Origin of the sequence: Chryseolinea serpens (genome assembly GCF_900129725.1) — a bacterium.
GTDB lineage: Bacteria > Bacteroidota > Bacteroidia > Cytophagales > Cyclobacteriaceae > Chryseolinea > Chryseolinea serpens.
Genome location: NZ_FQWQ01000003.1, coordinates 1,037,434 through 1,152,776, shown reverse-complemented (window position 1 = coordinate 1,152,776; position 115,343 = coordinate 1,037,434). Strand labels below are relative to the sequence as shown.

Genomic DNA, 115,343 nt, shown 5'->3' with positions numbered 1-115,343 from the left:
TCCGGAAAATGGAGATGATCCCTTCCTTTGAAGCGATGGCTATATCCTTCCCGGATTTGCTCACCGAAACATCGATGGCAACTCCAAAACTCATTATGTGCGGTGTAATTTCCACGGCCGAAGGGGCCACGCCCACGGGCGTGCTTTGAGAGCAGGCCGTTTGAAATGAGAGTAGGAAAAAAATCAAGAAGAAACGTTTCAAAATCATAGAGGGTTGCTATCAGTGGAATTTGGATCGTTCGAAATATCCGAAAAAAAAATCGATAATGAGCTTGTCGTCTCACAAACCATCCGCCGTAATCCGCACGGCGCGTAGCCACCGGAAAAAAAAGGGACCTTCTGCCGCGTAAGCTACAGTCAGTCCCACAACCCAAAACAAAATAACGCCTAACGTTTTAACCCTAACCCTAATATTTTTTCTATCCTCTCAACCTAAATCATCAACACAAACGAAGCCCCGGCATAGTTTCCTTTCTGAAACGTAACCCCATCCGTATACCCATTGACACCCGCACCTTCCTGCACAATGTAATGGACGCTCAGCTTGCAATTCTTTTTATTGAGATACCAGTTCACTCCGGCATCATACAAACGGTCGCTGCCGTTGACCGATCCACTGCTATTGCCGCTGTAGTCGGTCAACATAAAGCACGGCTCCAGGAAATACTTTTCGGATACCACGATGTTATATCCCGCGCGAACGTGCCCCGTCTGGCCGCGAAAGGTTTGGCCTTCAGCCTTGCGTTCGAGCCATGACCATTCGCCGTCGAGGTTCAGGTTTTTGAAATTGAAGAGCACGTCAAAGCCGTTCACGTGGTTGTTTTGAAAAATATCCGTACGCCCCTGTTGCGAGCCGAAGAAGGCGAACGTCACGCCGTTGCGTTTGCCGTAATAGTTGTTTGCATCGTAGTTGATCGAGTAGGTCTTCTTTTCAGCATCGCCAATGGTGAAGGTCAGGCGCTCCACCGTCAGTGGAGACCAATATTTACCCGAGCTTTCGGGAAAGCTCTTCGGGTCGGCAGCGGTGGTCACGTTGTTGAACACCCCTACGTTATAGCCGAACGAAAAGGTCCCTGAGTTTTTTTGGCCGCCGATGTTCAAACCCGTAGCCCGCCCGTAGCTTTTGCCATCCATGTGTTGACGGATATAGGTTTGTGAAACGGATTTATCGAACGAGTTCACCAGCAAGTCGCCGGTAATACATTCGCGGCTGATCTGCGGTTGGAAGTAACCCACCGTGATCGCCCCCATCTCATTTTTGGTAAAGCGCCACGTCACATAGGCGTCCAGGATGCCGAGCGTTCCGGTGTTGGTAGCGCCTCGCACGCCGCTGAGTTTGTCTTTGCCCAGGTTGTCGTATTGGATCATCACGGCATAGCTCAAGCCCTTGTAGGGCTTCCCGCTAAACCCCAGACGCGCACGGCGCGCCATAAAGCTCACGCGATTTTGCGCTGCCTCCAACGGACCGTTTGCTGCGAACTGGGCTTTCTCGCCCGACGTATAGGTTCCCCAAAATTGCAAGCTGGCCGAAGGCTGCACGTACTTGAAAAGACTGTCCGGCTTCACCCAATATTTTTCCTGCGCCAGGGCCGGAAGGGATGTCAGCAGGAAAAAGCTTGCCAGCACAAAAAGCCGCGGGCGTGAAATGTAGTGTGTGATCATACGGTTTGAAAAGCTGTATTTTGTTTCTGGAAGTCATTCCCCGACGAACGAAGTTCGTCTTTCAAACGCTCGTTCTCTTTTTCCAACTCCACTTGCCGGCGACGCATTTGCTCGGAAGTAGCCTGAAGCTCTTCCTGGTTTTGGCGCAGTTCTTCTTCCTGCGCTTTCATCTCCTCCGACATCTGCTGACTTTGTTCCAATAATTTTTTGGTGCGCTCGTTGGTTTGCACGCTGGCGATGGTGCCCGCAATGCTTTGGGCGATCTTTTCCAGGAAGGCGATCTCGTGATCTCCGAATTCGCGGAAGGAGGCCATCTCCAGAACACCGTACACCACTTCGTTATAGATCAACGGCATGATCAACAACGTGCGTGGCACGGCATTGCCCAGGCCCGACGTGATGTTGACATACTCCTCGGGCACTTCCCGCAAGTGAATGGTGCCGCGCTCCAGCACACACTGACCCACCATGCCCTCGCCCACGGCGATGGTCTTCTGCAAATATTTTCTTCGCTCATAGGCGTAGGCCGCCACGAGCTGTAAGTACTGATCGTTTTCGCCCGATCCTTCCTCCATCATGAAGAGCGCCGCCTGGTTCATGTTCATGTACTTCACCAACTCTCTCAGCGTCTCGGTAGCAAGCTCCTGGGTGTTGGTGTTGTTGCGGCGCAGCACATCGCCCAGCGAGGCCAGACCTTCGTTGGCCCAATCGCGGATGGCTTTTTCGTCGGCTGCCTTTTTCAGGTTGTTGCGCATCGACAACAATTCATTGCCGAGAATATCCTGCTGGCTCAGGGGCGTGAAGCTCTGCTGCAAGTTGCCCTCGCCGATCTCTTTGGCAAACGAAGTATAGGTCGACAAGCCGACCACGAGCGCATTCAGGGAGTGCGTCATCGAGCCGATCTCATCGCTTCGGTGCACGTTCACTTGTTCCACCCGGCGTCCTTGTGCCAGTTGCTCGAGCGTGTCTTTGATGTTGAGGATCGCGGTGGTCAGCGCCTTGCTGAAGTAGATGGACACGGTCAAGCCAACGGCCAGGATGAGGGCGGCCAGGGCGAGGATAAAGAAAACCATCTGTCCTACTTGCTGATTGGACTCTGCTTTTTTTGCGGCGACCGCCTGATCGATGGCGTCGGTATAAAACCCGGTGGACACGATCCAGCCGAGGGGCTTATATAAACGGGAGTAGGAAATCTTGTTCACCACCTCCTGCGAACCGGGCTTTTTCATGATATATTCTACAAAGGCATCGCCATCGGCATTGGCACGCTCGGCGCGAACCTGGTAGATGTTGCGGCCCTTTTCCTTTTCCACGTTGTGTTTGGGATCGTCCAGCGTCTTGCCTTTCAGTTCTTTCTTTTCGGCATGCATCAGCATGGTGGGGAACGGAAGTTTGTTGTCGGTCACCCAGAAATAGCCCTCGCCGTTGTCGAAGCGGATGGCCGCCAACTCTTGCAAGGTCTGTTCCATCATGGCCGGCGTCATCGACAGCTTGGCCTGGGTTGAGTCGGCATGCTGGTTGTGGCGGGCGATGGAATCGGCGAGCGCTTTGTGTTGCGTCTCGATCACGCCATAAGCGATGTCGGTAATGTGCTTCAGATAGACTTTAAGCTGGGCAAACTCCTCATCGTGATAGCTCGCGATGTCGCGGCTGGCTTTGCTTTTGATCTTGTAGATAGCCACCGTGCTGATGACGACGGTAGGCACCAGCAGAGCAAGGCTGATCAGGAGGGTGATCTTTTGTCTTAATTTCATATCCGGGGGTAGTTGAGGTGCAAATTTCCACATTGCCAGAACCGGACCGCTCCCCGATTATCAGGTGGGTGCTCCGGGTTAGTGAAAGGTTGATATTAGCATGTAGGTGGAAGACAGTGGGTTAGACCCAAAATTGTCCACGCATTCAATCTACATCAGCACTTCAACGGTTTGTTCTCCGGCTTATTTTCACTTTATCAACGACTGCAACAGCTCGTACAAGGCCTTCTCTTCCTGTGGAGGATTGGCGTAAAAAGAAGTACTCGGGGTTTTCACGGAGGCGTTGTAGTAGTCGAAGAAAATGGTGTCGTCCGCATACATCAGCGTGGTCCGCAAGAGCGGCACATCGCCGGCCATCTTTTTCATGATCTGCCCTTCGTCGGGAAGCGCCGCGGCGAGGGTGAGGATCTGGTGGAGGGTGGCTTCGTCGCGCACCTCCCGTATGGCCTTGGGGGGCGTGTTATCGCTGGCATCCGACAGTTTCCCGTAGTCCTCAACGATCATCACCTCGCAAGGGCGAAGCTTGAACGTGGTGGCATACTCCTTCGGCACGGCCTTCGTATCGGTGAACGTGGATTTGCTTTCCGGCTTACAGGCAGCCACCCAGACAACACAAAGCGACAGTTTCAGGACGAAGGTGGTCGCGGCACGCAAACAGTACATCTCACTTTTCACAGGGATACATTTTTCTTTCCCCGTAAATATACCGAGAACCCGAAACTTCCAGCACCTCCACGTCCTCGTATTCCACCGTTCCTGAATTGGGATGGCCAGTCAAACGAAACCCGATTTTCTCAAACGATCTTTCCCGGTACAAATGGTACAAACCCTTCCTCCTCTAGTATATTTATCGTAATTTTAGACTCCAAAACGAAATTGGTCAAAAATTAGATGAGCGTCGTCATCCTCTCCAAAGATGAACTTATACGCGTGGAAGTCCTCAAAGCTTCCCGAACCCTATTCCAGCGCTTTGGCCTTTTCAAAACCACCATGGAAGACATAGCCAAGGCCGTGGGAAAGGGAAAGAGCACGTTATACTATTACTACGAAAGCAAAGACGAGATCTTCGACGCCGTGATCCGCGAAGACATGCAGGAGGTCTTCAGCCTGGTGAAAGCCGCCGTGGAGAAGGCCTGTACCGCAGAAGAAAAACTGCGCATGTTCACCATCAGCAAGATCAGGGCGATCAATCAAAAGGCCAACCTCTATGGCATCGTCTTCGGCGAGATCTCCGAGAACCCCCAATTGATCAAGGGCCTGAAGAAAAATTTCGAGGCGCAGGAGCTGGAACTGCTGCGCGACATCCTCGTGTTCGGCATCAACAACCACGAATTCAAACGCATCACGGACCAGGATTTGGACGATCTGAGTCATATTATGCTGAGCGCTACGCGAGGCATTGAGATGGGGTTGCTGGAGGATTGTCGCATAAAGAAAATGGGTGACCGGTTGGAGGTGATTTTGGATTTGATATGTCACGGGATCAAATCGGGGGGGAGAATTCAGGAGCCAGGAGCCAGGAGCCAGAAGCCAGGAGTTGGAATTCAGTAGTCAGGAGCTTATTCTCGGCATTCCAGCCGTCAGGAGCCAAAAGCGTTCTTCTTGGCATTCCAGTGGCCAGCATCAAGTAGACAAAATCTTAATTCTCGGACTTCGGACCAGACGCTTTCTCGGTATTCGGGGAGCCAGTGGCTTCTTCTCGGCATTTCCAGCAGCCGGGACCTCAGGAGTCAGAATTTTCTTTTTTTCGGACCCAGGAGTTTTTGCAATCCATTTTTCTCGGGAGTTAGAATCCAGAATTTAGATCTGAATTGAGAATGTTAAAATCCGGATTTAAGATCCGGTGGTTAGGGTTTGGAATTTAGTTCGAGGGATTTGATGTAGGCCGTTAGGATTTTGCTTATTTCTTGGGAGAGGGGTTCTAGCGAGGGGTTCGAGCCGTAGGATAGGTCCTTGGAAAGAATGAGGTAGTATTTGCATTCTTCGAGTGACGCTTGGGCGATGTTGAGCATCCTGATTTTTTCGAGTCTGGAGCGTTTCACAAATCCCTCGGCAATGTTGGCTGCAATGGAAACACCGGCCCTCCGGAATTGTGATGTTAACCGTATCGCTCATCCTTTGGAAAGCTTTTCGTCAGACGATAAACCCCCAACACAAACGCATGCGCCTTTTGCCAAACCACCAAGTCCCGAAAATTCCTCGATGCATCCATACCCAACGATTTTAAAATTCCAGACAACAAATCAATCAACAACACTCGCCTCCACCAAAAAACAATTTAGCCACCACATTCCAGCAAACCAACATACTCTCCTCAATTAAGCTCCCTAATTGCCTATTCACACACCCGCACTCACTCCCGGATTCTGGATTTATGACTTTTCTAAATTCTAACTCCTGGCTACGGACTGGCTACTGTCTGCTCCTGACAACTGAACTCCAACTCTGGCTCCTGGCTCCTGGATTCTGGCTCCTAAGAAATCATCCCAACATACCCCTCCACAAACCGCGCGAATCGCTTACTTTTCGCCACCAGCGTTTGAAAAAGAATGATCCCCGTCGTAGCCACCGCGATGCCAGCCAGCACATCTAAAACGTAGTGGTGACTCGTATAGACCGCGGCAAACCAAATACCCACTGTGATCATGCCGAAGACGATCTTCATAAAACCCATATTGTTTCTCCAGGAGTGATATAGCACCAGCAATGGATAAGCCGAATGCAGTGACGGCATGGCAGCGAAGACGTTGGAGCCCTTGGTGTAAAGGGATTGGAAGATGGTGATGTTAAAGAAGTGGTCGAAGCGGATGAGGCCGGCGGTGTTGCCGCGGGTGCCGGCGATAAAATCAAGGCCGTATTCCTGTACGTACCATGGCGGTGCGGCCGGGTAGAGATAATAGATGACGAAGCCGATGAGGTTGGTCAGCAAAAATGTGAGCGAGAAGTAGAGGAAGCTGCGGCGGTCCCGGAAAAATAAGTAGGCGGCAAATCCTAGTGGCACCGGGATCCAGCATAAATAAAACAGACCTGCCAGCACGTCGGCTAGCACGATGCTGTGGCGTTGAAAATATTCGTTGGGAGTCAGCACTCCTTCGGCGGTGTGGATGCCAAACAGGCGCGCCTCGGCATTATAGAGGCTTCCAATGTGCACTTCGTTGAACCAATAGTTGGGGAAGGCCTTCATGTAGTCGAAAATGACCCAGAAGACGATGAAGATCGAAAAGCCTAAGATAAATTTCCGGGTGATGGGTGTCGATACATACAGGGCCGTAAAGATACCCGCCAGCACCAACTGATCGGACTTGAAGCCGATGAGCAGGGCGGAGAGCAACACATAGGCGGCCGACACCAGCAAAGCGGTGGCCAGGTAACGTCCAAAGGGTTTCGTTGCCTCAGCCGCCGGGTAATCCAGGTTATTTTTCAAAATCCGATCTGAATATTTTATCCCAAAGGGCGGAGCTCACACCGTAGCCCTTGGTGGCATCGCTGTAGTGATGCTGCATGTGGTGGTGTTTGAGCTTTTTCCAAAATGGGCTTTTAAAGGTAGCATGATGGAGGGCATAATGCGAAATATCATAGAAAAGATATCCGGCAATGAACAGGGCGAAGGAGGCCGAAACCCAATCCGGCGGCAAAACAGCCCGGAAAACAAAATAGAAACCGGTGGCCAGGGGAATGCTTACCGACGGGGGCAGGACCAACCGCAAAGCGTCGTTGGGGTAGTCGTGGTGAACGCCGTGAAAAATAAAGTGCAGACGCTGGCCCCATTTCGACTTGGGTACGAAATGAAAAATAAACCGGTGCATCACATATTCCGTGAGCGTCCAAAACAAGAGGCCGCCCAGGCCGCAGGCCACGAACGTGAGGATGCTATTGTGCCAGACAAACAAGGCGCTGTAGATGAAATATAAAATGACGGGAATAAAAACGATCAGCGGCACACTGTAGTGGACCACAGAAAACCGCTCCAGGAAGTCGCTCTTGAACATGCGCGACGATTCTGTTGAATTGGAAACAAATGGTTTCTTCATACCCTAAGGTTTAAAGGACTGAATAACTTCTTTACCGGAGACCGGATCGACACCCTTCACCTGCGCACACACCACGTTGGGAAGCCAGAAGCTTCCCCCTTCGATCTGCAGGAATACCCGGCTCACTTCAATTTGCTTTCCATTGACGGTGGCCAGGATGTGATAACGATTGTCGCGTGCGGAACGCGACAGGTAGAAGGGAAGTTTTTTATAGGACACAAAGCGGAGCTCAAAGGTATTGTTCTCCAGCTTCCTGCTTTTGATACCATAGGCATAATGCCGTTGGATATACGAGAGGTCTTCTTTCTGCCCATTCTCCCCATAGCGCAGCCAATAGACACGAACAGGCTCCTCCTCATTGGGCACACCCCGGTCGAGGTTCACGTCGTACATGATCGTATTGGTGTTGGGTGTTCGTTGAATATAGAAAAGCGAACCCTGATCTTTCGGTGGTGTGGGAAACTGGTTGCCAATGGTGCATTCACATGGCTCCGCCTTTGGAGCCTCTCTGACGGGCGCCATCGCCATCGTGACCAGCCATATGCTCAATAAAAAATTCATGCGTTTAAACGATCCTTATAATCCTTTCTGCTCCAATGCTTTCTTCGCCTCGCGTAGTCTGTGGAATGCCGTGATGTTGGTCAGCACGGCCATGATGGTCAGGGGGATGGTGAACACGGAAATGGTCTCGAATACCTGGAAAGGAATGCCGGGTACAAAAAGCTTGTAGTCACCGCCAATGTAATAGGCTGTGATGCCACACGCCAGGGCCGAGACCCCGATCGTCACCACGCGCTCGGGTCGTTGCATCAATCCTCCCTTCACCTCCACGCCAAGGCCTTCGGCCCGTGCCCGGATGTAGCTCACCATCATGGACCCGATCAGGGCGATGAAGGCAAACAACGAGCTGAGGAAATAGTGATGACCGATGAGGTAATAACAAATGCCGAGGAACATGATCAGTTCGCTGTAGCGGTCCAACACCGAATCATAGAGCGCACCAAAGGTCGAGCTCATGTTGCCCAGGCGCGCCACCTGCCCGTCGAGCATGTCGAACAGACCGGCAAAGAGCGTGAGCGCTCCAGCCCAACCCACATACCTCAGGTCGCCGCGGTTGCCTTCTTCGGCGCCGGCCACAAAGATGACGGCCACGCCCACGTTCAGGATCAGCCCCACCGTGGTCACGGCATTGGGCGTGAACCCGATGCGAACCAGAAATTTCACAAAGGGGTTGATCACCTTATAGATCAATTGCTGCAACACGATGCGCAGCGGTTGCTTCTGTATAACTTGGGGAGTTGTCGTTGTATTCATACTTTCTACACGCTTAAAAATCAAATTTAAATCTTGCACGGATGCCCCAGTTCGAAATCGTCGGGTGATCCAGGTAGCTCAGGCGTTTCACCAAATCAACACGGATGAGCTTGAAAATGTTAGCAATCCCCACGCTACATTCCATATAGGGCTGCGCGGCGAGCGAATAGGTCGTGGTCACGCCGTCGCTGTTCGTGGGGAACGCAAAGGTCTGCGGGTTATAGGTCGGGTCGTTCTCTCTCCGGATACTTCCATACAGCAACTTGAACGTGGCCACCTCCCGCCATTTTAGCTTTTTGAACAACGGAATTTTATTAAAAATAAATCCATTGAAATAATGATCAAAATTCACACTCACATATTTGTCGCTCACAAACTCCAGGAAGTTCATGAGGTTATAGGACTGCAACTGGTAGGAATACGTCTGGTTGGCCCGGTGGATGTTCAACAGCGGGAACGGCACCTGGCCAAAAACATAGCCCCCCTCGGCCACCACATCGGTGTAGCCGAACTGTGACAAATAAAAGCGTTTGAACACGTTCAGGGCCACCGATTGATAATTGTACTCGCCACCCAAGAGTCCCTTCACGCCACCGATAAAACGCGCGGTGACGATGGGATATCGGTTTGGAATGGGGATCCGGTAAGCTTTACCCTGGTAAAATTGCTCTCCCGGCGCCCAGCGCAGTTCCAATGAAAATTCCGACGTGGTCACCTGCTGGATCTCCGTCACGGTGTCGTCTGCGCGGATCTCATACTTCAGTCCCCCCGCCGGAATTTGCTTCCAGTTTTTGAACCCCAGTCGATAGGAGAAGTGACTGTCGAATTCGTGGAGGTAGTCGATGTTCCAGATGTCGTTGTACAACCATTTGTCGTTCACACCGCGTTTGAATGAAAGGAGGAAGTTGTCCTCCTGAACAAATTGCAGTTCCTGACCGGGAATTTTTGTGTCGCGCTGGAAGCTCGCCCGAAGGGTGTGCACCGGAAACTGCCAGATGGATTTGCCGGTAAACGAATAGGTGGCGCTGAGGAAATATTTCCATTTCTCATCCTTAAAGCCATAGGCACCATACGTCTCGAAATACAGGCGCTCGTTGAACTTCGGCGTCGTGCGTCCACCCACCCGGAGCCGGAAGCCTTCCACGGGGTTGAAGCTATAGAACGTATTCACAGGTCCCAGCTCCCACCAGCCAAAACCTTTGTAGCCGGCCAGCAACAACGTGGCAATGTCCATCGTGCGTTTGAAAGAGGGCAGCTTTTGGAGGCTATCGATATTTTGATACACTTTCGATTCGGCTACGGAAAGCGAGTCGTGGCGATTGGAGAGCCAGAATCCGTCGGTGTGTTTTTCCGAATCCGTGAGCGTCAGTTTGGTATCGCTTTCATAGAACTTGGGCTCGCGCGGTTTGTCCACCACAAAATTTTTGTAGGAGACCACGCGTTCACCATACAGGCCACCACCACCCTTCGACAATCCGAAGTCACACTGCATGCGGCTTTTCACCACCTGGAAACGTCCCGACGGCGTCTGCACAAAATCCTGGTCGATGTGCAGTTCGCGCACCCAGTTCAGGTTGATGTTTTTGTTCACGGTCATCTCCACTTTCTGCACTGCATAGTGTGTGTCGAGCGTGACATACAACTTGCCTTGAAACAAAAATCCACCGGCATCGCGGGGCACAAACACCAGCTCCACCAGGTTGGGGGTCACATTTTTCAGGGTGTCGGTGATGTAGAATTTATAGAAGGTCGGTGCGCTGTCGGCAATGGGACTCAGGAATTGGTTGGTCAACAGGACAGTGTTGTTGTCGTAGATGTCGATGTCGCTGTAGAGATAATTCAGGTACGTGCTCAGACCCGCGTTGTCGATATAATCGTCGAAGCTCACTTTCTGGTGGGCCTTGGTGACGTCGATCTTCTTTTCGGGTGTGCGCCGGTAGTAGCGATCCGACAGCGTCTCTTGCAGGTAGATGGGCAACAAGGCTTTGCCGGGAATGGTCGTGGTGTCTACATTCTCGAACAGCCACTTGTATTTGCGGAAGATCTTGCGGTCCTTGAATTTGTCGGACATGTTGCTGAGCGACATCTGCAGCTTCTCGTATTCTTCATACTCGGCGTAGTCGTAGCTCTCCATCCGGTTCTCTTTTTTGTGGGAGATCATCTCCCGCACCAGGTCCACGGCCGGATTGTTCTTGTTGCGATAGCGCTCCCGTTGGTTGCCGGAGGTGACGGTGACCTCGTCAAGGACTTTTGCATCGGGAGCCATCTTCACGTTCAGTTCCTGTGTTTCGCCGGGGCGGATCTTTCGGATCACGGTCTTATAACCCAAAAAAGAAAAATGGAGATTCACATTTTCCAGGTTCGGGGTATGGATCACATAGGCGCCGTTCGCATCGGTGACGCTGCCCACGGTGGTACCTTCATAAAAGACGTTTACGAAAGGCAGGGGTTCTTTCGTTTCTGCATCGGTCACGACGCCGCTCACGGTGGTCTGTCCAAACACCGCGATTGCACTCATCCATAGACCGATCACTATACTTATTCTATACATCACACTTCATGCGCACGTTACGCGCCTATTTAAACACATATTTCTTTTGCAGTACGTAGTTATACGTAACACTTAAAAAAATCGCTACCAGTACTTTTGCGATACGGTAATTAATATTGATATAATCCGTCACGGCCACGAACAATAAAAATCCAAGCGCCACATAGCCCGCCCAAACGATTGCATAGCGCAGGGCCTGCTGTCTTAGGTTGTTCGTTCCCGAAGAAAGAAACACCCATTGTCTGCCAATGACGAAATTGGTGATGGCCCCCACGATATTCCCCACAATGCCGGCATGGCCATACCAAACTCCTAACACTTCGACGCAAACAATAGTGCACGCAAAATCCACTAACGATGCGATGAGGGAAGCCGTTTGTGACTTCAGGAATATGAGTCCGTCTTTTATGATCAGAGTATGGATAGTTTCACAGCCACCTGCAGCAGGATGTTGGTGTAAATTCCCGCCAGCACATCATCTGCCATCACCCCCCATCCGCGGGGAAGTTTCTCCATCGAACGGATATAGGCTGGTTTGGCAATATCAAAAAACCGGAACAGCACGAAGGCTGCCAGACCGATGCCGAAGCTTACGGGAAGGAACAACAGGCTGATGCCCATCCCCGCCACTTCGTCAATTACGACGCGATGACTATCGATGCCCCAGTATTGCTCCACCACCGTGGCCGACCACACACCGATGGCGGTGATGCCCAGGGTCAGGAGCAGGATCACGACCGGCTCGACGTTGCCGGCAAAAAGATACCAGGCGATCACGCCCAGGGCCGCGGCTACGGTGCCACTCCCCTTGCGGATATATCCAATCCCTCCTACCGTGGCAATGATCTGGTGTATCGTCATGTAAGCTTACAATGACTCCACCAGATCCTGGTAGTAATCCAGGCCCAAGTGCGTAATGAGATCTTCGCCCATGATGTGGCGCAGCGTATTCTGCAGCTTGATCAATTGTTTGAAGATGTCATGCTCCGGACGCAGGCCCGGCGCGGTTTGCGGCGACTTGAAGTAGAACGACAACCATTCCTGGATGCCACTCATGTTCGCACGCTTGGCCAGGTCAAAGAACAAGGCCAGGTCCAGCACGATGGGAGCCGCCAGGATCGAATCGCGACACAGGAAGTTGATCTTGATCTGCATCGGGTAACCCAACCATCCGAAGATGTCGATGTTGTCCCAGCTTTCCTTGTTGTCGCCGTGGGGCGGATAATAGTTGATGCGGATCTTGTGATACAGGTCGCCGTACAGTTCCGGGCTCAGCTCGGGTTGCAAAATATCTTCCAGCACGCCCAGCTTGGATACTTCCTTGGTCTTGAAGTTATCCGGATCGTCCAGCACAAGGCCGTCGCGGTTGCCGAGAATGTTGGTGGAGAACCATCCGCGGATGCCGAGTGAACGGGCGTGCAGACCGGGGGCGAGAATGGTTTTCATCAGGGTCTGTCCCGTCTTGAAATCCTTGCCGCCGATGGGCACACCGTTTTCTTTGGCCAGTTCGATCAACGCCGGGATGTCGCACGTCAGGTTAGGCGCACCGTTGGCAAACGGCACTCCTTTTTTGATGGCGGCGTAGGCATAGATCATGCTGGGCGAAATGAGCGGATCGTTGTTGCGCAAGCCGTCTTCGAAAGCGTAGATGTTCTGGTGAACGTCTGCTTCCTCGATGTATTTCTCCGTGGAGCCGCACCACACCATGACGAGGCGCGAGCAGCCGTTTTCATTTTTAAAGTTGTCGATGTCTTCCATCACGGCCAGCGCGAGGTCGAACTTGGTCGCGGCTTCCTTGATGTTGGTGCCGTCCAGGTTCCGGATATAAGTTTTGTCGAAGACCGCCTTCATGGGCTTGATCTTTTCCAACTCGGGCTTGATGGGTTGAAGCAATCCAAGCTCCAGCACTTTGGCGTTCACGGCGGCTTCATACACGTTGTCGGTGTACACATCCCATCCGCCAAACACGATGTCGTTCAGATCGGCCAGGGGCACAAAGTCCTTTATTTTGGGATAGCGGTTCTCGGTGCGTTTTCCCAGCCGGATGTTACCGGTTTGGGTGAGCGAACCGACGGGTTGTGCCAATCCCTTCTTCACGGCCTCCACACCGGCGATCATGGTGGTCGCCACAGCACCCAGGCCGGGTATCAATATGCCTAGTTTTCCATTTGCTTGTTCGATCTGTTCTTTCATAGCCTTTTATTTAATGTTCTTTCGTTTGGGTTTCGCCTATAGCCATTGGTTGGCCTTGTACCATTGAATGGTTTCCTCCAACCCCTGCGCCAGCGTGTAGCGGGGCGAAAACCCAAGGTCCTTCCGGATGCTGTCGATGCTGCACGACCAGTTGGCGGCGGTGAGCTCGGCGAGCTTGTCCTGGTTCAGCGCCGGCATGCTGCCCTGCATCCGTCCCAGCGTCTCCTGGACAAACGCCATGGCTTTTACCACCCCCATGGGGATATGAACCTTTAACGTCTTCTTGTGCAATATTTCTTTGGTGATGTTGGCCAGCTCATAGCGGTCATAGCTTCCCCCATCGGATACGTTATACGATCCTTTGACAACTGAACTGTACAATGCCCCTACGCTCACCGCCGCCAAATCCTTCACATAGATAAAGCTCAGCTGTTGTGGCTTTCTGCCAATGTAAGGCTCGATCCCCTGCGCGATGGTTTTCAGGATGATGAAAATATCGCGGTCGCGGGGACCGTATACTGCCGTGGGGCGCAATACGATGGTGGGCAAACTATCCAGTGCCGAGAGATAGCTTTCGGCCAGCAGCTTGCTTTTTCCATAGAACGTCACGGGATTCGGGGCGTCCTTTTCCAGGATGGGATGTCCATTCTTTGCAGGCCCCATCGCCGCGAGGCTGCTGAGGAAAACAAATTTCTTCAAGGGCACCTGCAGCTCCGACACCGCCTGCGCCAGGTTGCGTGTATAGACGGCGTTGACCTCGTTGTAGGATGCCTCATTCAGGGCTTTCGTCGCCCCGGCGGCATGAATAACGTACTGATAACGCTTTGCCTCCAGCTCGGCCCGTATGGCCCTGACATCCGAAAAATCGGTGGTCACAAACTGGACCGGCAAATTGCGCAGGTGATCCACCCGGCTCGATGCGCGCACCGCGGCATACACCTCCAGGCCTTTTGCCAAGGCTTCCTCGATGAGGTGATACCCCACAAATCCACTCGCCCCGGTGATCAGCACGCTTTCTTTCATATCGCTTTCTCGAAGATCCTGTAGCGCTTGTGGGGCACGCCCTTCACATGCAGCAAGGCATTATTCATGAGATCGTTGTCTTCCAATATCCACGAAGCTTCCGCACGCTTGAATTTCTTGCGGCGATAGGCTTCGATGATGGTGCCATAAAAACACGCTTCTATCCCCAGCTTGCGGTAGCCCTCCATCACCCCCAGGGCGATGACGCGGATGCCGTTGATCTTCTTCAAGCCAAACAGGAGCTTGAACAATCCGAAGGGCAGCAACCGACCGCGCTTGATGTTGATGAGCAATTGGTTGATATCGGGAATGGCCAGCGCAAAGCCGATCGCTTTCCCGTCCTTTTCGGCCACCAGGCAGAAGTCGGTGTCCAGGATCATTTTCATGTCCTTGGCCAGGTAGTCAAATTCTTTTTCCGTCATCGGCACAAAGCCGAGGTTGCGGTCCCAGGCCGAGTTGTAGACCTCGCGAATGCGGGCGACTTCGTGTTCGAAATTCTTTTTGATGACGGGCCGAATCGTGATGCCCTTTGACTGCAGGCGATCCAGCAACGCCTTCTTTACGCGCACCGATTTGTCGTCGTAGCCGTCTTCGCCAAAGCGATAGGCAATGAGGTCCACCTTCTTGCGGAAGCCGATCTGGTTCAACAGGGATTCGTAGTATTCCTTGTTGTAGGTCATCATGGCAAACGGCGGTGTATCGAAGCCGGCGATGAGCAGGCCGCAGGTTTCGTTTGTTGAAAAGTTAGCGGGTCCGATGATGGTCCTGGCGCCCTTGTCGCGCAGCCATTGTTCGGCTTGTTGAAACAACAAGGCGTTGATCTCGCCATCGTTCACGGCATCAAAAAATCCGAAGAATCCGTCCTCGGTTTTATTGAACGTGTTGTGATTCTTGTTGAGAATGGCCGCGATGCGTCCCACCACTTTGTCTTTGTCGTACGCCAAAAAAAGCTGTACCGGCGAGTGCTCGTGGAACGGATGCTTGCCGGGGGTCAGCAGGTCGCGCTGCGCGATGAACAACTCGGGCACATAGCAAGGATCATCCTTATAGAGATCATGCGGGAAATCGATAAATGCTTCAAGTTGGGCTTTGGTGGTGACGGGCTCTACACGCTTCATTAAATGCGTTCTTTAATTTTCAGTACTCCTACCTGCTTAAATGTATAAGCAAGTTTCTCTACCGCCTCTTCGATCTGGCTGAAGGTGTGCGTGGCCATCAGCGAGAAGCGAAGCAGCGACGCATGCGAAGGCACGGCGGGCGAAACCACCGGGTTCACAAACACCCCTTGCTGTTGCAGCATGCTGGTGACAATAAAGGTTTTCTCGTTGTCGCGCACATAGATGGGAATGATGGGACTTTCCGTGTCGCCGATGTCGAAGCCTTCCTCTTTGAGAAGGTGCATGGCATAACGCGTGTTGTTCCACAATTGCTCCATGTGCTCGGGCTCGGTCTCCAGGATGTCGAGCGCGGCCAGCACGCTGGCGGCGGAAGACGGCGTCATGCTGGCGCTGAAAATGAGCGAGCGGGCCTGGTGTTTCAGATAGTCGATCGTGTCGCGGTCGGAGGCTACGAAGCCGCCGAGGGAAGCGAGCGATTTGCTGAACGTGCCCGTGATGATATCTACTTTGTCGTCGAGTTTGAAGTGTGAAGCGGTGCCGGCGCCTTTGTCGCCGATCACGCCGAGGCTATGAGCATCGTCCACCACCACGGTGGCGCCGTATTGTTCAGCCAGCGTCACAATCTCGGGAAGCTTGGCCAGGTCGCCTTCCATGCTGAAAATGCCGTCGACCACGATGAGTTTGATCGCTTCTTCGGGCAGCATGCTGAGCCGGCGGGCCAGGTCGTTCATGTCGTTGTGGCCATATTTGATCACGCGCGAAAACGACAGGCGTGTGCCGTCGTAGATGGAGGCATGATCGTATTCGTCCAGGATCAAATAGTCGTTGCGCCCGGTCAGGCTCGACATCACGCCGAGGTTCACTTGAAAGCCGGTGCTGAAAATGAGGGCAGCGGGCTTACCGGTGAACGCAGCAATGCGGTCTTCCAACTCGATGTGTATGTCGAGTGTGCCGTTGAGAAAGCGGGAGCCGGCGCATCCGGTGCCATACTTTTCGATTGCCTTTTGGGCAGCCTCTTTGATGCGTGGGTGGTTGGTCAATCCCAGGTAGGAATTTGAACCGAACATGAGCACGCGTTTGCCCTCAATGATCACCTCGGTGTCCTGCGCGGACGAGATGGGTCGAAAGTAAGGATAGATGCCCCTTTCACGGGCTTCCTTCGCCGCAGTGAAAGTGGCGATCCTGGCTTGTAAGAGTTTGTTCATGCGAATAGAAATCAATTGTTATCTGAACCTATTGAAGCCGATTTCCGTTTCGACTACTTGATAAGTCGAACGAAATCGCGGTTTATTCTAAAGAATGTTTCGAACGATTTCGTTTTACGGTCCAAAAGTAGAACAAGTTTTTAATTTTGATCTAACGAAAAGGTAAAAAAAATATAATATCCACGCTAAAAAAGGGGTTTTCAAACACTTGTTTAAATCCTGCCCTTTGTTGTCCAAAACCCTTCGGACAGCCGTTATAGCGTGCCCTTTTCCATGCCTTTTCTTCCAAAAAAAGATGTTTCAATCGGGTGAAATTCCCCGTGAACTTGGGTAAGCATTTCTTTCCCGAAGCGTCCACCCCAGGTCAAAAAATTTATACCGAATAGAATTATTTTGATCCGGCCCCGGTCCCCCAGACTTTCCGCCGATTGCCGGCACTGTCTTTCAGCCAGACTTCCTGCACCCCGGGGGAAATTGGGATCGCACGGGTGGATTGCGACAAGTAGCCCGAGCCATAGTAGAGCTCTCTTTTTTCCACTTTACCGTCAGCCCATCTGAGCTCGGCCTGCACATCCGTCCGGCCTGCTGTTATCCATTGGAGGTGCGGGGGATAAACCGACGGTGACAGTTCAAAGGCCTGCAAACTATCGCGATTTGCTGTAGCGATGTATAGCGGTTCGTTGTTTGCCCTCCTCAAAAGGCCGAGGCTTTTAGCATCCGTGTCAACAGCAAAGTTGCTACTCCAGACGGGGAGCGCCTGGAAGCCTCCCTTTCCATTGCCGAGCAGGCACACTCCGGTGCCTGCGTCATAATAGCCCGTCAGCGGATCAGCCGCGTAGGAGTTACCAATGCCCAGGATGTCGAGGTGATGGTCACCATTCAAGTCGGCTATCTGCACGCCGTTCAAGGGAGCGAACTGGGCCTCCACGGGCAAGTCCGTCAATTTAAATTTGCCGCCACCGAGGTTCTCTACGTAGGATGACGACAGGGTTGTTGCGTGATAGATCAACGCCCCCTGCAGTTGCTCGGGCGTAAGGATCTCTTGTATGGAAGACCCTCCATAGATGGCATAGCGAACCAGTTTGCGTTTTAAACTCACGATCTGGTCGGTCAGCGTCTCGCGGGGATGCGTTAAGTATTCCTTTCCCTGCACATAGCGTGTCACCAACGGGTCGAACGAGCCGTTGCCATCAAAATCTTTTGCGTAGATGCTGACGGGCGCTTGCGGAGAAGCCTGGAACAGCGAGTTGAGACCGAGGTTGCCGCAGACGTAGTCCACATCGCCGTCGTTGTCCATGTCGGCGCCGGTGATGCTGGTCCACCAACCGGGTGCCTCTTCGAATGCTTTTGAAAATGCTTTGCCCTGGTTGTTTTTGTAGAAAGAAACGGGCATCCACTCTCCCACGATGGCCAGGTCGGTCCATCCGTCATTGTCGAAGTCGGTCCATAGCGCACCGGTGATCATTCCTGAACGCTCGAGCAGGGGCGCTATCGACTTTGTGACGTCAGTAAAATTTCCTTTTCCATCGTTTTGCAACAGGAAGCTTTGTGGGGCTTCAGGATAACGTCCAGGCACGATCCTTCCGCCAACAAAAAGGTCGAGGTCACCATCCTTGTCAAAATCGGAGGCCACTACGGTGCTCCCACTGGCGTTCTCTTTTGGCAATGCTGTGGTGTCCGCTACGAGTTTCTTACCATTGTTGCGATAAAAACGGTCCTGGTAGGCACCCGGCAATGCGCCGAACTCCGAGCTGCCGCTAACACAATAAAGGTCCAGGTCGTTGTCGCCATCGGCGTCGAACAACTGCATGCTCATGTCTTCCTGCGGCTTTGCGCCCAGTGAATCTTTTTTGAATGTTCCGTTTTTTTGCTGAACAAAAATCGTGGTGCCACGGTGGGCCGCGCCACACAACAGCACGTCATCCAAATCATCCTGGTTGACATCCCCAATGGTGAGACCCGGGCCAGCTTGCGAATACTTTTGAGGTAAGGTAGCCGTGGCTTTATAGTCGATATATTCGTCTTCTTGGTGTTTGTAATAAAGGCCGGTAGAGGCGGTCACGTCATCAAAAAAGACCGATGCTGCCAGTTTATCCGGGGACAATCCCGTGAAATTATCGAGGGAATCGGGCCGTGCGGAAAGTGGCGGATAGACCGCCCATCCGTCCTCTTCTTCAACCTCAACGGCATCGGTATACGCCACTTCCAGCACCTGATTGGCTTTGACATTTTTTAATGTCTGCACATGTCCGTCCGGCCAGCGGATGGCAAGCTGGTCGATCTGCGTAAGGCTATCCAATCCGAAGTGAACAACGGGCTCCACCGAAGATTGAAAGCCACGTTGTGTTTCAAGCTCGCGATATTGTTTTTTGCCCTCTTGAAGTATGTCAATCTGCGCACCCAGCCCACTCCGATTTCCCGCCGGACCTTTCAAGACGATGCGCAAATAATTACTTCTTCCGGGATCAAGCTCGCGGGCATTGTTTTTATACACCGACGCTTCGTCGTTGATGTTGTTGATCACCATGTCAAGATCGCCATCGTTGTCGAAGTCGGCATAGGCGGCACCATTGCCATAGGCTTCCTGCGTCAGTCCCCACTCCTTCGATTTGTTGGTGAAGCGCAAGTCGCCGTTGTTTTTGAAAATAAGATCGGGCTTCTTCACGCCTTCAATTTTGTTCACGGCATCCAGCGTTTTTTTCATCCGCGTGGCGTCGGTGCCAAACATACTGGACTCCTTGCTGTAAGTAACAAAGTCGAGGTTAGTGATGTCTTTGCGATATCCGTTGGTGATGAGCACGTCCTGCCAGCCGTCGTTGTCCACGTCGGCGATGAGACCGCTCCAGCTCCAGTCGGTGGCATAGATTCCGGAGAGATAGCCGATGTCGCTGTAGGTGCCGTTGCCGTTGTTGAGTTGCAGAACGTTGCGCACATACTGCGGCTGGTATTTCATCTGGATATTTTTTTGGAACCGGTCATAGCCGATGCCGCCAAACATGGTCTTTTGCCGCAGGTTGTCTTCGGGGAACATGTCTACCACCACGATGTCGTTCAAGCCATCGTTGTTGATGTCGCCGATGTCGGCGCCCATGCCGTTGTATTCGGTGTGTTTCATGCGCTCCTTCTCGTTGGCAAACGTGCCGTCGCCCTGGTTGATGTAGACGTGGTCGTTGGAGAGAAAATCGTTGGCCGCATACACATCGGGTTTGCCGTCGCGATTGATGTCGTTCACCACGATGCCGAGGCCCCATCCCTCCGTGAGGATGCCCGCTGCGGCGGAGACATCTTCAAAATGCGGCAGCCCCGCGGCGGGACCATTGTTGCGGAAGAGTTTGTCCACACTCTTGCCCGTGCCGTCGGTGTGTTGCCCGGTGGGGGAATTTCGCGTGTAGTTTTCCAGCGCGTTGGTGAGCAGGTACATGTCGAGATCGCCATCGAGATCATAGTCCAGGAATGCGGCCTGGGTGGAGTAGCTGCGATCGGCCAGGCCCACAGCGGCGGCCACTTCCTCGAATACGGGAACGCCTTTATCGTCGACACCTTTGTTGTGGAAAAGTAAGTTGGGCGTCGATTTGTCGTCGTGGGGGTTCACGGTGCACACATAGATATCCATCCAACCATCCTGGTCGATGTCGACCACCGAAATGCCGGTGCACCAGTATTTCGTGGTCACTTTCGCTTGTTCCGTGATGTCGTCGAAACGAAAGTTGCCTTTGTTGAGGTAGAGTTTGCTGCTCACCATGTTCCCGGCAAAGAAGATGTCCGTCAGCCCATCGTTGTTAAAGTCGCCCACGCCAACGCCTCCCCCATTGTACATGTACTCGAACGACAGAATGTTGAGGGTATCGCTCTCCGTCAACAGGTTATTGAACGCGATGCCGGTAGTGCCGGAAGGCAAAAGCTCGAAATGGGTGGGTTGTGTGTGGCATCCCACTACAAGAAAAAGAACGAGGGCGAATAGCGGGAGGGTATTTTTGGACATAGGTTCTGGTGAATTCATCTGAAAAGTAAAAAAAACAGGGCGATGAAACATCGCCCTGTCACCAGTTTAATTCAGACGGTCAATCAATATCCGGGGTTCTGCTCGCTTTGCGGAATCTCTTTGTTGGTATTGATCTCGTCCTGCGGTATGGGCAGCAGCTCAAATTTGTTGGCTTCGAAATAGGAAATGGGCTCGGTCTTCAACTTGTTGTTCTTCCTCCAGCGGAGGATGTCGAAGTTGCGCACTTCCTCGCCCGCCAGTTCCACCTGCCGTTCGTGAATAATGGCCCGCGTGATCTCGTCCTTGGAGTCGCAGGGGAAATCGGCGGTAGGATAATTCGGCATGCTCACACTGGGGCGGTTGCGGATCTGGTTCATATAGGCCATCGCGGCGGAGGATGTGCCCACTTCGTTCTCGCATTCGGCCAGCATCAACAACACGTCGGCATAGCGGTACATGCGGTAATTGATGCCGATCTTGTCGTAGTATCCGCCCGGATCGAGCTTATACATGACCGAGTATTTCCGCCAGCTGATCTTTTGGCTCACACTGTGAAAAATGCTGGAGTTCCCTTGGACTTTGTCGGCGGTCAGCGTCACCGGGGCGGCGGGGTCGCCATACTTATCGCCGATAAAAAAGAAGTTGTCTTTCAGGCGGGGATCGTTTGCTTCATATTCGTTGAGCAGTTTGTCGGACGGGATCAGGTTGCGCCATCCCACGGCGGAGTATTCTTGCGAGCGGATCCACGATTCGTTTACGCTGGTTCCGTTACCATCGGCATCCCAGTTAAAATTGCCACTGGAAGTATAGGAAAGTTCGAAGATCGATTCCTTGTTGTATTCCGTTTCTTCTTTGAAGTTGTCAAAGTAGTTATCCACCAGCGCATAGCCCATGCCTTTCACCGCTTCGAGTTGCGTTTTCGCGTTCGTGTAGTCGCCCGTGAAAATGTAAACTTTAGCCAACAAGGTGAGCGCAGCTCCGCGGGAAGCACGTCCCAGGTCGTTGCCGGAATACGAAACCGGTAAGTCGGCCTGCAGGCTGTTCAATTCGGTGATCACGAATTTAAAAACATCACTTTGCGGGCTGCGGGCTTTCACGTCCTCGAAACCTTTTGCGTAGGTGTCATACAGGGGAACGTCTCCCCAGAAAGCGGCCAGTTGAAAATAGGCCCATGCCCTTAAGAACCGGGCCTCGCCTACAATTCTGGCTTTCACGCCCGCGTCGCCCGTAGCATTCGGTGCATTTTCAATGATGGCATTGACCCGATGGATCAACCGGTAGAAGCCGTTCCACACGGAGGTCATCACTGAATTTGTTGCGCCCAGGGAACCGATCAGGATCTGGTTCCGCGCGGTTTCCAACTGACCACCACCACTGGCAACGTCATCGGAGCGCAAGTCATGAAGGAAGAAATACTCGCGGCCTCCGAGGTCGGTGCCTTGCAGGATGGCATAGGAACCGGTCAATGCGGAATTCAGTTCGTCGACGGTTTTGTAATAGTTCTCCGTCTTCACGTTGGTCGTGCTTTGCCTGTCCAGAACGTTTTCGCCGCAAGAGCTGGCGATCAGGCTCGATACGATAGTAAAAAATATGATTTTCGTTTTCATGGTTTCCATTTTTTGTTGCTACGCCTTAAAACCCAACTTGAAGACCGGCCATGAAGGTTCTTGGCGACGGGAACTGGCCATAGTCAATACCATTGATCAGCGTGTTGCCCGTACTGTTCTGATAGCGATTACCAATTTCCGGATCGTACCCCGTATACTTCGTCACGGTGAACAGGTTTTGCGACGAGACATAGATCCGGAGCTTCTTAAGTGTGCCCTTGGTCAGATCTTGTATGCTGGTTGAAGGTATCGAATAACCGATGCTGATATTCTTTAACCGAAAGTAGGAACCGTCTTCGATGAACCGGTCCGATGTCCGTGAGTTTTGATTGGGATCGCCGTTGACGGCACGCGGAACATTGGTGTTGGTGTTGTCGGGGGTCCAGGCGTTCATCACTTCTTTCTCGGCGCCAAACAACCGCAACATGCCCTGACCGAGCACCTTCGTGCCGTTGTAGATCTTGTTTCCTTGCACGCCTTGGAAGAAAAGTGTCAGGTCGAAGTTCTTGTAGTTGGCTGTGAAGTTTATACCATAGTTAAACTTGGGGAGGTAGCTGCCGAGACTCACTTGATCCGAAGCATCGATCACACCGTCGCCGTTAATATCCTTGAAACGAATGTCGCCGGGTGCTGCGTTGGCCTGATACTTCGTGGACGGATTGCCGTCCGCAGCGTTAGCGGCATCGATCTCCGCCTGGTTTTGGAAAATGCCATCGGTCTTATAGCCATAAAATTCCTGGATCGAGCTGCCGGCGATGGTACGTGTAATTTGGAAACCACCAAAGTCGTCGTTCTTGCCGCTGTATAATACCGCGTTGGGTGCGTTCAGTTGTTTCACGGTATTGCGAATGATGCCGATGTTGGCGCTGATGTTGAACGTGATCGGGCCGTTTGATTTTGCATAGCCTGCAATAAATTCATATCCCCAGTTCTTCATCGAAGCCACGTTCTGTTTGGTGGCCGACGTATACCCCAGCGAGTTGGCGGGAACGACATCCAATAATAAATCGCTGACATTCCTTACAAAGTATTCGGCGGTAAACGTCACGCGGTTCTCAAACAGCCCCAGGTCGACACCGAAGTTTGACATTTTTGTTTTTTCCCACGTCAGGTTCAGGTTTTGGATCTTGTCGAAATAGGCAGCCCCGGCGGCGGCGGCGTTGTTGAAATCGTAGGACGTGTTGGTGTTGATGAACGATTGATAGTCATACGCCCCTACGTTGGCAATGGAACCCAATGAACCATAACTGGCACGCAGCTTCAATTCGGAGATCGTGGGCACCTGCTTCATGAAGTTCTCTTCGTTCATGCGCCAACCCACGGACAAACCTGGGAAATTACCCCACTTGTGATTCGGAGCAAATCCGGAGAAGCCATCCCTGCGAATGGAAGCGCTCAACAGATATTTTCCTTTGTATTCATAGTTCACACGCGCCAGGTAAGATAACAACGTCGTTTCCGATTTGTCGCCACTCAGTGTGGGATTGGACGATCCTGTCATCTGGTCGATATCGTTGCGAGCCTGTTGTGCACTGGCGTTGAGGTTCGACCCGGTATAGTTCTGCTTTTCTGCTACGGCAATCACGTTGAGCGCATGCGATCCAAACGTCTTGTCGTAGGTGAGTTGATTGGACAGATAGGGTGAGAAGCTTGTATTCCGATTGTCGACCAGGTTATGCTGGTTCCGCGACACAAAGCCATCGTTGTACATCGGATAATCCTCCAAGTGACGGCGCACGGCATAATTCACACCGGCGGTGAATTTGTATTTCAAGCCGTCGACGATCTTGGCTTCCAGGTAGCCGCTTCCGATAATGTTCATCACATTGTCTTTATTGGAGTCCATGCTCACGATGCGCACAGGATTTTCGGGATCCGATCCGTCATTTCCACTGGGCGCCCGGAAGCCTCCAAGCAAGGTGGGATCATAGATAGGAATGTAAGGAACCGAGTGAATGATGTGCTGAAGAACGGTTCGTCCACCGCTTTCTGCCTGGTTCCGTGTGCTGGAATACGAGATATTAAAGTTCTCGCCAAACGTGAACCGACTGCTGATCTTATTTTCATAATTCAACCGGTAGCTGTACCGATCGAAGTTCGTGCCGAGCATAATACCCTCCTGGTTGAATTTGCTCACGGAGGTATACAACTTGGATTTTTCCGAACCTACCGACAACGCCACTTGCGTTTGAGAAATCGGGGCTGTCCGGAACATCGCCCCTTGCCAATCGCTGTTGGTTTGCGCGTAGGTTTGGGTTGCTCCGGGGTAGATCGGATCATTCATCGTCGAAAACCGAGGGGGCAACGCGTTACCGGCATTCGTCAACAAGGCCGTGCCATATTTCAAGTAATCGTCGGTGCCCAGTAAATCCAATTGCTTCCAGGCTTTCTGTACACCATAGTAGGTATCAACATCCACATGCACCTTGCTGTCGCGCGAACCGCTCTTGGTGGTGATGATGATCACACCGTTTGCCGCTCTCGATCCATAGATCGCCGACGCCGCCGCATCTTTCAACACTTCCACGGACTCTATGTCTTTCGTGTCGATATTGTTCAGGTTTCCAGCCGCAGGAAAACCATCGATCACGTACAGCGGTTGAGAGGCACCGGTGATGGAGCCAATCCCGCGGATACGCACGGTAGGCGTTGTTCCAGGGCTACCATTGCTGGTCACCTGCACGCCGGGAACACGACCTTGAATGGCCGACTCCACGCTCACGACCGGCAACGCTGATACTTCTCTGGAGCCCACGGTGGCCACCGCGCCGGTCACGGAAGAGCGCTTCTGTGTGCCATATCCCACAACAACCACTTCGCTGAGTTGCTGGATGTCGGGTGTCAGTTTCACATCGATTGTCGTGCGGCTGCCCACGGGCACTTCTTCGGACGTATAGCCGATGAAGCTCACGATCAGCACGGCATTTTCGTCGGGTACGCTGATGGAGAATTTACCTTCTGCATCGGTGGTGGTGCCTTTCGTGGTTCCCTTCACCAGCACGTTTGCTCCCGGGATGGGACCGTTGTTCTCGTCGGTGATGGTGCCTTGCACGACGATCTCGACAAACCGGTTCTCGGCAGCTGCCTCGAACAACCCTTCTGCATCTGCAGGAGAAGGATTGAGGTCTGCAGAGCTATCTTTTTCAGTGGCCGCCGCACCGCGTTGATCGCGGGAAGCTTTCGGGGCAACCTTTGGCAAAATGGAATACGTGCGGTCGTTGATCTTTTTGAATCGCAGGCCGAGGGGCTCCAGCAAATTGGTCAGTGTGTTTTCGATCTTTCCTTTGATGGCGATCTTGGTGGAAACTTCTTTTCCTTCCAGGACGGTAGATTCATATAAGAACGATACGTTAAAATGATCCTGCACCTCTTCGAGTGCTTCGCGCAACGAACGCACTTCGGCACGACGCGGCGTGGTGCGGTTCATTTGGAGGGCATTGGCAAAAAGTTGATCCTGCGCCAACAGGAGTGCTGGAAAACTTAGCATCACCAGACATAAACAACTCCTCCATACGGTGTAATAATTACGGTACTGTTTGAGCATACGGGTTTGCGGTTAGTTATTTGGAAGAAATATATACACTCGTGCCATCGCGGGTGACGTTCAAGCTGAACGTTTCAGCAATCGCATATAAAATATCATTGATACTAGCGGAGGAGATCTCGCCCGACAATTCGCGATCTTGCAGCGTGGCGTCGTCGAACACAACGTCCAGCCCATACGTATCTTTTAAGAGGACCGCGACGTCGCGCAGCGTGGTGCGGTCGAAATACAAAGTGTATTGCAGCCACGAGGTGTATTGCTTTTGTTTTACGGTGCGTTTGGAGAGATGGCGGTCAGTACCCAGGGTGGCCAGTTCTCCTGGTGCGAGGAAAACTGAACTGGCCTTTGCCTGGGTGTTTTGCATGTCCAACTTCACTTTCCCCTCGGTCAACATGACTTCGGATTTCTTTTCGCGACTCTTTACATTGAATTTTGTGCCGAGCACTTCCACGTTGAGTCGGTCGGAAGCGTGCACCACAAATTTTTTGTGGTTCGCCGTGTGTTGCACGGCAAAGAAACCTTCGCCGTCGATCCACACTTCGCGTGTATGTTCATTATCCCACTCCTTATGATAACGGAGCACAGAGTTGCCGTTGAGCGTAACCGTCGAATTGTCGGGGAGCGTGACGGCGAGGCGTTCGCCATAGCCCGTGTGCACTTCCGTGTAGCGGTTAGCATTCCAATATAGTACGGCTGAAACGGCGAGCAGTGGGGCAAAGGCTGCAGCAGCGCGCAACACCCAGGGGCGCCAGGCCACGACTTTGCGCGGTTGCGTGCGACGGCCGATCTCTTCTTGTGTGGCCGCAAACATCTTCTTTTTTAATAACTCGCGTTCCGCGTCCGACAGGCTGTCGAGATAGGATGTGTCGCGCATTGCTTCCTGCCAAATCTGTTCCAACAGATATTTGTCTTCAGCCGACGCTTGGCCTGCCCGAAGACGCCGGATCAAATCCGCCAATACATATTTATTCATCGCACTTTTTTCAGGCTTGGTATACATGTAAGAAGGTTGTAACCCGCCGCGACCCTAAATCGATTGTAATATTTTTTAAAACGATTGCATTTTTACTACCTTTCTACGCCCATCCTAATTCGATGCATGTTGAAGATCAGCTCAAAAGGTATGACAGAAGGGGAATTTGAAGAGATCTACGATCTATTCTGGGCCAAGCTTTATAGCCTGGCGTATAATTATTTTCGCGACAAGACCACCGCGCAGGAATTGGTGCAGGATGTGTTTGTGAATTTCTGGATGAAGCGCGAAAACCTGGGGCACGTGGAAGATCTGAGCGCCTACTTGTTCCGGTCTATGAAGAACCGCATCTACGATCACTTCGATAAAATCGCGAGCCAGGAAAAGCTGGTCCGCCAGGCCCGGCAGACTTTTTCGGAGGAGACCCACGCCACGGAGGAAGCCGTGGCCTACGACGAAACGCTGGAGCTGTTAAACAGTGAGATCGACAAGCTTCCCGATACTACCAAGACCATCTTCCGCCTCAGCCGCTTCGATCGCTATACCAACGAAGAGATCGCTTCCCGCCTCCACGTGTCGGGAAAAGCGGTTGAATACCATATCAGCCAGGCATTGAAGAAACTTCGCCTGCGGCTCGATCATCTTATATTCTTTATTATAGCGATGGTGCTGCTCGGCGCCTGCGCGTGATCACCCACCGTTCAATTGCCATTTGCGCCGCTCCTCCCTTAACCTACGCTCTTGGCTGCCATGACCTCGATCTCCAACTTCCATTTCGTCTCCAACAGCTGACAGCAAACCACCGTTGACGCCGGCTTGTTGTCGCCCAGGTATTTCATGCGCAACCGGACGTTGGCTTCGTCGAATGACGGATCTCTTAAATAGGTCCGCAAGGAAACGATGTTCGCATAGCTCATTCCGGCCGACCGCAGAATGGTGCCGATGTGCTTCCAGATGAGTTCACCTTGCTCCTCAAACGATTCGGGCATGGTTTGGCCGTCGGGTTGATAGCCGTTGAGACCGCTGATGATCAATAATTTTGAATCGCCGCTGATCTCCACGGCGTGGCTGTAGTTGCGATACGGGGGAAAAACGCCTTCGGGATTGAGGTGGGTAATGGCCATGGTGTTGAGGTTGAATGATGAAGTCGATTCCAATTTAAATGGACCGTCTCAATTGGTGCATGTTGCAACGTGACAATTTTTCGCTTAGCAGAAAAACTACCCGCGTCACCGGATGTATTAAAAACTCTGAGACCTGATCAGCATAGCGCAGGATAGTTGTGGACTTTATTCCACAGCGGTCTTCGAAAAAAGATCGCGCCAGCGCTTAACCCTGGCGTTGGTCACCAAGGGTCGGGCCCAAATGCCAATGCTAAGAATATATCCCAACGTCATACACAACACCAACATGGCGAACCTAAGTCCAACGCTTTCGGCAAGGCCGCCGATGATGAGCGGCATCACGGCACCGCCAACAATGCCCGTGCACAAGATCCCCGACAGCGTGCCGTGATGTTTCGGGAGAGAATTCATGCCCAACGAAAAAACGATGGACCACATGATGGAAAGAAAAAATCCGGTCAGCGGCAACGCGACCAACGCTATGCCAACATCACCAAACAGTCCGGATAAAAGACTGAACATCGCTCCCAAGGCAAAGACGATCAGAATGTGACGGCTGTCGAAAAGTTTGAGCAACAATAAACCCACAAAACAGCCAAAGGTGATGAGTCCCCAGAAATACGAAATGCTGGTGGCGCCGACGGTGGCGGGATCCACGCCATGATAGAGTTGTAAAAATTTTGACATCCAGTTTGCGATGCCTTGTTCGGTGCCCACATAACAAAAAATGCCCACAAAGAAACGCAACACCGTTTTTTTGCGCAGCAGTTCACGAAGCGTTTCGCCCATATCAACGCGGTCTTCAGCCGTCAATTCCACTTTCGGAAAGGTGATGGCCGCGATCACTACAATCATTAGTAAACAGGTGACGGCAAACACCCAATACAAAGAGACCCATTTCAACTCCGGTGTCACCAGGCCGTTGAACAGGGCGGCGATGCCGTTCGCATGCTCGGTGTGAATGTTGCCGACCAGATAGCTATAGAGCAAAGGGCTAAGAAACGAAGCCGCTCCAAAAAAGAAATTGGCCAACACCGAGTTGAACGCGAAGTGCTCCTCCCCTCCCGCTTGCCGCAGCAAGGGGTTGATCACCACCTGCAGCATGGCCATGCCGATGCCGATGGAGAACAACGAAAGCAACGCGATGGCAAAGCGTGGAAAAATAGCAAACACCAGCGCCGCCACCATCGCCAGGACAAAGGCCACGATGATCACCGTTTTCCCGGAATACTTCTCGATCAACACGCCCGACGGAATGGACATCACACCATAGGCAACAAAAAACGAGAACGGTAGGAACCCCGCCAGCCCGATGCTCAAATGAAAGCTGTCGATAATATCGGGCACCAGGGGTCCGAGAATGTTGGTCAGAAACGAAATGACCGAGAAGATGAGGAAGACGAGCAGGACAATGACTGTGTTGCGTTTCATAGATTCTATTTCAGGATGGCGCTGGGTCCGTTAGTCGTGGCGGACGGCGTGTTGTATTTTTTTTATAGCCGCGGCAAACTGTTCCATGTCTTCCTTTGAGCCGAGCATGGCATGTTGCAGGATCCACACCGCTTCCTCATAGCAGGCGCGTTCGGCCACGGGGCAATGCACGCGCGTGTAGTCCACCGTGTCCGGAAGGGCATAGCACATGAAGTTCTTTTGTTGAAATACGGGCTGTTCATAAATCGGTTTGGGATAGCCCATGAACGCGGGGACACCTTCGGCGGCGAGCATTTCGGCAAATTCCTTTTTTGACAGTCCTCCGAATTTCGATTTGTCGTAGCGAAAAATAAAGATGTGATAGGTGTGCACCGTTTCGCCATGTCCGCGGGTGAGCGGCGTGATGCCGTCGATGGGGGCCAGCAAGCTGCTCAAATACTTTCCATTCGTGTCGCGCACCCGGGTTTGTTCCTCCAGACGGGCAAGCTGTTGTGAAAGGAGCGCCGCCTGGAATTGTGTGATGCGATAGTTGCAGCCCAGGTAATGATGCTCATACCATTGACCGCCCTTCACCCGGCCGACGTTGCGCAGCGAATTCATCATATTATAGAGTGCCTCGTCATCGGTCACCACCAACCCGCCTTCGCCGGCGTTGAGGTTTTTTGATGACTGAAAACTAAAACAACCTGCGTGGCCGATAGACCCCAGCTTCTTTCCTTTATATACGCCGCCATGGGCATGTGCGGCATCTTCGATGACGGTGAGGTTATGTTTTTTCGCGATGGCCATGATGCGGTCCATGTCGCAGGCCTGCCCCGCAAAGTGTACGGGGATGATGGCTTTTGTGCGCGGGGTGATGGCGGCTTCGATCTGGTTGGGATCGAGGTTGTAGGTATCCGGCGCGATGTCTACAAAAACGGGAACACAGTTCGCCTCCACCACGATGGAGGCCGTGGCAATGAAGGTGTAGGGCGGCACGATCACTTCATCGCCCGGCTTCACACCCGATGCCATGAGCGCCAGTCGCAACGCTACGGAACCATTGGCACACGCGATGGCGTATTTGCTGCCACAAAAAGAGGCAAATTCGTTTTCAAACTTTTCCACCAGGCCGCTGCAATCCGGGTTGCCCCACTGGCCGCTTTGGGCTACCTGGGTAATGGCGGCAACATCGCTTTCATCAAAAACCGGCCAGGTAAAGTTCCGGGTCACGGTCCGGGGTCCTCCGCGAAGGGCAAGGGTCTCTTTCATTTTTATTCTGATTTAGGAAGATGGGCAATGCAAAGTTTGATGGCTACCCGTAGCATCGTTTGTTGTTTTTAAAAGAAATCAGTTCCAGTGAAAGATACATATTTCTTTCAAACCCTCTCGACCTGAACCACCAGGAAAATCTGTAACCTTTCCGTCCTTTTCGAGTAAATCTCCAAAACGCTTTTTTTTCTGAAAGGCATTGCCTTTATTTACTTAACAAAACATAAGCAAATGGGCAAAGAATATCTCGGCGAATTCGAAGAATTGATCCTGACCATGGTGGGTGTGCTGCAGGAAGAGGCGTATGGGGCGGCGATTGCCGAGGAGATCGAAAAGCGTCTGAAGCGCGATGTGAACCTTAGCGCGGTGCACGTAACCTTGTACCGCTTGGAAGACAAGGGCCTTATAAAATCCAAAGTAGGCGGGGCGACCAGCGAACGCGGCGGCCGGCGCAAACGGATCTATACCATCACCAGCGCGGGCCTGGCGCTGCTGCGCACGATGAAAGAGACCCGGATGGATCTCTGGAAGCTCATCCCCCAATTAAAAATGTCGGTATGACCTCCAAACCTCCACCGCCTGGCTGGGCGCTTCGTTTTCTGCGATCGATTTGCCCCGATCACTTAGCAGAAGAGATCGAAGGCGACCTGATCCAGAAGTTCGAATCGGACATCCGGCGGCTGGGATTGTCGCGGGCCCGGCGACGATTTGAATGGAATGCGATGCGGTATCTCAGACCGGGCATCGTGCTACGAAATAAATTAACCTATTCACTTATCAACACCATTATGTTGCGCAACTATCTCATCATCGCGTTTCGGAATGTGACCAAGAACAAGGTCTTTTCGCTCATCAACATTTTTGGGTTGGGCACGGGGCTGGCGGTTTGTTTGCTGATCTTTCAGTTTGTGTCGCACGAATTGAGTTTTGATACATTTTTTGATAACGCCGACCGCATCTATCGTGTCACCAACGACCGTTTTCAAAATGGCAAGCTCATCCAGCATGGCACGATCACGTATCCCACCATCGGTCCGACCATGGCCAAAGACTACCCTGAAATTGAGATGTATACGCGTCTCATGCCCGGTGGCGATATGAACGTGAAGATCGACGACAAAATATTCCGCGGCGAAAATTGCCATTTTGTGGATGAGCATTTCCTGTCGGTCTTCAGCTTTCCTTTGTTGGCGGGAGATCGCACGTCGGCTTTGAAGGAGCCGTATGCACTGGTGTTGACCGAAAGCGTAGCCAAAAAATATTATGGTGTTACCAACGGCGACTACACCAGCATCCTTGGCAAAACATTGTATTGGGGGCTTGACAAGCAGCCGTATAAGATCAGCGGCGTATGTGCCGACAACCCTGACAATTCGCATATCACTTTCGATGTGCTGGTGTCGTATGCGACGCTCATCCGTCCTGAAGAACACGGTGCCGACGACAGTTGGACGTGGTCGGATTTCCGACATTACGTCGTATTAAAACCGGGCATAGATTACAAAGCATTCGAAAGCAAGTTTCCCGCTTTCAGCGACCGTTATTTTAAAGGCGACAAGGTGTCGGGCAGCGTGGAGAAATTTTATTTGCAGCCGCTGAAAAAGGCGCACCTGTACTCCGACTATGAATATGACATCGCGCGCACGGCCAGTGGCAAGGCAGTGTGGGCCATGTTGATCGTCGCGATTTTCATTTTAGTGATCGCGTGGATCAACTACATCAACCTCACCACCTCCCGGGCACTGGACCGCGCGAAAGAAGTGGGCTTGCGCAAAGTGATGGGTGCGCTGAAAACACAATTGGTGCGGCAGTTTATATTCGAATCCGTTCTCATCAGTCTGATCGCGTTTGTGTTAGCCCTAGTGATCACCTGGGTCTCGCAATCCTCGTTCAACGAAATTATCGGCAGCCCACTGTCGTTGCTAAAGGTGTTGGGTGAGATGCAGGCTCCGTCGATCATCATCGCCGCACTGGTGCTGGTGTCGGGTGTGCTGTTGGCGGGATTTTATCCGGCCTTCGTGCTTTCTTCTTACCAGCCGGCAACGGTCCTGAAGGGCAAATTTCAGCATTCGTCGGGTGGGAAATTTATGCGAAAGGCCCTGGTCGTTTTCCAGTTCACGGCTTCGGCTACACTCATCACGGGAACGCTCATTGTTTCCAAGCAGTTAAAATTCATGAACGAAGCCGACCTGGGCATTGCCATCCGGAACATCATGCTCGTGGATCCACCCGAACTCACCGCCTGGGACTCGACCTTCATGACCCGCGTGGAGAACTATAAGGATGAACTCACCAAAATCAATGGCGTAGTCAGCGCGGCAACGTCCAGCCGAATCCCCGGCAACCGGCTTGGTCGCACATTCGGGCTCCGGCTCGCAGAGCAACCTTCCGACACACACTACACCATGAGTTTTTTTGGCGCCGACCATAACTTCATGGACACCTATGATGTGCCGCTGGTGGCGGGACGAAAATTTCTACCCACTGACCACAAATTTAATTTCGGCGACATCAACAGTGTGATCATAAATCAGAATGCTGTAGAGTTGTTGGGAATTGCCAACGCGCAGGAAGCCATCGGGAAAGAAATATTGGATGGCGATTTGAAGGTGCACATCGTCGGCGTGGTGGGCAATTTTCACCAGGAGTCGCTGAAGAAACCGATGGAGCCCATCGTGTTCGTTCCTACCTACAGCACCTATGCTGAAACGTCCATCAAGATCAAAACGTCCGATCCAAAACCGGTGATCGCACAGGTGGAGGCCGTCTTCAAAAAGTTTTTCCCCAACAATGCCTTTCAATATTCATTCCTGGAAGATCGTTATAACCGCCAATACAATGACGAAGACCGCTTTGCAAAAGTAGTGACCATTTTCACAATGCTGGGTATTATCATTTCTTGCCTGGGATTAATCGGTCTCTCCTCCTACACCGCCGTTCAGCGCACAAAAGAGATCGGCATCCGCAAAGCCCTGGGGGCATCGCGTTTGGGTATCATTTCGCTTTTGTCGGCCGACTTTATCAAACTGGTGGCAGTGGCCATTGTGCTGTCGTTCCCGCTGGCCTATATGGCGATGGAGCAATGGCTGTCGAACTATCCATACAAGATCGCCTTGCAATGGACGCTTTTTCTGCTGCCTGCGGTGACGATACTGGTTATCGCGTTTGCGACCATCAGCTTCCAGATCTTTAAAACGGCGAAGACAAACCCGGCAGACACGTTAAAATATGAATAAGCATATCCGAAGATCGAACGTGATTCGTCGCAGCGAACACGTTTGATCTTATGACGGGTCAGGCACCAGCGCCGCAGCGCCCAGCAAAGCAATGTTTGGGTTTTTCGACTGATAGAGCTTGAGCCGCTTCACGGACTCGGGGTAAATAAAATCCTGGAGGGAAGCATGAAGGGATGCCTTGTATAAATCAAACGCCTTCGACAGCGATCCACCCAACACGATGGCCTCGGGATCATAGGCATACATCACACTCTTAATGGCCTGCCCCATGTGGACGCCGAACGCTTCCCAATATTTCAAAGCCTCGCGATCGCCTTGTTGTGCCAGGCGGCTGGCTTCCTCGCCGCTGAGGTTATAGTTTACGCGAAAGAAATTGCCGCTGGCATAATATTCCATGTTATGATCGAGGTAGGGCAACAAGCCGATCTCACCCGCGCCACAGTTGGTGCCCGAAAAAAGCTGGTGGTTGATGATGAGGCCGCAGCCCAATCCCGTGCCCGAAGAAACACCGACGCCGTTCTTCACGCCCTTCAATTGTCCGAAGCGGTGCTCGCCCAGGGCAAAACAATTCACGTCGTTGTTCACATAGACCGGAACATGAAAAGCGTCGTGCAAAATATCTTTTATGGGCACACGCTCCCACGACGGAATGTTGGCCGCATTGAGCACGACACCTTTGTCGACGTCCACCACCGAAGGCACGCCGATGCCGATGCCCGTCACGTCGTGGTCGAAGAGGGGGCGAATAAAGTGCATCAACTCGTCGAGCGTTTCGCGCAGGCTGCCCCGTGTGTTGAACGGGGCATTTCGTGGATGAATGATCTCGCCACCGCGTTCGAGGCCAGCCCGGATGTTTGTTCCTCCTACATCAACTCCAATAACCATGTTTTTCTGTGATGATTTGACGGAAGCGAAGTAAGTAAAAACTTTGCGCAAGCCGAAAATGTGGTATGCAAACTTTTATGTTCCACCCTTTTCCAGGGGATGATTTTTTGTTGACCGAAAAAATCAAGAAATAGGGGCTTGCAAACGCGGTGTCAGGCCGTGAAGGATGGCCAGCGCCACCAGGTAAGCCGAGCCGGCCACCACAAAAAGTGGGGCGTAGGAATGGGTTGACTGCAACAAGAATCCCGCGGTGGTTGCGCCGAACATTCCTCCAATGGCACCGACGGTGCTGCCGATGCCCACTGCAGAACCCACCGCCTGCCGGGGAAACATGTCGGAAGGCAAGGTCAACAAATTGGCAGACCACGCCTGATGTGCTGCCAGGGCCAGGCCGATCAACCCCACCGCTACCCACAGGTCCGTAGTCTGCGACGCCAGGTACACCGGCGTCACGGTAATGGCCGCCAGCAACATGGTGAACTTTCTGCTTTTGATGACGGACCATCCGCGGCGGATGAGGTGTGAAGAGAACCAGCCACCGACCAGGCTTCCCAGATCGGACATGATATAGATGATCATGATAGGGACGCCGATGTTATCGAGGGCTAGACCATGCTGACTGTTGAAAAATTTTGGCAAAAAGAAAAAGTAGAACGAGAAGATGGGATCACTCAAAAATTTTGCCAGCGCAAAGGCCCATGTCTGCTTGTACTTCAACAACTGCATCCAGGGAACCTCCGTGGTGGGCTCGGGCGGGTCGCTTTGAATATAGCCCAGTTCCGATTTGGAAAGTTTGGGATGTTCACGCACGGGGCGATAGGTGGCCAGCCAAAACGCCAGCCACACAAAGCCCGAGGCGCCGGTGAGGATGAAGGCCCACTGCCACCCGTAGTGAATGGCAATGATGGGCACCGCGAACGGCGCAACGATCGCGCCGATGCTGCTGCCGGAAAGAAAAATGCCGGTAGCCAGCGACCGCTCTTTTATGGGAAACCACTCCGACACCACTTTGACAGCGGCCGGAAAATTGCCGGCCTCACCCAAACCCAGCGCAAACCGCGACCAGCCAAAACCCACCGCGGTGCGGGCGACAGCGTGCGCCATGGCGGCCACACTCCATATCAACACCGAAAACGCATAGCCTCCCCAGCATCCAAACCGGTCCATGATCTTGCCCATGAACAGGAAGCCGATGGCATAGGCCACTTGAAAGGCGGTGACGATCAGTCCGTATTGTGACTCGGTCCACCTCAGTTCGGTTTGCAGTTGTGGCGCGAGGATGCTCAGCACCTGGCGGTCGATGTAGTTGATGGCGGTGGCAAAGAAGAGGAGTGCGCAGATGCGCCAACGGTAATAGCCAATAGCCGTGACCTTTCCGGATGGTATTTCTATTTCCAAGCGTATGGGAAATTACCCGTTGCGCCATACGAAAATCGCAGGCATTCCAAAACAAGCTATGAAATTCCAGGTGCTTGGACGAAGATTCACACCCATTTTTATGCAGGCGGCGACGCCACCCGATTTTTACCGCCTTCTGTAGCAATCCAGGATTTCCAACAAATCATTTTTACGATCTAACCGGAGCTGATATTTATCCCTGCATGCTTTTACTTTATCGTACAGCGGCGCTGTGAGCGTTTTTAACACGTCCCTGTCGAGCACCTTGTTCTTCATTTTGGAGCGGTTTGTACCGCCTCCGGCAATATCTTTTTCGGTGATCTGAAGGTAAGGCTTAATCACACCTGTGCTATCCCTAAAGTAGATCGTTTCCGCCTGTGAAATGATGATCTGAGTATTAAAGCGCCTGGATCCGGTGACAGTGGTTCCCGTTGGAGTGGCAAAAACGAGTGGCGTAGCCTTTGCCCAAACTTTCTCGTCCATTGCCAGCGGGTCTAGTCTCGACAGCACGGTGAAACTTCCGAAATCCCGGAGCAACTCAAAAAATAAGGGACGTACAATATCAGTATTCATCTCCACGGCGGGATAGGTATAAAAGATCCGCTGCTTGCCCGTCACGGCATCCGTGAATTCGAATCCTGCAATGTTTTGTGAGTTGAATGCCCGTGTACTTGTTCCATCCTGAAAACTCAGAATATTATCATTGTCGTCATAGCGCAGCAAACCTTTCAGTTCGGTGCCATCATTGGTCAAAACCGATCCTTCACTCCACTCCAGGTTGCCAACGGCGTACGGAGATTTTTCTTTTTTCTGACTGAGCGCGGGAAAGTACGACACTGTGGCGAACAGGACTAAAAACAGGGGAAAATTATATCTGCGCATAAGTTTTGAGATAACGATATGCTCGTTGCGACCGGGAGAACACCCCGGCACAGAGCTCCATTTTTAAAGATAGAACTTTATCCGCACGCATCGCAAGACCCATATAAAAATGTCGGTTGGCATATAGTCACCGTTAAATCCACACCAGACAAACGACGTTTGTACGGCAATCCGGATGAATGCCGAGCAGGACCCTGCTTCCGTCTCAACGTGGAGTCGCCGAGCGGAACAATTACGTTTATTCGATAACTGAAATCTCAACAGGACGCCTATGAAAACCTCCCTAACCATCGCCTTACCCTTCGCTTTGATTGCCTGTCTCCTCTTCGCATTCCGCACCCGTCCCAATCCGGGCACCGTTGCCGAACAGGACGAACAAGCCATTCGCCGCATCATTGAGGCGGAAACCGCCGCCTACTTCAACAAAGACAGCACCAAACTCTTCAGTTTCTATGTCGACGACCGCATGACCCAAAGTGCCTGGAACATGCCCAACGGATCGTATGGCGCCCATAAAGGATTGGCCCGTATCCACAAGAACTTCACCGAAGCCTTTCGCAAAAATCCAAAGCCTCAACCCCAGCCCAACATACAGCGATCGCAGTGGTTCTTTCAAAAATTCTCCAACGAATGGATGTGGGTCAACTTCGTTCAGGAAACGGATGGTGCGGATGGGAAGCGGTACACGAACTATGAGACACGGATCATGAAGAAGGTGAGTGGTGAGTGGAAAATCACGGTGATGTATTCGTTGGGGGATCATGGGGTGGGGAGTCATTAACAGCGCGCCTTCGAACTAACATCGAACACTCATGCATCATTGCGGTCGGTTTCAGGAGAGGGCGCAGTGGCCTGCGTTGTTTGTCGGGTTTCGTTTTAATTTGTCTGGAGTATATCCGCGTTTTCCTGTGTCGAAATTCGGGATGTCTTGGATTGCGGGCGTAAATCTTTATGCAGCTTGTGCCTGAGACATGACGTGGGTCGGACTGCGATTTTCTTTCAGTGACATTTCTTAAGCTCACTTATTTAAGCTTAACAAAATGACCGATAGCCTAACCGTTTCAGATGACGCTGCGATCAGCAAGATCCACATGATCCGTGGACAAAAAGTGATGCTCGATATGGACCTGTCTGCACTCTATGGTGTAGAAACCCGGTATTTGAAACGGCAGGTGAGGCGAAATATCGAACGGTTTCCAGAAGATTTTATGTTTGAGTTAGCGCCAGAGGAACTGGAAAACTTGAGGTGCCAAACTGGCACCTCAAGTTGGGGCGGTGTGCTATGCGCCCATGGCTTTTACGGAGCAGGGCGTGGCGATGCTTTCGAGCGTTTTAGGCAGCAAAAAGGCTATCTCTGTAAATATCCAGGTGATCCGTGTGTTCTCGCGGATGCGGCAGCTGCTGATCACTTCAAAAGATATTTTATTGAAACTCGAGCAAATCGAACGAAAGACGGATCAACACGATGACGACTTCAAGGTCATTTTCGCGTACCTGAAAGAACTCCTGGAACCGCCTCCCGCCGTGCCGGTTCGAAAGATCGGGTTTAAACATGCGAAGGATGAGTAGATCCGGATCCGTTACGTGGCGGTCATAGCAATCGAATGGCATGGGAGAACAGGTTAGGGAATAAAAAATTCTTTAGTATATTCTCGCACCCGAACCGCTCTTATGAAAGCCTGCACCACCCCTTGTTTTCTTTTTCTTCTTTGCTCATCCTTCCTTGCCCCGGGGCAGATCAAGGTGAGTGACAACAACCGCCTTCTTGCCACCAAAGATGGCAAGCCTTTCTTTTGGCTTGGCGACACCGATTGGGAATTGGTCCACCGGCTGACCCGCGAAGAAGCCGAAGAATTTATATCGCTTCGCGCCGCGCAAGGTTTCAACGTTCTGCAGATCGTGGGGCTCACTGAATTCAACGGCATCCGTCACCCCAATCGTTATGGTGATTTTCCGATCAACAACGAAGACCCGACCCAGCTGGCGGAGACGCCCGGCAACGATCCGAAAGATGCGTACGCCTATGATTATTGGGACCACGTGGATTTCGTTATCCGGAAGGCGGCTGAGAAAGGTATGTACATCGGACTGCTGCCGACGTGGGGCGATAAGGTGACACAGATGTGGGGAGAAGGGCCGGTGATCTTCAATGAAAAGAATGCAGAAGTATACGCCGCCACCCTGGCCAAGCGCTACGCCCAGGATTGGAATGTGATCTGGATTCTCGGCGGCGATCGCCCGGCGATCCAAACCGCCAATCCCGATGCCACGCGAAAGAGTTTTGATGACCGGTCCATCTGGACGGCCATGGCGAACGGCATCGAAGGCGTGCTGGGTAAGGAGGCATTCATCACCTATCATCCTTCGGGCGGCGAGTACTCGACTTCACAACAAATCCACACCGAACCCTGGCTGGACATCAACACGTTTCAATCGGGCCACGGCGCCCGCGAAACGCCCGCCTGGGATTGGGTGAAGCGCGACCTCGCCCTGAAGCCCACGAAACCCACGCTCGACATGGAGCCCTGTTATGAAGACCATCCCGTGAATCCCTGGGATGGAAAATGGACACGCGCCCGGGGTTATTTCACGGCCTACGATGTGCGTGCGCGCATCTACCGCGGCATCTTTGCCGGCGGGTGCGGAGTTACCTATGGCCATCACCATGTCTGGCAATTTCTCGACACCACCCGCAATCCGCCCATCAACGTGGGCGACACCCTCATCGCCTGGCAAAAGGCGGCCCGGGCCGAGGCTGCCGGCGAGATGCAGTACCTGAAAGACCTGATGTTGTCGCGACCTTATTTCTCGCGCATACCCGACCAAAACCTGATCGCCTCCGCACGCGGCACCACCTACCTGGATGTGATCATTGCCACGCGCGATTCCAACGGATCATATGCTTTTATTTATTTGCCCCAAAACAGTCCCGTGAAAATTGACGTCAGCAAAGTGAGCGGCGACACTAAAAACGTGTGGTGGTTCGATCCGCGTACCGGAAAATCTACTGCGGGAAAGAGCGTGAAAGGAAACGGCATCAAATCGTTCACGCCGCCACCGGGTGGCAAAGATTGGGTGTTGGTGATCGACGACGCCTCAAAAAAATTCTCAACACCCGGAGCGCATTAAAGAACGACGACAACAAGAATGGCGTCGCGTTCTTTCCGGCGAATAAAAGTCAATAGTCAAACTATTTTTTAACGTCCTTGGGCGTGAGTCCGAACTTCTGTTTGAAGGCGGTGGAGAAGTGATTGGCATTTTTGTAGCCGATGCGCGCCGCCACTTCATTGACGCGAAAGCCACCTTCTTGCAAGAGCGACTTGCCGAGGGCGAGGCGCTGGTCCAGGAGGTAGTCGAAGACCGAGGTGCCGAAGAGCTCGCGAAAGCCCTTCTTCAATTTAAATTCGTTGAGCCCGAATTGGGTGGAGAGTGATTTCAGCGAATGCTCTTCCGTCAGCGCGTGGTCGAGGTAAGTTTTCAGATCGTGGAAGGTGTCGCGATCTTTCTTTCGCAAAGCCTGAAGATTTTTGCCCACCGTCAATTTTTCACCTACCTGCAATGCCACGATCTCCATCACTTTCGACTCGACATAGAGTTCTTTGATCTTTCCGGTGAGGGGCGTGCTGAACAAATCGACAAAAATGTTTTTCATGGCCGTGCCGGCGTGGATCGGGCCGCTGTTGAACGGTTCTTCGCGCCGCAGGTTCTTCTGCAGATCGGTTGTCGGAATTTCGAACGTATCTAAGAGGTTTGTATAGTAGTCGCGGTTCATGGCCAGATGAACTGTGCGTACTTTTTGGGGCAACACAAGTTGGTAACGGCTGTCGGGAATGTAGTTGAAGTGATAGCGCGAGGCCTGCAGGCGCGACCGGATCTTGCTGGAGTCGAAGCGGATCTCGTACTCGGTTCCGGCCATGCACATGCAGAGGTTTACATAGTCCTCCATACGGCTGTCTTCAAAATCTACTTTGAGTGTCTGGCTGAATTCGGCCCGGATATCGCGGATCTGGTAGTGCGGTGCCGTGATCACTTTTTCACTGTAGACGCCCGACAAGGCACTTTGTGACACGACGTGTTCATAGTCTCCTCCCTGCGGCAAGGCCTCCGCATGTTTGGTGAAAGACATGACATCCTGTTGGGTGACAGCGTACAAATTGGGCATGCGTATAAAAGATGGAGCCGGCTCCAAACCGGCTCCTGCTTTTACGGAAGAGGGGTAAACTTCGTTACAGGATTTGCAATCGGCTTCAGGGTTTTCAGGTAGGTATAAATGGCCGCGAGGTCGCCTTCGGTCATGTTGGCGTACATGGTCCAGGGCATGACAGTGTTGAAATCTTTGGCCGGATCGACCGCCCGATGGCTGTTGGCGCTGTCGCGATAGGCGGTGAAGCGGGCGACAAAAAATTCTTTAGACCAATTGCCGATGCCCGACTCGTCGGGCGTGATGTTGGCCGAACGCAAGTCGCCGGAGGGGATGGTGAAGAGGCGGCCACCCGCAAAAGCAAACGCGTCGTCGTAGGCGCCTTTGTCGAAAGGGGTGTGGCAGTCATAACACGCCGCGGCATTTACCAGGTAGGCGCCGTACGCCAGCACATCGGTGGTGTCGGGGCGCTCGGTGAATGCGGCTTTGGCAGGCAGGGTGTTGATGATGATGTTCATGGGAAAATCCGAGTGCGAGGCAGGCGGTGTGTTGACAATGGGTGCCAGCGTGCGCACGTAGGCGATCACCGCATGGATGTCGTCGACGTCCATTTTGCCATAGTGGCCATGGGGCATCACGGGGAAGATCGGCTGCCCGTTCCGCTTCACACCCGTGGTCACGGCGCGGAAGATCTCGCCATCGGTGTAGGCGCTTAGCGCGGCCGGGGTGATGTTGGCGGCATAGTAAACGCCGGGAAAGCCCGACTTTTGATCAAACCGAAAGCCTCCCTGTCCCAACGTGCCCGGCACAATGGGTCCTGAAAATTCCGCCCAGTTGCGCGTGCTGTGACAATCCATACACACCATGACGTTGTTGGCCAGGTAGCGGCCGCGTTCAATTTGCGCGGGGCCCGCGTCCACTTTCATAATTGGGGCGGCGCCGACGTCGGGCAGGAACTTAGCGACATAGAAGATAAGGCCGGCAATGCATAGAACGACAAGTCCGAGTACGAGTCCGGCAATCTTTAAGAACTTTTTCATAGGGAATAGGGAGACAATAATTTGGATAATATAGGACAAATATTTGTATTCCTGGTAGTACGGAGGTAGTAGGGTTGGGTTTGGGGGGAGAGTACGGTGGAGGGAATCTTAAACGTACGTTATCGGGAGCCGGGGGTCAGGAGCCAGTAACCAGTAGTCAGGAGCCAGTAGTCAGTAGCCAGTATTCAGGGTCAGGTACCGGCCTAAAATTTGGTGCCGGTGTCTGCACTGTGTTAGGGAGAATATCTGCCGTGGTGAAAAAGAAGACGGGCGAAAAAAATTACGTGTTGTTATATTCCTATTACAAAGAAATTAATTTTTGTGACGACGGCGGTTCAGCTTATTGAGGGAATGTCCTGAGATGATCTTTGCGTAAGGTCTCATATCTCTTCTACCGATCGGACAAGTGGCGACGAATTTTTGATCGGGGCTTTGGTCATGCATTGGCGATATCAACTTTAATTTGATTCCCAGCAAAAATGAATTACATTAGTATATACTCCTTGATCCTCCCAGAACAATGCGCTCCCCCCACTCCCCTCTTGCAACGCGTTGATCGAAACCTGTTCTTACAGACCACAGCCCACCTGGAGTAAATAGTCTATAGTCCTATTTCTTAATCTTATTCAACCTACTAACATGAAGAAGTGCCTCCTCTGGATGGCGTTGCTCGTTGTTGGTGCAACCCTCCAAACCTGTAAGAACGACTCAGACCCGGTCGCTCACAAAGTTCAATTCACGTCCAGCCTTCTTGCTGCGTTGCCTTAGGGCGATCGCACGTGATCCATTGCGTCTGCGGCTTTGTCACGCAGTCTTCGCTCGTCCTTCGTTCTTTTGTTGTCGTGCGCATGGAGCTCGACCGTAATGGGTCACCCCGAAGAAAAAAATTGTCTATCTCAAATAAACTTTACCTCTCATGAAAAAACTTCTCTTTTGGATTGGGGTGCTCACGGTTGGCGCATCCCTCCAGCAATGCAAGACCGAAAGCAGTCCTGCCGCGATTCAAAGCGTTCAATTTTCGTTCGGCCTTCGGTCTCAGCCCTCGGGTGGTCGGACGGAGACCGCGGAACCTACCGCGTTATTGATCAGTATCGAAAACAGTGCGGGTGATCCCGTGTTCACACACAAGCGCATAAACTTGCTGCACGTAGGTTCCAGTGTGATGACAGAGCCCGTTCAATTGCCTACGGGCACCTACAACATCACCGAATTCCTCCTGGTCGATGACGCCGGTGTGGTTTTGTATGCCACTCCAAAAGTTGGATCACCTTTGGCCAGCGCGGTCACGCATCCCCTCCCCTACGCTTTCACCGTGTCGGCGGATGACGTCACAACGGTGGTGATGGAAGTGGTCGACGTTTCGCAAAACACGCCGGAAGATTTCGGTTATGCTACTTTTGATATTAACCTGGTGAACACACTCCAGGTGGCCGTGTTTATCAACACCGGCGGCGAACTTGTGCTGACTACGGCCACAGCCATTCTCGATCACGGCGACGAAGTGGTCGGCAACTATTCCCTCGAAGCAAAAACCAACATCCTTCCCTTTGCGGGTGACCCGCAGGCGTCTTACCGCCTGATCGTGATCAAGGAGGGGTTCAAAACCTACGTCAAGGATTTTATCTACAGCGAATTGCTCGCCACCCTGAACGGCGCGCCGCTGCAAGTTGTGTTGCATCAATTCACTATCCTGGTGAATACCGCAGAGGGATTTACGGCTGACTTCCGGATGAGTGTGGGAGCACTGGAAGGCTCCACCTTCCATGTGGATTGGGGCGATGGCACATCATCGGATGATGTCTTCGAACACACCTACACTACCGTCGACCGGTTTGAAATTACCATCACAGGCGATGTGGAATCGATCATCTCGATCCGACTCGCTTACGATCAGCCCAAGATCGAAGCCATTGATGTGCAGGCCCTGACCAACCTGAATGAGTTCTGGGCCGTGCTGACACCGGGACCCATTTCGATTGATCTCAGTCAAAACACGCAGCTCACTTCCGTAGCGTTCGCAGGCGACCGGATACTGCATCACGTGTTGCTTCCCGCAGCCAATACCATCAGCTACATGGACATTCAAGGCCCCATTGATCTTTCAACGGCAGAGGTAGACGACATCATTCAAAAAATTCATGATTCGGCGGTGCTCCGGAACACACGGAACGGCCGCTTCCTGCTCGACAAAAACTGGGCGATCCCGACCAACGAAATGGTGGGGCCGCCTTCATCCATCTCCGTGGAGATGCTCAGAGATCTGAAGGAAAACTACGGTTGGTCAATTGTTCCGGATCCGGGTGCATAAGGACATGCGCCTGTTTCAAGTGTCTTATCATCAAACCTTAGCATTATTCAATCATGAAAAATATTCTGTTTTGGATCGGCCTCGTCGCGATGAGCACAGCCCTCCAATTTTGTAAGAATGAAAATAGCCCGGTTGCCTTGCAAAAGGTTCAGTTCACCTTCGGCGTTCACCCTACTGCCCCATCCGGTGGCCGGATCGAAACGGCAGAGCCGGTTGCCTTGTTGCTCAGCCTGGAGAATAGCATTGGCGATCCCGTATTCACCAGCAAAAGAATAGCCTTGCTGCACATCGGTTCCAGTCTCATGACCGATCCCATCGATCTCCCGCCGGGCACGTACACCATCACCGATTTCCTGCTGGTGGACGATGACAACAACGTGTTGTATGCCACACCAAAAGCAGGATCCCCCCTGGCCACGGCCGTGACCCATCCCCTTCCCTACGACTTCGTGGTTTCCAACGCTGAAGTCACCAACGTAGACATGGAAGTCGTTGACGTATCCCAGCGCATACCCGAAGATTTCGGCTACGCTACCTTTCAGATCAACTACATCAACACCTTGAAGGTAGCCGTCTTTGTTTCCATCGATGGGGAAGTTTCGATGACCACGGCCGAGGCTACCCTCACGCACGGCTCAACCACCATCGGAACCTATGCACTGGAAGCGCGAACCAATGTGATTGCCTTCTCGGAAGAACCGAACATGATCTACCGGCTGGTCGTGACCAAGGAAGGATACCGGACCTACACGAAGGATTTTATCTTTAGCGAATTGTTCGCCGCGCTACATGGCGAGCCGTTGAAAGTGTTGTTGAACCAATTCACCATGCTGGCCGTGGTCGACGACGACCTCTTTTTCTCATGCACCATAGGCGGCGGTGCCAGCAAAACGATCGAGGTAGCGTGGGGCGATGGCACGCACGAAGAAATAGCCTTTCCTTCGGACGTAGAACCGACGGGACTCAATCACACCTACCCGGCCCCTGGCAAGTATGAGATCTCCATCACGGGCGCGCTCGAAACCGTCTGGTGGTTCTCGGCCGGTTTTAACCTGGGCAAGATCGACGCGATCGACTTCCAGGCATTGCCGAATCTCAGGGTCATGCTGATCAATCGCAATCACGGGCCTGAAACCGTAGACCTGAGTTTGAATCCGGAGCTAGAGTCTGTTGCTGTGGAAGGCATCCCCCAATTGAAACATGTCATCCTGCCGGCCACCCATCACATCTTCGACATGAACATCAATGGCCCCAATCAACTCAGCACAGACGAGGTGGATGCCATCATCAACAGCCTGCTCCTGTCCGCCGATAGGACCCGGCCCGGTATACTCCAGTTCGATCGAAGCTTTGAAGAACCAACCAACCTGATGGTTGGTCCGCCTTCTCCCGTCGGCATCAGGGATTTGACCTGGCTGAAGGTGATTGGCCGTTGGACCCTCATACCGGATTTGGATATTTGATTTCAACGAAACGCGGTTTCATCGTTAAGCGGTTCATCCGCATCGGCGATGGGCACAAAATAAAACAACCAGCAAAATGCTGGTTGTTTTATTTTAAGAACACTTAGCCAATGCGCCTACCAAGGATCGTTTTGCACCATCTTGTTGTTGGTGTTGATCTCGTTTTGCGGGATGGGGAAGTATTGGAACTTGTCTTCGTAGAACTCGCGGCCTACTTTGTCGCTGTTGGTGATCTCCTGTTGCAGGAGGCCCCAACGCTTGAGGTCATAGAAACGAAGACCTTCGCGATAGAACTCGATCATGCGCTGGTGGCGGATCTCCGCCATCATGGCGTCGGCAGACATACCGGGCGTCAGATCGGCCAGGTGGGCGCGTTCGCGAACACGGTTCATCAGCGGGTAGGCTTCGCTCTGACGACCCTGCATCGTGAGCGTTTCGGCATACATCAGCAGAACGTCGGAATAGCGGAGAACTTTTTCGTTGATCTCCGAGATCCAGATGCCTTCGTTGTTGTTGCGCCAGTTTTGATACTTGCGGATCCGGGCCTTCGAGTTGAAGGGATTCGAGAACGACGTATAGGGCAGATTGTAGTAGGTTGCTCCGGGATAATCCCATACCAGGGAAGCATACATTCTGGGATCAAAATCGTTGTCCGTAGTTTTCTCTTTTTCAAACTCGTTGAAGATCTTGTCTGTCGGGAACATTTCGAACCAACCGGCTACTTCGGTGGGAGCAAATTCCTGCGCAGTGGTGACACCTTGCGATTCGTTTGCATTTTCACCGTTCCAGGGCGCGGTTCCTCCTACGTTCTGGATCTGGATCTCGAACAACGACTCTTTGTTGTTGTCCATGCCGGCGATGAAGTTGTCTTCATAGTTGGCGAGCAGATCATACGTGAACGGCGATTGCGGCTGGCCATTGGATTGGGCCAACAGCTTGAACGTGTTTTCGGCTTCGGGCCAGTTCTTGGTATACACATAGGCTTTGCCCAGGTAGCCCAGCGCAGAACCTTTTGTTGCACGCCCCACACCGCTGGCATCATACGACACCGGCAGGCCTGCGGCGGCATCCTTCAGATCCGTGACCACTTGTGCCCATACATCGGCTTCGGGTGATTTTGCTACGAATGCATCGTTAGCCGTTTTCGGCACAGCGGTAATGACCGGCACCGATCCGAAATTGATGGCGAGGTTAAAGTGATTGACTGCGCGGAGGAATTTTGCTTCCGCTGTCAACCGCGCCTTAAGGTCGTCGGCCAGTTCACTGCCCGGCAGATTTTCAATCACCTGGTTAGCGCGGAAGATGGCGTTGTAGGCACCGGTGAACATGCTGGCGGGTGTGCCCGTGGTAGCATTGTTCGTGAACGTCGAGAGCTGATAGAGATCTTTCACGTCGTTGCGGATGAACGAGTCATCGCCGCGGCCGTTGGTGAGCTCGATGCCTCGCACGGCCCAATAGCCGTTGTTCACATCCTTCCACACTTTGTAGGAAGCTGCCAGGCCCGACTCAAAGTCGGATTGCGTCTTCCAGAAATTTGCCGTGGTGAGGCTGTTGGGATTTACCTGGTTCAGTTCATCCGTACACGCCGACACTGCGAGGAGCGTCAGCAAAACAATTGTATATCGTTTCATCGTGTTCATGTTTTAAATTAAAAGGAGAGTTGAACGCCAAATAAGGAAGTCCGGGGCAGCGGGTATGACACGTGGCCAAAGTCCACACCGCGATCCAGCACAGAGTAAGGCAATCCGGTATCCTGACGGCCGATGTCGGGGTTGAACCCTTTGTAGCCGGTGATGGTGAACAGGTTGTCGAAGCTCACATACAGACGGGCAGAAGTGATGCTCGCGCGGGTCACCAGGTTCTTCGGCAGCGTGTAGCCGATCTGCAAGGTCTTGAAGCGGAGATACGATCCATTTTCCAGGAAGCGCGTCGACGTTTGCGAGTTGTAGTTCGGGTCGTTGATCACGGCACGCGGCATGTCGGTGTTCGTGTTCGTAGGCGTCCAGGCATTCTTGGTCGACGCTGCATAGTTTTCCTCGAGGCTCATGCTTTCCAGATCCTGACGGAAACCGTTGTAGATCTTGTTGCCTTGTGTTCCCTGGAAGAAAATGGTAACGTCGAAGTTTTTCCAGGCTGCATTGCCACCAAAACCGTAAGAGAATTTCGGTGTCGGGCTGCCGGCATATTGACGGTCGTTCTGATCGATCACACCGTCGCCGTTGGCATCTTCAAACTTGATGTCGCCGGGTTTGGCATTGGGTTGAATCAGCTGACCGTTCTTCTGGTAGGCGTTGATCTCCTCCTGTGTCTGGAAGATACCGGCATCTTTGATCAAATAGAACGATCCTACGGGCAAGCCGGCTTGTGTTACGGTAGCCGAAGCACCGTGGTGGGTGGGCTGGCCGCCAAAGATCTGCTGGCTTCCGGTTCCGAGGGCGGTCACCTCATTGTTGATGGCGGTGAACGTGCCGGTCAGTTGATATTTGAAATCGTTGACCTGGTTGTTGTAGTTCAATGCCAATTCAAGACCCTTGTTGGTGATGCTACCGGCATTCACATACGGGTTGCTTCCGCTGGCACCCGACGACAACGGCAGGGGCACCTGCAACAGGATGTCGGTGTTCTTGCGGATGAAGTAGTCGGCGGTCAGGTTCAGTTTGTTACCAAAGAAACCCCAGTCGGTACCGATGTCGAACGTTTTCGAGCTCTCCCACTTGATGTTGGGTGTGGCAAACGCGGTTTGTGTCGATCCGTTCCAGAGGTGCTGATCTTGTCCTGTCACATAGTTGATGTTGGAGTTGATGGTGGGCGAATACAGGTAATCAGGAATTTCCTGGTTACCCAGCACACCATAGCTGGCTCTCACTTTCAAGTTGGTCACGACAGGTTCCAGCACGCTGAAGAAGTCTTCGTTGGACGCGTTCCAGGCCAGGGCCACGGAAGGGAATGTACCGTACTTGTAGCCATTACCAAACCGCGACGACCCGTCGCGGCGGAACGTACCGGTAATCACATAGCGGTTGTCGTACGAATACACGAGGCGTCCGAGGTAAGAAAGCAAAGCATATTCTTTCGCGTTGCTACCCACCGAGGCGTTGGCCGTACCGGCGTCGAGCACTTCGATGCCGTTGGGCATACCGGTCTTGTAGCCGGTGAGCGTGCGGTATTGCGTGTTCTGATAGGTGAAACCACCCAAGGCCTGCAAGCTGTGTTTACCAAAGGTCTTCGTGTAGTTCAGCGTATGCTCCTGGAGGAAATAATTGTTCTGGCTCTTGAACTCGGTGAGCTTGGAGAGTTGGTTCACAAACAAAGCACCCACCTGATACGGCGCAATGTAGTTGAAGTTGTTCGCTGCGGTGTTGGTGTATCCAAAATTGTATTTGTATTTGAGGCCTTCGAGAAGGGTTACCTCGGTAAACATATTGAGGATGGCGGTGTTGGTGTTGTTCCTTATTTTTTGAAGGTTCAACGATGCCACCGGGTTCGCCACGTCCACTACAGGTCCATAGGCGCCGCTGTAGCCTCCTACGGCTGCAGGATCGTATACATTGAATACCGGGATCATCTTCGTCGCGGCTTCCACGGGGTTTCCACCTTGTCCACCCAAGCCCGGAGGTTGCGGTCTGGCATTCTCGCGGGTGAGGATAAAGCTTTGTCCAAATTTGAAAATGCCTTTGGTGAACTCCGACTTCATGCGCAGGTTGATGCGCTCATAGTTGGTGTTCTTCACGATACCATCCTGGTTGAGGTATCCACCCGACACGTTGAAGTTGTAGTTCTTTCCACCACCACCGGCGGAGAGCGTATAGTTCTGCACGGGGGCAGTATGATAGATCTGTTTCTGCCAGTCTGTGCCGGCAGTTGTGGGTGCAGGATTGTTGGCTGCATCCAGGCGCGCGAGGCCTGCGTTGTCGTGGGCGGCGTTGCTCACCGCGGCCCAATCGGTCGCGTTCAACACGTCCATCTTTTTTGTCACGTTCGCCACGCCTACATAGGAACTGAAATCGATCTTGATGTCGCCTTCCGCTCCGGATTTCGTGGTGATCAGCACCACACCGTTGGAAGCACGCGAACCGTAGATGGCGGCGGCTGAAGCATCTTTCAGGATGTCCATCGACTGAACATCCGAAGGGTTGAGGTTGTTGATGTTGTCCACCTGAACACCGTCCACAATGTACAGCGGGTTGTTGCTGTTCAGGGAGCCGGTACCGCGGATCAATATTTTCACACCCGAGCCAGGCTCACCGCCGGCAGATTCAACCTGCACGCCGGCCGCACGGCCCTGCAATGATTTTTGGATGGTGTTGGATCCTTGTGTTTTCAGATCATCGGCCTTGATGGAAGAGATCGATCCGGTAACATCCTGTTTGCGCTGTGTACCATAACCCACCACCACAACTTCGTTGAGCGATTGCAGTTCGGGAACCATGATCACATGGATAGTCGTTTGCGATCCTACCACGACCTCCTGCGAGGCATAACCGATAAATGAAATGACCAATACAGACTCTTCGTTGGGAACGGAGAGCGTGAATTTACCGTCGGAATCCGTGGTTACCCCATTGTTGGTACCTTTCACCACCACGTTCGAGCCGGGCAAAGCCTGACCATCGGTGTCGGTCACCTGACCAGTTACGGTAACCACGCTTTGCATGCGCACCGCCTGCTCATAGCTGCTGGCGGGCTCCTCTGCTGTGGGAGCGGGTTTAAGAATGATTTGGTTGCCATCCACTTCGTACGAAATGCTGGGGCCAAGCAGTTCGGCCAGGGCGTCGCTGACCTTCACATCCGAGATGGCCATGGATACAGGGCCGATCGAACGGATCAGTTGCGACTGATAGGTAAATTTTACCTGTGCTTCCTGTTCGATGAACTGAAGCACAGACTTGATACTTTTCTTTTCAACGTGCACGGAGATCTTCCGGTCCAATATTTCCTGACCCTTCGATTCGAACCCATAGGCCCATACGCTGAAAATGCCAGCCATTACTGCTTGTATCAACGTTAATCTCATAAGAGCAATAATTTTTTTAGGAATAGGTTTATTCATACCTTTATTAGGTTTTGAGTGTAACAATTCAAAAACGAACGCCAGGTTCATCCCTTGGAAAAACCCGGTATGAGGCCGGTAATGCTGCAACATTATCGGCCTGCTTTTTTTGGTCAGATAGAATTAGCTCATAGTATCCGGATTAGGTTTGGGTAGTATGTCATTTTGATAATATCCATTTAATTCGCGCATCCATGGCTTTGCAACACGATGCGGGTGCCCTGCACTTCGAACGTCCCGCCGATGGCCTTGCAAATGATTCTCAACCGTTCATAGAGTCCTTCTTCCGAAAACACCGTAGTGAGTTCGCAGGACTGCAAGGTTTTTTCGTCATACAAAATTTCCACCGCATACATTTTTTCCAGGGTTTTCAGAATGGCCACTACCGGCTTCTCGTCAAACGTCAACACCTGCGCTTTTTCGGCTTTGGCCACCGGCTGGGGATCCTCCACCAGGGTCGTGGTCACCTTTTCTTCCTTCAGGTTGAAAATGGCTTTTTGGTTGGGCACCAGGATCGCCTCTTCCTTCACCGATTTGGTCAGTCCAAAATTCTTTTCCACCTGGCGTGACACCGAAACCCGTCCCGTTCTGACGGCCACCACGATCGCCTGATCGTCTTTGGCGGCATGCACCGAAAAACTGGTGCCGAGAACTTTGGTGATCACGTTCTTCGTATAGACCAGGAACGGCCGGCGCTGATCGTGCGCCACCTCGAAAAAGGCTACCCCGGTCAGCTGCAATTCACGTCTCTCTTTTTTGAAAGGCTTGGCCAACCGGATCGTGCTGGACGGCTGGAGCGTGACAACGCTGCCATCTTCCAGTGTCACCACCTTGGGTTCTGTCTCATAGTTGGTGATGATCGTTTCGGTTCCGGAGGCTATTTCAAAGTTGCCCTCTTCTACGAGTGTACGTTTAGTGAGAAAGAAGCCCACGCCCACACAGATGAACAAGGCTGCGGCCACGCCGGCAATTTTCCAGTACACGCCCAGCGTTTCTTTCTCTTTTTGGTCGTGCATGCGAAACGACAATTTCTGCCACAGGCTGTCCTCCAATTGTTGTTGGCGGTCTTCGTCCATGGAAAAGTTTACATCTTTTCCAATGGAATCATACCATTGCTGCACCAGGGCCTGCTCTTCGGGAGTGCAGGTTCCTTTTTGATACTTCACGAGCAGCTTCTCAAATTCCTTTCGGGGGATGGGGTTTTCGCGCATATATCAGTAGAAGACGAGGAAGGCGGGGGAATCCCTAAATCGATTTCGGAAAAAAATCAGGAGCCAGGAGCCGGAAGCCAGGAGTCAGGAGCTTGTTCTCGGCATTCTAGTAGCCAGTAGCCAGTAGTCAGTAGCCGGAGAAGACAGGAGCTTTGTTGGTGGCAGTCGGTTGCCGGTGTTAGTCAGGAGTTTAGCTGGGCGGGTTAGTGCTGAGGGCTGAAAGGGCGGGGCAATGGTCGGGGCCGAAAGTTCGGGACCAGGGAGTTAGGGATGCAAGTGTGTAATCCGGTGGGCGGAATTTTTGAAGTCAGCTACTAACTAAGGGAATAGACGTCGTCGGGTTCTTACATGAAGAAGAGGAGGAAGAGGAAGACGAAGTCTTTTAGGTAGACCTTGAGGACTTTGAGGGATTTGGTGAGGTGGTATTCGACGGCTTTTTCGGAGAGCTGGAGGTCTTTGGCTACGTCGGCGACGGATCGGCCTTCGAAGCGGCTGAGGGAGAAGATGGCTTTTGTTTTTTCGGGGAGGCGGGCCATGCCGCTTTCTAACGCTTCCACCAGGTTGTTGTAGGTCACCATCTCCTGGGTGTTGTTGGTTTGGCGGGGGATGAAGGTTTTGTAGTAGGTCCAGTATTTGTCTTTCACCAACCGGGCGCGGATGTGATCGATGCACTTGTTGCGCAGGGAGGCTTTCAGGTAGTGCTCCAGATTGGAGATCAGCAACGTGCTGCGCTTTTCCCAGAGCGTGAGGAACAAATCTTGCACGATCTCTTCTGCAATCTCATGCGACTGCAGTTTCGTGTAGGCCTGGTGATATAAGGTTTTCCAGTACTGTTTGAAGATGACATTATACGCCCGGGCATCGCCATTTTGCAATGCCGCTATCAGATCCTGCTCGCTCCATTCGTAGTCTTCCTGCATCCGTTCTGCCGTTATAAATGCCCAGCCTAAACCTGGGATTTTAAAACAAGTGTATGCATAACGGTTAATAAATGCAATCGTTTGTTCAAAATTTGGCAACGTTTGAGGGTTGGAAAGGCCGTTTGAAAGTCATTTTATTTGTTGACAAAGCATTCATATCCAATGCTTTGCAACGACACGGCACAAGGCCTTTTCAAGCGGATCACAAATTTGGATGAACGCGGAACGAGAACGTTACCGATAATGTCGATGGTTTGTGTGATGCACCTTCAACACGCAGACACGGCCCGACTTCTTTCAGCACCAACGCAGCGTCATCAACTATACGCGCTGTACTTTTTTATTTCAACAAGCCGCTTGTACAAATGCGGGTGGGTTAAAAACTTCTCGCTGAAAATCGTCCAGAAGCCTTCGTTCGCGACGGCATTGCTGATGTGTATGTCGATGTTGAATTTTGAATGGATCTCCTTTCCGGTAGTCAGGATGAGTACACCTTCGATGGAGCCCTTGGGTGAAAAGTCAAAACCGATCCGGTCACAGGTATATTCACAGCCGCGGGAATAGGCAAGCCCGAGGAATGGGATGATTTTCGAGGGAAACAGGTATTTTTCTTTGGTCAGGTGTTTTTGTTTGATATGTCCCAGCTCGTGCGCCGTCACATATTTTAAAACATCATAGTTGCCCGTCAACGTCGTCTCGATAACCTCGGAGTAAATCATCAGGATATGCGCCCGCGAGAACTTGGTCACAAAAGCATTGAAGTGCCCGGCGCTGATATAAATTTCAGGCAGCTCCTTCATCTTCAGCCGACGCGCCTGCGCAGCGATGATCTCATAGATCTCCGGGTATTGCTCTTTGGTCACCTGGATGGAATTGCCGCGGATGATGCCGATAAAGATCCCCATGAAAATTTTCTCCACCAACCAGACAAAAAGAAAGATCAGGACGCCCGCCGCCAGCACAAAAAGAAAAGACAGATCCGTCAACACCGCTGCTACCGACACGGCTGCAAAGGCCAAATACACCAGGATGCTCACCACGAGCTTCACATTGAAATACGTACTTTCTTTCGGGTGTTGCCGAATTTTGTAGTCACCTTCTTCTTCTTTTCCGTAATGCTTATCCGTCACATAATTGTGATTCTTTCCCTTCTCGGAATGCTGTTTTTTTTGAACCAGCACCTGGTCAATGTCCTCCGTATGAAAATAGTTATCCACCAGGTATTGAAGAACGCCTGCCCGATGGCTGTCTGCAATTTGCAAGTCGGCATCCACCGCCTCGTGCGAAATTGTCCAGTGTCGTTGGCCTTCCTTTTCACTATGGCCAAGCGTCACGGCGCCAAACGTCTCGCCGGACTTCAACGCCTTGAAAAGCTGGTAGTGACTCTCGAATCCTTGATTGCCAAAATTATACAATAACCACTTTTTGTAGTCGTTTACACTCGGTGCTTTTACATCCATACGATTTTGTGCTTAAATAAAAAGAAGGGACAGGGTTATAATCGCCACAAACCATCTCTAACTGACTGGAAAAGTACAAAAATTTTAGGAACTGGCGCAAGTGTACACACTTGTGCCAGCCATTCTCGCAGTCTTTAGACTGCCGCCTTGCAATTCTACGCTCCTCCCATTAAATTTAACTATTACCGTTACCCACCATGAGCCGTAAATACAAAATCCGCAACCAGGACAAACTATACTTTGTCACCTTCACCGTCATCCATTGGCTGGACGTATTCATCCGCAGAGAATACAAAGACATTTTTCTTTCCAGCCTCCGCTACTGTCAACAACACAAAGGATTGGAGTTATGTGCCTATTGCATCATGAGCAGCCATGTTCACATGATCATTGGCCGGAACGGGGAGCCAAGCCTCCAGGGAATTATTCGAGACATTAAGAAATATACTTCAGTGAAAATCACGGAGGCGATACGCGATAATCCTCGGGAAAGTCGCAAGGAATTGCTTCTTTGGTTGTTTGAGCGGGCAGGGCGACGAAACTGCAATAATGAAAAGAATCAGTTTTGGCAGCAGCATAGTCATCCCTTGGAGTTGAATACGAATGGGATGATTGATCGGGTGTTGGATTATATACATAATAATCCGGTAGTGGAGGGGATTGTGTTGTCGGGGGAGGATTACTTGTATAGTAGTGCTATGAATTATGCGGGGATGCCGGAGGCTTTGATGGACGTGATTTTAATTTAATTGTGATGGAAAAGTAAGTCTGAAGACTTACTTTATAATGGGTCCAAGTGTGACGGGTCGTTTTCTTTGGATACACTTGAATCTGCGTGCGAGTTGTCCTGGGTGTGTTGTTTGTTTTTTTAACACTTAAACCGGTAACGAAAGAAGCAGCCCGGAGGCTGCTTCTTCTTTCTAAACCGTAAATCCAAATCGCTAACGTTTAATTTCTATGCGTTGATGCCGGCTGAATGTTCCCGACGTTACGTGCACAATGTAGTACCCGTTGGGAAGCTGCGACAAGTCGGCCGCGTATGTGTTGTCATCAGGCCCAACCGCGCCAGCAGTACGGAATACGGTCGCCCCGGTAATGGCATGGGTGATGGTTACCTGGAAGGTTACTTTCTCGTTGGTTTCGAAGCGGAAGTAAAGTTGTCCTTTGGTAGGGATGGGATAGAGGACAAGGTCACAATGTGTAGGGACCCCGTTGCAGCGTTTCACTACAAGGTCGAGCTTGGCGTTGTTGCCGACGTCGCAGCCGGTGACAGCCCGTACTTTTATGGAACCGCTTTCGGAACCGATCTTCACCGTGATGGACGCTGTGCCCACGCCGGATTGGATCACGCTGCCTTTGGGTACCGACCAGTCATAGTACAACACGCCGGCCAACGAGTCGACGCTAAAGGTTTGAAGCGATCCCAGGCAAACTTCGGATGGACCATGCACGATGGCCGGGGTTTCAGCTTTGGAGCGGACCGTCAAGGTGCGCGCCGCGCTGCTGCCACAGTCGTTGACGGCCAGCACGCTCACGATGCCATTCACAAAAGGCGGGAACGTGATGGTGGCCGTGGTGCTGTCGTTGGCGACGATGATCGCACCGGGCACGGTGGTTGTCCATTTGTACGAGGTCGCGAAGGGAACCGGGTCGATGCTGTAGGTCACCACATTGTTCGGGCTGCAGATCGCATAGCTTTGACCGGCAATGGCGCCGGGTTTCGATGGCGGTGTGGAAGACAATGCCAGCGTGCGGAAAGCACTGGAGCCGCAACCGGAGATGGCCTTCACTTTAATGTCGCCGGCTCTGAACCGGGAGGTAAAGATGACTTGTATGGAATCCGTGCCCTGCCCGCCAACGAGCGCAACATGGGCGGGTACGGTCCAACGATATTCAACAACATCCTCGGTAGTGAAATCGATCGCGTAAGTCACGGGTGTGGATGTGCCGACAAAATCGCATACACGGGAAGGTCCGATGATCGTCTGCGGTGTAGCGGGTAATGACTTTATTACATTCAGTGAACGCGTGAGTACATCGGTGCCGCAGGTGCTCGTGATCTTCACCCCTATCGTTCCGCTGACAAAGGCACCAAGGAATTTAACGCGAATGGTATTGGTCCCCTGACCGGAAACCAACGTAGCTTGTTTGGGCAATGTCCACTCAAAGCTTGCACCATTGGTGGCCGCTACGCTATAGGTGGCCACTTCGCCGATGTGGCCCATAAAGGCACAAGCATTGGCAGGCCCGGAAATTTCTTCGGCCGACAGTTGACAACTGGCCTGGTAACCTTCCAACTTGTTGGCACCGGACAAGCGATAAACAAACACATGACTTTTATTGGCGGTAGCCGTAGCGATTCCGTTTTCCAGCGGCGACGACTGGCCATAGTCATTGTCGTTGGTGATGGCAATCGTGCTGTCGTTGAGAATGGCAAGTCCTTCGGCTTTGTCCAAAACCGAGGGCCATCCGTTGGCCAGCAGGTCCATGACCAGCGTTTTCTTCACGGGCTTGATGCCCTGTGCGCTGAGGCCCGTGGTATCGACGAGAGCTTCGAGGGTGAGGCCGTTGTAGAGCGCGGAGGTGACGGGTGTGGCGCCGTTCAGTTCGATGCGGTAGATCCTTTTGATGTCGGTCGTGCCGCGCAGGGCCGCTTCCAGCACGAGGAAGGAGTGGTCGTTGATGGCGGCCATGTCGCCGATCTTCCAGTCGCGCAGGCGGATCTGGTTGCTGCCGGTGCCGATGATGCCGTCGTTCACATAAGCAAACATCCGCGTGGCGTTGGTGACGGGATTTATTTCAAGGATGCGATGGATGCGTGTGCCTTCGCCTACACTTTTATTCGGGTAGAGAATGGGGCTCTGGATGATGGCGTAGATCTTTCCGCTGGGCGTGATCGAGATGCCCTCGAAGCCGCGGTTGTTTTTACGATACTTGAACACCGTATCGATCTGCACATCCTGCGGCTGGGCGCCGGCGAGGTTGGCATAGGGCGTGAACCGTTTCAACACCACACCGTTGGGACTGATCTTCCACACGGTGGGACCGCCTTCCTCGCACACCCAAAAGTTACCATCGCCATCGCGCACGATCCCTTCGGAGTCGATGCCCCACACATCTTTGGGAGCGATCTTCAGATTGAAGTTGGCGCAATTCAACACGGTGTCGGTCGAGGCCATTTCCTGGGCCGTGCTGCCAAAGCCGGCCGGGTTGATGATACCGGTGGCGTTGGTGCCATCCGGACGTTTCATGGTGATGGTCTGCAGGATCTGCACCGAGTCGCCGTTAACGCGGATGCGATGGATCTTGGGTGCATACGAAGGGAAACCATAGATCTTGTCATAGGTAGGACGACAAGCGGCAGGATTGGCGTTGGCTGCATCTACGTTGACGCCCCTGTCTGAAAGTGTCCAGAATTCTTTTCCATTGGTGCCTGGAATGGCGTATAGCCCGGAGAAGCCCGCCTCCCGGAAGTTGATGCCCTGGAAGGTTCCGATGGCGGCGGAATGATTGTTTTGATAATCCTGTAACAAGGTGATCTGCGCTTGTACGCATACGGTCGTGAACAGGAAGAGCACGACCAGCAACATTTGCCTGAGCCGCGAGGCCTGCGGGAGTGGCAGCCGGTCGCTGCCTATGCGCTGGGAAGAGAAGAGAGTAAAGGTTCTTTTCATGGGTTGGGGGGTATGAGGGTTGATTGTTCTGTAAGTATACCCCTCTAGTATTAACTGAAGTTCACTCCATTGTTACGTCTGCGTTTAGGAATAGCGGCACAATCTCCATTCCCATTTTCAGGGAGTGGCCATAGCTTGTGAAACCCATGGGCACACCACACATGCGACTTTTGTTCCATCGTCTTAAACAAATCGTTCATCCCTTCACGTAACGGCGGCGCGTCATAAGGCCCTTCATTTTTTTCTCCTATCTTCGAATCTGGAGCCCATCTTTCTGCATTTGCAGGAGATGGGCTTTTGTGTTTAAACTTTAATAACCCCTTAACCCTCTCTTGTATGAAAAGACCTCAGTCCGCACGTTGGCACTCCCAAAAATTCAGTCTGTTGAGTTTAGCCTTTCTACTGTTAATCGTTCTACCCATCGCCTGCAAAAAAGATAAACTGCCGCAGGACGTTGCCGTCAATCCCGCGTTTGAAATGAACCCACCGCTGGCCAAGGCTGTGAGCATTAAAAAGCTTGAGGATAACGAAAACAATTTGCTGGTCGTGGCCGACTTTGGCAAAGGCACGATCAAATCGCCATATCATGCGATCGCACTCCCCTCTGGTAAGATCGTATTGCGCGACGACGGTCGCGGGGCAGATGAAACGGCCGACGATGGAAAATTCTCCGTTGCTATCCATGAAGACCTGGGAGCACTGGAACAAGAACTCGACGAGCTGGATAAAAATCGCGGGCAGCTAGAGAAAGAGCTGTCCGTTGGATTTAAGGGGCGGGAGATCGTGCGGCAGGATATTTCGTTCCTCAAGGATTTCCGACCCGACGATTTCAAAAAGGGCAAGCATATCCTTTTTCCACCTGGGGTATTGTGCAGAATCTTGCTCGATGTTTCTTCCGAGCACTCGCTGATGGTCGTCCACCCCACCGTACTCAACAGCCCTGAGGCATCTGACGTAGCACATGGCGCCTGGACATTTGGCACACTGATGACGAACATTGCCAACACCCCGGTGACGGGTGTAACTGCAGAAGACCTATTGAAAAGCTGGCTGCTGGCAATACAACACGACGGCGTGGCCAACACCGACACGGCAAAAGCACGCCCCAAAATTTTTGTCTCGATCAAAGACGCCGTCATCCGGAGTGGTAGTCCCATAGGTAGCTTCGATGCCACCAACTGGCAAACCAAACCGCTCGATCCCTACAATCTTGAAGTGAACCTCATCGCGATTGTGAACCGGCTCGACCTGCGTGGCAATTTGGGTTACGGACAAACCAACAGTGGCGAGGGCCGCTTCATCTTTGAGATCATCGATCCCGAAACAGGAACGTCGCCGCTTCCTGCCGCTACCATTATTTTTGAATATGCCGTTCCCCTGCACACGTGTGCCGACTTGAAAGCGTACGCTCAAAAATGGTATGATCTGAAGAACCATCCCCTCGGATCGCCAGCCTACAACAGCGCGCTGAAAGCCATTACCGACGTGTTCTCCACGGCCAACGCCGACCCTATCCGCACGAACCGGAGCGCCCTAAAGCAAATCCGGACCAACGATCTTGTGCTCAGCAGCGACGGCGCATGGGAAATGCGCGAATTCAAATTGGATTCGGCAACCCACAAATTTAAACTGTCAACCACGGCGCAAGAGCCGATCGAAAAATACAACGAGGCATCACACGTCGACACGCCACCCGATGTGAACAACCTCGTAGCCTGGATCAACGCCCATGCGACGGAAGTGCTGGCCGACAAACACAGCGTGCCCCTGACGGTGGAAGACCAGGTCACGCATGCACAAGTTCCGTTCCTGGGAGCCAAGGCCCGCAGCGAAAACGGAAAATGGACTGCGCCGGGTGTGGCACTCGAAACCCGTCACCATTTTTCCCTGAACACCTGCACGGGCTGCCACCGCGATGAAACAAACACCGTCTTCCTACACGTGGGATCCGGCTCCGCCCTCTCCGGATTTTTAACAGGCATCGACGTACCCGACCCGTTACAGCCGGCGGTCATACACCACTTCAATGACCTGGAATTCCGAAAAGGCAAAATGGAGGACCTGCTGTGTGCCAGTTGTACGCGACCATTCCTTGACCTGGTACGTGCACTCACGTTCGAGCCAAACGCAATGGTACATTGATCTAGTCAGGGCGGTTATAAAAACATGGCCCCGAATTAACCTGAAGTCAGGTATTGTGAAAATGTAAACCATTCCCTAGCTTCGATACAGAGCCCATCTCTTCCGACCTAAACCAAGTCCGGAAAAGATGGGCTTTATAATTTCGTGTTCAAACATAAGTCGACATACCCACCTTGTGTCCCTGGTTCCAGGATGAACACAGTTCTCGTTATGACTATGGCTTAATCAAATCGACAAATAAAAAAATGACACCCTTCTACATCGACTTCCATTGCCATCCTTCCATGAAACCTTATGGAAAGGGCTTCGGCACCAGCAACCTCGGCATCAACAATCCCGATGCATCGGAACAAACCAGCGCCTGGTTCTATGATTCGCCAAACTTGTTCGAGCGCGGCCTCCAGATGATCAGTGGGATCTCCAAATTCTCGCAGGCCGATTTCACCACGCTCTCCTTTGGCGATGTGCGCCTCGTCTGCGCTTCGCTCTATCCCGTTGAACAGGGTTTCTTCAAAAACAAACTTGGCGACCGCATCCTGAGCGACCTGGTAAACGATTTTATCACCGGGGTTGGAAAAGAACGCGTCGACTTTATCCAAGCCAACCGAAATTATTTTGAAGACCTGGAGCGCGAGTATAAATTCTATGAGTCACTGGACAATCAGCCGGTGAAGACTGTGTCCGGTACTTTTAAATATAAACTCATCCGAAATTTCGCAGAGATGCAGGGCATTCTTCAAAACGACCCGATGCGCGATCAGATCGTCTTTGTCGTGATGACCATCGAAGGGCTTCATACCCTGAATGTGGATCACACGGCACCACTGGATGTTGCTTCGCTGGTAGAGAACGTAAAAAAAATCAAGCAATGGAAATACCCGCCGCTCTTTGTCACCTTTTCACATCACTTCAACAATTTCTTGTGTGGCCATTCGAAAAGCCTCACCGGCATTGTGGGTGAAGCAACCGATCAGAGCGATGGCCTGGGTGAGGGTTTCAGTGCAGCAGGCCTCTCGGTGGTGGATGCGGTGTTGAGTCGCGACAATGGAAAGCGCATGTACATCGACATCAAACACATGAGCGCGAAGGGAAGGACACAATATTTCAACATCCTCGCTTCGCCTGCGTATGCCGGGCAGGACATTCCCATCATCGTAAGCCACGGCGCCGCCAATGGCCTGAAGTCGATGAACGACAAGACCATGGACCCGCTGGCACAACATACGGCCAGCAAACTCTTACAGGAAGACATCAATTTCTACGATGACGAAATTGTGCAGGTGGCCCGCTCGAAGGGGATCTTCGGGCTACAACTGGACGAACGTCGTGTGGCCAACAAGCAAACGCTGCAGGCGGTGAAGCACTCCATTCACATGAGCCAGATCCGGCACTACCGCGCCGAGCTGTTGTGGAACCAAATACAGCACGTGGCCGAGTTGCTGGACCGGAATCATTTGCCGGCATGGGATTGTCTCGCCATCGGTTCCGATTTTGAAGGCATCATCAATCCCCTCAACGGCTTCCTGACCGCCGAATCGCTGGTTCACCTCGAGGCCTATGTCGAGCGCTATGCGTTCAACTACATGAATGAATTTGGGAAACAATTACAGGTAGGAAACCAGATATCTTCGTCGGAGATCGTGCAGCGTGTCTTTCACAGCAACGGGATAAACTTTATGAGTTTATACTTTTAAGCCTGGTCAAAAATATTTTCTAAGAAGATGATCGTCGACTTCTATGTTTGATGTTACGACGTGCGCCACCGGCACGGAACTGAATAACCCTGGCCTTTAGGCCAGGGACCAAGACATCTCACTCATCCGGGCTTTAGCCCTGACCACACCGATGATTGGGTAGACAGCGATACATACAGAGGAAAAGTCAGGGCTAAAGCCCGTCATAAGTAGGTGTCTGTACCCCGGACTAAAGTCCGGGGTTATTCAAAATATTACTGACATTTTCTGAACGTAGGCCTTAACCCAGGGTTGCTCACTCAATTATGCCCTTTCCCTTCAAAAGATATAGACCAAGCCTAAAGGCCAGGGGCTATTACGTCGGTATAAAGAAATACACCACCAACATTTGCGCTGTCGATTTTCCGGCGTTGGCCAAGGTGTGTTCCTCGCGTCCGTCGAAGAATAGCGAGTCGCCGGTCTTGAGCACATATTCCTTTTCGCCGATGACGTAGCGGATCGAGCCTTTGATGATGTACTTATATTCATAGGCTTCTGTTTTCACATAGGCCTTGCGTTTGGCGCCGGGTTTCAGTTCCAGTAGAACGACGTCGATGGGAAGGTTGCCAATTTCTTTGGTGAGAATTCTTCTGTAGGTAAATCCTTTCGTGGTTTCTTTTTCGAATTTTTGATAGTCCTTCGGCTTTTTGGTGATGACCTTGGGAACGTCCGCCATGAGGGTGACGTCTTTGAAAAAGTCGTTCAGGTCCAGGTTCAGCGCGCGGATGATGGAGAACAGGACCGGCAGCGAGGGGATCGTGCGGCTGTTTTCAACTTGTGAAATGAGCCCCTTGCTCACCTTGGCCAAATCGGCCAACTCCTGAACCGTGGCGTTCTTCGATTTCCGTGCTTGCTTTATTTTATTGCTGATCTGTATTAGTATATCCTCTTGCATACAGACACAATGATAAGTTAAAGCGCGGGATTAAGCGAATACAAAATACAATCTCATGCACGCCGTGGCTCCCCTTCTCGCAGCGGACAGGGCGGGTTCCATTAACAAAAACATAATCCGTTGTGCAGGCGGAAAGGATCAGGAAAATCCGGGATATTTGTTTAGTCTTTATAAAACTTATTCAGTAGCTATGAGCGGCTCCCCCCTGCGCACCGAAGGCGATATCAATTTGTCGGCGTCCCGAACCGCCTGGTATGCGGTGATCGAACATCCCGAAACGCGACAATACCTGGACGAGGATGCCCGCTATTTCCTGCATCAATCCCTCTCCACGCCCTGTCTCGACGTGCTGGCCTCCTGCCACGACATTTACCTGACCGACATCCGTGGAAAAGAATACATGGACTTCCACGGCAACAACGTTCACCAACTGGGTTATGGCAATGCCTTCGTGCTCGACCGTGTGAAAGCCCAAATGGACCAACTGGCATTCTCACCCCGTCGCTATACGAACATCCCCGCGATCACCCTCGCCAAAAAATTGGGTGACCTTTTTCCTGGCGATCTGAAGCGCGTGCTGTTTGCACCAGGGGGTAGTTCCGCCATCAGCATGGCCTTGAAACTGGCGCGGCTGGTGACCGGCAAACACAAGATCATCTCCGTCTGGGATTCTTTTCACGGCGCATCCCTCGACGCCATCGCCGCTGGCGGTGAACGCGACTTTCGAAAGGGCATGGGCCCGCTTGCACCAGGCGTCGAACGCATCCCTCCTCCCACCACCTATCGCGGTCCTTTCAGCTCCACGAATGATAGCGACATCGCCTACGCGGACTACCTCGAATATGTCATTGAAAAAGAAGGTGACATTGGAGCCTTTTTAATTGAGACCATGCGCAACACCGACGTGCAAATACCATCGAAGGCCTATTGGAAAAAAGTGAGAGAGATCTGCACCCGTCACCACGTACTCCTGATCCTGGATGAGATCCCCATCGCTTTCGGGCGCACGGGAAAAATGTTTGCGTTCGAACATTACGACATCGAACCGGACATCGTGTGCCTGGGCAAAGGCCTCGGCGCGGGCGTTATCCCGATGGCGGGTATTGTAGCACGTGAGTCCCACAACATTGCCGCAGAAGTTTCGCTGGGTCATTTTACATTTGAAAAAAGCCCCCTGGGAAGTGTGGCGGCCCTGGCCATGCTGGAGTACATCGAAGAAAATAATCTCCTGGAGAAAGTGCGCGACGATGGTCGTTTCATGCGCGAGCAACTGGATCGCCTGCAACAAAAGTTTCCTTTGATCGGCGATGTACGCGGCATCGGGCTGTTGTGGGGCGTGGAACTCGTGAAAGACCGCAAGACAAAAGAGAAGGCTGTGCAGGAAGCGGAAACGGTGATGTATGAATGCCTTCAGCAAGGTTTGAGTTTCAAGGTTTCGCAGGGCAACGTGCTGCAGCTTTCGCCGCCGTTGATCATCACGCGCGCGCAATTGTCGGCAGCGTTGACCATTCTTGAAAACGCTTTGGATGTCGCAAGCAGGGGTATATCTTTTTAACACACACTTGATCCCCAGAACAAAGCAGCCGCGGCACGCAGAACAAATCACCTATGCATGTCGGGGGCAAGGTGTAGCTTTCAAAGTGATCGCAAACAAAATGCGGACGAATACCTTTTTTCTGCAAAATGTACTCGAACGAAACAAACTTTAAGCGCCCTCGTTAAAGAGGACATTAGATTATTGGTTCAGATTTGAAGGGGCTGCCGTAAAAACGCAGCCCTTTCTATTTGCTGACTTCCCGTTTTCCCAGTCACCCCAAGGTCAAGGTCATCGTCATTTCACATACATGATTTCGACACCATCCCAGGGCAGCGACGACCCGTGTTCAGCCCGCTTTTCGCAGCGCTGCAAAAGCAGGAATAACAAACCGTCGGCGGGATTTTTCTGATGGAGTGCCGCAAAGATCTGCCGGGCTTCCTCATAATCACCGGCCTTCATGCGGGCGATGCCGCTTTCGTAGTGCATGAGGTATGAAATTTTAAAACTATCTTTTTCGGCATCCAATATTTCAAACACACGAATCGATTTCTGCTTTCCCTTCACGCGCACATCGTCCAGGTAACGAAAGTTGCGTTTGTTGAGTGCGTTGGCTTTGACGAGGGTGTCGTCGGAAACGATGATGGACGCATGATAGTGTTTGCAGAGACCCTCCAGGCGCGAGGCGATGTTCACCGCGTCGGAGATCACCGTCGTCTCCAGGCGGCTGGCGTTGCCAATGGTACCCAACACCAGTTTGCCGGTGTGAATGCCCGTGCCGATCTCGATCGGCGCGATGTTATTTGCCCGCAAATGCGCGTTGAAACGGCTGATGGCTTTCGCAAAGTCCAAGGCCGCATCGACGGCGTCGTCGGGCGAGTCGGGGAAAATGGCCATGATGGTGTCGCCGATAAATTTGTCGATAAAGCCATGGTGCCGCTCGATGACAGGCACCATCTCGCGCAAATAGGTGTTGACGAAATCAAAGTTCTGCTGTGGGCTTAGCGTCTCCGATAGATGGGTGAACGCACGGATATCCGTAAACAGCACCGTCATCTCACCGTGCACCTGGTCGCCGGGACCTACTTCTTCGATCGAATTTTTTCCAAGGAACTTCAGGAACGGCGTCGGCACAAAGCGCGCATTGGCTTCGTTGATGGCCAGGAGCCGTTGATTGGCACGATTCAATTCTGCGGTCCGCTCATCGACTTTCTGTTTGAAAAATTTCAGGTGACTGATCACCTCGTCTTTCAGCAATGTAAAGTTTGCGGCCAGTTTGCCGATCTCATCCTTCGTTCGCACAGCCGGTGCTTGTTCCTCCACCGTAAAATGACTGTCGATGAAACGGGTGATAAATTCCGTGAGCTCTGTAAGCGGGCGCGTGATCCGCCGGGCGATGATGAAACTGGCGACCACGCTCAACGCCACCAGCATCAGGGAGAGGAATAAGAACAAGCGGTTAAGCTGCATTAAACTTTCTTTCTCGCGGGCCTGTGCCTGGATCACCACCTGGTTCAGGGAATGACCGATGGCTTTGAGTTTATCGTCCATCTCCCGCTTCAGACCGGAGTTGCTGCGTATGCCCATGCGTGTTTCGAGTGCCACCATTTCGTTGAAACGATCGCGGTATCCCGCCAGGTGAAACGCGGCCGAGTCGGAAGCAGAGGGATAGCGCTTCAGCAGATCGGTCACCATCGCATTGAGCTTTTGAACATACTCGGGTTCCTGGCGGATGATGTAATCTTTTTCATGACGGCGCAGGCTCAGCATTTTATCGGCAGCGATGGCGTGGTGGTCTTCCAGCCAGTGGATATGACGGCGCATGGCACCCTCCAGGTTGTAGTCTTTGTAGCCCCGATCCAGCAAGAGCGCGGTCAGCGTGTCGAAAAGCGCTTCCGATCCTTTGAGTTGCCGCTCGACAACATACAACCCCGAATCCATGGTGTAGGGCAAATGCCGGAACGAAGCGATGGCGGCGTCCAGGGTGAGTTCGATGGAGTCTTTCATCCGCTGGTGGTCCCGCAGGTTTGGGCTGGTCCGGGTCTTAAAAAAAGCGGGCTGGTGAACGTCCTGGTTGAACAGGTCGCTCTTGATGTTGATGTCTTTCAACATCAAGACATAGGCCGACTCGATCAGTGCCGTAGAACGTGAAATTTTTTCCCGGGCCAGTTGATGATAGTGTGTGAGGATCACGATCAGAAAGCTTGCGCCGAGGATGAGCGAAAAACAGAAGAGCAGCCGTTGCCGGAAGGAAGTGAACATCCAAAAAGATAGTCATTCACGGTCACCCGAATGCGCCGCCGGGTTTAAGTTTTTGTTAAATAATCGAGACCGTCACCGGAAAAGAGACACCCGGACCCTCCCAACAAAGGCCGTCATCCGGCAATAAAATAAGCTCCGCGTCCGTTGTCTGGGCAGTCTTTTATTTGATTATTTTGGCAATGACTGTTCTTCCGGACCCTACGCGCATGCCCCACAAAACCGACCCCGCCCCTGTTGCTTATCCTTTCTTCGATCGCGATCTGAGCTGGCTTTCCTTCAACGAGCGCGTGCTCATGGAAGCCCAGCGCGACTCGGTGCCCTTGATGGAGCGCATCCGGTTTCTCGCCATCTACTCCTCGAACCTCGACGAATTTTATCGCGTGCGCATGCCCGCCCGAACGGCGTTGAGCGCGGTAGTGAACAAGAACGAAGAAAAAGAATTGAGGCAAACTTTGCCGGTCATACACGACACGGTGGTGAACCAACAGAAACGCTTTGGCAGCGTGATCGAATCGGACATCCTGCAGGCCTTGCGCGCCAATGGTATCCACCTGGTTTACAACGAACCCATTCCCGATTTCATCCACGACGCGGTGAACGACTATTTCACCTACACCGTCGCCACATTTCTGCAACCCGTAAAGATTGCTAAGCACACGGAGTTTTTTCCGGAGAACAACAAACTGTACCTGGTAGTGACCACGCGATCGACAGGAAAGCGTAAGGGCAAGGAAGTTTATATTGTCAATATCCCTTCCGAGGAGTTGCCGCGGTTCTATCTTGTGGCACACAATGGCATTCAGTACATCTTATTCCTGGAGGACATTATTAAACTCAACCTGGACAAGGTGGTCCACCAAAAGATCTTCACCCACCAAAGCATAAAGATCACCCGCGACTCCGACCTAAACCTGGAGGACGAGTTCAGCGGCAACCTCGCCGAAAAGATCGAACAACGCATCGGCACGCGCGACCTGGGTTTTGCCACGCGGTTCCTCTACGAACCCGGCCTCACCCCGCACACACTGGCCATCCTAAAAAAGAAGCTCCACCTCGGCACAGCGAATTTTATTGCCGGCGGAGCTTATCACAACCTCAAGGACCTGGCCACCCTGCCGCTGAAGGACAGCCGGTTTTGTTATGAGCCCTGGCCGGTCACGCGCCTGCCCGTTCCGCGGCAGTCGTCGCTTTTCCAGGAGATTCGGAAAAAAGACCTGCTGCTTCACCCGCCCTACAACAGCTACGAAACCGTGCTTCGTTTTTTCTCGGAAGCCGCGCTTGATCCCACCGTGAAGGCGATCTATGTGACGCTCTATCGCGTGGCTGCCGAATCCCGTATTGCCAATGCGCTCATCAGCGCCGCTAAAAACGGAAAGCACGTCGTGGTATTTGTTGAGTTGAAAGCGCGGTTCGACGAGGCAAATAATATTAAATGGTCAAAGCAAATGAAAGCCGCGGGGGTGCGCATCATCGAGAGCATTCCCGGGCTCAAGGTGCACGCCAAGCTAGCCCTGGTGAAACGGAAGCATCATAAAAAAACTTCCCTGCTCGGCTTGCTGGCCACCGGCAATTTCAACGAAAGCACGGCGCGCTTCTATACCGATCACGTCCTGCTCACGGCCCATCAGCCCATGCTCACCGAAATTCAATGGTTGTTTGATTTTCTGAAAAAGCGAAAAAAGCGCACACGAAAAACCGATCTCTCCTTCGAGCATTTGCTGGTGGGGCACTTCAACTTGCAGGAGCGTTTCCTCGCTTTGATCGATCGCGAAATTCAGCATGCGCAGGAAGGAAAACCTTGTGGCATCACGATCAAACTCAACAACCTGGAAGAGCGCATCCTCATCGCCAAACTCTATGAAGCTTCGCAGGCCGGCGTAAAGATCCGGCTCATCGTGCGGGGCATTTGCTGCCTGATCCCGGGAGTGAAAGGCATCAGCGAAACCATTACCGTCAAAAGGATCATCGACCGTTATCTCGAGCACGGTCGCATCTTCGTGTTCGAAAACAATGGCCACCCCGAAGTCTTCATGGGCTCCGCCGACTGGATGATCCGCAACATCTACCGCCGCATTGAAGTGTGCTTTCCCATCGCCAACGCCAGCCTGAAAGCCGAGCTCCTGGAAATTCTGCGCCTCCAACTGGCCGACAATTGCCAGGGCGCATTCATCGATGGCGAAGGAAAAAATGTAGAGTTGAGAATGCCTGGCAACGATTCGGCTGTGCGCTCACAGCGGGCGATTGCCGAATGGATCCAGACAAAAAAATAACATTCCGTTTCGTTGCCATCGCTGTAAAAAGCGACCTCATGCCGTTGACACATTCTTGCAATAGCATCACCGCTATGCGACGCCGTTAAAACCCACGGAAAAAACATGACATCCATTTTCATACCGGTACGACAACCCATAGCCATACGTATCGCAGATGCGCTTCACAATAGCCAACCCAAGCCCGGTGCTGGAGGACTTCGGGCTTTCCTTCGTGAAACGGTCGAACATTTTTCCGGGGTCCATTGTCAACGGTTTGCCGTGGTTGGTCACCGTGAGGGTGTGGTCATGAAGCTGCACCTGTACGTTCCCCTCCGGCGTATGGCGGACAGCGTTGTGGAATAGGTTGGTCAATAGGATCTCGATCAGGGCTTTGTTGGCGTTGATGCGCAGCGGTTCGAGCGTGCGGGTGATGGAAACATTTTCGGCGTCGGCCGTGAATGTGATGTTGGAGAGGAGATCGTCGGCAAGCTTCGAGACCTCCACCTCTTCTTTGCCCGTGAATTGTTCGTTGTCGATCTTACTGAGCAGCAACAGATTTTTATTGAGGCGCGCCATGCGTTGCGCCGTGGCCTCCAGGTCGGTGATGAGCGCGGCTTCGGCTTCGGACATGCCCGGCTTCTGCATGAGCAGATCCAGTTTTGCCTGGAAGATGGCCAGCGGAGTTTGCAATTCATGGGAAGCGTTTTCAATAAACTCTTTTTGATGCAGGAACACTTTCCGGTTGCGGTCGGCCAGATGACTCACGGTCTGATTCAGATCATTGAACTCGATAATATTGGTTTTCACGACGGCTATCGTTCCGCTTTTGTCCACCTGGTAGGCTTTCAACTGACTCAACGTTTTATAAAACGGTTCCCACAGTTTCTTTGAAAGCGAACGATTCAACAGCAACAGTCCCCCGGCCAGCAACACGATCAACGCAAACTGGACCAGCCCAATGGCATAGATAAGTTCATCGTTGTCCACCAATGACATGCGCAAGGTGAGCACATACGGTTTTCCTTTTATGATCACCTGCGACGAAAGTTCGCGAAAAGGACGCCGTTCATGCGCCACGCTGTCATACGACGAAATGGTTTCGTAGCGGCTAGCCCCTGTGTCCTGGTCATCCGAAGGCCGGATGTCGATGTCGTAGGCCAACTGGTCGAATACTTCGAGATCGGTTTCGAGATCCTCCAGGTAGTCGAAAGTTTTGATATGTTTCAGAAATTCCGCGGTGTGGGCGGCCAGCAATTCATCCACCTCGTCGTTCAAGATCTTATGAAGGGAGAGCAGCGACACCGGGATGCTGATGAGCACGATGACGAGCGAATACAACAATGAACTTCGTAAACTAACCTGCAGTAGTCTCATGTGGAAAACTTGTAACCCAAGCCGTAAATAGTCTTTATATAATCTTCACTCCCAGCCTCCGCCAGTTTCCGTTTCAGGTTCTTCATGTGCGAGTACAAAAAGTCGAACTTGTCCAACATTTCCGCATGATCGCCCGACAAGTGCTCGGCGATAGCATTCTTGGACACCACCCGGTTCTTGTTGGCCAACAGAAAGATCAACAGGTCATATTCCTTTCGCGTCAGCTCTACCACACGATCGTTCACCGTCACCAATTTTCCGGGGAGATCGACGGCGATCTCGTGAAATTTGATCTTGTTGCTCCCCCCGAATTGTTTCCGCCGGATCACAGCCGAAACCCGCGCATTCAATTCCGACAAATGAAAAGGTTTGGTCAGATAATCGTCGGCCCCCAGGTTCAGGCCTTCCACACGGTCGTCGAGCGAATCGCGGGCGGTGATGATGATGATGCCTTCCGGTTTGTTCACTTCCTTGAGCTTCTTCAAAATATTTAACCCGCTGCCATCCGGAAGATTGATGTCCAGAAGAATACAGTCATAGTCGTAAAGCATGATCTTCTCATCGGCTTCCTCCTCCGAACTGGCCACTTCGCAGATGTAACTCTCCTGCCGCAGAAATTGAAGCATGCTGTTTTGGAGGTCCTTTTCATCTTCGATGATGAGAATTTTCATAGGTCAGGAGCCAGTAGTTAGTAGCCAGTATTCAGTAGTTAGTATTCAGTATTCAGTGCCGGGAGCCAGTAGTGTTTGGTCGGGCTGGGTCAAATTTAGAAAATCATTTCGCAGTTGGTTTTTGTTTGGGCAATTTATGTGATCTATTCCCCTTTTGAGGGGCGGATGTTTGTTGCCATTCGTCCCTGTTGTTTTCCGGTTTTCAAAGATTCTTTTGGGGGTGGTTGGAAATACGGAAAGTCTACAGAATTGGCTTTTAGTTTTCGGGGATAATTCAAGGTTTGCTTCATATGAAATTAACATTCTCTTTTCTGTTGGTTCTCTTTTCGGTTTATGGTTATGCACAGCATACGCTTACGGTGACCGTGCACGATGGCGCCACGGACGAGGCGCTTCCCGGTGCCAGCGTGCAGGTGGAAGGCTCTGATCGCGGCGGCGCGGCCGACAAGACGGGGAATGTTATCCTCAAGGACTTGCCCAATGGCAGCCTGGTGCTGAAGGCATCGTTTGTGGGTTATCGCGACACGGTGGTGACGGTGAACGTGCCGGCCACGCAAAACCTGACCATCGGGCTTTCGGCGTTGGAAGAGGAGTTGGAAGAGATCATCGTCTCCTCTACCCGCACCAACCAGCACATCGAAGACCTGCCACTGAAAGTGGAAGTGCTGGGCTTGGAGGAAATGGATGAAGAAAGCACACTGGTGCCGGGTAACGTGGCCAGCATCCTGGGCGATCTGGCCGTGATCACCATTCAACGCACCAACCCCATCAATGGCAACGACGCCATCCGCATGCAGGGTTTGGATCCGCAGTATACGCTGGTAGCGCGCGACGGGCTGCCGTTGTACGGCGGCTTTTCGGGGAGCCTGGGTGTATTGTCCATCCCACCCCTGGATCTGAAACAGGTGGAGATCATCAAAGGCTCGGTGTCGACGCTCTATGGCGGCGGTGCCATTGCGGGCATGATCAACATCCTTTCCAAAGAACCCACGGCAAAACCACAACGCACCCTGCTCTTCAATTATTCAACCTTAAAGGAGAAAAACCTGAACACCTTTTTCAGCGGCAAGATCAACGCCAAGACCGGATACACGCTCTTCGCGGGCGTCAACGCCAAGTCGGCCGTCGACGTGAACCACGATGGCTATAGCGAAGTGCCCGAACACCAAAACTATACCGTCCACCCCCGGTTCTTTTTCGACCTCAGCGACAAGACCAAACTCAACATCGGCATCACCTCCACCATCGACAACCGGAAGACAGGCGACATGATCGCGGTGAAAGAAGGCACCAACGCCCAACACCCGTACCTGCGCACCGAAAAAACATTTCGCAACGGACTGGATGCACAATACAACCACACCTTTTCGGAGAAACACGTGTTCTCCTTCAAAACCGCCATCAGCGCCTTTCAACGTGAACTCACCGTGCCCGTCAGGTTCGTCCCCGGCTTCAGCTTCAAAGGCACACAATACTCATCCTACTCCGAAGCCAGCGACCGCCGCCAACTGGGCAAACACACGCTGGTGACCGGCGTGAACCTCATCACCGAATCGTTTCGTAAAACCGCGTCCGACAGCGTGCCCTTTACCAATTACGACTACGTGACCTTGGGCGCGTTCGTTCAGGACGACTGGCAAGTGACCGAAAAATTCACCATCGAAACCGGCCTGCGCCTCGACCACCACAACATCAACGGCTACTTTCCGCTGCCGCGCATAGCCCTGTTTTACAAACCCTCCGAAAAATTGTCGCTCCGCCTGGCATCGGGTGCAGGCTACAAAGCACCAAACGTATTGTCTTTGGTCGACCCCAACCCAACCCTGATCAACAACGGCGCCAACGTGAAGTCCGAACACTCTGTGGGCATCAACGCCGACATCAACTACAATACTACCTGGTTTGATGAAGTGGAGGTGAGCTTGAACCAAGCCTTCTACTATGGGCGGATCACCAACCCCTTGCGCGTGATCACCGACACCCTGAACCGCACCAGTTTCATGGAGAACCAAAATTATACGGTCACCACCTTGGGCACCGACAGCTATGTGCAGGCGACTTACAAAAATTGGGAACTCTATCTGGGCTACAACCACACCGAAGCCCTGCAAGACTACAACAGCGGCACCAACCCAATGCCCTTCAACCCCAAAGACAAATTCTCAACCACACTGGCCTACGCCGTAGCCGGCAAATGGCGCACCGGCATCGAAGGCAGCTACATGGCCAATCAATACGTCTACACCAGCCAATATTACTACAACAGCCAAACTATCTACCCCAGCACGCGCGTTCCCAACTACTGGTTCTGGGCCGCCATGATCGAACGCAAGCTCCCCTTCGGCAGCATCATTCTAAATGTCGAAAACATGTTCGACGCCCGCCAGGCAAAATTCGAAAAGCTGGTGGAAGGCTCGACAACCTTGCCGACATTCAAACCCGTGTGGGGACCGTTGGATGGGCGGGTGTTTAATCTTTCGGTGAAGGTTAATTTATAAAGAATCGGCCGACGACGTCAACCCTTTTCTCGACGCAAAATTTATTTTACATTTAGGTGCACTCCATTTCGGCCTGCGCCTGACGGATGACAACGCCTCCCTATAGTGAATTCAGAACCCCTTCCTTGAAAGGATGGATATTGATTTATGCCCTGACACTCCTGCTTATGGAGTCGGCGATGTCCGTCTGGATAATCTTACAGGTCATGAACGGCTGGGTAACGCTGATATTTCTGGTTCTTGTGCTATTCCCTTGTATTATTCTATGGAACTTTCAGGCCACTAAGGTTAGATTTGGTGCTGACTATATTGAAACCGCGACCTTATTTCGCAAAAAAAGAATCTACATAAAGGATGTAAATAAATTTGGCGTTTTTTCTGCGGGCCGATATACCCGTGCACAGATAACCCAGCAAAAAATCCTCGACGAAAGTAGCGACAACGACTTGGCCAGCCACAAAATCTATATAACTAAAAGTGAGGTATTCGACCTGCGATCCTTCAGTCCTGCAGAGCACGTTAAATTTCCCTACCGCAAAACACTCTATCTGAAGGTCAGAGAAATGATAGATCATCATCGGGAAAATGCCAATGCTACACCTTCCTGATGCCTTTATCAGCAAAAATCCATAAGCCATCAAAACTTGCGAGTCTGGACTGAAGTTTATATCATTGCCAGGTACGTTTTACCGCATAGTCGTATGTTGTTTTCCACTCTAAAAAGGCCCCTCCTGCTTTCCAGTCTTATTTGCTGTGTCTATTCCGGTTTTTCGCAAGAAAGATCCGTCGACAAGCTCGACGCAAAATATCTGAATTGGCAAAATCATGACCTGGCAACGGACAAGGAACTCGGCGCCAGCGTCAACAAAGCCTATCGCGAACTGCTCGAAAAAAAGACACCAAAAAAAGTGGTGGTGGTTGCTGTGATCGATGGTGGGGTGGATATTGACCACGAAGACCTGCAAGGTAAGATCTGGGTAAACGAAGACGAGATCCCGGGCAACAACATCGACGACGACCACAACGGTTACGTCGACGACATTCACGGCTGGAATTTCCTGGGCAATAAAAACGGGGAGAATTTACATTACGAGAACTACGAATTCACGCGCCTTTATAAAATGGGAAAGGGTCCCTTTTATGATCAGGCAAAAAAATTACAGGACGAGGCCGTAGCCAAACACACGCAGGAACAACAGAGTATCGCCAGGTTTGAAACGCTTTACTACCAGGCCAAGATCACCATAAAGAACAAAACGGGTATTGAGGTCAACTCGCTAAAAGACCTGGATGAAGTAACGCCCGAAAATGGCGAGGCGGTGATGAGGGCCAAACGCTTCCTGTTGCCGCGTTACGAGCAAGGTTTTAGCGAAAAGGATCTCGAAGCCTACAAAAATTACAACAAAAATGTGCTTGAGAAATACCTGAATCCAAACCTGGACGCACGTACACTGGTAGGCGACGATCCCACCGACATCAACGATGTAGCCTATGGTAACCCCGACGTGAAGGGCCCTCGTGCAGACCACGGCACGTCTGTCGCCGGCCTCATCGCCGCGGTTCGCGACAACAACCTGGGCATCGACGGCATTGCCACCGAAGTCAGGATCATGTGCCTCCGTTCAACACCAGAAGGCGACGAACGCGACAAGGACGTTGCTTTAGCCATTCGGTATGCCGTGAACAACGGCGCCGATATCATCAACATGAGTTTCGGAAAACCGATCTCCCCTCAAAAGAAATTTATTGACGACGCCGTAAAACTGGCCGAAGAAAAAGACGTCCTGCTAATTCACGCCGCAGGAAATGATGGCAACAACATCGACAACGTCGAAAGCTATCCCAGCGATCGCTATCTGAACAACGTGGAAGCTACCAACTGGATAAACATCGGCGCCTCAACATCCACCGACGGCGAGGCGGCAGCAGCCAGCTTTTCCAACTACGGAAAAAAACATGTCGACCTCTTTGCACCCGGCGCAAACATCATCTCCACCGACACCAGCAGCTACTACAGCATGAACGACGGCACCAGCCTCTCGGCGCCCGTAGTGACGGGAGTTGCCGCCCTGGTCTTGTCCTATTACCCCGACCTGACCAGCAAACAACTGATCCAACTTTTACTGGAATCATCGTTCAAAGTCAATCACAAAGTTTTGCTGCCCACCAAATCCGGCGAAAAGCCAAAAAAAGTGAAGTTCAGCACCCTCTCCAAAAGCGGCGGCATAGTCAACGCCTACGAAGCCCTCAAATTAGCAGAAGGCATGAAGTGAGCGAGGCGATCGCCATAGCATAGTCTCCCGCCTCGGGGACTATGCTATCTCAAAAACTCCCTCTCTCTACCATCATAAAAAAATCAACCCAACCGTGGACAATCACCAACAAAAAATCTCCCACCTCAAAGCCCTCTATCATCTTGCCGCTGCCGACGGTGTGTTGTCGAAAGTTGAAGGGATCTATATAAAGAACGTGGCCGAACGGCTTGGCGTAAACCTGGAGGAGTTGATAAATTTTGATCCCAAAAATGAACCCACGCTGGAACTACCCGACAGGGAATATAAAATTTACGCCCTGTTTCACCGGCTCGCCATCATCATCATGATCGACAACACGGTCGACGAGCGCGAGCGGCATTATTGTTTTACGCTGGGCATAAAGATGGGCCTTCACCCAAACGCCGTAGGTGAAATTATCGATCACATTATGGCGAAAGGTTCTATGAATGTGACGCCGGCGGAGGTGATGAATATTTTCAGAAAATATTTGAGTTGAGATTCACCCATCGTTTGAAGGGCTGACCGTTCAAACAGGGAAACGCGTTGAGACGACAGCGGTGATAGCCAGATCAGGCTTTTGATTTTTCGACAAGTCAAATCACTATATCTAGTGTTGCGCCGGCTAGCCCATTTCGCAGAATGGCCTGATCCTTTCTTCGGATCACCAGCGTTCCGGCCATGTAATCGTGAATGGCCTTTCTTCTCCGGTTGCAGATCAAAACAAGGCTTTCGCAGTTACTCCAAAGCAAGGTTAACATCTGGATCAATGCATTTGCCAGGGGGAAAACCTCGATGAGAATAGCATTTTTTTCGAGGAAACCGGCCAAGCCGTAGCTATCCTCCGGAATATCGCGGAGAGCGACTGCCGTAACACAAAGGGTCGCCAACGAAAACGCAAGGGTCACGCTCTCACGAATCGTGGCCTCCTTCCAACCTACATTTTCACCATTGTCCTTGACGACTTTGAGACCCAGAATGAGTTTCCCTGGCGTGCCTCCCCATCGCTTTACGCAATAGACATAAAAGAAAACCTGGAACAGGAAGGCAGGCACCAAAAAGATGAGGTACATTCCCCGCCCGAGCTCAGCCACAAGCAACTGAACGAGCAAGAAGAAAACCAGCAGCACCATGTCCAGGTACCGTGCGATCAGCCGAAAACCAATGCCGAGATAAATTCTTTCCAATACTTGCGAGGAAGGCTTTACAGAAGGGGTCATATTTTAACGATAACGAGCTTTTTCTTGTACCAAAACAAATATAACCCTTTATCCGAAAAGCACAGTCTCCCACCCCGGCCACACGCCAAAGTCAAAGCATAGTCTCCCGCCTCGGGGACTATGCTGTCAAAATTCTTCCCTTACCTTTAAACATTGAACAAAAATTCACCATGAAACCCCCACCCTATACCGTCAGAAACGCAACCCCAAACGAATTCGAAACCATCGGAAAACTAATGGTCAAAGTCTACTCTCAATTAGATGGATTCCCCAAGGAGTCAGAACAACCCCAATACTACCAGATGCTGGCTTCGGTAGGAACACTGACCACCAAACCCGAAACAGAACTCCTGGTGGCGGTTTCAGAAAAAGGCCACATCGCCGGCGCGGTGGTTTATTTTGGCGACATGAAACACTATGGTTCAGGCGGCACAGCCACCCAGGAACTGCACAGCGCCGGATTCCGATTGCTCGCCGTCGATCCCATCATCCGCAGCCAAGGCATCGGCAAACTTCTCGTGAACGAATGTATCCGCAAAGCGCGCGATAAAAATCTAAGTCAACTCATCATTCACACCACCATGGCCATGCTCACCGCCTGGAAGATGTACGAGGCCATGGGCTTCAAACGATCGGAAGAGCTGGATTTCAAACAAGGAGATCTGCCAGTTTTTGGATTCCGCCTGAAGCTGGCTTAACGTTAAGTGTTAGGTACCCGCGTCAAAGCATAGTCTCCCGCCTCAGACTAGCTGTCTTCTGACAATACACCACACAACCGGCCGATCACAACGCTAACCGGTATCTATATTTCGTCCGTATCCCTCCTGCTCTTCAGCAGGCCGATGCCGGAAACAAAAAAGATAAATCCCAGGATGGTGAACGCCCAGGGATTAAGCGCTACCACGTTAGGGCCAAAGATGCCGAGAACGCCAAGAATAAGACCTGCGATACCCAGTACCACAAGAACAAGGGCCAATATCTTTATCATTTCATTTTTCGTTATAGACAGACGACACGCGGTTGAATTCAACATACAACCGCGGTCTGCTACGCGTCTGGTCCCAATTTCCATACCCAAAATGAACAACCTCCGAAACGCGCCTGATTTCTCCCAAAGCTCAACAACACCCAGAATATCCCCGGCGTCATGGCCTTCGCCTTAAAAGCCAGCAACATCACTGCCGATGGAATGACCAAAACATTACCTGTTCCGGGGAACATTTTCCACACACCGAAAGCCAGCGCGAACGCGTCAAAGCATAGTCTCCTGCCTCGGGGACTATGCTGTCTCAACGCTATGCCGCACATCTGAACTGATCACAACTCATACAACCAGCCGCATCATCCCCTCATACTTCCTGGCGTCCGTTTCATAAGCAATCACCACCCCCGATGTGACGACACCCTCTCCATTGCGAATGGAAGAATAGTGATCGATCATCGTATCGCTTCCCGCCGAAAGATGGGCCTGATGAAATACTTCTCCCTGGAGTGCCCGGTCATAGTGCTGTTTCATGATCAGTATATTTTTTACCGGCAACGTCGAAAGATCAGTGCCCGCTTCCACATTCACGCCAAGGGCTGCATAAGATCGTTTCATATTCTTGTTTATTTGAAGCACCTTATAATGCCTGTCGAAGACCATGACCGGCGCCTGGATCGCATCCAGTGTCTCCACGAACGTCTTTTCTTTTTGCTGAACCTCTTTTAGCATGCGGCCCATTCCCTCTTGCGTGGCCTGCAGCTCCTCCACATTCTGCCGCATTTCCTCCTCTTGTGCTTTCATCTCCTCCGCTTGTTGCTGCGACTCCCGGAGCAATTCCTGGGTGCGCACGTTCACCCGCGTGGTCTTGACAATGACCGCCAACTCTTCGCTGATCTTTTTTATAAACTCTATCACATGTTGGTCAAAGTCTTTGAAGCTGGCGATCTCCAAAATGCCATACACCTCGTCGTTTGTCACAAGCGGCGAAATGACCAGCACCCGCGGCAGTGCTTCACCCAGGCCGGAGGTGATCTTGATATAACTGTCGGGGATTTCTTTCAGCAACATCATGTTTTTCTCGAGAAAGACCTGCCCCGCCAATCCCTCGCCAGGCGTAACCGATGATTTCAGGTGCTTCCTCCGACCATAGGCATACGCGGCCACCAGGTCGAGCGAGGTCTTTTGCTCGTCGCTGATATACAAGACGCCCTGGTTGGCGGAAAGATATTTCACGATGAAGCTTAACACATTATCGTATAACGCGCCCGAATCCTGCTGACGTCTCAGCAGTTCACCCAACTCGGCCATCCCCTGCGACGCCCATGTACGTTGTGACTCCGCTGCATAGGCCACTTGCAAATTGTTGCGCATACTCACCAGCGATGCCGCGATCGGCCCCTGCCCTTCGAACATTTGGGCCTGCACGGCAAAATTGTTTTGCGCCACGTTCCTGACAAAATCCATCAGGTAATGAATGTGCGTATTGAAAAGTCTAAGCGACCGAAGCATCCGCGAAAATTCATCCTTCCCGGCATACTCCTTTATCTCCGGAAGTTCACCTGAAGACAGGCGTTGCAAGATCTGTTCGGTCTCCTGTATGGGAGCGATGATGGATTTGCTGATGGCCAAAATGATGAGAAGGGTAATCGTCAGGAGCGATCCGGAAAGTAAAAGGGTGAACCACAAACTATTTCTTCGGCTCTGATCCATGGCCAACATCACCTCATCTTTATGACTTTGAAGTGCCGTGATGAGCTTGATGGCCTGCTCCCGCAACACCAGGAAGCGATCATTGAGATCGACGACCAATAGATTCCGGATGCGATTGAATTCGACGGAGTCATCCAAATGAACAACTTGGATCGCGGGCAAATTGTCGATGCTGAACTGGATATACGACTGCAGGGCGGCATCGAAGTGGCCATAGATCGCCAGCGTCGCTTCGTCCAGGCGGTCCTTCTGTATGCCGGCGGCGGATTCTTTGATCTGATCGATGCGTTCTTGCATCAGCGCAGATGCGCCTTTCACATACTCCTGTTGTGTGATGGGATCGGCAATAAATACCTGCATGATGTCGCCGCGCATAGAGTTGTAGTTGTTCCGGATTTGCCAAACCCGGAACTCCAGGTCGGTCAGGTAGTTGATCTCCTTCACGTCCCGGTCGTACGAGTGCGAAGTATTCCAGAGAAGCAAAACACAAGCCAGTGAAAAAGTGACGATCAAAATGGAAATCACTCTCAACCGGTTGTTTACGGTAAGGCTATTGATGAGTTTATACATATATCATTAAAGCTGGTATTGAAAAAAGAGTCCTGGAAATTTGTTGGCGCATAGCCAAAAAAGAACACGCGATCGCCTGGAGAATCTCCATGGTTTGATCGTGTTTACAAGAGAACTCAGATCAGAAGCTTATGCTGAATGATAAAGACGGGGCACTGCTGCGGGACGACAGAGGCGATGGTCGCGGGAATGTATGTAGGCGAATAGGGTGTGATCGATGCTATGACCACGGGTGAAATGTTGATGTTGAGCTTGATGGTCGCTTCGAAGTCTACCTCCTCGATCATGTCGGGCACCTGGTTGGTGAGCGTCGCATGACTTGTCGCGTGAAAGGCTTTTTGTTGGGTAGGCTGGTCGGCGATCCAGGTTTCTTGCATACAGCAACCATACGCCAGAACGGTCGCCATTGCCACGAGAAGATAGGTTAAAAATCTCGACATGAGGGTATCAAAAGCCTAGGCTAAATATACGTTACGGCCGCGAACATGCTAGCGGCGTCAAAAGAAAAAATGTCACGGGCCAGCATACACGCCTTATCAATTCAACAAAAAAAAACGATTGCTCCCCCGGCTTAAACGGCTAACGTTCACGGCATGTTCTCCGCATAAATCTCCTCAAACGTCTTCGTTTTTTGCTTTTGAACAATGGCGCTGAACCGCGCATCAATGGGGCGGAGCAATTGCAGACACAACTGCTTGTCGTCGTCGCTTAGATCCTGCACCAGCATGGCCACCGCTTTGAGCAGAAGTTGCTTGGCATGCTTCAATGTTTTTTCACCCTTCGCCGTCAACCGGAGCCGTTTCACGCGTTTGTCTTCTTTGTCGGCATATTCACTGATCAGTCCCCGCTTCATGAGCCGGATGAGCATGTTCGTACCACTGGAGAGCTCCAATATATTACCAAAGATCACTTCCGATTTTATGGGTTCTTTCTGATTGAAGATCGTGACCAACATTCCAAATTCCTCGATCTGATCCAGCGCCGTGCCTTGAAAGGCTTTGCTGGTATATACGCTGTGGAATTTCGCGATCCTGCCGATCAGCCTGACCAGCGACCCATTCAGGTCTGGCTGCATCTGCCCTTCCGGCACGGGCGTCTTCTCCCGGGGAACGGCGGCCGATGCCCGGTGCCGGCAAAATTCCTCTATTGTCGCCTCCGGATGGCGCTGTTCATACTCCCCCCAAAGCCGGACAAGCTCAACCGTTTTATTCATCGAATTCCTTCCTTTTGGAAATAAATCTATGAAAAACGAAGGAATGCGTTGCTTTTTGATACCAAAAGGTTTTGTTTACCGTATAAATACAACCAAAAGGCAGTTTATACAAAACAAAAAACACCAAACGGAAAGAACATCCCCAAACAGAAAAGCCAACCTATGAGAACACACATCTTTCTCCGCATCCTCCTAACGCTGCACATCACCGGCATCGTCATCATGGCCGGCACCTCGTTTATTGATTATTTCACCTTTAAACTCTTTTGGAAATTTGCCGACCACGGCGACAACCGGTCCCTGGGATTGCTTCCGCTCATGTCGCGCTATGGTGAGTTTGTCAGACTCGGTGGCGTTATCATAATTGTCACCGGGCTGCTCATGCTCCTCCTGGTGAAAGGCGTCTGGTGGGAACAACCCTGGTTCAAGATCAAGATGGCGCTGGTGGCCATGGTGGTCCTGAACGGCGTGCTCTTCGGAAACAAACTCGGTACAAAATTCAGGGAGGTCGTGGCCTATAACAGTACCGATCTTATTCAACAAACCGCAGACCTGCGCATCCAGCTCAATCGCTTCTATATCCTTCAGCTGACTTTATTCTTTGTCATCGTGCTGGTGAGCGTCTTTAAATTTAGCCGGAGCGAGGGTTGATCAGCCGGTGACAATGAGGCTGGGCACGCTTGTCGTCTTTCAGAAAATCCACGTTTTGCAAAAGATTCTTTGAACCTCGCATCGGTTCGTGTGTACAGCATTGTTGAAACCTAACGTTTACCTTCTATGCTGAAATTGAATCTCGTGCTCGCGTTGATGCTATTCTCCGCTATCCTTCAGGGGGCCTCGCCGCAGCCCATCGCCGCGAAGACAAAAGTGATCAAACCCGTTGCCTGGTATGAAGAGCAGGCCCGCGCGTGGGAACAGGAAATGGCTAACCAAAAAAGTAGCCCTGCGTCGTGGATGAACTATTACATGGCCAGCCGGTATGCCCTGCGACCCGAAGAACTGCTCTCCCATATTGCCGACGACATGCGTGCCGCCGTGCCCGGATCATTCGAATTGTTGTGTGTGCAGGCCTGGCAGGAAACCGATCGCGCAAAGGCCCTCCAACTGCTTGACAAAGCGTATGCGTTACGGCCCGACAACGTCGCCACCTATGCCGCGCTGTTCCTGGAAAATGAATTCTATGGACGTGAAGAAACCCGGAAAGCGTTTAGTCAGAAGCTTTTTAGCAGTGGACAGGTTTCGCAATCGCTTTTACATTATAGTTACAATGTATTGATGTCGGTGGAGAAAGATGCCGTTCTTTTCACCGAGGCCGATCACATCACGCTGCCCATCATGGTTCTCCAGGACGTGCTCCAGGTGCGCCCCGATGTAAAGGTGTTCAGCCTCGACTTGTTGCTGGAACCGGCATACCGGAACCGAAAGTTCAACACCCTGGGCTTGCAGTGGAGCGACGGGACCATCGGGGCGTTGCCCCCGGTCGAACAAAAGAAACGTCTTTGCGCCACATTGCCCGGCCAAAATAAAACCGTGAAATTCTACTACACCCTCACCCTGGGACAGGAAAATATTGCCGCCATCAAAAATCAACTTTATGTTGTAGGACTGGCCTCACAGCTCAGCACCGAGCGCCTCGACAACCTCGCCATAATCAAGGAGAATCTCGAGAATCGCTTCCTGCTCGACTATCTCACCGTAAATTTTGATGGAGAAGGTGAATCGGCCGCCGGCAAGGTTTTGCAAACCAACTACCTCGTACCCATGCTGCTGTTGCACGAGCACTATCAAAAAACGGGCGATATCAAGCACGCTCAATACTGGGAGGGACTTGTGGTGAAACTGGCAGCCGAAAGCGGAAAGGAAGCGCTGGTCAACAATTTTCTCGCCGGCAAAACCGATGAGACCACACCGTTCGTTCCTTATGCCCTCAACCTGAAAAAAATCGAAGAAGATTTCAAGTTTGTAAAAGACAACGTCTATGCCGCAGACGCGGAGGTGACCAATGCTGACTACAACAACTTTTTGGGTTATCTTCAGGACAACAAACGCACAGAGATCTACGAAAAGGCCCAGTTCGATCTTTCGCAATACCAGGAACCGGCCTTGTCGTTCATGAAAAGTTATATCGTGCGGTTAACGCCATCAAAGAAGAAAAAATACTTTACAAACCACCCGGCGATCAATGTTTCTTACCAGGGCGCGCTGGCGTATTGTGATTGGCTTACGGAACAATACAACAACGCCCCCGGCCGCAAATATCAGAAAGTAAAATTCCGGCTGCCTTCCGTGAACGAGTGGCAGGTGGCGGCCGCAAGTCTGCGCAATGCCAAGTCATGGGTGTTGGATGAAAATATGGTCGAGGTAAAAATATTTGAACCGGGACACGACATTTCCAAGAAATATGAAACCAAGACGGTGTCCATGGCCGACAAAGATATCCTGTATCCTTGGTTCAGGTACTACAACATGCGCAACAGCCCGTTGAATTCGCGTGGATGTTCGCTGGGCAATTTCAGATATCCCGACCAGCTTAAGCCTTGCCCGGGAACAAAGGCGACGACCGCCGACGGCTTCTGGCTGATGGGCCCGGTGAAATCGTATTTCCCCAACGACATCGGTCTCTACGATGTGGTAGGCAACGTGGCCGAGATGACCAACGAAGAAGGCAGAGCCTGCGGCGGCAGTTGGAATCATCCGCCGGAAGAATCGACCATCAAAAGCATCAACCTCTACCAGGGTCCCGGCGACGATATTGGCTTCCGGGTTTTCATGGAAGTGTTGACAAAATAACCGCGCATGTTTTTTGACCGCACCGGTAAAAAGACCGACGAAGAATTAATGCTGCAGGTACATCGGGGCGACGAGCGCGCCCTGACCGCCCTGTACGAGCGCTACGGCACGCGGCTGTTGCGCTACTTCTATCGCATGCTGTGGAAAGACCGCGACCGTGCCCAGGATTTTCTCCACGACCTGTTCGTGAAGGTGATCGAAAACGCCACGCGCTTTCAACCCGAAAGAAAATTCTCGACCTGGCTGTATTCCATCGCCCACAACATGTGCAAGAACGAATATCGCAAACAAGCCTTCCGCAAAGCCCATGGCCCGGCACCTCCCGACGAAAGTGTGGAAAACCTGGGCTATGCTGCGCTTCAGGACCAACAGTTCAAGGATGCCCTCGATGGCGCGCTCGAAAAACTGGAGGAAGCCGACAAACATCTGTTCACGCTCCGCTATGAGGCCGAGTTGAACCTCGAAGAAATAGCCGCCATTTTGGAATGCCCCGAAGGAACCGTGAAGTCGAGATTATTTTACTTAAAGAAAAAATTAGCCGGCTACCTGGGCGCCTATCACCCCGAAAACGCAATGCCATGACACCCTTGGAAAAAGAACAAAAACTCGAGCGACTGTTGGAAGAAAAAAGCTTCGACCAACTCACCCCTGAAGAAAAAGAAGTGGTGCTCCAAGAATTTGGATCGGAAGAGCAATACAGACTCGCGAGAAAAATCGGTCCGGCTTTGGTAAAACTCAAGACCGGTCTTTCTCCCGATCCATGGATTCTGGCCTCGCTACAAGACCAGGTAAAGATCCATCGAAGACCTTCCGTGTGGACCAATTTTTTCCAGGTCCGCGTACCCGCCTACGTGATGGCCGGCGCTTGTCTGGCGATCGTCGTCACGATGTGGTGGCTGAAACCCGATCCGGCACCCGCACCCGTCGCCGTGCGCACAGTGCGTGACACCGTGTACCTGGCCACCGCCCCCGATACGGTCTATCGCCGTAAAATTATTTACCGGTACCGGTATCGTTACATCACAGTGGCTGCCCCTTCTTCGACATCCGCCAGCGCCAAGGTAGCCGAACCCGTGGCCGGGTCGGCGGGGGTCACGATGAAGGACAAGGAAGAGCTTGAAAAACTGTTGGTATCCGGATCGGATAAATAAAAATACCTGCGATCATAAAAAATCCTTCGGTTTCCCCATGCCCGTGGTGGAAATCAGTCTTTACATCGTCCAAAAGGATCATTCAGGAAGGAAAATACGGTTGGAACCGCCCAACCTGTTCCTTTTCCGCCCGCAAACCGGAGGGACAATCCTTTGATTGGGACGTATTATCTTTATTTTGACAAATCGCTATCTAACCTAAGCCAACTGCTGTATGAAAACCACCCTGATCCTTGCCCTCCTCGCCATCACGATTTCGGTGACGGCGCAAACTCAAACCAAACCCGCGGTCGCCTACGGGCCTTCCATTACGCTGGATGCCGCTAAAAAGATCACTGCCGCGGCCGAGGCTTTTGCGGTGAGCAAGCAGTACACCGTGGTGGTGGCGATCGTTGACACGGGCGGTAACCTGGTGATGCTCACCAAAATGGACAACACACAGTTAGGATCCATCGAGGTGGCTATTGGAAAAGCAAAGACCGCCAACAATTTCAAACGCCCGACCAAAGCTTTTGAAGACGTGGTGGCCGGTGGTGGCGCGGGCTTGAAAGTGCTCGGCCTGAATGTGGTGCCTGTCGAAGGTGGCGAGCCGATCTTTTCCGCAGATGGAAAGATCATCGGCGCCATCGGCGTTTCCGGGATGACGTCGGCGCAGGATGGTGAAGTGGTGAAGGCTGCATTGGGAACCAAATAAGTTCGAACCCTTTTCTCACGGTTCATTCTCTTAATCGATGTCATTTCATAGATGATTCACATCCTGCGTCAGCTTGAAATGCACTGAACCGCAAGCTGATTTCAATGTTAAGTTTTTTGTCCCTCAAAAGTTCAAGAAATATCGACGCAACGCGGGCGCTGGTTAAAGACTTTCATGTCTCAAAACTCGCCGTTCATCTCTGCCGGCAGTGAAGCGGCCGATTTGCGTTGGAAAAAAGTTCCCTTTATTGGACATTTCTAAAACCGGAGACAAGCAGTATAAATGTTTGACGCCTGTTTGAACCGATTTTTCCACTTTTAAAGTTTGGCCTCAACCTTGTGTTGTCACTTTCGTTAGAGAGTGCACTATGCGCTCGATAATGCCTTTAAAATTCCACAATTCCCTCTCGTTGTGGGTTAATGATTCTACACTTTAGTTGGAATCCGGGGTTGTTTTAACTGGAATCGTTTTTGCACTATGCGCTTGGAGGGCTTAATCTACATGTACTTATCGATCAGGAGCTTTAAAAGGCTCAACGCACACCGTTTATTGACGTTGACATTGCTGTCTGTGATTTTCTATTCCTGCAGCCAGCATGTCGCCCAGGTTTCCGTCCCTGTTCCCGCGAAGGCGGATACGACGGCCGTCGTGACACTGGCCCCCGGGAAGCCTGTTTTGTTGGATTCTGCTGTCTTCGGAAAATCACTTACCGCTGAACAGACCAAAGCCCTGCAATTTTACCGCAAACGTTCCTTCCAGAGCCAGTGGCTGTTGGACAATCAACCGTCGCCGCTTTATACGGCCGTTGAAGCAGCTCTCCGCGACGCCGGGAAGTTTGGATTGGACCCGGCCGATTACGATCTGGCAGGGATACAGGAGAGCGTAAAATTGCTTTATGGCGATAAGGCTTCCAAACCACAGGCATGGACTGCCCTGGATCGCCACATCACCGAAATGCTTTTCAAGTATACTACTCACCTCAGCGTTGGTAAGGTCAACGAAACGAAAAGCGGCCGCAGCATTTGGATGCCCAGTCAGCGGATCGATCGCGGCCTCGATCTTGAATTGATCGGCAAAGCACAGACCCCCGATGCGCTCCTGGCCGCCATCCAGGCGCTTCAGCCGGCACAAGAACAATATGGCAAGCTGCAGCGTGCGCTGGCCTATTACAGGGCCCTGGAAAAGAATACCCCCGCTCCCGTTGAGATCACGAAAGGCGTAAAGATCAAACCCGAGGAACACCATAGCATCATCACAGCCGTGCGCAAGAAATTGTCGCTGACCGATATGCGGGTGTATCCTGTGGCCTACGACAGCGGCCTGTGCACCCTCGATTCGACGCGTTATGATGCCGGCCTGGTGTTGGCGGTCAAAGAGTTTCAAAGCAAGCATGGCCTGGAAGCCGATGGTATCCTTGGCGAGCGCACCTTGCGATTCCTGAATCAATCCTTTAAAGAAAAAGCTGACCTCATCGCCCTGAACATGGAGCGCTTGCGCTGGTCGCGCGAAAAGTATGGCGACAACTATATCCAGGTAAACGTTCCGGCCTATACACTCACCGTGTATGAAAACCGCAAACCGGCGATGGACATGCGGGTGATCGTTGGCGCCGTAGACAAACCGACGCCCATATTCAGCGACGCCATGGGCCACATTGTGTTCAGCCCCACCTGGACGGTGCCTACCAGCATCATCCGGGAAGAGATCATTCCACGGTTGAAGAGCGATTCTTCTTATTATGTAAACAAGAACTACGCCTTCTACAAGGACGAAGTGGCCATAGACCCCACCACAGAGACCTGGGACGATACGGCCAATCCTTACAAATACCGGATCGTGCAACAACCCGGCCCAGACAACTCCCTGGGACGTGTCAAATTCTTGCTGACCAACACCATGAGCGTCTACCTGCACGACACACCCAACCACCGGTTGTTCACAAAAGACTATCGCGCCCTGAGCCATGGCTGCGTTCGCCTGGACGAGCCCGCCAAGTTTGCCGCCTACCTGATGCGCGACCAAACCGGCTGGGACCTGGAGCGCATCAAGAAAGCCATGAACGACTCGATCCCGGCCACAGTCCGTTTAAAAAAGAGGTATGACGTCTACATTGACTACATCACGGTGTGGGTAGACGAAAATGACTCCATCAACTTCCGCGAAGACATCTATGGCCATGACAGACGCCAACTGCAGTTGTTGTTCCCGAAAGAAAAAGAGAAAGCTAAGATGAGTGGCGACGTCGCCGGGCTTTAACGAAATTCATCCCCTGAAAAATAAGTGTCAACCTTATGTCCGGATTACTCCGCGCTGCTGTGAGCTGAGACGGAGAGACTTGAGATCAAAGGAGCAGGATTAAGATACTGCGAACTTTGAAGGTAAGCGGCGTCGTTGTAGTAGGCGAAGATGAGTGTGTTATTTTTTATCGTCTGAATGATCTCCTTCGAAAGTCCCTTGGGCAACGCCGGGCAGCCCTGACTTCTGCCAAGCCGGCCGTATTTCTTGATCCAGCTTTCGCTCACATACTCCGCCTCGTGGATCACCACCGCGCGTTCGCGGGCATTATCATTGTAGCCCTTTTCCAGACCATCCAGTTTCAGGCTAAAGCCTTTGCCGCCGACGTAGGTTTCGGCCGTGGCAAAGAAGCCCATGCTGCTTTGGTTCGAGTGCACTACGTTTGAAAAGGTAGTGGCTTTGTTTTCGCCTGAGTTTTTTCCGTGGCTCACATAGGTGTGATAGGTCACCCGCAGCGCGGCCAGGTCGAGCGTGTAGAATCGTTTTTCTGTGCTCGGCTTTGTGAAGTCAATGATGGTGAGGAGTTTTCTGTCGCTGAGCCTGCCTTGTTGTTGCAGCGTGCCATAGCCGATCATGCCATAGCGGAACGCATCGAATGCCAGATCATAGTCCGACAACTTCATGGCGTTATAGAGATACACCAGCGAGTCTTCAAATTGCAGGCGCGCCGGTTCAGCCTTTGCGTCCACAAAACCGATCGTCGCGGTGCTGTCGGGATGAAATGCCTGGGATTCGTAAACAGGTTTTCCGGTATGGTAGGGCGTTAAAAAAGGAGTGTGTAACGCCAAAAAACTAACAAAGAGGAAGTACATGCTAAAAAAGAGGGTTATTTTCTACAAACCAAATGTAGTCCGTCAACGCCCCCCGAAAAGTGCATGTACGGCCTAAAAAGCACGCAACCGATTTTTGGGTCGATTCTGCCGGTGGATCAACTTATTTGGAGGACAAATGGAGCAACCCGAGGTCCCGGGACCCGCCTTCGCTAAAGCTTCGGCGGGCGAAGCCCGCCGAAGCAACCTAGCTCTCTGACCATGGGGATGACAGATGCGGGCCCACGACGGGGCTTTCTTGATTTTTATCAAGCCATAATTTATCGCGAAGCTTTCATATTTGCGGCGACAAAAAAAACACATAACCCCATGACAACTGAGCATCCCAATCTCACAATCATCAACACTTTTTTCACGGCCTATGGAAGTCACGACGTCGCCTTGATGCGTACCGTGGTGGCGGAAGACGTTCGCTGGACCATACCCGGTCATCATCCCCTGAGCGGTACCAAGATCGGGATAGAAGAAGTAGTGGCGTTCTTTTCTCAACTGGCCAAGTCCGATTTCAAGGCCGATCCCATTGTGCTGGGCGTCAACGACAATTATGTGGTTGATTGCCACCGCGGGTGGAGCAACCGGGAAGACGGCAACAACGTGGACATGCTCTGGTGTCTGCTTTGGAGGATCGAAAATGGAAAGATCAAAGAGGTGGTCAATTTTGCTGCCGACCAGCACGAGGCGGATCGCTTTTTTCACAAGGCTTATAAACTCAAGCCGGTCCAGGATAGAATAGCCGGCTGAAGCCGGTAAAAATCCGTCCCCCGGGATCTTTCCGGTATACATCGCACAAGGCTTTTTCTTATCTTTCATAAGCTTGTGCCCGCATGCGCTACCAGAAATTTCATCCCGCCAAAGTTCTGCTCCCCTTCGTGGAGTGCTATTTTATTTGGGAGGGTGAAGCGGCCGAAAGCATGCAGGTGCAAAGCCCTCCCAATAGCTATTCTTCCATCGTGTTCAACTATGCGGACCTGTACAAGGCATCGCAGCACAAAGCCGAGCCGGTGGTAGTGCCCCGCGCGTTTGTGTCGGGGCAGTTCACGTCCAACTACACGTTGTGGCTTCATGGCAAGATCGGTCTGGCGGGCATGGTGTTGCGTCCTTCGGCGCTCTATAATTTCTTTGGCGTGCGCATGTCGCAATTGGTGAACGCCCGGGTTTCGCTCTCCTTCCTGCCGGGACTGCCGGAAGAGATCCTTTGGACGGCCGTGAAGAATCAGTCTTCCGACGAGGGTCGCATCAGGGTGTTGGAGGAATTGGCGCTGTCGTATGTCACGGTGGCAAAAAGCAATCTCACCGTCATCGACGAGGCGATCGACTACATCGACGCGAGCAAAGGATGCGTTTCGGTTGAGGCCGTGGCCAGCCACCTGAAGATCAGCCGGCGATACCTGGAGAAGAAATTCCTGGAAAAGGTAGGCGTGTCGCCAAAATTCTATAGCCGGATCAAGCGATTCGGCAACTTGTCGAACAAGATCGCGCATCATGAAAAGATCGACTGGCAGGAAATTGTCGAAGAGTATGGCTTTCACGACCAGTCTCATCTCGTCAAGGAGTTTATGGAATTTAACCGCATGAACCCGACCCGTTATCATTTGGTCCACCAGGAGCTGACCCGTTTTGTAAAACAATAACCCGCGCCGTTCGCATTTTTACAAGGGCGGGTGACCGCTGCATGCGAGCTTTACAGCATCATCAAAAACAAACCCCTCATGAAAAAGACAGTTACCCTCCTGTTGTTTCTCATCTCCCTTGGCTTCTCCGGTCATGGTCAGGAAACCAAACTCTGGACGGAAGCCGACCGGAAATATCTCCTCGACAATTTAATCCGCTCGCGCGACGAATTGATCCGCGAAACGAAAGACCTCACGAAAGAACAATGGAGTTTCAAGGAATCGCCCGATCGCTGGTCGATCAACCAGGTGGTGGAACACATTGCCACCTGGGAATTGCTGATGACCCACGATGTGAGCCGCATGCTTGCAGTGGGTCCACAATTGGAGATGGCAGCCAAGGCGAATGCCGACAGCACCTACTTCGCTTTTATTATGGAAGAGAAACAGCACATCTCTACCGAGTATACCAAACCGTTCACCTATACCGTACCCATGGGACTGAACGACCTGAAAAACAATATGGCCTGGGTGTTAAAAATGCGAAACGAGTCCATCAGTTTTGTTACGAGCGCCACGGAGGACTTGCGTGTATACTTTATGCGGGGTGGCGGCAGTAATATTCATCAGCGCTACATCACCATCTTCGGGCATATGGACCGGCACTTGCGGCAGATCAAAAAAGTGAAGCAACACCCGAACTACCCGAAGAAAAAATAGGATGTTCTTATTTATTATCAAAAACCATCATCAACATCATCATTAAAAACCCCTCTCATCATGAACCCTTCCATTCACCAACAGGAGCGCGTTGACGTGCTCGCCAAAAAAGGAACCTGCATCGAATTCTTTTCCGCATACCAGGACATGGATGTGGACCGCATGCTCGGTTTGTGTGCGCCCAACGGCACCGTTTCGTTTGTTCCCCTGGGCGCCGACTATGCCGGCAAACTTCATGAGATCGGCAAGGCCGTCTGGTCAGCCTTGATGGACGCCTTCCCTGACCTGGACAACACCGTGAAAAGTCAGCAATACGACGAAGTGGCCGACGCGGTAACCTGCCAGGTGGTGATCTTTGGCAAACAGGAGAAAGAATTCGCCGGACTCGCTCCAAAGGGCAATGGCTTTGACAGCGAACATATTTTTATTTTTCGCTTCGACCCCGATGGCAAGATCACGGATTTGAAGATCGATTGGGATCATGAAAGTTTTGTAAGTCAGCTGACAAGATAAAATGCTTTGCGCTGTCGTGTTGGCTTGTCTCTTAAGGTAAAATAAAAGCCTGAAGTTTTTCTTCAGGCTTTTTTCATTCAGACCAAAATCAATTCTGGCAACGAAGGATGATCAAAAAAGAAACATCGCGTTTGTAACAAACCACCCCGGCATGCGTCTCGCTACAAACTTCAAGCATGCTTTCCCTGGAAACCCACAACCTCAGCCATCGTTTCAGCAGCGGGCAAGACGTGCTTCGCAACATCAATCTCGCTGTGGAGCAGCGGTCGATCTATGGATTTTTAGGTCCGAACGGAGCTGGTAAGACCACCACGTTGCGCCTGATCCTGGGGTTGCTGAAACGGCAGGAAGGATCGATCTCGGTCTTTGGAAAGCCGTTCGATAAAAATCGCATCGACATTCTGCGCCGGGTGGGGTCGCTGATCGAGAGTCCTTCGCTATACGGACATCTGAGCGCTAAAGAGAATCTCACCATTTTTCAAAAAATTTATCAATGCCCTGCGGCCAATATCCCTCACGTGTTAGGCTTGGTTGGGCTCGGCGACACCGGCCGGAAAAAGGCCTCGCAGTTCTCGTTGGGCATGAAGCAGCGGCTCAGCATTGCCCTGGCGCTGCTGCCTGCTCCGGAGCTGCTCATTCTGGATGAGCCCACCAACGGGCTCGACCCCAACGGCATCATCGAGATGCGCGAGCTACTCAAAACGATGAACCGGGAGCAGGGTATCACCATACTGATCTCCAGTCATTTGTTGGCCGAGATCGAAAAGCTCGTAACACACCTGGGCATCATCCACCAGGGCGAAGTCATCTTTCAAGGCACGCTCGACGCCCTGAAGCACAAACAACAACAGACCCTCCACATTGTGCTCGAGGCCGGCGACCCCCATGCGGCGATGCGTCTGCTGCTGGATGACGGGATGGAAGCCCTCTACACCGATGGCGGGATCCGTCTCCCGGCGATGACCAAAACGGAGATCGCGGCGATGAATAGAAAGCTGGTTTCGGCTGGGGTCGAGGTCTATGCGATCCGTCCCGTGAAGAACGATCTCGAATCCATTTTTATTGACCTTGTAAATCCCTGATCATGGCACACGCTTTTGTTGCCAGCCTTCAAAGCGAATGGCTGAAGAAAAAAGGAAGCCTGGCTTCCTGGATGGTGGTGACGGGTGCGTTCTTCACACCGACGATCATCATCATTGCCCGGCTTGTTTATCACGAGCGCCTGCCTGCGTTGTATGCGTCGGATGGCTTCTGGAGGTTGTTGTGGAAAAATGCCTGGGAATCGATGGCCATTTTCCTGCTGCCTCTCGGGGTGATGTTGGCCACCAGCCTGATCGCGCAGTTGGAATATAAGAACAACACCTGGAAACAACTTCACACCACGCCGCTCCCGTTCACGGTCATCTTTTTCTCGAAGTTCACGGTGATTGCTGCGATGATGTTGCAGTTCCTCATTTTGTTCAATCTCGGCATTTGGCTGGCCGGCGTTATCCCTCAAATCATCATTCCAGGTGTGCCCTGGCCCGGGGCGATACCGTATGATTATTTTCTGCGGGAAGACGTATTCTATTTCATAGACTGTTTGCCCATCATTGCCTTGCAGTATTTGCTTAGCCTTCACTACCGTAATTTTTTGGTCAGTATTGGGTGTGGCTTCATCTTTTGGATCGGGGCGCTGGGGACTTTATCGTGGAAATACGGATTTCTTTTTCCCTACACCTATTGTATGTTCAATTATTTGAAGGCCGGTGTAGAAACCAAAGCGGCTGTTCCTCCGGTGAATATACACGGGATGGCGATTGGCTATTTCCTGATCTTCACGGTGGCCGGTTATTATTTATATATCAAGAAGAAGGATAAGGGCTAATACCATGATTAATGGGTTATCCTCTTTTCAAATTCTTTTCGAAAGACAGAAAGGTCGCGGGTAAAGGAAGATTGATCACAGTCCGAGTTCTTACTCAAACAATTGACGGATACCGAGTCGCTCTTGACGGAATACCCTTTCATATAGAATGGTTTGTCGTAGTTATTCGTAGTCCTTTTTTGAAAAATCAGTTGATTCTCACAGATATAATATGTTGTTGCCGTATTTCCCATTTCCCCAAAATGTCGAACAACCAATTTCCTGATGTTCTTTGATTTATCATAATAACCCACGAAGGCACTGCCCTCGGTTGTCATACCCAAAACATCTATCGCCAAGTTTTTTAACGAATGATCTCTATCGATGGCCGTGATAAGGCTGTCCACATGAACATGGGCCATCTGATTTTTTTGAGCCAAGCAGTTTGAAAACACGGGGAGAATAAAAAGCAACAGAAATTTCTTCATGGAATTTATAGTTGGCCAACGACCGATCCATCTATCGATACCCATCCAGTCTGTCCGTTATCAATCTTTTTTCATTCGCAAGATGCAAACGCCGAATCATTTCTGCGAGGCCTCCTGAACGATTTTATCATAGACGCTCCGTGCGTGATCATAGGCTGCAGCTGCTGCCGTACGTTCACTGGCGCGGATCTGGCCCTCTTTCATTTTCCAGCATTGATCAACCGTCTTGCGGCACCAATCTGCGGCACGCAACTCCCGTATGGGTTTGCCATCGACGATAACAAACACGGGGTTGGTATGTGAGCTGGGATAAATTCTCAGCGCCAGCCAACTGGATTTGGTGATGGAATATGAAAAGTTGATATTCTTGAACGTGCCGTCCGCCAAAATCTCAGTCGACTCCACAGGTTCCCCATTGACAAGCAATTCGACTTTTACGTTCCGACTACTTCCTACGCGCGCTCTTTCGATGTGCCAGTAAGGCTGGCCGTCTACCGCCCGGGTGGCAATGGATTTGCCTTCGTCATTTTGTTGCGCAGGTAAATTGGCTGTGACCCGCGCGGCGACTTTCAGGGTTTGCTTGCCTTTCACTTGCAGCTCACTGTTCTTTGTGCCGGCTTCGGTTCCGTTTACCGAGAAGTCGAGAATGTGGGAACCTCCTTCGGTGACGTATGACCGTCCTTTTTTTATGGCTTCAACATAGTTGTCGTAGCTCAGGGGGCCGTCGGGTTTGAAATAGCTTCGTCCCAATCCCACGCGTTCGTCGTAGATGCAGGGGAAGTCGGTTTCTCCGCTGAGCCTTGTTCGGAATCCGGCGTTGAGAGTATTATACCACATGTTCAATTCCCACGGTGCCGGGGTATCGCCCAGGCTGTAGAAATCGACCATGCCGTGCGTGATGGTGACGATGTATTCCATGGCTCCGATCCCGTCCATCTTCGGAATGACATAATTGGGAAGATCTTTTGTGGGTTCCAGCGGCTCCAGGCCCCAGCCAGAGTGCGCATAGCCCACTACCGCGTTTTGAGACTTCGCCCACGTCAGCACGGGCAGCGTCCAGCTTGGCCAGTCTTCGATGGTTTTGGTGCCGGGGTAGTCGTCTTCTTTCAGCCGGAGCAATACGATGTGGCCGGCGTGTGAGGAGGGGAAGCCGGAGACTTCCACGTCATTGCGCATGATGTTTTTAGATGTCGAAAGCGGGTCGTCCTTGCCCGTGAAGAATGTCTTCTGGTGATACCAACTGGGGCCCCACGCCAACACCGCCGACACGTTCAGATCCTCGCCTAATTCCTGTCGCCACATGTCTGCGGGGGGCACGCCTTCTTCCGGGCTGTCGTAGTGACTGCATCCCCCGCCGTGCACGTGGTGATCGGCGCTATACCATCCCAGCTTTGCCATGTCGATCCAGCGGCGGAGTTGGAACGACGTCGTGAACGTCGATACGTTCGGCGGGATGATCAGCTCGCGGGTTTGCGAAATGTATTCGGGGCCTCGTGTGAAGGTGACGGAATATTTTCCCGGGGGAAGCTGCACGTGCTCGCCGTGCGTCCGGTAAACCTGGGGTTGAAAAAAGAAGTCGGGATATTCGTCGAACGCGGCCACCCGTCGTGAGGGAAGCGGATAGACGCCTTTCAGTCTTCCCGGAAGCTTGTAGTCGTCGTAATGAAATTCTTGTTGTGCCGCCCACAAGGGGAAGGGTCGTTCGTGCTGCAGGTTGTCGGTGCTGTCGAGCATGCGTTCGATGCCATCGGTGATGAGGAACGACGCCATGGTGGGAGAACCGTCGTCGTCCTTGACTTCGAACATGACCTTCACGGAAGGCTTGACGTCAAACAGAATGTTGATCGTATTCCGAAAGCCGATATCCTGTGTGCCCTGACCAATGTTGAAGCCTATCTCTGCTTCGCGCTGGCCGGCATCTTTGCTGTAGATCTGTACGACCACGTATTCCAAACGCAAACCCGAGAGGTGTGTCATCAACGGGCGGTTCCGGTATACCTGCATCTCGAGGAAGCGATTTGCCGCCTGTCCCGGGGAGATCACGTCTTCGGCTTTGACTTTCGGATTTTGACTCGGCGCATGCAACGGTTCCACGGCATTCGGGCTTTCGATATTCAACTGGGCGGTGACCCCGGCGTCGTTTTGTACTTTAACCAGAAAGCTCGTCCAGCCGCCCTGGATCAAGGCCGGTTTTGCCGGTCCACGAGCGACTTTTACACGCGCCTCCGGGTTGATGCTGACCATGGCGAGGCAGTAGGGATCGAGGATCGCCTGTATTTCTGTTACCGTCTCCTGCGTGAGGGCCTTGTTCTGCAACACCTTCAGACGTTTTGTATCGTCTGCCGATAGCGAGCTGCCCAGGAACGATAATGCTTCCTGCAAACGGACCGCCTGGGCAAGCAAGGGTTGCGGTTCAACTGCAGCGGGGGCCGGAGCGGTATGCATGGCGTGATCGGAATGTTGTGCGCACGAAGGCGCTGACAAGCAAAGACCAACCGCGAGGACGAGAATGTGTTGTTTGGGGAACATGTCTTGTCTGGTAAGGTGAACGATGAAAATTCGAACGGAAATTTCTCCTGCGGAGCACGAAGCCTCTTCACGTCCGACCCTTTGAAGTTCAACATTTTTTTGGATAGAATCGCCCTCCGCGGTCAGCATTCTGTAAGCTGAAATCGCCTGTAGATCAAAAAAAATTGGCAAGTCTGAAATCCATGGGGCAGTGTACATCCGTATGTGGGGTACAACTTAAAAAAAACAAACCCTATGAAATCGAAAAGAATGAATTCGGTTGTACTAACCGCATGCATGTTTGTGCTCGCCTTGAACCTGGCGACGGCGCAAGAAAAAACCGTCATGGTTGGTGGCGCGCAGATGTATCCTTCGAAGAACATCATCGAGAACGCCGTGAACTCAAAGGATCACACCACGCTGGTGGCCGCTGTGAAAGCTGCCGGACTGGTTGAAACCCTCCAGGGCAAGGGCCCCTTCACCGTCTTTGCTCCCACCAACATGGCCTTCGATGCGCTGCCTGCCGGAACGGTGGAAACCCTGTTGAAACCGGAGAACAAGGCGATGTTGAGCGACGTGCTCACCTACCACGTCGTGGCCGGCAAGCTGGACAGCCAGGAACTGATGAAGCGCATCAAGGCGGGCAATGGCAAAGCGGAGTTGACGACGGTGGCAGGTGGAAAACTTTGGGCTGCCATGGAAGGCAACACGCTGAAGATCTGGGACGAGAAAAACAATGCGGCGAAGATCACCGTCAAGGATGTTTATCAGAGCAATGGCGTGATTGAGGTGATTGACAAGGTGTTGATGGCGAAGTAAACGGGGAATCTTTGCTACGATGAACGGCGGCCTCTTCCGGAGGTCGCCTTTTTTTTGATGTCAGACCATTACAGTTTTAAAAATCTCAATCAACGGTTACCAGAGAAGGACTATCGTTATCGCGATCTTTTCGCATCGCTATTTAGCTATTTTCTTAAATCGCAAGGTCTCAAACGCTTTCAGCAATAATCGTTCGTTCTCTGCATTTAAATTTCTTCCATTCATTTGAAACCGGTCGCGAGCAGAGCCGGCCATCCAGACGCTGTCGATGTAGATGCCGGTCAGGCCTTGGCCCGTGCGTTTGGGGGATATGATCTTTGCCTTTCTGCCATCGACGGTTGTCCAGGTAATTTTATTTTCCAGGAAATTTTCGACGTTAACGGTATCCGCTTTCCCATAAAACATAAAGTTTGCGGCACCATCGGACGACACGCTATCCAAGACGTAGAAATCTCCATTCTGAATCATAAACTTCTTATCCTCATCCAGTGCATTGGAATACCATCCCAGATCAAAGTTTATCGTGTCCTCCTCACCCAGTGCGATAAGGCCTACGTAGGAATCAATGCCACGCACTTTAACGGGATCCCAAGTGGCCGGCACCGTGATCGTGAATTGCCCAAAATCAAGCATTTTGGTCTCCCCAGGCTTCGGCGTATGACAAGCTGAAAGAAAGGCAAAAATGATAATCAGTCTCCCGTGATTCTTTAAGCGCATCGCACGTTTCTTATAGTTCCTTTGCGAAGATATCCCATTTAGGACAATAGGTTATACGCGCGTCTTATTCTTTCCCCTGCCCAAAAAGACCCGCCATTCATCAAAATAACGTTCTCGGAGGGCCCCGCTTTCTCCCTCAGCATCCCCTTTTTCGCTACATTGACCCCCTGATTTTCAACACTGGATTCCTATGGATTTCGTTCGTCGCTGCTGCAACCCGACGGGCATTAAAGAAGCCGCATATTATAATCTTACAAACACATTTAATCTAGCCAAGCTATTCATGAACACCGAATCTTTTTCAAACCGATACTCCCTAAAACGCCTTTCAACGGTCGCGTTAGCCATTGGGCTTTTGGCGTCCTGTCAGCAAAAGGAAAAGGAAAAAGCTGTGGATCTCAAGATCAGGCAACTTGACCCCAAACAATCGGCCGAAATGGCCCGTGCGATCGAAGGGGTGGTCACACCGCAGCTCGCAGAAGGCCTCACGCTCAAACTCTGGGGTGTCGACTCGCTGATCACCGACCCCGTGTCGATCGATATAGACGACGACGGAAAACTTTATTACACCCGCGCCATTCGTCAAAAGCATTCGGAATTCGATATCCGCGGTCACCAGGATTGGGAGATCGAATCTATTTCCCTAAAAAATATTGAAGAGAAACGCGACTTTTTACACCGCACCCTCTCCCCCGAAAACAGTGAAAAGAACAAGTGGCTGGAAGACCTGAACCACGATGGCTCGCACGACTGGCGCGACATGACCGTGGAGAAAGAACAGGTCTCCAGCGTAGAGGATGTTTCCGGCGACGGCGTGGCGGACAAGTCACAAGTAGTGATTGAAGATTTTCATGATGAAGTGACCGACGCCTCTGGTGGCGTGCTCAAGCATGGCAAAGATCTTTTCGTTGCTATCGGCCCCGACCTGTGGCGTCTGAACGACACCAACGGCGACGGCACGATCGACGACAAAGTTTCGTTGTCGCACGGCTATGGCATCCATGTGGGTTTTAGCGGGCACGGTATGTCGGGCGTCGAGATCGGTCCGGAAGGAAAGATCTATTGGCAGATCGGTGATATCGGTTTTAGCGGTAAGGACCAAACGGGCAAAGCGTGGGAACATCCCAACAGCGGTGTCATCGTGCGCTCCAATCCGGATGGCAGCGACTTTGAAGTATTTTCGTATGGCAATCGCAACACGCATGAGTTTGTGTTCGACGAATACGGCAACCTCATCAGCGAAGACAACGACGGCGACCATCCCGGCGAAAGCGAACGCATCGTCTATGTGGTGAACGGCGCCGACATCGGCTGGCGCATCAACTGGCAGTTTGGAAAATATCGCGACCCCGAAAACAATACGTACAAAGTGTGGATGGACGAGAAAATGTACACGCCGCGTTGGGAAGGCCAACCGGCGTACATCACGCCCGCCATCGCCAACTATGTGAACGGCCCCACCGGGATGCTCTACAACCCCGGCACGGCGCTGGGCAAAGAATGGCAGAAAACCTTTTTCGTTGCTGAGTTTGTGGGCAACCCTTCGCAATCGGGCATCCATGCGTTTAAACTGAACCCAAAGGGCGCAACATTCGAGCTGGGCGAAAATAAAAAGATCCTCGGCGGTGTCCTGGCTACCGGCATTGACTTTGGTCCCGACGGCGCCATGTATGTAGCTGACTGGATTGACGGCTGGGGCACGAAAGGCCAGGGTCGTGTTTGGAAACTCGATGTCGCCAATGCCGACGCCGCTGAACGAAAAGATACCGAGACCCTGATCCGCAGTGACTTCACAAAGTTCGATGCCGCCAAATTAGAACAGTTGCTGGCCCACGCCGACATGCGTGTGCGCCAAAAGTCTCAATTTGAATTGGCAACCCGCGGCAACGAGGGCATGGAGGTTTTCAAAAGAAGCATCGCCCAAAAAGAACATCAGCTCGCGCGCGTAAATGCCATTTGGGGGATCAGCCAGTTTGCGCGCAAAGACTTGAAGAACGCCGCCGTGCTCGTGCCCTTGCTGCAGGACGCCGATCCCGAAATTCGCGCCCAAGCCGCCAAGTGGATTGGCGACGTGCGCTACAAGGATGCCGGTGCTGCGTTGATGCCGCTATTGAAAGACGACTACAGCCGCGCACGCTTCTTTGCTGCCGAGGCCATGGGTCGCACGGCGTATGAGCCTGCGATTGGTGACCTTATTGAATTATTAAAATCGAACAACGACGAAGACGCCTATATCCGCCACGGAGCGAGTCTTGCCCTGGCACGCATTGGAAAAGCAGAGCCGCTGGTTGCTCTTGCCAACAATCCGTCGCGTGCTGTGCGCATCGGTGCCGTGCTTGCCCTTCGCCGCCTGCGTGATCCTGGCATTGCCGCCTTCTTAAAAGACGGTGATGAATTTGTCGTGACCGAAGCGGCCCGTGGCATCAACGACGATCTCTCCATTGAAGGCGCGTTGCCTGCCCTGGGCGATGTGTTGAAAGAAACCAAGTTTACAGCAGAAGCTTTGTTGCGTCGCGCCATCAACGCCAATCTCCGGGTGGGCACCGATGCGTCGATGCAAAACCTGATCGACTATGCGGCCAACGAAAAATCTCCCGCGGCCATGCGTTCCGAAGCTTTGGCTGCCTTGAGCACGTGGGCAAAACCGTCGGTGTTGGATCGTGTGGATGGACGTTTCCGTGGTAAGATCACCCGCGATGATAAATCTGTGAAAGAGAAGTCGGCTGCGACGCTGACTACTTTAACCAGCAGCAAGGACGCTGCTGTGCGGTTGGCTGCAGTGAAAGCCATCGGCAAACTGAAGATCGCTTCCGCATCGGCTCAATTATTTGCCCGACTGAAAAGCGATCCCAGTACTCCCGTACGCGAAGAATCGCTGAAAGCGCTTGCCTCCATCGCCGACCCCAAAATTGGCGACGCCATCAAGACGGCTTTGGCTGATAAGGAAAAAGATGTTCGCGTGACGGCACTGGATCTCCTGCCCAAGATGAACATCGAAAAGGCTTTGATGGTGACGTTGCTCAGCGATGTGATCAACACCCGCACCGTAGAAGAAAAACAAGCAGCGTTGACAACCCTTGGCATGCTTCCGCTGGAGAGCACGCAACCCGTCTTTGAAAAACTCCTGACACAACTGGAGTTGAAGAAGCTTCCGGTTGAAATCAACCTGGAGCTTGCCGAAGCGATCGGCAACACCCACAACAAAGACCTGGACGCGCGCTTCAAAAAAATCAGTGCCTCGATGTCGACCGACACGTTGAAGGCTGCCTATGCCGGAGCATTGCTCGGAGGAAATCCTTCGCGTGGAGCGCAGATCTTTTATGGCCACCAGACGGCTCAATGTATCCGCTGCCATTCGTATGGCGACATGGGCGGCACAGCCGGGCCGCGACTTAACGGCGTCGCTGCACGCCTGACACGTGAGCAATTGTTGGAAGCGCTTATCAATCCTAGTGCGAGACTTGCTCCGGGCTATGGTATGGTAACGGTGGAGACGAAAGAGGGTAAGACACTAAGCGGTATCCTGCAAGAAGAAAAACCGGATTATCTGAAATTGAAGATCGGCAACCGGCCCGATACGCTCGTACAAAAACAAGCCATCGCGAAACGGACGAATGCTGCTTCCAGCATGCCGCCGATGCGATTGTTGCTGACGAAGAAAGAGATTCGGGATGTATTGAGTTTTATTGCTACGCTGAAGGAATAGTCTAATAAAAAACCAATAAAAGAATAGAGTAATCAGATATCCTGGTTACTCTTTTTTTTGCCATTATGCTTGCCTATCGCGGCGGTGGTGTCGTTGTTGATATCTCCCCTCTTGCATCAACGGAAAATTTGCTACCACCGCCGTGTATATTTCATACGGTCACACATAGGTAGGTGAATATTTTCTTTTTTTGAAAAAAGGTTAAAATTTAGTTAACGTTGAGAGCACACGTTTCTGAATTTGCCCCCTTACCTTTAGGCGTTTTTAAATAACCTCGACGCTCACTGCCTTGCCCGCCGACTTGCCCGTCGTAGCTTTAGCGAAGACGGGAGCTTTAGCGAAGGAGGGCCTTTTTAACCACTACAACTCATGAAAAAACAACTCAGTATCGTCTTGATCATGTTGATCGCCATTTTGAAGGCCAGCGGTCAAACGGATAATTTGCCGATCAACCACATCCAGGTGATCGGTTCCCACAACAGTTATAAGAAGGCCATCGATCCCGCACTCTTCAAGATCCTGAAGGCGCGCGATTCTGTGGCGATGAGCAAAATTGACTACAGTCACATCAGCATCACAGACCAATTGAATCTTGGGCTTTTGAATTTGGAGATCGACGTGTATGCCGACACCCAGGGGGGACGCTATGCTCATCCCAATGGATTGAATTGGGCTCCCGGCCAACCGCCGTTCGATCCGGAAGGCGTGATGAAGAAACCCGGCTTTAAGGTTTTTCACATCACCGACATCGACTTCAGAAGCCACTGCCTCACGTTTCAACAGTGCCTGCAAGACCTGAAAAAATGGTCGGACGCAAACCCGACGCACAATCCCGTTTTCATCACTATGAACGCCAAAGATGAAAGCATCCCAAAACCAGGTTTTACGGCCGCCGAAAAATTTACAGCCGCTACGTACGATGCCTTGGACAAAGAAATTGCCGATTACCTGGGCACGAGCTATGTGATCACCCCAGACCAGGTGCGCGGCAAATACAAAACACTGGAAAGCGCCGTCCTTGCCAACCATTGGCCTACGCTGAAGGAAGCCAAGGGAAAATTCATTTTCATCCTGGATGAAAAAGGACCGAAGATTGACCTCTACGTCGCCGGTCATCCCTCGCTGAAGGGCAGAATGCTTTTTGCCAACGCCGGGGTGGGAACGCCCGAAGCCGCCATCCTCATCATGAACAGTGCAAAGCGCGATCAGGAGGCGATCAAAGACCTCGTGAAAAAAGGATACATCGTTCGTACACGGGCCGACTCCGATACAGACGAAGCGCGCGCCAATGATAAAAGCAGCTTTGAAGCAGCACAACAGTCAGGCGCACAAATCATCACGACCGACTATTACCAGAAGAGTACACATTTCAAATCCGACTATGTGATCCGCTTTGATGGCAGCAATCCATACTTTCGCGAATCGCCGCTTTTCAAGAGCAAGACAGCGCAGGCAGGTTCCAAATAGCCCAATGTTAATGTTGCTTTGAATGCTCTTGGAATAAGAGACCCCTTCACTACCCAGGCCTGCGGGCCTGGTTTTTTTTTGACGAGTGTTGAACGGATCAGCGTTTGATATCAATCTCGTACGTAAAGCTGTCACCGCGATAATAACCCAGGTTGTACTCTACGGGGCGGTCGCCGGGGTCGCAGACAACGCGTTTGCGGAACAATACCGGATCACCTTTTTTTATGCTAAGCTTTTTCGCTACGTCGGTCGGAGCACCGATGGCATTTATTTTTTCTTTGGATATGGAGGCAATGGTGGCGTGCTCCTGCTCCATGATCTCATAGAGGTGACGGGTGAAGTCTTCTTTACCGGTGAGGCCCACGCGCGGATGAAAATAGGAAATGAAATATACAAACGGGCCTTTCGCCACACCGCGCAACCGTTCCAGCTTCAGCACTTTTTTGCCCTCATCAATTTGCAACGTGTTGGCAACGTCGGCGTCAGCATTGACCCAGCTGACTTTGATATCGAAGTTGACAAACTCCACGCCTTTGCTGTGCATCTCTTCGCTAAAGCTCAGCCAGTTGTTCAGCCGCGTGCTCACCGCATTTTTCACCGCCCGCGTGCCCACACCTTTTTTACGAACCAGCAGGTTCTCGTGCTCGAGTTTGTTGGTGGCTTGCCGTATGGTGTTGCGTGATATGCCCAGCCGTTTCGCCAGTTCAATTTCCTTGGGGAGCATTTTTCCGTCCTGATATTGCGGGCTGTTGATCAGCTGGCGCATCAGGGTCTCCACCTGCACGTGCAACGGAATGGGGCTGTCGTGATCTATTTTGAACTCTACCGTCTCTTTTGACGGCTTTGCTTTTACGGCCATACGAATAAAAAGTAATAGTTAAATTTACGGGTTCCCGGGGAAAGCACAAATTTATGTCCTAATGTCCCTACATATAAACGAGCCCGTGCTTCCGCACACGTATGAATCCGGATCGTTAGAAACGCGGACCCTCCACAAATACCTGTCCTTCGGTGCTGCCTTTGAAGGTGTCGGTGCGAAAAGGCAGGGCGGGTAGTCCTTCAGCGTTGTATAGATCGAGCGGACCGGGGTTGTTATCCCAGGCATATCGCACAGCGATGGGTTGCTTCACCTTGTCGCAGACCACTTCCACTTTGCCGTCGACAATCCGGGCCTGTGCCCAGTAAAATTTCTTGTCGGCTCCAGCCACTTGAAATCCGCGCAGGTATCCGTATTTGTCTTTCGACAGCAGGCCGCTTCCGATGTTGTCGTATGAAAGGATCAGGTGCTCACCCTCGACGTGCAAGGTTTTGAACGTTGGACCCGAAGCCACCACGCTCTTTCCATAGGCCACCTTCATCGCTGCGAGGCCGAGGCGTTTGCCCACATCCAGTTTGTTCCGGGGATGAATGTCTTGCGCCTCACCGATGTCGATGGCGCAGGCCATGCCGGTGTTGGGCAACGACAGCGTCAAGGCCTGTGCTTCGCGGAGTTCTGCCCAATGACTCTCACCGGGTTCCTTCGCTTCGTCCATGTAGTTTGCCAACTGCACAAACAGAAAAGGGAAGTCGCCCTGATTCCAATGCTTTCTCCAATCGCGGATCAGTGCAGGGAACAATTCGCGGTATTCGTATGCCCGGTCTACGTTGGTTTCACCCTGGTACCAAATGGCGCCCTTGATGGGAAACGCCGTGAGGGGCGCAATGCTACCATTGTATAAAACACCGGGAGATGAAAACGGTGTCGCGTTCGGCATCTCCACTTTTGGAAATTTTGCGGCGTCTATGGCCTCGCCTTTTTTATACAGCCAAGTCCCCAACATGATCTTGCTTCCCCAAAACGGGCTCGTCGTGAACCCACCGATGCCGCCGATATCGAACACGCGCACCACCAACACATTGCCCTTCGGCTTCAAAGTACGCGTGGGGACGCTGTAGTTCCGGTGGTTATGTTTGCCATAGGTCTCTCCGATCTTTACGCCATTCACCCAGGCCATGTCATAGTCGTCGATCTGCGACAGGGCGATGTTGAAATTTTCGTCGTGATAATTTTCGGGAAGATCGAAAGTGGTGCGGAACCACACTTCGCCGTCGTGATCTTTGAGATCGGGTTCGTTTTCCCAGGTGTTGCCCGAAGCATTGATCGGTTTCCAGTCGGCAACATTTGTTTCCGGTTTAAACCACTCTCCTTTTACGCCGGCGCTTTTGTAATAATATTTTTTGAACCAAACAGCTTTGTTCTTCTCGAAGTCCGCCGTCAAGGCTTCAAAGCTTTTGCCATGTTTCACTACTGGCTGAATAAGGCTTGCAAATTCAGGGAACTGCAAAAGCGCCTCGTTGCTCATCCACGCCTCGGCCGCTGTTGCCCCAAGGTTGTCGCTCACCAGGCCGACGGGGACATCGAGTTGTTCGTACAGATATTTTCCAAAGTGATAGGCCACCGCTGAAAACTCCCGGATGGTCTGAGGACTCAAGGTTTGCCAGCCATTTCCCTTCACGTCTTCGCGGGGTTGATAGTCCATCTCAAACGGCACGGTGAACAAGCGGATGTTCCCGCGTTTCAAGAGGACGGAATCTTTTTCTTCATAAGGTGTCTGATCCAGGCGCCATTGCATGTTCGACTGTCCGCCACAGATCCACACGTCGCCGATGAGAATATTTTTTAGCTCGATCCGGTTCGTTCCACTGATCACCGCTTCATAGGGCCCTCCTGCCGGCGTGGCAGGAAGTACGCAGGACCATTTTCCCTGTGCGTTGCTTTTTACACTGACGGTCTTCACGCCCATCATCACCTTCACCTCTTCACCCGGCGAGGCCCATCCCCAAAAATGCAAAGGAAGGTCGCGCTGCAACACCATGTTGTTGCCGAATATTTTTGGCAAGCGGACCTCTGCCCTACACAGAGGTGCCGCTACCAACAACACTAAAAACAGGATCGTAAAACGACAGGTACGAATGCTCATTAGACCTTTTGAGTTTCTTTGACTTTTTTTCAGAATGATCGGTGGTGATATTCGATCGGCCCGCGGCGAGAGTGTGCCGCAGGCCAGGATCGAAATCACACCAAACTATGATAGCCGTTGATAATATCTTCCGTGCGCACAAAGGCTTTGAGCGTGGCGCATTCTTTCCCGGCGGATTCACCATGGGGGGTGATGGTGTATTCGCCCACGGCTGCCGGTACAATAAAGGTTTCGGCATAGTGGATCACATAGGGTGCAAAAAGACCCTTCGGGCTCTCCACGATAACTTCTCTCCCTTCCACGAGGTTGATGACATTGACACCGCCGTTCGTGTTGTGCAGCACTTTCGTTGTAAACCAATGCCGGCGTGTTTCAATAAACTGAAATTCGTGCAGACCGGTGCGCTCCTCGATCCATCCATCGCCCGAAGCGATTTTCTCTACACGGTCCACCAGATTTTTACGCGTCCAGTCCGCTCGACGATCCCATGCGATCACTTTCTCGCCATGCTCGATGTTGATGGGACGCGGTTTGCCGTCCAGCCCAAGTCTGCCCCAATCCCAAAGTTTGAAGGTGAAAATGTAAGGCGTGGCGCTGATCTCCAGCACAACGCTATCCTTACCGGAACAATGCACCGTGCCGGCGGGGATCAGTACGTGGTCGTGTTTTTTGATAGGCCACTTCTGCACATATTTCTCAGCGTCAAAGTTACCGCCTTCATTTTGCGCCGCCTTGAGTTCGCTTATCATGCGCTTCGGGTCGGTATCCTCGTTCAGCCCGAGATAAACAAATGCGTCTTCACGGGCGTCGAGCATGTAATAGCTCTCGTCCTGTGTGTAGTCCATCCCAAAATGTTCGCGGATGTATTGCGTGGTGGGATGCACCTGCAGGCTGAGGTTGCCCCCGTCCATGGTGTCCAGGAAATCGAAACGGATGGGGAATTCCGCACCAAATTTTTCGTAGACGCGTTTTCCCAACAAGGCTTCCGGTTGGTTGAAGACCAGGTTGATGGAAGGAATCTCCACGGTCTCGCTCCCGAACTTCAGGAGCAAGCTGTTCTCCTCCGGAACGCAATCGAATCCCCAGGCAAAGTTCACGGCCGTCCGGTCGAGGTCTGCCACTTCCTTCAACCACTGACCACCCCAGGGCCCGGGATCAAAAAACGGCACCACCCGAAACGGTGTGTGTGTCGCTTTCTCGAGTCCTTTCAACACGGATGCTCCGGTGATCATCTTGGGGTGATCCGGTTTGTTGGTGTCGATCACAAAATCCCAACGATCCATCAACGCCACCTTGTGCTTGTCGAGTACGCGCCAATCTACGAAATAGGCTTGCTTATATTTTAAAGAAAACTCGGCGCTGGTATTGTTCACACCGAGGTTGCCCACTTCGTTGCGTCGCATCCGCAGCTGAATCTCCCAGCGTGCCATGTCGAGGTACACCACCATGTCGGCATTTTGCGCTACGTAGGCTGCGCCTTCGCCATAAACCACGACCACGCCGTTGGTGATGGCATCGATATCTTTGCGCAGCGCCTGTAGTTTCTTTTCATCAAAGAATTTCTCCAGCGTCAAACGAGTCATGAAGCCGAAGATCCGGTCGTCGGTGACGTCGGGATAGACCATTCGGGAAACTTCCATTTCCGGGAGAAACGCGGAGGTACTGTTGAAGAAGGGATGAGGCTGTAAACCTTTTCTCAGTGCGGCCTCCGTTTCTTTGTGCAACACACCATGATAACAATCGATGGCCACCACTACGCGCGTCTTTCCACGGGTGGCGATAAATTCCTGGAGATGTTTACAGATGCTTTCCCAACCGGTGATGCAATCACGGCTCTCCGGACTGACTTCCACGACTGGGCATTTATCAAAATTTGACTTCATAAAACCGGTTTGTAATCCTTTTGTAAAAGGGATAATAAATAATACATGCCTAAAATTCCTGCGTACTCCACCTGCTCGGCCACGACCAGTTCAATGGGAATATCGTTTATCCACGAGTCTCTTTCGATCATGCGGCGAACCTGTGGGATGAGCAAATTCTTTCCCTGCATGATGCCGCCGCCGATCACGACGCGCTCGGGATCATAAGAAAGAATGAGGTTGAGGATCCCCGTCGCCCACGCCTTCAGACAATTCTCCCGGATTTGGATGGCCAGTGCGTCGCCCTTCTCGGCCCAGGTAAACACCGTGTTGAAATTGATTTCCTTCTCTGACGCGAGCGCACTGGCTTTATAGTCCGGCGACCCGGTCACCTGTTTTTCCAAGGCCCACGTCGAGGCTTCCGACTCCACGCAACCCACGCTTCCGCAATTGCATTCCGCGCCGTGCAAGTTGATGGCGATGTGACCGCCCAGGTTGCCGGCATGATAGTGCTTGCCCTTTAATAATTTTCCGTGGATCAGGGCAGCCGATCCAACGCCCGTGCCCAGCGTGATCAACACGAGGTTGTCACAATTTTTTCCGGCGCCGTATTGCCACTCGCCCACCAGGGCAGCCCGTGCATCGTTCTCCAGTGCCAGCGGGATCCCCCATTGCTTCTGCGCCCATCCCGAGAGATCGACCCGGCGTGCGTCGGGGTATTTAACATACTTGGATAATATTCTATTGTTGTCCGAATCGACGATACCTGGAAATGCAATGCCCACGCCGGTAGGTGTACAGTTATTTTCAGCCAGCATCCTGTCGGCCTCCACGGCGATCTCCGCCAGGCGCTGCTCCAGGGTGACGTGTGACGCGGCCGGAATTTTCCGGGTCGCCACCAACACACCCTCGTGCACCAGCCCGATCTTTATGCGGGTGCCGCCCATGTCGATCCCGATCCCAACCTCCATTGATTTCACATTTTTTGTTGTCATAGTCACAGACAAATTATCGATGCAAAAAATTATCGCTTCCAGCTTTGCTCGATCTCTTCAAGCGTACGCTGTTTTGTTTCCGGAATTTTACGCCACACAAAAATTAGCAGGATCACGGCATTCACCATGAAGATCCCGAAGGTGCCGGCGCCTCCCAGCTCGCGCAACAACACGGGCGTGAACTGGGTAATGAAGACCACGCCAATCCAAAGCACCAGCGTGCAAAACGACATGGCCAGGCCCCTGGTTTTTGTGGGATAGATCTCCGAGATGAGCACCCACGGGATTGGACCCAACGACGACGCGAAGCAAGCGATGTAGGCCAAAATAAAAAGCAGGAGCCACGGCCCTTGCGTGATGCTGTATTGAAAGCACAGCGCGATGCCCAGCAAACAAACGATCATCCCTCCTACACCCCACATCAAAAGCGTTTTTCTTCCTGCACGGTCGATCAGCCAAATGGCGACGAAGGTGAACACTGTATTGATCACACCGATCAGGACGGTCTGCAAAAACGCCGACTCCGGTCCGAAACCGATGCTCTTGAAAATTTCCGGCGCATAATAGATGATCGCGTTGATGCCCGTGATCTGCGAGAACAAGGCGAGAACAATTCCGGCCACAAGCGCCATGCGCAACCCCGGACTGAATAGTTCAGCAACGGTCCCGTTCTCCTGCGAAAGCGCGGACTGTATCTCGTCGGCAATTTCCTTGGCCTTTGCTTTGCCGTTCACCTTCTCCAGCGTCAGCAAGGCTTCGTCATAGCGTTTCCGCTTGATGAGCCACCGCGGGCTTTCCGGGACCAGGAACAACAGCACGAAAAACAAAAAGGCCGGCAGCGTGCCCGAACCCAGCATATAGCGCCAACCCCATTCCACATTCCACGTGGGGTCGCCCTGCGCGGCGATCTTGAGGTTGACAAAGTAGATCAGGTTTATGCCCAGGACGATGGCGAGTTGATAAAGACTCACGAGTTGTCCGCGGATCTTTGCAGGTGCAATCTCCGAGATATAGAGCGGTGAAAGCATGGAGGCTGCACCGATGCCAAGCCCTCCTACAAACCGGGCCAGCACAAACTGCGTGAGGCTTTGGGGAATGGCGGCGCCCAATGACGAAACAAAAAACAACACCGCCGTAACGATCAACACTTTTTTTCGACCAAAGCGATCGCTCAGGTAGCCAGCCATCATGGCGCCGAGAACGCATCCCCAGATGGCGCTGCTGGCAGCCCAGCCCACCATGGCGGGCGTGAGGTTGAATTTGGTTTCCAGGAAGCCGATGGCCCCGGCGATCACCGCGGTGTCGTATCCAAAAAGCAATCCCCCCAGCGCGGCCACGACGGAAACTTTGAGAATGAATCCGGAAGTGTTTGCGGGTATAGTCTGCGTTGCCTGTAGCGTTTCCATGAAATGCGGGTTATAAAACTATTTGCCTGCTTCAGGCATGTTGAAAGTGATGCGAACAAACCGGGGGCGATACAGATCAGGAAGCGTCTCGATCCTTTTGGCAAAATCAAAGCAGTTCACATTGTAGCTCACCAGCAGTTCGCCAGGCTTTGAAATGGCCGGATGCGCTTTCGCATTATATGTAAAGAGTCCTTGCTCCGTGATGTCGGTTGAAGTATTCCAAACGATCTGGCGAGGACCAAACTGTCCTACGGGCGATGTCCCGATCTGCATATAGATGGTGGGCATCAAGCCTGCGTATTGATAGATCAACGCATACTTGCCGTTCCCCAGCGGTGTCACGCTCAGTTCATTGGAAACGCTGTCGACCAGGGGTTGTGCTTCTTCGGGTTTGGATGACCACGCTGTTCCATTATAAAATTCCCATGAAGAAAATTCGGTCAACTGTGCGGGTTTGATCCGGGCCACCACCAATTCCTTCGCGCGGCCTTTCACTCCATACACATAAACGAAGCCGTCGGCATCCGGAGCGCCGGCCGACTGTGTGTTCGACAGTACACCCACTCCGAAAGACGTTGTTAAAGAATCTTTCGAAGCAGAAAACGGCAGGTCAAATTGTTTCTGTTCCTTGAAGGGGTAACGTGTTCCTTTTGGGATAACGATCAGGTTGTTGCCCACTTCGCGAAACGGGAAGGCCGATCCATCGTTGGTGTTGCGAATGCGGTAGGCAAAAATGCAAAGGCTGCCGTCCATGTCGTTGTTCACAAAGCCATCGCCCAGCCAATAATAGTCGTCCTTTTTGGTTTCGGGTGAGGCCGGAACAAATAGCGATGCCGGTTTCTGGTCCGCGCCTTTGTTGATGAGAAAATGAGCGGCAGACGACACAGGCTCTTTTCCCTGCAGCATCATCACCGAGTTATTGATCATGGCATAGCCGGGCTTCAACACACCTTTCTCGATGTCGCCCACCATCGTGTCGCTGAAGAGGAACATGATGCTGTCGTTGGTACCGGTGCTTTGGTCAACGCCGGAAAAGGGAATGGCAAAAATACCGTCGCCCCCAAACCATCCGTGTTCACGCTTGAGCAGCGCCGTCCACTCCGGGGCGGGGCCTACGGTGAAGGTGATCGGTGTCTCGGGTTGTTCGGCTTGCGAAGACTTGTTTTCCTTACAGGAAAATGCGGCCAGACAAAAAACGAATACCGCAACATTAAGGACAATTTTCATGCGACTGCATTTTGGTTGTGATACAAATCTAAAAATATTTTTGATATGTATGAACATATGAACAAAGAAAAGGGGTACTTTTATTTGACCGATCCTACAAAATCTATTGGTTTATGACCCACACAAAAGGCTATTTCGGCCTATTTTTTATTACGGCATTCCTTTTTATGGTGGGATGCTCAACGCCTCCGCAAACGGAGAAAAACTACATTCCCTCGCTGGAGCAAATCTCCGGAAAGTGGGTAAAAGCAGACACCGTCGCCATGGAGCCGTCGTTGCGGAATTTCCTTGGCCAGGCCGTAGCCAACCGCGACCTCACCTCCATCAGCTGGTTTGCTTCTGCCCCCTATAGTGGTGGCTACCACACCGGTGTTTTCAAGATCGATGGCCAGGTGCCGCTCGTGGACATGTTCCGGTGGCAGCCCTACCAAACCCAGCGCAAGGCAAGTTATGAGAAGTTCGCCTTGTTGTCTACCACGCGCATGCTCCCCGAAGAAGACGGTGTGCTGTGGCGAATCGAGATCACCAATCAAAATGACCAACCCGACACGGCGGACATTTCCATTGACGCCATTGGTTTTATCAGCCAATACGGCGGCGACTGGCAATGGTGGTATCCGTATCCCAAAATGAACGGCATGGTCACCAAACGGGATGAAGAAGTGGAGCTGGTGCGCAAAAGCATCGGCAGCGCAACGATGGCGGAAACCCAGGTAGATGAATTGGTGGACGGGAAACCCACCGGAAAGAAAATGACCTTGCGTGCACCCTACGATCTACAAATCTTAAACGCAACCAAATACAACACAACCTCCTCCGGAAAAACATCCTTGCTGGTCCACGACACAGAAACGCCGGCCATCACGGGCTTCATCTTCAAAACCACGCCGGATACATTAATAACCCTCCACAGCGGCGGAACGGCCCAATGGAAATTGCCGCTGAAACCCGGAGAAACAAAAGTGATCGAATACCTGATGCACTACGGCAACAGCGACAACGCGGTGAGCCAACAACTCAACACCTGGAGCACAGGCTTTGATGAAAAATTTACCCAGGTCAAATCGGTCTGGGAACAGCGGTGGCAATCCATGTTCCAACCCAACAACAGTTTGTTCTCCGGATGTTTCCCTGTGTTGGAAACCGAGGACACGCTGGCCTCGCGCGTCTATTACACCGGTCCCCTCACCATGTTGTATTTGCTGAACACCAACCTGCCCCAACACAAAAAAGTAATTCTCACGGGTGGTCCGAAATGGGGCGCTACCATTTCATTTTTCTGGGACAACACCGAATGGTCGACCGTGCAAGCCGTGACAGATCCGGCACAATTAAAAGAAAACATTCTCTCGTGGATGAAAGTCGATCCCAGCAAATACTATGGCGTGGATAATTTTGGTGGCAAGGGCGTGGGCAACCCTTACTCGGCAAACTATTGGGCCCTGTTTCAGTTGGTCCGCTCCTACCTGGCCGTGACCGGCGACTATGCGTTCCTGAAAGAAAAAGTAGAAGGAAAAACCATATTGGAAACACTAGAGCATTATGCCACCAATGGGCAACGCATGGCCCTCTTTGGAAAACCAGGTTACACCGATCCCCTGTACAAGCTCGCCGATTTTGGCAGCGACGAATGGAACCTGCTCGAATGCGTGCCTACCTACAAACAAATTGTCCCTTCGTTCAACGCGGGCTACATCTGGATGCTGCGCGAAACCGCCGATCTCTACGCCACCGCTGGTGATCACGCCAAGGCTGATCAACTGCGCAGCCAGGCCACCGAAATGAAAGGCTACCTCATGAAACTCTACGCCGGCAACGGTGTGTGGAATTGTCTCTATCCCGACCACAAAACCATTGAAGTGCGCCACTGTCTCGACTTCATGTTTATGGGCCGCTTCATGGCACAAGATCTCAGCGACACCATGAAGACCGAAATGATCAGGTTTGTAGACCAGGAATTGATGACCGACCATTGGATGCGCGCCCAATCCTTATTGGACGTCGCTGCGAAGAATTCCGATCGCCCCGACCACGGCCCGCTCGGCGCCTACGACGGCTGGCCTGCGGGAACGATGGACGCGTTTGTGCAGATGGGATATCCTGAAAAAGCCCTTCACTTCTATCGCGCGCTCGAGCCCGTAACGTACGAAGGCTCCTGGGCGCAGTCGCACGAACTGTGGGGCGATGACAAGGAGAATCAAAAAGCCAAGGTGCGGATCGCCGAACGCGGATGGCATGCCCGCGATGCCATGGCCGGCATTGGCATGTCGCAGGTGATGTTGAAGTGTTTCTTTGGGTTCAATCCCGATCTGCAGGGACGAATGATCAAGGAACCGGGTGTCACGCATTTCAATGGCACGTTGCGGCACGTGCTCTTTCACGGTGAATACTATACGCTCACCAGTCTCGATGGGAAGATCAGCGCAGAGAAAGAAAAATAAGATAGTTTGGGTAGTGAATATGGGGTTCGTGTCATTTTGCACGGGCCCCTATTCTTTTGTGCAGCCTCGGGCACACCCCGATGCACGGAAACCTTCAGCATCGGCGCCCAAGGATCAAACCACTACACCCCGTTATGGGCCGGCGGTTGGCTCCCCTTAAAAACGTATTACAACAAAAAAATCCGGCCGTTGTAGAGGCCGGACTTTTTTACCATCGCAAACAAATTCTTTTTTCTACTTGGGCTCTGCCGTGTATTGATAGAGGAATGTCTCATCCGTTCCCAGGCCAAAGATCGAGAGATCGATGTCGATCGACATCTCCAGTTTGTCCACAGTCAGGGTCTGCATCTGGAAGGAGTCCACTTTCACCGTGGGGTCGAACAGGCCGTGGCTCTTCAGGATGAAGTATTTTTCATCGGCGGTGAGATACCATTTGTCGTAGATGGTAAAGCCATCGAACGCGCAGTCGCCTGCCCCGGTGTCGGCGCCGTAGTTCACGGTGACGGTGCTATCGGAATTGAACAGGTAGTAGTTG

Annotated in this window: 91 protein-coding genes and 1 pseudogene (2 of these 92 only partly in view); 38 read left to right on the top strand and 54 right to left on the bottom strand. The window is 52.0% G+C overall.

Translation table 11 applies throughout. From position 1 onward, the window contains the following. From BUB30_RS24610 to BUB30_RS24595, 4 genes are all read right to left on the bottom strand, one after another. Positions 1-94, bottom strand: partial view of a WD40 repeat domain-containing protein gene (locus BUB30_RS24610; protein ID WP_178377186.1) — the start only. 1,919 nt of this gene lie to the left of the window's left edge; only the first 94 of its 2,013 coding nucleotides appear in the window; it begins with the start codon at positions 92-94; the stop codon falls past the left edge of the window. 338 nt (positions 95-432) lie between these two features. Continuing rightward, positions 433-1,662 carry a porin gene (locus tag BUB30_RS24605; RefSeq protein ID WP_073139430.1) on the bottom strand — a complete coding sequence of 410 codons (1,230 nt, stop codon included), beginning with the start codon at positions 1,660-1,662 and terminating at the stop codon, positions 433-435. Further along, positions 1,659-3,416: a cache domain-containing protein gene (locus BUB30_RS24600; protein WP_073139428.1), complete on the bottom strand. Its 1,758-nt coding sequence runs from the start codon at positions 3,414-3,416 to the stop codon at positions 1,659-1,661. The genes BUB30_RS24605 and BUB30_RS24600 overlap by 4 nt, the downstream gene beginning before the upstream one ends. 189 nt (positions 3,417-3,605) lie before the next feature. Then, a complete protein-coding gene (locus BUB30_RS24595; RefSeq protein ID WP_073139425.1) occupies positions 3,606-4,091 on the bottom strand; it encodes a hypothetical protein in 486 nt (161 codons plus the stop codon). A gap of 216 nt (positions 4,092-4,307) precedes the next feature. On the opposite strand from BUB30_RS24595, the gene BUB30_RS24590 reads away from it, so the two are divergent. Further along, positions 4,308-4,967, top strand: a complete 660-nt coding sequence (locus BUB30_RS24590) for a TetR/AcrR family transcriptional regulator (protein WP_073139422.1) — start codon at positions 4,308-4,310, stop codon at positions 4,965-4,967. 296 nt (positions 4,968-5,263) lie between these two features. On the opposite strand, the gene BUB30_RS36065 is transcribed toward BUB30_RS24590, so the two are convergent. Beyond that, the gene (locus BUB30_RS36065) at positions 5,264-5,473 is read right to left on the bottom strand and encodes a four helix bundle protein (RefSeq protein ID WP_449390492.1); all 210 of its coding nucleotides are present in this window, start codon (positions 5,471-5,473) and stop codon (positions 5,264-5,266) included. Here BUB30_RS36065 and BUB30_RS36060 point away from each other — a divergent pair. Further along, entirely contained in the window at positions 5,418-5,738 is a 321-nt protein-coding gene (locus BUB30_RS36060) for a hypothetical protein (protein ID WP_449390487.1), read from the top strand. The genes BUB30_RS36065 and BUB30_RS36060 overlap by 56 nt on opposite strands. Positions 5,739-5,889: 151 nt before the next feature. Here BUB30_RS36060 and BUB30_RS24580 read toward each other — a convergent pair whose 3' ends face one another. The 15 genes from BUB30_RS24580 to BUB30_RS24505 all read right to left on the bottom strand — a co-directional run bounded on the left by BUB30_RS24580 (position 5,890) and on the right by BUB30_RS24505 (position 26,984). After that, the gene (locus BUB30_RS24580; RefSeq protein WP_245804161.1) at positions 5,890-6,840 is read right to left on the bottom strand and encodes a phosphatase PAP2 family protein; all 951 of its coding nucleotides are present in this window, start codon (positions 6,838-6,840) and stop codon (positions 5,890-5,892) included. Continuing rightward, positions 6,830-7,447, bottom strand: a complete 618-nt coding sequence (locus tag BUB30_RS24575) for a sterol desaturase family protein (protein WP_073139419.1) — start codon at positions 7,445-7,447, stop codon at positions 6,830-6,832. The genes BUB30_RS24580 and BUB30_RS24575 overlap by 11 nt, the downstream gene beginning before the upstream one ends. Before the next feature lie 3 nt (positions 7,448-7,450). Then, positions 7,451-8,008 (bottom strand): DUF4833 domain-containing protein, encoded by a 558-nt coding sequence (locus BUB30_RS24570; protein WP_073139415.1) that lies wholly within the window; start codon positions 8,006-8,008, stop codon positions 7,451-7,453. A 15-nt stretch (positions 8,009-8,023) separates the two neighbouring features. Beyond that, complete coding sequence (locus tag BUB30_RS24565) at positions 8,024-8,761, bottom strand: CDP-alcohol phosphatidyltransferase family protein (protein ID WP_073139413.1); 738 nt, start codon at positions 8,759-8,761, stop codon at positions 8,024-8,026. Positions 8,762-8,774: 13 nt separating this feature from the next. Continuing rightward, a complete protein-coding gene (locus tag BUB30_RS24560) occupies positions 8,775-11,279 on the bottom strand; it encodes a DUF5686 and carboxypeptidase-like regulatory domain-containing protein (RefSeq protein ID WP_221408784.1) in 2,505 nt (834 codons plus the stop codon). Positions 11,280-11,337: 58 nt separating this feature from the next. Beyond that, entirely contained in the window at positions 11,338-11,676 is a 339-nt protein-coding gene (locus tag BUB30_RS24555) for a GtrA family protein (protein WP_262485811.1), read from the bottom strand. 47 nt (positions 11,677-11,723) lie between these two features. Continuing rightward, positions 11,724-12,173 (bottom strand): phosphatidylglycerophosphatase A family protein, encoded by a 450-nt coding sequence (locus BUB30_RS24550; protein ID WP_073139404.1) that lies wholly within the window; start codon positions 12,171-12,173, stop codon positions 11,724-11,726. A gap of 6 nt (positions 12,174-12,179) precedes the next feature. Continuing rightward, entirely contained in the window at positions 12,180-13,505 is a 1,326-nt protein-coding gene (locus tag BUB30_RS24545; protein ID WP_073139401.1) for an inositol-3-phosphate synthase, read from the bottom strand. Positions 13,506-13,541: 36 nt separating this feature from the next. Continuing rightward, positions 13,542-14,528 carry an NAD-dependent epimerase/dehydratase family protein gene (locus tag BUB30_RS24540; protein WP_073139399.1) on the bottom strand — a complete coding sequence of 329 codons (987 nt, stop codon included), beginning with the start codon at positions 14,526-14,528 and terminating at the stop codon, positions 13,542-13,544. Beyond that, the gene (locus BUB30_RS24535; protein WP_073139396.1) at positions 14,525-15,646 is read right to left on the bottom strand and encodes a GNAT family N-acetyltransferase; all 1,122 of its coding nucleotides are present in this window, start codon (positions 15,644-15,646) and stop codon (positions 14,525-14,527) included. The genes BUB30_RS24540 and BUB30_RS24535 overlap by 4 nt, the downstream gene beginning before the upstream one ends. Then, entirely contained in the window at positions 15,646-16,851 is a 1,206-nt protein-coding gene (gene spt, locus BUB30_RS24530; protein ID WP_073139393.1) for a serine palmitoyltransferase, read from the bottom strand. The genes BUB30_RS24535 and spt overlap by 1 nt, the downstream gene beginning before the upstream one ends. A gap of 388 nt (positions 16,852-17,239) precedes the next feature. Next, positions 17,240-20,833: a VCBS repeat-containing protein gene (locus BUB30_RS24520; RefSeq protein WP_073139388.1), complete on the bottom strand. Its 3,594-nt coding sequence runs from the start codon at positions 20,831-20,833 to the stop codon at positions 17,240-17,242. 83 nt (positions 20,834-20,916) lie between these two features. Continuing rightward, entirely contained in the window at positions 20,917-22,440 is a 1,524-nt protein-coding gene (locus tag BUB30_RS24515; RefSeq protein WP_073139726.1) for a RagB/SusD family nutrient uptake outer membrane protein, read from the bottom strand. Between the two features lie 25 nt (positions 22,441-22,465). Continuing rightward, the gene (locus BUB30_RS24510; RefSeq protein WP_073139385.1) at positions 22,466-25,984 is read right to left on the bottom strand and encodes a SusC/RagA family TonB-linked outer membrane protein; all 3,519 of its coding nucleotides are present in this window, start codon (positions 25,982-25,984) and stop codon (positions 22,466-22,468) included. Positions 25,985-26,000: 16 nt separating this feature from the next. Further along, a complete protein-coding gene (locus tag BUB30_RS24505; RefSeq protein ID WP_073139382.1) occupies positions 26,001-26,984 on the bottom strand; it encodes a FecR family protein in 984 nt (327 codons plus the stop codon). A 123-nt stretch (positions 26,985-27,107) separates the two neighbouring features. Here BUB30_RS24505 and BUB30_RS24500 point away from each other — a divergent pair, with 123 nt between their 5' ends. Then, entirely contained in the window at positions 27,108-27,647 is a 540-nt protein-coding gene (locus BUB30_RS24500; RefSeq protein ID WP_221408783.1) for an RNA polymerase sigma-70 factor, read from the top strand. A 38-nt stretch (positions 27,648-27,685) separates the two neighbouring features. Here the strand turns inward: BUB30_RS24500 and BUB30_RS24495 are convergent, their stop codons facing one another. The 3 genes from BUB30_RS24495 to BUB30_RS24485 form a co-directional block, all read right to left on the bottom strand. Then, positions 27,686-28,081 carry a RidA family protein gene (locus BUB30_RS24495; RefSeq protein ID WP_073139377.1) on the bottom strand — a complete coding sequence of 132 codons (396 nt, stop codon included), beginning with the start codon at positions 28,079-28,081 and terminating at the stop codon, positions 27,686-27,688. Between the two features lie 165 nt (positions 28,082-28,246). After that, positions 28,247-29,512, bottom strand: a complete 1,266-nt coding sequence (locus tag BUB30_RS24490; RefSeq protein ID WP_073139374.1) for an MFS transporter — start codon at positions 29,510-29,512, stop codon at positions 28,247-28,249. A 30-nt stretch (positions 29,513-29,542) separates the two neighbouring features. Beyond that, positions 29,543-30,763, bottom strand: a complete 1,221-nt coding sequence (locus BUB30_RS24485; protein WP_073139371.1) for a DegT/DnrJ/EryC1/StrS family aminotransferase — start codon at positions 30,761-30,763, stop codon at positions 29,543-29,545. 231 nt (positions 30,764-30,994) lie between these two features. Here BUB30_RS24485 and BUB30_RS24480 point away from each other — a divergent pair, with 231 nt between their 5' ends. Together BUB30_RS24480 and BUB30_RS24475 are read left to right on the top strand one after the other, a co-directional pair. Further along, positions 30,995-31,324, top strand: coding sequence for a PadR family transcriptional regulator (locus BUB30_RS24480; RefSeq protein ID WP_073139369.1), 330 nt, complete (start codon positions 30,995-30,997; stop codon positions 31,322-31,324). Beyond that, entirely contained in the window at positions 31,321-33,999 is a 2,679-nt protein-coding gene (locus BUB30_RS24475) for an ABC transporter permease (protein ID WP_084138350.1), read from the top strand. Before BUB30_RS24480 ends, BUB30_RS24475 begins: the two co-directional genes overlap by 4 nt. A 48-nt stretch (positions 34,000-34,047) precedes the next feature. Here BUB30_RS24475 and BUB30_RS24470 read toward each other — a convergent pair whose 3' ends face one another. The 3 genes from BUB30_RS24470 to BUB30_RS24460 all read right to left on the bottom strand — a co-directional run bounded on the left by BUB30_RS24470 (position 34,048) and on the right by BUB30_RS24460 (position 37,164). Next, the gene (locus tag BUB30_RS24470) at positions 34,048-34,884 is read right to left on the bottom strand and encodes an ROK family protein (RefSeq protein WP_073139719.1); all 837 of its coding nucleotides are present in this window, start codon (positions 34,882-34,884) and stop codon (positions 34,048-34,050) included. Between the two features lie 123 nt (positions 34,885-35,007). Beyond that, on the bottom strand, positions 35,008-36,282 hold the full coding sequence (locus BUB30_RS24465; RefSeq protein ID WP_245804159.1) for an MFS transporter: 1,275 nt from the start codon (positions 36,280-36,282) through the stop codon (positions 35,008-35,010). A 126-nt stretch (positions 36,283-36,408) separates the two neighbouring features. After that, a complete protein-coding gene (locus tag BUB30_RS24460; protein ID WP_073139366.1) occupies positions 36,409-37,164 on the bottom strand; it encodes a hypothetical protein in 756 nt (251 codons plus the stop codon). Positions 37,165-37,435: 271 nt separating this feature from the next. Here BUB30_RS24460 and BUB30_RS24455 point away from each other — a divergent pair, with 271 nt between their 5' ends. From BUB30_RS24455 to BUB30_RS24445, 4 genes and pseudogenes are all read left to right on the top strand, one after another. Continuing rightward, the gene (locus tag BUB30_RS24455) at positions 37,436-37,945 is read left to right on the top strand and encodes a Cif family virulence factor (RefSeq protein WP_073139364.1); all 510 of its coding nucleotides are present in this window, start codon (positions 37,436-37,438) and stop codon (positions 37,943-37,945) included. Between the two features lie 259 nt (positions 37,946-38,204). After that, positions 38,205-38,423: pseudogene (locus BUB30_RS35995) on the top strand (ORF6N domain-containing protein); the annotation flags it as partial. Between the two features lie 31 nt (positions 38,424-38,454). After that, complete coding sequence (locus BUB30_RS35685) at positions 38,455-38,733, top strand: hypothetical protein (protein WP_245804158.1); 279 nt, start codon at positions 38,455-38,457, stop codon at positions 38,731-38,733. 102 nt (positions 38,734-38,835) lie between these two features. Then, positions 38,836-40,293, top strand: coding sequence for a glycoside hydrolase family 140 protein (locus BUB30_RS24445; protein WP_073139361.1), 1,458 nt, complete (start codon positions 38,836-38,838; stop codon positions 40,291-40,293). Between the two features lie 61 nt (positions 40,294-40,354). On the opposite strand, the gene BUB30_RS24440 is transcribed toward BUB30_RS24445, so the two are convergent. Further along, on the bottom strand, positions 40,355-41,326 hold the full coding sequence (locus BUB30_RS24440; protein ID WP_073139358.1) for a helix-turn-helix domain-containing protein: 972 nt from the start codon (positions 41,324-41,326) through the stop codon (positions 40,355-40,357). 41 nt (positions 41,327-41,367) lie between these two features. Further along, positions 41,368-42,345 carry a c-type cytochrome gene (locus BUB30_RS24435; protein WP_073139355.1) on the bottom strand — a complete coding sequence of 326 codons (978 nt, stop codon included), beginning with the start codon at positions 42,343-42,345 and terminating at the stop codon, positions 41,368-41,370. Between the two features lie 639 nt (positions 42,346-42,984). Here BUB30_RS24435 and BUB30_RS35830 point away from each other — a divergent pair. The 3 genes from BUB30_RS35830 to BUB30_RS24425 all read left to right on the top strand — a co-directional run bounded on the left by BUB30_RS35830 (position 42,985) and on the right by BUB30_RS24425 (position 46,116). Further along, positions 42,985-43,113 (top strand): hypothetical protein, encoded by a 129-nt coding sequence (locus BUB30_RS35830; RefSeq protein WP_262485810.1) that lies wholly within the window; start codon positions 42,985-42,987, stop codon positions 43,111-43,113. 148 nt (positions 43,114-43,261) lie between these two features. Continuing rightward, positions 43,262-44,653 carry a hypothetical protein gene (locus BUB30_RS24430; RefSeq protein WP_073139352.1) on the top strand — a complete coding sequence of 464 codons (1,392 nt, stop codon included), beginning with the start codon at positions 43,262-43,264 and terminating at the stop codon, positions 44,651-44,653. Between the two features lie 53 nt (positions 44,654-44,706). After that, entirely contained in the window at positions 44,707-46,116 is a 1,410-nt protein-coding gene (locus BUB30_RS24425; protein WP_073139349.1) for a hypothetical protein, read from the top strand. 116 nt (positions 46,117-46,232) lie between these two features. Here BUB30_RS24425 and BUB30_RS24420 read toward each other — a convergent pair whose 3' ends face one another. From BUB30_RS24420 to BUB30_RS24400, 5 genes are all read right to left on the bottom strand, one after another. Next, positions 46,233-47,747 (bottom strand): RagB/SusD family nutrient uptake outer membrane protein, encoded by a 1,515-nt coding sequence (locus tag BUB30_RS24420; RefSeq protein WP_073139714.1) that lies wholly within the window; start codon positions 47,745-47,747, stop codon positions 46,233-46,235. Between the two features lie 17 nt (positions 47,748-47,764). Next, positions 47,765-51,130 (bottom strand): SusC/RagA family TonB-linked outer membrane protein, encoded by a 3,366-nt coding sequence (locus BUB30_RS24415; RefSeq protein WP_178377184.1) that lies wholly within the window; start codon positions 51,128-51,130, stop codon positions 47,765-47,767. A gap of 215 nt (positions 51,131-51,345) precedes the next feature. Next, complete coding sequence (locus tag BUB30_RS24410; protein ID WP_073139346.1) at positions 51,346-52,377, bottom strand: FecR family protein; 1,032 nt, start codon at positions 52,375-52,377, stop codon at positions 51,346-51,348. 344 nt (positions 52,378-52,721) lie between these two features. Beyond that, entirely contained in the window at positions 52,722-53,297 is a 576-nt protein-coding gene (locus BUB30_RS24405) for an RNA polymerase sigma factor (protein WP_073139343.1), read from the bottom strand. Positions 53,298-53,614: 317 nt separating this feature from the next. Continuing rightward, positions 53,615-54,757, bottom strand: coding sequence for a M48 family metallopeptidase (locus BUB30_RS24400; protein ID WP_073139341.1), 1,143 nt, complete (start codon positions 54,755-54,757; stop codon positions 53,615-53,617). Between the two features lie 197 nt (positions 54,758-54,954). Here BUB30_RS24400 and BUB30_RS24395 point away from each other — a divergent pair, with 197 nt between their 5' ends. Then, positions 54,955-55,506 carry an REP-associated tyrosine transposase gene (locus tag BUB30_RS24395; RefSeq protein WP_073139338.1) on the top strand — a complete coding sequence of 184 codons (552 nt, stop codon included), beginning with the start codon at positions 54,955-54,957 and terminating at the stop codon, positions 55,504-55,506. Positions 55,507-55,698: 192 nt separating this feature from the next. On the opposite strand, the gene BUB30_RS24390 is transcribed toward BUB30_RS24395, so the two are convergent. Next, positions 55,699-58,431, bottom strand: coding sequence for an esterase-like activity of phytase family protein (locus BUB30_RS24390; protein WP_073139336.1), 2,733 nt, complete (start codon positions 58,429-58,431; stop codon positions 55,699-55,701). Positions 58,432-58,767: 336 nt separating this feature from the next. On the opposite strand from BUB30_RS24390, the gene BUB30_RS24385 reads away from it, so the two are divergent. Beyond that, positions 58,768-60,573 (top strand): hypothetical protein, encoded by a 1,806-nt coding sequence (locus tag BUB30_RS24385; RefSeq protein ID WP_073139333.1) that lies wholly within the window; start codon positions 58,768-58,770, stop codon positions 60,571-60,573. Positions 60,574-60,818: 245 nt separating this feature from the next. Then, complete coding sequence (locus BUB30_RS24380) at positions 60,819-62,267, top strand: membrane dipeptidase (protein WP_073139708.1); 1,449 nt, start codon at positions 60,819-60,821, stop codon at positions 62,265-62,267. A gap of 355 nt (positions 62,268-62,622) precedes the next feature. On the opposite strand, the gene BUB30_RS24375 is transcribed toward BUB30_RS24380, so the two are convergent. Beyond that, positions 62,623-63,201, bottom strand: coding sequence for a helix-turn-helix domain-containing protein (locus BUB30_RS24375; protein WP_073139330.1), 579 nt, complete (start codon positions 63,199-63,201; stop codon positions 62,623-62,625). A 190-nt stretch (positions 63,202-63,391) separates the two neighbouring features. Between BUB30_RS24375 and BUB30_RS24370 the strand changes: the two genes are divergently transcribed. Next, positions 63,392-64,756: an aspartate aminotransferase family protein gene (locus BUB30_RS24370; protein ID WP_073139327.1), complete on the top strand. Its 1,365-nt coding sequence runs from the start codon at positions 63,392-63,394 to the stop codon at positions 64,754-64,756. Between the two features lie 276 nt (positions 64,757-65,032). Here BUB30_RS24370 and BUB30_RS24365 read toward each other — a convergent pair whose 3' ends face one another. After that, complete coding sequence (locus BUB30_RS24365) at positions 65,033-66,997, bottom strand: adenylate/guanylate cyclase domain-containing protein (RefSeq protein WP_073139324.1); 1,965 nt, start codon at positions 66,995-66,997, stop codon at positions 65,033-65,035. Positions 66,998-67,203: 206 nt separating this feature from the next. On the opposite strand from BUB30_RS24365, the gene ppk1 reads away from it, so the two are divergent. Further along, positions 67,204-69,267: a polyphosphate kinase 1 gene (gene ppk1 / locus BUB30_RS24360; RefSeq protein WP_073139322.1), complete on the top strand. Its 2,064-nt coding sequence runs from the start codon at positions 67,204-67,206 to the stop codon at positions 69,265-69,267. A 72-nt stretch (positions 69,268-69,339) separates the two neighbouring features. Here ppk1 and BUB30_RS24355 read toward each other — a convergent pair whose 3' ends face one another. Both BUB30_RS24355 and BUB30_RS24350 read right to left on the bottom strand, forming a co-directional pair. Then, positions 69,340-70,623, bottom strand: a complete 1,284-nt coding sequence (locus BUB30_RS24355; RefSeq protein ID WP_084138346.1) for a sensor histidine kinase — start codon at positions 70,621-70,623, stop codon at positions 69,340-69,342. Further along, on the bottom strand, positions 70,620-71,294 hold the full coding sequence (locus BUB30_RS24350) for a response regulator transcription factor (protein ID WP_073139315.1): 675 nt from the start codon (positions 71,292-71,294) through the stop codon (positions 70,620-70,622). Before BUB30_RS24350 ends, BUB30_RS24355 begins: the two co-directional genes overlap by 4 nt. 290 nt (positions 71,295-71,584) lie before the next feature. Here BUB30_RS24350 and BUB30_RS24345 point away from each other — a divergent pair, with 290 nt between their 5' ends. The 4 genes from BUB30_RS24345 to BUB30_RS24330 all read left to right on the top strand — a co-directional run bounded on the left by BUB30_RS24345 (position 71,585) and on the right by BUB30_RS24330 (position 76,564). Further along, positions 71,585-73,792 carry a TonB-dependent receptor gene (locus BUB30_RS24345; protein ID WP_073139312.1) on the top strand — a complete coding sequence of 736 codons (2,208 nt, stop codon included), beginning with the start codon at positions 71,585-71,587 and terminating at the stop codon, positions 73,790-73,792. A gap of 206 nt (positions 73,793-73,998) precedes the next feature. Beyond that, positions 73,999-74,400, top strand: coding sequence for a hypothetical protein (locus BUB30_RS24340; RefSeq protein ID WP_143165063.1), 402 nt, complete (start codon positions 73,999-74,001; stop codon positions 74,398-74,400). Between the two features lie 93 nt (positions 74,401-74,493). Next, entirely contained in the window at positions 74,494-76,065 is a 1,572-nt protein-coding gene (locus tag BUB30_RS24335) for a S8 family peptidase (RefSeq protein WP_084138345.1), read from the top strand. A gap of 19 nt (positions 76,066-76,084) precedes the next feature. Then, positions 76,085-76,564, top strand: coding sequence for a TerB family tellurite resistance protein (locus tag BUB30_RS24330; RefSeq protein WP_084138344.1), 480 nt, complete (start codon positions 76,085-76,087; stop codon positions 76,562-76,564). A gap of 97 nt (positions 76,565-76,661) precedes the next feature. Here BUB30_RS24330 and BUB30_RS24325 read toward each other — a convergent pair whose 3' ends face one another. Continuing rightward, the gene (locus BUB30_RS24325; RefSeq protein WP_073139304.1) at positions 76,662-77,285 is read right to left on the bottom strand and encodes an RDD family protein; all 624 of its coding nucleotides are present in this window, start codon (positions 77,283-77,285) and stop codon (positions 76,662-76,664) included. Positions 77,286-77,455: 170 nt separating this feature from the next. Here BUB30_RS24325 and BUB30_RS24320 point away from each other — a divergent pair, with 170 nt between their 5' ends. Next, a complete protein-coding gene (locus BUB30_RS24320) occupies positions 77,456-77,983 on the top strand; it encodes a GNAT family N-acetyltransferase (RefSeq protein ID WP_073139301.1) in 528 nt (175 codons plus the stop codon). Between the two features lie 104 nt (positions 77,984-78,087). Here the strand turns inward: BUB30_RS24320 and BUB30_RS24315 are convergent, their stop codons facing one another. The 4 genes from BUB30_RS24315 to BUB30_RS24300 form a co-directional block, all read right to left on the bottom strand. After that, positions 78,088-78,273 (bottom strand): hypothetical protein, encoded by a 186-nt coding sequence (locus BUB30_RS24315; protein ID WP_073139702.1) that lies wholly within the window; start codon positions 78,271-78,273, stop codon positions 78,088-78,090. A gap of 336 nt (positions 78,274-78,609) precedes the next feature. After that, positions 78,610-80,550 carry a GAF domain-containing protein gene (locus BUB30_RS24310; RefSeq protein WP_073139298.1) on the bottom strand — a complete coding sequence of 647 codons (1,941 nt, stop codon included), beginning with the start codon at positions 80,548-80,550 and terminating at the stop codon, positions 78,610-78,612. Between the two features lie 116 nt (positions 80,551-80,666). After that, the gene (locus tag BUB30_RS24305) at positions 80,667-80,990 is read right to left on the bottom strand and encodes a type 2 periplasmic-binding domain-containing protein (protein WP_143165062.1); all 324 of its coding nucleotides are present in this window, start codon (positions 80,988-80,990) and stop codon (positions 80,667-80,669) included. Positions 80,991-81,136: 146 nt separating this feature from the next. After that, positions 81,137-81,763 (bottom strand): MarR family winged helix-turn-helix transcriptional regulator, encoded by a 627-nt coding sequence (locus tag BUB30_RS24300; RefSeq protein WP_073139291.1) that lies wholly within the window; start codon positions 81,761-81,763, stop codon positions 81,137-81,139. Between the two features lie 162 nt (positions 81,764-81,925). Here BUB30_RS24300 and BUB30_RS24295 point away from each other — a divergent pair, with 162 nt between their 5' ends. The 6 genes from BUB30_RS24295 to BUB30_RS24270 all read left to right on the top strand — a co-directional run bounded on the left by BUB30_RS24295 (position 81,926) and on the right by BUB30_RS24270 (position 88,654). Further along, positions 81,926-82,414 carry a DUF2214 family protein gene (locus BUB30_RS24295; RefSeq protein WP_143165061.1) on the top strand — a complete coding sequence of 163 codons (489 nt, stop codon included), beginning with the start codon at positions 81,926-81,928 and terminating at the stop codon, positions 82,412-82,414. Positions 82,415-82,540: 126 nt separating this feature from the next. Next, complete coding sequence (locus BUB30_RS24290) at positions 82,541-84,553, top strand: formylglycine-generating enzyme family protein (RefSeq protein ID WP_073139285.1); 2,013 nt, start codon at positions 82,541-82,543, stop codon at positions 84,551-84,553. Positions 84,554-84,559: 6 nt separating this feature from the next. After that, positions 84,560-85,135 carry an RNA polymerase sigma factor gene (locus BUB30_RS24285; RefSeq protein WP_073139282.1) on the top strand — a complete coding sequence of 192 codons (576 nt, stop codon included), beginning with the start codon at positions 84,560-84,562 and terminating at the stop codon, positions 85,133-85,135. After that, entirely contained in the window at positions 85,132-85,704 is a 573-nt protein-coding gene (locus tag BUB30_RS24280) for a hypothetical protein (protein WP_073139279.1), read from the top strand. Before BUB30_RS24285 ends, BUB30_RS24280 begins: the two co-directional genes overlap by 4 nt. Positions 85,705-85,918: 214 nt before the next feature. Continuing rightward, positions 85,919-86,398: a GlcG/HbpS family heme-binding protein gene (locus BUB30_RS24275; RefSeq protein ID WP_073139276.1), complete on the top strand. Its 480-nt coding sequence runs from the start codon at positions 85,919-85,921 to the stop codon at positions 86,396-86,398. Positions 86,399-86,899: 501 nt separating this feature from the next. Continuing rightward, the gene (locus tag BUB30_RS24270) at positions 86,900-88,654 is read left to right on the top strand and encodes a L,D-transpeptidase family protein (protein WP_178377183.1); all 1,755 of its coding nucleotides are present in this window, start codon (positions 86,900-86,902) and stop codon (positions 88,652-88,654) included. 44 nt (positions 88,655-88,698) lie between these two features. Here BUB30_RS24270 and BUB30_RS24265 read toward each other — a convergent pair whose 3' ends face one another. Next, positions 88,699-89,505, bottom strand: coding sequence for a murein L,D-transpeptidase catalytic domain family protein (locus tag BUB30_RS24265; RefSeq protein ID WP_073139271.1), 807 nt, complete (start codon positions 89,503-89,505; stop codon positions 88,699-88,701). A gap of 327 nt (positions 89,506-89,832) precedes the next feature. Here BUB30_RS24265 and BUB30_RS24260 point away from each other — a divergent pair, with 327 nt between their 5' ends. The 6 genes from BUB30_RS24260 to BUB30_RS24235 all read left to right on the top strand — a co-directional run bounded on the left by BUB30_RS24260 (position 89,833) and on the right by BUB30_RS24235 (position 94,233). Next, positions 89,833-90,264 (top strand): nuclear transport factor 2 family protein, encoded by a 432-nt coding sequence (locus BUB30_RS24260; RefSeq protein ID WP_073139268.1) that lies wholly within the window; start codon positions 89,833-89,835, stop codon positions 90,262-90,264. A gap of 83 nt (positions 90,265-90,347) precedes the next feature. Next, positions 90,348-91,154: a helix-turn-helix domain-containing protein gene (locus tag BUB30_RS24255; RefSeq protein WP_073139265.1), complete on the top strand. Its 807-nt coding sequence runs from the start codon at positions 90,348-90,350 to the stop codon at positions 91,152-91,154. 78 nt (positions 91,155-91,232) lie between these two features. Further along, the gene (locus BUB30_RS24250) at positions 91,233-91,853 is read left to right on the top strand and encodes a DinB family protein (RefSeq protein ID WP_073139699.1); all 621 of its coding nucleotides are present in this window, start codon (positions 91,233-91,235) and stop codon (positions 91,851-91,853) included. 60 nt (positions 91,854-91,913) lie between these two features. Then, on the top strand, positions 91,914-92,366 hold the full coding sequence (locus tag BUB30_RS24245) for a nuclear transport factor 2 family protein (RefSeq protein WP_073139262.1): 453 nt from the start codon (positions 91,914-91,916) through the stop codon (positions 92,364-92,366). 176 nt (positions 92,367-92,542) lie between these two features. After that, positions 92,543-93,448 (top strand): ABC transporter ATP-binding protein, encoded by a 906-nt coding sequence (locus BUB30_RS24240; RefSeq protein ID WP_073139259.1) that lies wholly within the window; start codon positions 92,543-92,545, stop codon positions 93,446-93,448. Positions 93,449-93,450: 2 nt separating this feature from the next. Next, positions 93,451-94,233, top strand: coding sequence for an ABC transporter permease (locus tag BUB30_RS24235; protein ID WP_073139257.1), 783 nt, complete (start codon positions 93,451-93,453; stop codon positions 94,231-94,233). Between the two features lie 8 nt (positions 94,234-94,241). Here the strand turns inward: BUB30_RS24235 and BUB30_RS24230 are convergent, their stop codons facing one another. Further along, positions 94,242-94,700 carry a hypothetical protein gene (locus BUB30_RS24230; protein ID WP_073139254.1) on the bottom strand — a complete coding sequence of 153 codons (459 nt, stop codon included), beginning with the start codon at positions 94,698-94,700 and terminating at the stop codon, positions 94,242-94,244. A 96-nt stretch (positions 94,701-94,796) separates the two neighbouring features. Beyond that, on the bottom strand, positions 94,797-97,229 hold the full coding sequence (locus BUB30_RS24225; protein ID WP_245804157.1) for a CehA/McbA family metallohydrolase: 2,433 nt from the start codon (positions 97,227-97,229) through the stop codon (positions 94,797-94,799). Positions 97,230-97,463: 234 nt separating this feature from the next. On the opposite strand from BUB30_RS24225, the gene BUB30_RS24220 reads away from it, so the two are divergent. Continuing rightward, positions 97,464-98,027: a fasciclin domain-containing protein gene (locus BUB30_RS24220; RefSeq protein ID WP_073139251.1), complete on the top strand. Its 564-nt coding sequence runs from the start codon at positions 97,464-97,466 to the stop codon at positions 98,025-98,027. Between the two features lie 138 nt (positions 98,028-98,165). Here BUB30_RS24220 and BUB30_RS24215 read toward each other — a convergent pair whose 3' ends face one another. Beyond that, positions 98,166-98,660 (bottom strand): hypothetical protein, encoded by a 495-nt coding sequence (locus BUB30_RS24215; RefSeq protein WP_143165060.1) that lies wholly within the window; start codon positions 98,658-98,660, stop codon positions 98,166-98,168. Between the two features lie 367 nt (positions 98,661-99,027). Here BUB30_RS24215 and BUB30_RS24210 point away from each other — a divergent pair, with 367 nt between their 5' ends. Next, positions 99,028-102,450 carry a HEAT repeat domain-containing protein gene (locus BUB30_RS24210; RefSeq protein WP_073139244.1) on the top strand — a complete coding sequence of 1,141 codons (3,423 nt, stop codon included), beginning with the start codon at positions 99,028-99,030 and terminating at the stop codon, positions 102,448-102,450. Between the two features lie 369 nt (positions 102,451-102,819). After that, positions 102,820-103,917 carry a phosphatidylinositol-specific phospholipase C1-like protein gene (locus BUB30_RS24205; RefSeq protein WP_073139241.1) on the top strand — a complete coding sequence of 366 codons (1,098 nt, stop codon included), beginning with the start codon at positions 102,820-102,822 and terminating at the stop codon, positions 103,915-103,917. 97 nt (positions 103,918-104,014) lie between these two features. Here the strand turns inward: BUB30_RS24205 and BUB30_RS24200 are convergent, their stop codons facing one another. The 6 genes from BUB30_RS24200 to BUB30_RS24175 all read right to left on the bottom strand — a co-directional run bounded on the left by BUB30_RS24200 (position 104,015) and on the right by BUB30_RS24175 (position 112,367). Continuing rightward, the gene (locus BUB30_RS24200; RefSeq protein ID WP_073139239.1) at positions 104,015-104,776 is read right to left on the bottom strand and encodes a GntR family transcriptional regulator; all 762 of its coding nucleotides are present in this window, start codon (positions 104,774-104,776) and stop codon (positions 104,015-104,017) included. Positions 104,777-104,891: 115 nt separating this feature from the next. Beyond that, complete coding sequence (locus tag BUB30_RS24195; RefSeq protein ID WP_073139236.1) at positions 104,892-106,877, bottom strand: sialate O-acetylesterase; 1,986 nt, start codon at positions 106,875-106,877, stop codon at positions 104,892-104,894. A gap of 95 nt (positions 106,878-106,972) precedes the next feature. Beyond that, complete coding sequence (locus BUB30_RS24190) at positions 106,973-108,760, bottom strand: class I mannose-6-phosphate isomerase (RefSeq protein WP_073139233.1); 1,788 nt, start codon at positions 108,758-108,760, stop codon at positions 106,973-106,975. Further along, positions 108,757-109,734 (bottom strand): ROK family protein, encoded by a 978-nt coding sequence (locus BUB30_RS24185; RefSeq protein ID WP_084138341.1) that lies wholly within the window; start codon positions 109,732-109,734, stop codon positions 108,757-108,759. The genes BUB30_RS24190 and BUB30_RS24185 overlap by 4 nt, the downstream gene beginning before the upstream one ends. A 29-nt stretch (positions 109,735-109,763) precedes the next feature. Next, entirely contained in the window at positions 109,764-111,140 is a 1,377-nt protein-coding gene (locus BUB30_RS24180; protein ID WP_073139231.1) for a sugar porter family MFS transporter, read from the bottom strand. An 18-nt stretch (positions 111,141-111,158) separates the two neighbouring features. Continuing rightward, on the bottom strand, positions 111,159-112,367 hold the full coding sequence (locus tag BUB30_RS24175) for a DUF4185 domain-containing protein (protein ID WP_178377182.1): 1,209 nt from the start codon (positions 112,365-112,367) through the stop codon (positions 111,159-111,161). Positions 112,368-112,480: 113 nt separating this feature from the next. On the opposite strand from BUB30_RS24175, the gene BUB30_RS24170 reads away from it, so the two are divergent. Next, positions 112,481-114,808: a hypothetical protein gene (locus BUB30_RS24170; RefSeq protein WP_073139225.1), complete on the top strand. Its 2,328-nt coding sequence runs from the start codon at positions 112,481-112,483 to the stop codon at positions 114,806-114,808. Between the two features lie 234 nt (positions 114,809-115,042). On the opposite strand, the gene BUB30_RS24165 is transcribed toward BUB30_RS24170, so the two are convergent. Beyond that, on the bottom strand, positions 115,043-115,343 hold the 3' end of the coding sequence (locus BUB30_RS24165) for a hypothetical protein (protein ID WP_073139222.1). Its footprint extends 590 nt past the window's final position; only the last 301 of its 891 coding nucleotides appear in the window; the start codon falls outside the window, past its right edge; the stop codon is at positions 115,043-115,045.

Coding starts and splice junctions, on each gene's coding strand:
- BUB30_RS24390 (WP_073139336.1), bottom strand. CDS start 58,431: ATGAAAAGAACCTTTACTCTCTTCTCTTCCCAGCGCATAGGCAGCGAC.
- BUB30_RS24405 (WP_073139343.1), bottom strand. CDS start 53,297: ATGCAGGAAGACTACGAATGGAGCGAGCAGGATCTGATAGCGGCATTG.
- BUB30_RS24520 (WP_073139388.1), bottom strand. CDS start 20,833: ATGTCCAAAAATACCCTCCCGCTATTCGCCCTCGTTCTTTTTCTTGTA.
- BUB30_RS24455 (WP_073139364.1), top strand. CDS start 37,436: ATGAAAACCTCCCTAACCATCGCCTTACCCTTCGCTTTGATTGCCTGT.
- BUB30_RS24560 (WP_221408784.1), bottom strand. CDS start 11,279: ATGAGTGCAATCGCGGTGTTTGGACAGACCACCGTGAGCGGCGTCGTG.
- BUB30_RS24570 (WP_073139415.1), bottom strand. CDS start 8,008: ATGAATTTTTTATTGAGCATATGGCTGGTCACGATGGCGATGGCGCCC.
- BUB30_RS24515 (WP_073139726.1), bottom strand. CDS start 22,440: ATGAAAACGAAAATCATATTTTTTACTATCGTATCGAGCCTGATCGCC.
- BUB30_RS24505 (WP_073139382.1), bottom strand. CDS start 26,984: ATGTATACCAAGCCTGAAAAAAGTGCGATGAATAAATATGTATTGGCG.
- BUB30_RS24370 (WP_073139327.1), top strand. CDS start 63,392: ATGAGCGGCTCCCCCCTGCGCACCGAAGGCGATATCAATTTGTCGGCG.
- BUB30_RS24320 (WP_073139301.1), top strand. CDS start 77,456: ATGAAACCCCCACCCTATACCGTCAGAAACGCAACCCCAAACGAATTC.
- BUB30_RS24410 (WP_073139346.1), bottom strand. CDS start 52,377: ATGCGCGAAAACCCCATCCCCCGAAAGGAATTTGAGAAGCTGCTCGTG.
- BUB30_RS24255 (WP_073139265.1), top strand. CDS start 90,348: ATGCGCTACCAGAAATTTCATCCCGCCAAAGTTCTGCTCCCCTTCGTG.
- BUB30_RS24220 (WP_073139251.1), top strand. CDS start 97,464: ATGAAATCGAAAAGAATGAATTCGGTTGTACTAACCGCATGCATGTTT.
- BUB30_RS24470 (WP_073139719.1), bottom strand. CDS start 34,884: ATGGTTATTGGAGTTGATGTAGGAGGAACAAACATCCGGGCTGGCCTC.
- BUB30_RS24435 (WP_073139355.1), bottom strand. CDS start 42,345: ATGAAAAAGTTCTTAAAGATTGCCGGACTCGTACTCGGACTTGTCGTT.
- BUB30_RS24590 (WP_073139422.1), top strand. CDS start 4,308: ATGAGCGTCGTCATCCTCTCCAAAGATGAACTTATACGCGTGGAAGTC.
- BUB30_RS24540 (WP_073139399.1), bottom strand. CDS start 14,528: ATGAAAGAAAGCGTGCTGATCACCGGGGCGAGTGGATTTGTGGGGTAT.
- BUB30_RS24170 (WP_073139225.1), top strand. CDS start 112,481: ATGACCCACACAAAAGGCTATTTCGGCCTATTTTTTATTACGGCATTC.
- BUB30_RS24235 (WP_073139257.1), top strand. CDS start 93,451: ATGGCACACGCTTTTGTTGCCAGCCTTCAAAGCGAATGGCTGAAGAAA.
- BUB30_RS24460 (WP_073139366.1), bottom strand. CDS start 37,164: ATGCGCAGATATAATTTTCCCCTGTTTTTAGTCCTGTTCGCCACAGTG.
- BUB30_RS35685 (WP_245804158.1), top strand. CDS start 38,455: ATGGCTTTTACGGAGCAGGGCGTGGCGATGCTTTCGAGCGTTTTAGGC.
- BUB30_RS24380 (WP_073139708.1), top strand. CDS start 60,819: ATGACACCCTTCTACATCGACTTCCATTGCCATCCTTCCATGAAACCT.
- BUB30_RS24425 (WP_073139349.1), top strand. CDS start 44,707: ATGAAAAATATTCTGTTTTGGATCGGCCTCGTCGCGATGAGCACAGCC.
- BUB30_RS24185 (WP_084138341.1), bottom strand. CDS start 109,734: ATGACAACAAAAAATGTGAAATCAATGGAGGTTGGGATCGGGATCGAC.
- BUB30_RS24325 (WP_073139304.1), bottom strand. CDS start 77,285: ATGACCCCTTCTGTAAAGCCTTCCTCGCAAGTATTGGAAAGAATTTAT.
- BUB30_RS24375 (WP_073139330.1), bottom strand. CDS start 63,201: ATGCAAGAGGATATACTAATACAGATCAGCAATAAAATAAAGCAAGCA.
- BUB30_RS24215 (WP_143165060.1), bottom strand. CDS start 98,660: ATGCTTGATTTTGGGCAATTCACGATCACGGTGCCGGCCACTTGGGAT.
- BUB30_RS24430 (WP_073139352.1), top strand. CDS start 43,262: ATGAAAAAACTTCTCTTTTGGATTGGGGTGCTCACGGTTGGCGCATCC.
- BUB30_RS24225 (WP_245804157.1), bottom strand. CDS start 97,229: ATGTTCCCCAAACAACACATTCTCGTCCTCGCGGTTGGTCTTTGCTTG.
- BUB30_RS24420 (WP_073139714.1), bottom strand. CDS start 47,747: ATGAAACGATATACAATTGTTTTGCTGACGCTCCTCGCAGTGTCGGCG.
- BUB30_RS24365 (WP_073139324.1), bottom strand. CDS start 66,997: ATGTTCACTTCCTTCCGGCAACGGCTGCTCTTCTGTTTTTCGCTCATC.
- BUB30_RS24310 (WP_073139298.1), bottom strand. CDS start 80,550: ATGTATAAACTCATCAATAGCCTTACCGTAAACAACCGGTTGAGAGTG.
- BUB30_RS24245 (WP_073139262.1), top strand. CDS start 91,914: ATGAACCCTTCCATTCACCAACAGGAGCGCGTTGACGTGCTCGCCAAA.
- spt (WP_073139393.1), bottom strand. CDS start 16,851: ATGAACAAACTCTTACAAGCCAGGATCGCCACTTTCACTGCGGCGAAG.
- BUB30_RS24275 (WP_073139276.1), top strand. CDS start 85,919: ATGAAAACCACCCTGATCCTTGCCCTCCTCGCCATCACGATTTCGGTG.
- BUB30_RS24345 (WP_073139312.1), top strand. CDS start 71,585: ATGAAATTAACATTCTCTTTTCTGTTGGTTCTCTTTTCGGTTTATGGT.
- BUB30_RS24295 (WP_143165061.1), top strand. CDS start 81,926: ATGAGAACACACATCTTTCTCCGCATCCTCCTAACGCTGCACATCACC.
- BUB30_RS24565 (WP_073139413.1), bottom strand. CDS start 8,761: ATGAATACAACGACAACTCCCCAAGTTATACAGAAGCAACCGCTGCGC.
- BUB30_RS24415 (WP_178377184.1), bottom strand. CDS start 51,130: ATGAGATTAACGTTGATACAAGCAGTAATGGCTGGCATTTTCAGCGTA.
- BUB30_RS24315 (WP_073139702.1), bottom strand. CDS start 78,273: ATGATAAAGATATTGGCCCTTGTTCTTGTGGTACTGGGTATCGCAGGT.
- BUB30_RS24250 (WP_073139699.1), top strand. CDS start 91,233: ATGAAAAAGACAGTTACCCTCCTGTTGTTTCTCATCTCCCTTGGCTTC.
- BUB30_RS24350 (WP_073139315.1), bottom strand. CDS start 71,294: ATGAAAATTCTCATCATCGAAGATGAAAAGGACCTCCAAAACAGCATG.
- BUB30_RS24190 (WP_073139233.1), bottom strand. CDS start 108,760: ATGAAGTCAAATTTTGATAAATGCCCAGTCGTGGAAGTCAGTCCGGAG.
- BUB30_RS24575 (WP_073139419.1), bottom strand. CDS start 7,447: ATGAAGAAACCATTTGTTTCCAATTCAACAGAATCGTCGCGCATGTTC.
- BUB30_RS24305 (WP_143165062.1), bottom strand. CDS start 80,990: ATGTCGAGATTTTTAACCTATCTTCTCGTGGCAATGGCGACCGTTCTG.
- BUB30_RS24200 (WP_073139239.1), bottom strand. CDS start 104,776: ATGGCCGTAAAAGCAAAGCCGTCAAAAGAGACGGTAGAGTTCAAAATA.
- BUB30_RS24490 (WP_073139374.1), bottom strand. CDS start 29,512: ATGAAACGCAACACAGTCATTGTCCTGCTCGTCTTCCTCATCTTCTCG.
- BUB30_RS24240 (WP_073139259.1), top strand. CDS start 92,543: ATGCTTTCCCTGGAAACCCACAACCTCAGCCATCGTTTCAGCAGCGGG.
- BUB30_RS24260 (WP_073139268.1), top strand. CDS start 89,833: ATGACAACTGAGCATCCCAATCTCACAATCATCAACACTTTTTTCACG.
- BUB30_RS24290 (WP_073139285.1), top strand. CDS start 82,541: ATGCTGAAATTGAATCTCGTGCTCGCGTTGATGCTATTCTCCGCTATC.
- BUB30_RS24600 (WP_073139428.1), bottom strand. CDS start 3,416: ATGAAATTAAGACAAAAGATCACCCTCCTGATCAGCCTTGCTCTGCTG.
- BUB30_RS24180 (WP_073139231.1), bottom strand. CDS start 111,140: ATGGAAACGCTACAGGCAACGCAGACTATACCCGCAAACACTTCCGGA.
- BUB30_RS24230 (WP_073139254.1), bottom strand. CDS start 94,700: ATGAAGAAATTTCTGTTGCTTTTTATTCTCCCCGTGTTTTCAAACTGC.
- BUB30_RS24175 (WP_178377182.1), bottom strand. CDS start 112,367: ATGAAAATTGTCCTTAATGTTGCGGTATTCGTTTTTTGTCTGGCCGCA.
- BUB30_RS24510 (WP_073139385.1), bottom strand. CDS start 25,984: ATGCTCAAACAGTACCGTAATTATTACACCGTATGGAGGAGTTGTTTA.
- BUB30_RS24210 (WP_073139244.1), top strand. CDS start 99,028: ATGAACACCGAATCTTTTTCAAACCGATACTCCCTAAAACGCCTTTCA.
- BUB30_RS24400 (WP_073139341.1), bottom strand. CDS start 54,757: ATGGATGTAAAAGCACCGAGTGTAAACGACTACAAAAAGTGGTTATTG.
- BUB30_RS24195 (WP_073139236.1), bottom strand. CDS start 106,877: ATGAGCATTCGTACCTGTCGTTTTACGATCCTGTTTTTAGTGTTGTTG.
- BUB30_RS24205 (WP_073139241.1), top strand. CDS start 102,820: ATGAAAAAACAACTCAGTATCGTCTTGATCATGTTGATCGCCATTTTG.
- BUB30_RS24480 (WP_073139369.1), top strand. CDS start 30,995: ATGGGCAAAGAATATCTCGGCGAATTCGAAGAATTGATCCTGACCATG.
- BUB30_RS24395 (WP_073139338.1), top strand. CDS start 54,955: ATGAGCCGTAAATACAAAATCCGCAACCAGGACAAACTATACTTTGTC.
- BUB30_RS24545 (WP_073139401.1), bottom strand. CDS start 13,505: ATGAAAGAACAGATCGAACAAGCAAATGGAAAACTAGGCATATTGATA.
- BUB30_RS24440 (WP_073139358.1), bottom strand. CDS start 41,326: ATGCCCAATTTGTACGCTGTCACCCAACAGGATGTCATGTCTTTCACC.
- BUB30_RS24285 (WP_073139282.1), top strand. CDS start 84,560: ATGTTTTTTGACCGCACCGGTAAAAAGACCGACGAAGAATTAATGCTG.
- BUB30_RS24270 (WP_178377183.1), top strand. CDS start 86,900: ATGTACTTATCGATCAGGAGCTTTAAAAGGCTCAACGCACACCGTTTA.
- BUB30_RS24355 (WP_084138346.1), bottom strand. CDS start 70,623: ATGAGACTACTGCAGGTTAGTTTACGAAGTTCATTGTTGTATTCGCTC.
- BUB30_RS24535 (WP_073139396.1), bottom strand. CDS start 15,646: ATGAAGCGTGTAGAGCCCGTCACCACCAAAGCCCAACTTGAAGCATTT.
- BUB30_RS24335 (WP_084138345.1), top strand. CDS start 74,494: ATGTTGTTTTCCACTCTAAAAAGGCCCCTCCTGCTTTCCAGTCTTATT.
- BUB30_RS24280 (WP_073139279.1), top strand. CDS start 85,132: ATGACACCCTTGGAAAAAGAACAAAAACTCGAGCGACTGTTGGAAGAA.
- BUB30_RS24445 (WP_073139361.1), top strand. CDS start 38,836: ATGAAAGCCTGCACCACCCCTTGTTTTCTTTTTCTTCTTTGCTCATCC.
- BUB30_RS36060 (WP_449390487.1), top strand. CDS start 5,418: ATGTTGAGCATCCTGATTTTTTCGAGTCTGGAGCGTTTCACAAATCCC.
- ppk1 (WP_073139322.1), top strand. CDS start 67,204: ATGCCCCACAAAACCGACCCCGCCCCTGTTGCTTATCCTTTCTTCGAT.
- BUB30_RS24265 (WP_073139271.1), bottom strand. CDS start 89,505: ATGTACTTCCTCTTTGTTAGTTTTTTGGCGTTACACACTCCTTTTTTA.
- BUB30_RS24385 (WP_073139333.1), top strand. CDS start 58,768: ATGAAAAGACCTCAGTCCGCACGTTGGCACTCCCAAAAATTCAGTCTG.
- BUB30_RS24300 (WP_073139291.1), bottom strand. CDS start 81,763: ATGAATAAAACGGTTGAGCTTGTCCGGCTTTGGGGGGAGTATGAACAG.
- BUB30_RS24550 (WP_073139404.1), bottom strand. CDS start 12,173: ATGACGATACACCAGATCATTGCCACGGTAGGAGGGATTGGATATATC.
- BUB30_RS24500 (WP_221408783.1), top strand. CDS start 27,108: ATGACAGAAGGGGAATTTGAAGAGATCTACGATCTATTCTGGGCCAAG.
- BUB30_RS24485 (WP_073139371.1), bottom strand. CDS start 30,763: ATGAAAGAGACCCTTGCCCTTCGCGGAGGACCCCGGACCGTGACCCGG.
- BUB30_RS35830 (WP_262485810.1), top strand. CDS start 42,985: ATGAAGAAGTGCCTCCTCTGGATGGCGTTGCTCGTTGTTGGTGCAACC.
- BUB30_RS24605 (WP_073139430.1), bottom strand. CDS start 1,662: ATGATCACACACTACATTTCACGCCCGCGGCTTTTTGTGCTGGCAAGC.
- BUB30_RS24495 (WP_073139377.1), bottom strand. CDS start 28,081: ATGGCCATTACCCACCTCAATCCCGAAGGCGTTTTTCCCCCGTATCGC.
- BUB30_RS24340 (WP_143165063.1), top strand. CDS start 73,999: ATGAACGGCTGGGTAACGCTGATATTTCTGGTTCTTGTGCTATTCCCT.
- BUB30_RS24475 (WP_084138350.1), top strand. CDS start 31,321: ATGACCTCCAAACCTCCACCGCCTGGCTGGGCGCTTCGTTTTCTGCGA.